The organism is Pantoea sp. X-Soil-TKNS-1280, assembly GCF_059730475.1.
Genome location: NZ_AP035962.1, coordinates 514658 through 630000 on the forward strand (window position 1 = coordinate 514658; position 115343 = coordinate 630000).

The 115343-nt window shown below is 53.6% G+C and carries 100 protein-coding genes and 3 tRNA genes (2 of these 103 running past the window's edge); 53 read left to right on the forward strand and 50 right to left on the reverse strand.

Annotation, left to right across the window (positions count from 1 at the left end; translation table 11 throughout):
- Both AC6I8X_RS02330 and AC6I8X_RS02335 read left to right on the forward strand, forming a co-directional pair.
- Window positions 1-1374: the 3' portion of an FAD-binding oxidoreductase gene (locus AC6I8X_RS02330; RefSeq protein ID WP_497840497.1), read on the forward strand. The gene continues 18 nt to the left of window position 1, outside the view; only the last 1374 of its 1392 coding nucleotides appear in the window; the start codon falls outside the window, past its left edge; its stop codon occupies window positions 1372-1374.
- Between the two features lie 103 nt (window positions 1375-1477).
- On the forward strand, window positions 1478-2755 hold the full coding sequence (locus AC6I8X_RS02335) for a TonB-dependent receptor (RefSeq protein WP_497840498.1): 1278 nt from the start codon (window positions 1478-1480) through the stop codon (window positions 2753-2755).
- A 55-nt stretch (window positions 2756-2810) separates the two neighbouring features.
- Here AC6I8X_RS02335 and queF read toward each other — a convergent pair whose 3' ends face one another.
- From queF to AC6I8X_RS02350, 3 genes are read right to left on the reverse strand one after another with little or no spacing between them, the layout of a single operon-like run.
- Entirely contained in the window at window positions 2811-3641 is an 831-nt protein-coding gene (queF, locus tag AC6I8X_RS02340) for an NADPH-dependent 7-cyano-7-deazaguanine reductase QueF (protein ID WP_497840499.1), read from the reverse strand.
- Window positions 3638-4513 (reverse strand): queuosine precursor transporter, encoded by an 876-nt coding sequence (locus AC6I8X_RS02345; protein ID WP_497840501.1) that lies wholly within the window; start codon window positions 4511-4513, stop codon window positions 3638-3640. The genes queF and AC6I8X_RS02345 overlap by 4 nt, the downstream gene beginning before the upstream one ends.
- A 31-nt stretch (window positions 4514-4544) precedes the next feature.
- Entirely contained in the window at window positions 4545-5156 is a 612-nt protein-coding gene (locus AC6I8X_RS02350; RefSeq protein ID WP_497840502.1) for a helix-turn-helix domain-containing protein, read from the reverse strand.
- A gap of 381 nt (window positions 5157-5537) precedes the next feature.
- On the opposite strand from AC6I8X_RS02350, the gene AC6I8X_RS02355 reads away from it, so the two are divergent.
- Window positions 5538-5774 carry a helix-turn-helix domain-containing protein gene (locus AC6I8X_RS02355; RefSeq protein ID WP_313687984.1) on the forward strand — a complete coding sequence of 79 codons (237 nt, stop codon included), beginning with the start codon at window positions 5538-5540 and terminating at the stop codon, window positions 5772-5774.
- A gap of 13 nt (window positions 5775-5787) precedes the next feature.
- Here AC6I8X_RS02355 and AC6I8X_RS02360 read toward each other — a convergent pair whose 3' ends face one another.
- Window positions 5788-7215 (reverse strand): alpha,alpha-trehalose-phosphate synthase (UDP-forming), encoded by a 1428-nt coding sequence (locus AC6I8X_RS02360; protein ID WP_497840504.1) that lies wholly within the window; start codon window positions 7213-7215, stop codon window positions 5788-5790.
- A gap of 222 nt (window positions 7216-7437) precedes the next feature.
- On the opposite strand from AC6I8X_RS02360, the gene kup reads away from it, so the two are divergent.
- The 3 genes from kup to AC6I8X_RS02375 all read left to right on the forward strand — a co-directional run bounded on the left by kup (window position 7438) and on the right by AC6I8X_RS02375 (window position 10738).
- Complete coding sequence (gene kup, locus AC6I8X_RS02365; RefSeq protein ID WP_497840505.1) at window positions 7438-9303, forward strand: low affinity potassium transporter Kup; 1866 nt, start codon at window positions 7438-7440, stop codon at window positions 9301-9303.
- A 528-nt stretch (window positions 9304-9831) separates the two neighbouring features.
- Window positions 9832-10176, forward strand: a complete 345-nt coding sequence (locus tag AC6I8X_RS02370; RefSeq protein ID WP_313689316.1) for a hypothetical protein — start codon at window positions 9832-9834, stop codon at window positions 10174-10176.
- Window positions 10177-10204: 28 nt separating this feature from the next.
- On the forward strand, window positions 10205-10738 hold the full coding sequence (locus AC6I8X_RS02375; protein ID WP_313689318.1) for a glycine zipper family protein: 534 nt from the start codon (window positions 10205-10207) through the stop codon (window positions 10736-10738).
- Window positions 10739-10806: 68 nt separating this feature from the next.
- Here AC6I8X_RS02375 and AC6I8X_RS02380 read toward each other — a convergent pair whose 3' ends face one another.
- From AC6I8X_RS02380 to AC6I8X_RS02395, 4 genes are all read right to left on the reverse strand, one after another.
- Window positions 10807-13923, reverse strand: coding sequence for an efflux RND transporter permease subunit (locus AC6I8X_RS02380; protein WP_313689320.1), 3117 nt, complete (start codon window positions 13921-13923; stop codon window positions 10807-10809).
- A complete protein-coding gene (locus tag AC6I8X_RS02385) occupies window positions 13923-16985 on the reverse strand; it encodes an efflux RND transporter permease subunit (protein WP_497840506.1) in 3063 nt (1020 codons plus the stop codon). The genes AC6I8X_RS02380 and AC6I8X_RS02385 overlap by 1 nt, the downstream gene beginning before the upstream one ends.
- A 12-nt stretch (window positions 16986-16997) precedes the next feature.
- A complete protein-coding gene (locus AC6I8X_RS02390; protein WP_497840507.1) occupies window positions 16998-18116 on the reverse strand; it encodes an efflux RND transporter periplasmic adaptor subunit in 1119 nt (372 codons plus the stop codon).
- Window positions 18117-18380: 264 nt separating this feature from the next.
- Entirely contained in the window at window positions 18381-18677 is a 297-nt protein-coding gene (locus AC6I8X_RS02395; RefSeq protein WP_497840508.1) for a hypothetical protein, read from the reverse strand.
- Between the two features lie 128 nt (window positions 18678-18805).
- Between AC6I8X_RS02395 and AC6I8X_RS02400 the strand changes: the two genes are divergently transcribed.
- Window positions 18806-19018, forward strand: coding sequence for a hypothetical protein (locus AC6I8X_RS02400; protein WP_313686915.1), 213 nt, complete (start codon window positions 18806-18808; stop codon window positions 19016-19018).
- Between the two features lie 47 nt (window positions 19019-19065).
- Here the strand turns inward: AC6I8X_RS02400 and AC6I8X_RS02405 are convergent, their stop codons facing one another.
- A complete protein-coding gene (locus AC6I8X_RS02405) occupies window positions 19066-22113 on the reverse strand; it encodes a hypothetical protein (protein WP_497840510.1) in 3048 nt (1015 codons plus the stop codon).
- Window positions 22114-23383: 1270 nt separating this feature from the next.
- Between AC6I8X_RS02405 and AC6I8X_RS02410 the strand changes: the two genes are divergently transcribed.
- From AC6I8X_RS02410 to cydC, 4 genes are read left to right on the forward strand one after another with little or no spacing between them, the layout of a single operon-like run.
- Window positions 23384-24829: a cytochrome ubiquinol oxidase subunit I gene (locus AC6I8X_RS02410; RefSeq protein ID WP_299457982.1), complete on the forward strand. Its 1446-nt coding sequence runs from the start codon at window positions 23384-23386 to the stop codon at window positions 24827-24829.
- Between the two features lie 16 nt (window positions 24830-24845).
- Window positions 24846-25892, forward strand: a complete 1047-nt coding sequence (locus tag AC6I8X_RS02415) for a cytochrome d ubiquinol oxidase subunit II (protein WP_299457980.1) — start codon at window positions 24846-24848, stop codon at window positions 25890-25892.
- A gap of 7 nt (window positions 25893-25899) precedes the next feature.
- Window positions 25900-27654, forward strand: coding sequence for a thiol reductant ABC exporter subunit CydD (gene cydD, locus AC6I8X_RS02420; protein ID WP_497840512.1), 1755 nt, complete (start codon window positions 25900-25902; stop codon window positions 27652-27654).
- Window positions 27655-27656: 2 nt separating this feature from the next.
- On the forward strand, window positions 27657-29303 hold the full coding sequence (gene cydC, locus AC6I8X_RS02425) for a thiol reductant ABC exporter subunit CydC (RefSeq protein WP_497840514.1): 1647 nt from the start codon (window positions 27657-27659) through the stop codon (window positions 29301-29303).
- 162 nt (window positions 29304-29465) lie between these two features.
- Here the strand turns inward: cydC and AC6I8X_RS02430 are convergent, their stop codons facing one another.
- From AC6I8X_RS02430 to aspA, 7 genes are all read right to left on the reverse strand, one after another.
- Window positions 29466-29642, reverse strand: a complete 177-nt coding sequence (locus tag AC6I8X_RS02430; protein WP_299457971.1) for a YlcI/YnfO family protein — start codon at window positions 29640-29642, stop codon at window positions 29466-29468.
- A gap of 392 nt (window positions 29643-30034) precedes the next feature.
- Window positions 30035-30110: transfer RNA gene (locus AC6I8X_RS02435), tRNA-Phe, on the reverse strand.
- Window positions 30111-30218: 108 nt separating this feature from the next.
- Window positions 30219-30797 carry a division control transcriptional repressor DicD gene (gene dicD, locus AC6I8X_RS02440; RefSeq protein WP_299457968.1) on the reverse strand — a complete coding sequence of 193 codons (579 nt, stop codon included), beginning with the start codon at window positions 30795-30797 and terminating at the stop codon, window positions 30219-30221.
- A 64-nt stretch (window positions 30798-30861) separates the two neighbouring features.
- Window positions 30862-32559 carry a protein-disulfide reductase DsbD gene (locus AC6I8X_RS02445; RefSeq protein ID WP_497840515.1) on the reverse strand — a complete coding sequence of 566 codons (1698 nt, stop codon included), beginning with the start codon at window positions 32557-32559 and terminating at the stop codon, window positions 30862-30864.
- Window positions 32535-32858, reverse strand: coding sequence for a divalent cation tolerance protein CutA (cutA, locus tag AC6I8X_RS02450; RefSeq protein WP_313689204.1), 324 nt, complete (start codon window positions 32856-32858; stop codon window positions 32535-32537). The genes AC6I8X_RS02445 and cutA overlap by 25 nt, the downstream gene beginning before the upstream one ends.
- Window positions 32859-32932: 74 nt before the next feature.
- Window positions 32933-34234 carry an anaerobic C4-dicarboxylate transporter gene (locus AC6I8X_RS02455; protein WP_313689206.1) on the reverse strand — a complete coding sequence of 434 codons (1302 nt, stop codon included), beginning with the start codon at window positions 34232-34234 and terminating at the stop codon, window positions 32933-32935.
- A 104-nt stretch (window positions 34235-34338) separates the two neighbouring features.
- Window positions 34339-35775 carry an aspartate ammonia-lyase gene (aspA, locus tag AC6I8X_RS02460; RefSeq protein ID WP_084872109.1) on the reverse strand — a complete coding sequence of 479 codons (1437 nt, stop codon included), beginning with the start codon at window positions 35773-35775 and terminating at the stop codon, window positions 34339-34341.
- A 385-nt stretch (window positions 35776-36160) separates the two neighbouring features.
- Between aspA and AC6I8X_RS02465 the strand changes: the two genes are divergently transcribed.
- The 4 genes from AC6I8X_RS02465 to AC6I8X_RS02480 all read left to right on the forward strand — a co-directional run bounded on the left by AC6I8X_RS02465 (window position 36161) and on the right by AC6I8X_RS02480 (window position 39351).
- Window positions 36161-36613 carry an FxsA family protein gene (locus AC6I8X_RS02465; protein WP_208617275.1) on the forward strand — a complete coding sequence of 151 codons (453 nt, stop codon included), beginning with the start codon at window positions 36161-36163 and terminating at the stop codon, window positions 36611-36613.
- Between the two features lie 199 nt (window positions 36614-36812).
- On the forward strand, window positions 36813-37106 hold the full coding sequence (locus AC6I8X_RS02470; RefSeq protein ID WP_013507632.1) for a co-chaperone GroES: 294 nt from the start codon (window positions 36813-36815) through the stop codon (window positions 37104-37106).
- 49 nt (window positions 37107-37155) lie between these two features.
- On the forward strand, window positions 37156-38805 hold the full coding sequence (groL, locus tag AC6I8X_RS02475) for a chaperonin GroEL (RefSeq protein WP_416410283.1): 1650 nt from the start codon (window positions 37156-37158) through the stop codon (window positions 38803-38805).
- Window positions 38806-39003: 198 nt separating this feature from the next.
- Window positions 39004-39351 carry a DUF4156 domain-containing protein gene (locus tag AC6I8X_RS02480; RefSeq protein WP_299457920.1) on the forward strand — a complete coding sequence of 116 codons (348 nt, stop codon included), beginning with the start codon at window positions 39004-39006 and terminating at the stop codon, window positions 39349-39351.
- 49 nt (window positions 39352-39400) lie between these two features.
- On the opposite strand, the gene epmB is transcribed toward AC6I8X_RS02480, so the two are convergent.
- The gene (gene epmB / locus AC6I8X_RS02485) at window positions 39401-40429 is read right to left on the reverse strand and encodes an EF-P beta-lysylation protein EpmB (RefSeq protein ID WP_497840516.1); all 1029 of its coding nucleotides are present in this window, start codon (window positions 40427-40429) and stop codon (window positions 39401-39403) included.
- A 41-nt stretch (window positions 40430-40470) separates the two neighbouring features.
- Here epmB and efp point away from each other — a divergent pair, with 41 nt between their 5' ends.
- The 4 genes from efp to epmA all read left to right on the forward strand — a co-directional run bounded on the left by efp (window position 40471) and on the right by epmA (window position 42650).
- Window positions 40471-41037, forward strand: coding sequence for an elongation factor P (gene efp, locus AC6I8X_RS02490; protein WP_084872120.1), 567 nt, complete (start codon window positions 40471-40473; stop codon window positions 41035-41037).
- Window positions 41038-41092: 55 nt separating this feature from the next.
- Window positions 41093-41224 carry an entericidin A/B family lipoprotein gene (locus AC6I8X_RS02495; RefSeq protein WP_013507637.1) on the forward strand — a complete coding sequence of 44 codons (132 nt, stop codon included), beginning with the start codon at window positions 41093-41095 and terminating at the stop codon, window positions 41222-41224.
- Window positions 41225-41326: 102 nt separating this feature from the next.
- Entirely contained in the window at window positions 41327-41461 is a 135-nt protein-coding gene (locus tag AC6I8X_RS02500; RefSeq protein ID WP_299457914.1) for an entericidin A/B family lipoprotein, read from the forward strand.
- A gap of 211 nt (window positions 41462-41672) precedes the next feature.
- Window positions 41673-42650, forward strand: a complete 978-nt coding sequence (epmA, locus tag AC6I8X_RS02505) for an elongation factor P--(R)-beta-lysine ligase (protein WP_208713811.1) — start codon at window positions 41673-41675, stop codon at window positions 42648-42650.
- Between the two features lie 144 nt (window positions 42651-42794).
- Here epmA and degS read toward each other — a convergent pair whose 3' ends face one another.
- The 3 genes from degS to zapG form a co-directional block, all read right to left on the reverse strand.
- Window positions 42795-43856, reverse strand: coding sequence for an outer membrane-stress sensor serine endopeptidase DegS (gene degS, locus AC6I8X_RS02510; RefSeq protein WP_313689125.1), 1062 nt, complete (start codon window positions 43854-43856; stop codon window positions 42795-42797).
- An 86-nt stretch (window positions 43857-43942) separates the two neighbouring features.
- Window positions 43943-45316 carry a serine endoprotease DegQ gene (gene degQ, locus AC6I8X_RS02515; RefSeq protein WP_313689123.1) on the reverse strand — a complete coding sequence of 458 codons (1374 nt, stop codon included), beginning with the start codon at window positions 45314-45316 and terminating at the stop codon, window positions 43943-43945.
- Window positions 45317-45424: 108 nt separating this feature from the next.
- Window positions 45425-45829 carry a Z-ring associated protein ZapG gene (zapG, locus tag AC6I8X_RS02520; RefSeq protein WP_299457908.1) on the reverse strand — a complete coding sequence of 135 codons (405 nt, stop codon included), beginning with the start codon at window positions 45827-45829 and terminating at the stop codon, window positions 45425-45427.
- Between the two features lie 184 nt (window positions 45830-46013).
- Here zapG and zapE point away from each other — a divergent pair, with 184 nt between their 5' ends.
- From zapE to sspB, 5 genes are all read left to right on the forward strand, one after another.
- Entirely contained in the window at window positions 46014-47141 is a 1128-nt protein-coding gene (gene zapE / locus AC6I8X_RS02525; protein WP_313689119.1) for a cell division protein ZapE, read from the forward strand.
- 236 nt (window positions 47142-47377) lie between these two features.
- The gene (gene rplM, locus AC6I8X_RS02530; protein WP_084872133.1) at window positions 47378-47806 is read left to right on the forward strand and encodes a 50S ribosomal protein L13; all 429 of its coding nucleotides are present in this window, start codon (window positions 47378-47380) and stop codon (window positions 47804-47806) included.
- Between the two features lie 15 nt (window positions 47807-47821).
- Window positions 47822-48214 carry a 30S ribosomal protein S9 gene (gene rpsI, locus AC6I8X_RS02535; RefSeq protein WP_013507645.1) on the forward strand — a complete coding sequence of 131 codons (393 nt, stop codon included), beginning with the start codon at window positions 47822-47824 and terminating at the stop codon, window positions 48212-48214.
- 327 nt (window positions 48215-48541) lie between these two features.
- Window positions 48542-49183, forward strand: a complete 642-nt coding sequence (gene sspA / locus AC6I8X_RS02540) for a stringent starvation protein SspA (protein ID WP_021184232.1) — start codon at window positions 48542-48544, stop codon at window positions 49181-49183.
- A 3-nt stretch (window positions 49184-49186) separates the two neighbouring features.
- Window positions 49187-49672 carry a ClpXP protease specificity-enhancing factor gene (sspB, locus tag AC6I8X_RS02545; RefSeq protein WP_084872135.1) on the forward strand — a complete coding sequence of 162 codons (486 nt, stop codon included), beginning with the start codon at window positions 49187-49189 and terminating at the stop codon, window positions 49670-49672.
- 79 nt (window positions 49673-49751) lie between these two features.
- Here the strand turns inward: sspB and AC6I8X_RS02550 are convergent, their stop codons facing one another.
- The 4 genes from AC6I8X_RS02550 to AC6I8X_RS02565 all read right to left on the reverse strand — a co-directional run bounded on the left by AC6I8X_RS02550 (window position 49752) and on the right by AC6I8X_RS02565 (window position 59997).
- Window positions 49752-51545, reverse strand: coding sequence for a fibronectin type III domain-containing protein (locus tag AC6I8X_RS02550; protein WP_497840517.1), 1794 nt, complete (start codon window positions 51543-51545; stop codon window positions 49752-49754).
- Between the two features lie 216 nt (window positions 51546-51761).
- Window positions 51762-53519 (reverse strand): sulfite reductase subunit alpha, encoded by a 1758-nt coding sequence (locus tag AC6I8X_RS02555; protein ID WP_497840518.1) that lies wholly within the window; start codon window positions 53517-53519, stop codon window positions 51762-51764.
- A gap of 67 nt (window positions 53520-53586) precedes the next feature.
- Window positions 53587-59118 carry a glutamate synthase-related protein gene (locus tag AC6I8X_RS02560; protein ID WP_497840519.1) on the reverse strand — a complete coding sequence of 1844 codons (5532 nt, stop codon included), beginning with the start codon at window positions 59116-59118 and terminating at the stop codon, window positions 53587-53589.
- A gap of 750 nt (window positions 59119-59868) precedes the next feature.
- Window positions 59869-59997 carry a hypothetical protein gene (locus AC6I8X_RS02565; RefSeq protein WP_416410265.1) on the reverse strand — a complete coding sequence of 43 codons (129 nt, stop codon included), beginning with the start codon at window positions 59995-59997 and terminating at the stop codon, window positions 59869-59871.
- A 28-nt stretch (window positions 59998-60025) separates the two neighbouring features.
- Here AC6I8X_RS02565 and arcB point away from each other — a divergent pair, with 28 nt between their 5' ends.
- Both arcB and mtgA read left to right on the forward strand, forming a co-directional pair.
- The gene (gene arcB, locus AC6I8X_RS02570) at window positions 60026-62371 is read left to right on the forward strand and encodes an aerobic respiration two-component sensor histidine kinase ArcB (protein ID WP_313687007.1); all 2346 of its coding nucleotides are present in this window, start codon (window positions 60026-60028) and stop codon (window positions 62369-62371) included.
- Window positions 62372-63257: 886 nt separating this feature from the next.
- Complete coding sequence (mtgA, locus tag AC6I8X_RS02575; RefSeq protein WP_084872148.1) at window positions 63258-63980, forward strand: monofunctional biosynthetic peptidoglycan transglycosylase; 723 nt, start codon at window positions 63258-63260, stop codon at window positions 63978-63980.
- 5 nt (window positions 63981-63985) lie between these two features.
- Here the strand turns inward: mtgA and npr are convergent, their stop codons facing one another.
- The 11 genes from npr to AC6I8X_RS02630 all read right to left on the reverse strand — a co-directional run bounded on the left by npr (window position 63986) and on the right by AC6I8X_RS02630 (window position 71996).
- The gene (npr, locus tag AC6I8X_RS02580) at window positions 63986-64258 is read right to left on the reverse strand and encodes a PTS phosphocarrier protein NPr (protein ID WP_013507653.1); all 273 of its coding nucleotides are present in this window, start codon (window positions 64256-64258) and stop codon (window positions 63986-63988) included.
- On the reverse strand, window positions 64255-65109 hold the full coding sequence (gene rapZ, locus AC6I8X_RS02585) for an RNase adapter RapZ (protein ID WP_084872149.1): 855 nt from the start codon (window positions 65107-65109) through the stop codon (window positions 64255-64257). Before rapZ ends, npr begins: the two co-directional genes overlap by 4 nt.
- A gap of 52 nt (window positions 65110-65161) precedes the next feature.
- Window positions 65162-65644: a PTS IIA-like nitrogen regulatory protein PtsN gene (gene ptsN / locus AC6I8X_RS02590; RefSeq protein WP_208617305.1), complete on the reverse strand. Its 483-nt coding sequence runs from the start codon at window positions 65642-65644 to the stop codon at window positions 65162-65164.
- Window positions 65645-65817: 173 nt separating this feature from the next.
- Window positions 65818-66105 carry a ribosome hibernation promoting factor gene (gene hpf / locus AC6I8X_RS02595; protein ID WP_013507656.1) on the reverse strand — a complete coding sequence of 96 codons (288 nt, stop codon included), beginning with the start codon at window positions 66103-66105 and terminating at the stop codon, window positions 65818-65820.
- 21 nt (window positions 66106-66126) lie between these two features.
- A complete protein-coding gene (gene rpoN / locus AC6I8X_RS02600) occupies window positions 66127-67560 on the reverse strand; it encodes an RNA polymerase factor sigma-54 (RefSeq protein ID WP_084872155.1) in 1434 nt (477 codons plus the stop codon).
- Between the two features lie 48 nt (window positions 67561-67608).
- Window positions 67609-68334 carry an LPS export ABC transporter ATP-binding protein gene (gene lptB, locus AC6I8X_RS02605; protein WP_313687528.1) on the reverse strand — a complete coding sequence of 242 codons (726 nt, stop codon included), beginning with the start codon at window positions 68332-68334 and terminating at the stop codon, window positions 67609-67611.
- 5 nt (window positions 68335-68339) lie between these two features.
- On the reverse strand, window positions 68340-68894 hold the full coding sequence (gene lptA / locus AC6I8X_RS02610; protein ID WP_084872162.1) for a lipopolysaccharide ABC transporter substrate-binding protein LptA: 555 nt from the start codon (window positions 68892-68894) through the stop codon (window positions 68340-68342).
- Window positions 68863-69441 (reverse strand): LPS export ABC transporter periplasmic protein LptC, encoded by a 579-nt coding sequence (gene lptC, locus AC6I8X_RS02615; protein ID WP_084872164.1) that lies wholly within the window; start codon window positions 69439-69441, stop codon window positions 68863-68865. Before lptC ends, lptA begins: the two co-directional genes overlap by 32 nt.
- Complete coding sequence (kdsC, locus tag AC6I8X_RS02620; RefSeq protein WP_084872167.1) at window positions 69438-70004, reverse strand: 3-deoxy-manno-octulosonate-8-phosphatase KdsC; 567 nt, start codon at window positions 70002-70004, stop codon at window positions 69438-69440. Before kdsC ends, lptC begins: the two co-directional genes overlap by 4 nt.
- A 13-nt stretch (window positions 70005-70017) precedes the next feature.
- On the reverse strand, window positions 70018-70998 hold the full coding sequence (kdsD, locus tag AC6I8X_RS02625) for an arabinose-5-phosphate isomerase KdsD (RefSeq protein ID WP_084872170.1): 981 nt from the start codon (window positions 70996-70998) through the stop codon (window positions 70018-70020).
- 17 nt (window positions 70999-71015) lie between these two features.
- Window positions 71016-71996, reverse strand: a complete 981-nt coding sequence (locus AC6I8X_RS02630) for a calcium/sodium antiporter (protein ID WP_497840520.1) — start codon at window positions 71994-71996, stop codon at window positions 71016-71018.
- A 226-nt stretch (window positions 71997-72222) separates the two neighbouring features.
- Between AC6I8X_RS02630 and mlaF the strand changes: the two genes are divergently transcribed.
- The 7 genes from mlaF (at window position 72223) to murA (ending at window position 77009) form a co-directional block, all read left to right on the forward strand.
- Complete coding sequence (mlaF, locus tag AC6I8X_RS02635) at window positions 72223-73038, forward strand: phospholipid ABC transporter ATP-binding protein MlaF (RefSeq protein ID WP_299457877.1); 816 nt, start codon at window positions 72223-72225, stop codon at window positions 73036-73038.
- Window positions 73039-73042: 4 nt separating this feature from the next.
- Complete coding sequence (mlaE, locus tag AC6I8X_RS02640; RefSeq protein ID WP_084872177.1) at window positions 73043-73825, forward strand: lipid asymmetry maintenance ABC transporter permease subunit MlaE; 783 nt, start codon at window positions 73043-73045, stop codon at window positions 73823-73825.
- A gap of 4 nt (window positions 73826-73829) precedes the next feature.
- Window positions 73830-74357 (forward strand): outer membrane lipid asymmetry maintenance protein MlaD, encoded by a 528-nt coding sequence (mlaD, locus tag AC6I8X_RS02645; protein WP_084872179.1) that lies wholly within the window; start codon window positions 73830-73832, stop codon window positions 74355-74357.
- Window positions 74358-74375: 18 nt separating this feature from the next.
- Entirely contained in the window at window positions 74376-75008 is a 633-nt protein-coding gene (gene mlaC / locus AC6I8X_RS02650; RefSeq protein WP_497840521.1) for a phospholipid-binding protein MlaC, read from the forward strand.
- Complete coding sequence (mlaB, locus tag AC6I8X_RS02655; protein ID WP_313687536.1) at window positions 75008-75313, forward strand: lipid asymmetry maintenance protein MlaB; 306 nt, start codon at window positions 75008-75010, stop codon at window positions 75311-75313. The genes mlaC and mlaB overlap by 1 nt, the downstream gene beginning before the upstream one ends.
- 115 nt (window positions 75314-75428) lie before the next feature.
- Window positions 75429-75686 carry a BolA family iron metabolism protein IbaG gene (gene ibaG, locus AC6I8X_RS02660; protein WP_007886637.1) on the forward strand — a complete coding sequence of 86 codons (258 nt, stop codon included), beginning with the start codon at window positions 75429-75431 and terminating at the stop codon, window positions 75684-75686.
- Window positions 75687-75749: 63 nt separating this feature from the next.
- A complete protein-coding gene (gene murA / locus AC6I8X_RS02665) occupies window positions 75750-77009 on the forward strand; it encodes a UDP-N-acetylglucosamine 1-carboxyvinyltransferase (protein ID WP_416410248.1) in 1260 nt (419 codons plus the stop codon).
- A 70-nt stretch (window positions 77010-77079) separates the two neighbouring features.
- Here the strand turns inward: murA and AC6I8X_RS02670 are convergent, their stop codons facing one another.
- Both AC6I8X_RS02670 and ispB read right to left on the reverse strand, forming a co-directional pair.
- Window positions 77080-77364: a helix-turn-helix domain-containing protein gene (locus AC6I8X_RS02670; RefSeq protein WP_299457864.1), complete on the reverse strand. Its 285-nt coding sequence runs from the start codon at window positions 77362-77364 to the stop codon at window positions 77080-77082.
- Between the two features lie 227 nt (window positions 77365-77591).
- Window positions 77592-78563: an octaprenyl diphosphate synthase gene (ispB, locus tag AC6I8X_RS02675; protein ID WP_497840522.1), complete on the reverse strand. Its 972-nt coding sequence runs from the start codon at window positions 78561-78563 to the stop codon at window positions 77592-77594.
- Window positions 78564-78818: 255 nt separating this feature from the next.
- On the opposite strand from ispB, the gene rplU reads away from it, so the two are divergent.
- The 4 genes from rplU to AC6I8X_RS02695 all read left to right on the forward strand — a co-directional run bounded on the left by rplU (window position 78819) and on the right by AC6I8X_RS02695 (window position 83959).
- Window positions 78819-79130, forward strand: a complete 312-nt coding sequence (gene rplU / locus AC6I8X_RS02680; protein ID WP_013507673.1) for a 50S ribosomal protein L21 — start codon at window positions 78819-78821, stop codon at window positions 79128-79130.
- Between the two features lie 15 nt (window positions 79131-79145).
- A complete protein-coding gene (rpmA, locus tag AC6I8X_RS02685) occupies window positions 79146-79403 on the forward strand; it encodes a 50S ribosomal protein L27 (protein ID WP_006121751.1) in 258 nt (85 codons plus the stop codon).
- A 247-nt stretch (window positions 79404-79650) separates the two neighbouring features.
- On the forward strand, window positions 79651-80826 hold the full coding sequence (cgtA, locus tag AC6I8X_RS02690) for an Obg family GTPase CgtA (RefSeq protein WP_497840523.1): 1176 nt from the start codon (window positions 79651-79653) through the stop codon (window positions 80824-80826).
- A gap of 271 nt (window positions 80827-81097) precedes the next feature.
- Window positions 81098-83959, forward strand: a complete 2862-nt coding sequence (locus AC6I8X_RS02695) for an SET domain-containing protein-lysine N-methyltransferase (protein WP_497840524.1) — start codon at window positions 81098-81100, stop codon at window positions 83957-83959.
- A 33-nt stretch (window positions 83960-83992) separates the two neighbouring features.
- On the opposite strand, the gene AC6I8X_RS02700 is transcribed toward AC6I8X_RS02695, so the two are convergent.
- Genes AC6I8X_RS02700 through AC6I8X_RS02720 form a run of 5 tightly spaced genes read right to left on the reverse strand, consistent with a single transcriptional unit; the run spans window position 83993 to window position 88845 of the window.
- Window positions 83993-84409: a hotdog fold thioesterase gene (locus AC6I8X_RS02700; protein WP_299457840.1), complete on the reverse strand. Its 417-nt coding sequence runs from the start codon at window positions 84407-84409 to the stop codon at window positions 83993-83995.
- Window positions 84410-84412: 3 nt separating this feature from the next.
- Window positions 84413-85171: a 2,3-dihydro-2,3-dihydroxybenzoate dehydrogenase gene (dhbA, locus tag AC6I8X_RS02705; protein ID WP_313683833.1), complete on the reverse strand. Its 759-nt coding sequence runs from the start codon at window positions 85169-85171 to the stop codon at window positions 84413-84415.
- Window positions 85171-86022 (reverse strand): isochorismatase family protein, encoded by an 852-nt coding sequence (locus tag AC6I8X_RS02710; protein ID WP_299457834.1) that lies wholly within the window; start codon window positions 86020-86022, stop codon window positions 85171-85173. Before AC6I8X_RS02710 ends, dhbA begins: the two co-directional genes overlap by 1 nt.
- Window positions 86023-86039: 17 nt before the next feature.
- Window positions 86040-87656: a (2,3-dihydroxybenzoyl)adenylate synthase gene (locus tag AC6I8X_RS02715; protein ID WP_497840525.1), complete on the reverse strand. Its 1617-nt coding sequence runs from the start codon at window positions 87654-87656 to the stop codon at window positions 86040-86042.
- A 10-nt stretch (window positions 87657-87666) separates the two neighbouring features.
- On the reverse strand, window positions 87667-88845 hold the full coding sequence (locus AC6I8X_RS02720; RefSeq protein WP_313683830.1) for an isochorismate synthase: 1179 nt from the start codon (window positions 88843-88845) through the stop codon (window positions 87667-87669).
- A 176-nt stretch (window positions 88846-89021) separates the two neighbouring features.
- On the opposite strand from AC6I8X_RS02720, the gene fepB reads away from it, so the two are divergent.
- Window positions 89022-89987, forward strand: coding sequence for a Fe2+-enterobactin ABC transporter substrate-binding protein (gene fepB / locus AC6I8X_RS02725; RefSeq protein ID WP_313683829.1), 966 nt, complete (start codon window positions 89022-89024; stop codon window positions 89985-89987).
- On the opposite strand, the gene entS is transcribed toward fepB, so the two are convergent.
- On the reverse strand, window positions 89982-91232 hold the full coding sequence (gene entS / locus AC6I8X_RS02730) for an enterobactin transporter EntS (protein WP_497840526.1): 1251 nt from the start codon (window positions 91230-91232) through the stop codon (window positions 89982-89984). The two genes, fepB and entS, sit on opposite strands and share 6 nt — an antisense overlap.
- 306 nt (window positions 91233-91538) lie before the next feature.
- On the opposite strand from entS, the gene fepD reads away from it, so the two are divergent.
- From fepD to AC6I8X_RS02745, 3 genes are read left to right on the forward strand one after another with little or no spacing between them, the layout of a single operon-like run.
- On the forward strand, window positions 91539-92495 hold the full coding sequence (fepD, locus tag AC6I8X_RS02735) for a Fe(3+)-siderophore ABC transporter permease (RefSeq protein WP_313683828.1): 957 nt from the start codon (window positions 91539-91541) through the stop codon (window positions 92493-92495).
- Between the two features lie 32 nt (window positions 92496-92527).
- On the forward strand, window positions 92528-93463 hold the full coding sequence (gene fepG / locus AC6I8X_RS02740; protein WP_497841012.1) for an iron-enterobactin ABC transporter permease: 936 nt from the start codon (window positions 92528-92530) through the stop codon (window positions 93461-93463).
- Window positions 93460-94254, forward strand: a complete 795-nt coding sequence (locus AC6I8X_RS02745; protein ID WP_497840527.1) for an ATP-binding cassette domain-containing protein — start codon at window positions 93460-93462, stop codon at window positions 94252-94254. Before fepG ends, AC6I8X_RS02745 begins: the two co-directional genes overlap by 4 nt.
- Window positions 94255-94286: 32 nt before the next feature.
- Here the strand turns inward: AC6I8X_RS02745 and AC6I8X_RS02750 are convergent, their stop codons facing one another.
- The 3 genes from AC6I8X_RS02750 to fes are packed head-to-tail and all read right to left on the reverse strand — an operon-like array spanning window position 94287 to window position 99652.
- Window positions 94287-98204: an enterobactin synthase subunit F gene (locus AC6I8X_RS02750; protein WP_497840528.1), complete on the reverse strand. Its 3918-nt coding sequence runs from the start codon at window positions 98202-98204 to the stop codon at window positions 94287-94289.
- Entirely contained in the window at window positions 98197-98418 is a 222-nt protein-coding gene (locus AC6I8X_RS02755) for an MbtH family protein (RefSeq protein ID WP_313683824.1), read from the reverse strand. The genes AC6I8X_RS02750 and AC6I8X_RS02755 overlap by 8 nt, the downstream gene beginning before the upstream one ends.
- Before the next feature lie 16 nt (window positions 98419-98434).
- On the reverse strand, window positions 98435-99652 hold the full coding sequence (gene fes, locus AC6I8X_RS02760) for an enterochelin esterase (protein WP_497840529.1): 1218 nt from the start codon (window positions 99650-99652) through the stop codon (window positions 98435-98437).
- A 254-nt stretch (window positions 99653-99906) separates the two neighbouring features.
- Here fes and AC6I8X_RS02765 point away from each other — a divergent pair, with 254 nt between their 5' ends.
- Window positions 99907-102159 carry a TonB-dependent siderophore receptor gene (locus tag AC6I8X_RS02765; RefSeq protein WP_313683822.1) on the forward strand — a complete coding sequence of 751 codons (2253 nt, stop codon included), beginning with the start codon at window positions 99907-99909 and terminating at the stop codon, window positions 102157-102159.
- Here the strand turns inward: AC6I8X_RS02765 and pmrB are convergent.
- Genes pmrB through dacB form a run of 3 tightly spaced genes read right to left on the reverse strand, consistent with a single transcriptional unit; the run spans window position 102156 to window position 105306 of the window.
- Window positions 102156-103214: a two-component system sensor histidine kinase PmrB gene (pmrB, locus tag AC6I8X_RS02770; RefSeq protein WP_497840530.1), complete on the reverse strand. Its 1059-nt coding sequence runs from the start codon at window positions 103212-103214 to the stop codon at window positions 102156-102158. The two genes, AC6I8X_RS02765 and pmrB, sit on opposite strands and share 4 nt — an antisense overlap.
- Window positions 103211-103873: a two-component system response regulator PmrA gene (gene pmrA / locus AC6I8X_RS02775; RefSeq protein ID WP_084872237.1), complete on the reverse strand. Its 663-nt coding sequence runs from the start codon at window positions 103871-103873 to the stop codon at window positions 103211-103213. The genes pmrB and pmrA overlap by 4 nt, the downstream gene beginning before the upstream one ends.
- Window positions 103873-105306 (reverse strand): serine-type D-Ala-D-Ala carboxypeptidase, encoded by a 1434-nt coding sequence (gene dacB, locus AC6I8X_RS02780; protein ID WP_208713850.1) that lies wholly within the window; start codon window positions 105304-105306, stop codon window positions 103873-103875. The genes pmrA and dacB overlap by 1 nt, the downstream gene beginning before the upstream one ends.
- Window positions 105307-105553: 247 nt before the next feature.
- Here dacB and greA point away from each other — a divergent pair, with 247 nt between their 5' ends.
- On the forward strand, window positions 105554-106030 hold the full coding sequence (gene greA, locus AC6I8X_RS02785) for a transcription elongation factor GreA (RefSeq protein WP_084872242.1): 477 nt from the start codon (window positions 105554-105556) through the stop codon (window positions 106028-106030).
- A gap of 108 nt (window positions 106031-106138) precedes the next feature.
- Here greA and yhbY read toward each other — a convergent pair whose 3' ends face one another.
- Window positions 106139-106435, reverse strand: coding sequence for a ribosome assembly RNA-binding protein YhbY (yhbY, locus tag AC6I8X_RS02790; RefSeq protein ID WP_208717052.1), 297 nt, complete (start codon window positions 106433-106435; stop codon window positions 106139-106141).
- 126 nt (window positions 106436-106561) lie between these two features.
- Here yhbY and rlmE point away from each other — a divergent pair, with 126 nt between their 5' ends.
- The 10 genes from rlmE to infB form a co-directional block, all read left to right on the forward strand.
- Complete coding sequence (rlmE, locus tag AC6I8X_RS02795) at window positions 106562-107191, forward strand: 23S rRNA (uridine(2552)-2'-O)-methyltransferase RlmE (RefSeq protein WP_084872247.1); 630 nt, start codon at window positions 106562-106564, stop codon at window positions 107189-107191.
- A gap of 174 nt (window positions 107192-107365) precedes the next feature.
- Window positions 107366-109294, forward strand: coding sequence for an ATP-dependent zinc metalloprotease FtsH (gene ftsH / locus AC6I8X_RS02800; RefSeq protein WP_036627470.1), 1929 nt, complete (start codon window positions 107366-107368; stop codon window positions 109292-109294).
- Window positions 109295-109379: 85 nt separating this feature from the next.
- Window positions 109380-110213: a dihydropteroate synthase gene (gene folP, locus AC6I8X_RS02805; protein WP_299457787.1), complete on the forward strand. Its 834-nt coding sequence runs from the start codon at window positions 109380-109382 to the stop codon at window positions 110211-110213.
- A 6-nt stretch (window positions 110214-110219) separates the two neighbouring features.
- Complete coding sequence (gene glmM, locus AC6I8X_RS02810; protein ID WP_084872251.1) at window positions 110220-111554, forward strand: phosphoglucosamine mutase; 1335 nt, start codon at window positions 110220-110222, stop codon at window positions 111552-111554.
- A 218-nt stretch (window positions 111555-111772) separates the two neighbouring features.
- Window positions 111773-112105, forward strand: coding sequence for a preprotein translocase subunit SecG (secG, locus tag AC6I8X_RS02815; protein WP_013507698.1), 333 nt, complete (start codon window positions 111773-111775; stop codon window positions 112103-112105).
- A gap of 47 nt (window positions 112106-112152) precedes the next feature.
- Window positions 112153-112239 (forward strand) — tRNA-Leu (locus AC6I8X_RS02820).
- Window positions 112240-112298: 59 nt separating this feature from the next.
- Window positions 112299-112375, forward strand: a tRNA-Met gene (locus AC6I8X_RS02825).
- A gap of 213 nt (window positions 112376-112588) precedes the next feature.
- Complete coding sequence (gene rimP / locus AC6I8X_RS02830) at window positions 112589-113041, forward strand: ribosome maturation factor RimP (protein WP_031279732.1); 453 nt, start codon at window positions 112589-112591, stop codon at window positions 113039-113041.
- Window positions 113042-113065: 24 nt separating this feature from the next.
- A complete protein-coding gene (gene nusA, locus AC6I8X_RS02835; protein ID WP_084872254.1) occupies window positions 113066-114553 on the forward strand; it encodes a transcription termination factor NusA in 1488 nt (495 codons plus the stop codon).
- Between the two features lie 17 nt (window positions 114554-114570).
- Window positions 114571-115343, forward strand: partial view of a translation initiation factor IF-2 gene (gene infB, locus AC6I8X_RS02840; protein ID WP_299457771.1) — the 5' portion only. Its footprint extends 1921 nt past the window's final position; only the first 773 of its 2694 coding nucleotides appear in the window; the start codon lies at window positions 114571-114573; its stop codon lies beyond the right edge, outside the window.

Here is a 115343-nt window from a genome sequence, read left to right on the forward strand (position 1 = left end):
CAGTCTGCACTGGCGGCGCTGGTTGCGGCGTTGCCTGAACTCGACTGGATTAAAGAAGCGCCGAAGGTGAAACGCCTGTCGCGTGATTTTCACTGGTTCAGCCCGGTGCTAAAACCACAGCTGGAAGAGAAGTTCGCTGAGCTGGCTGTGCGCCCGCGTGATGAGCAGGAACTGGCGGCGGTGGTGGCGGCCTGTGCTGCCCATCGTATCCCGCTCAACCTGCGCGGTGGCGGCACCGGTAACTACGGCCAGCTGATCCCGCTGGATGGCGGGTTGATGGTCGATATGACCAAACTGAATGCGGTGGTGAGCATGGGGCACGGCACGGTGCGTGCGCAGGCCGGGATTCGCCTTGGCGACCTGGAAGCGCATACCCGTCCGCTCGGCTGGGAGCTACGTTGCATGCCGTCCACCTGGAAGCTGGCAACCCTCGGTGGTCTGTTTGGCGGCGGCTTTGGCGGTGTGGGCTCCATCAATTATGGTCCGCTGGCAGCACCCGGCAACGTACTGGCGGTGAAGATGATGACGATGGAAGAGACGCCGCGCATCCTGAAGCTGGAAGCACCCGACGCGCTGCTGCTGCATCATGCCTATGGCAGCAACGGCATCGTACTGGAGATTGAGCTGGCACTGGCTCCGCGTCATGACTGGATCGAACGCCTTGATACCTTTGCGAGTTTCCCGGCGGCGATGGCGTTTGCCGATGCGCTGGCGAAATCGCCGGGACTGGTGAAGCGCCAGATTGCGGTGATGGCTGCACCGGTGCTGGATTACTTTACCGATCTCGCCGAGGCCGACGTGGCAGGGCAGCATGGTGTGATTTCCGTGGTCGGCGTGGAGAGCGATTGTCTGCTGTCGTCGTTGCTGGCGCAGCACGACGGACGCAGCGCGCTGCATTTTTCCGAGGGCGAGAATCCCGGCCATTCGCTGATTGAGTATTGCTGGAACCACACCACCTTGCAGGCGTTGAAGGTGGATAAGACCCTGACCTATCTGCAAACCGCTTACGCAGCGGACAATTATTATCAGCAGGCGCTGGCCATGGAAGCGCAGCTGTCAGATGAAGTGATGTCGCATATTGAGTTTCTGCGCGATATGAATGGCACCCTGACCTGTAGCGGATTGCCGCTGGTGCGATATAGCGATGAAGATCGTCTGAACGCCATCATGGATATTTATCGTGATAACGGGGTGAAAATTAATAACCCGCACGTCATTCATATTGAAGATGGTAAACAAGGGATGGTGCGTGCTGATGTTGTGGCTATGAAACGCGCCTGCGATCCGTATAATTTACTTAATCCCGGCAAATTACGTGGCTGGGAAGTGCGCGAAACATTGCCGGATGTGAAAATAACCGGTGTAAATAATTAATCGATAATAAGACTTTTTTGCGGCAAAGCTCACCACCGGCAGGTTATTTATTGTCCGGCAGGCGTTGCTTTGCTCTTTTTAAAAAGTGACGAGGCTTGGGATTATGCAATTAAAAACACTGAGTGGTGCGTGTCTTGCTGCGCTGTTTTTCCCTCTGGCTCCCGCTGCACTGGCGGCAACACAGAGCAATATCAGCGATTGTCAGTACGGTGCGAGTGGCGTAAATAGCTTCACCGATATATTTACCTGCGGTACCGTGAGCGGCAGTCTGCGTACGCTGTATTATTCAACACACAACGCTTATTTCTCTAAAGGTTTTAATCAGGACACCGTGAGCTACGGTGGTAGCCTGAAATATGAAACCGCGCCATTCTATGGTTTCCGTGCTGGCGTGAGCGGTATTTTTCTGCGCGGTATCGATCATCCTGATGAAGCGCACACCATTAGCGATATTGGTGATAATCAAACCAACTTTGGTGAAGCTTATTTAAGCTGGCAACAGGATAACTTTAAAATAACGGCCGGTGATCAACGAATCAATATTCCTTTCGTTGGCGATTACGACTGGCGTATTACACCCATCCTGTTCCGCGGTATCGACACCAATTACGGTGACAGCACCAACTTCCTGCATGCGACTAAAATCTGGCGTTATAAGCCGTGGGGTGATGATCAGTTCCTCAACACCACTGCTTATACCGATGTGGCAGAACGCACCAACGGTATGTGGGCGTTGGGTGGCGGTCGCGGTACGCAGTGGGACAATAAGAAGCTGACCGGGCAGCTGTGGTATCAGGAATACGCTGATTATACCCGTCTGGTGTATGGCGAGAGCCATCTGCAATGGCAGGACGCATTGTTCCAGCCGGATGTCGGATTACAGTTTATTCGCGGCACCAGCGCAGGCAAGGCTCTGGCGGGTGAAGTGAATAGCACCTCATACGGCGCACAGCTGGCATTGACGTTTACCCCGGCGCTGAGCTGGAAGCTGGGCTATGACCATATCGCTGCCAGCGGCAATAGCTGGAATAACGGCTCGCTGGTGACGCCTTATGCGCACAATACCTCCTCCGGACCTTATTTTGCTCAGCCGTTCTTCACCAGTACTCAGGATCTCGGCAGCGGTAACGCCTATATGACCAACCTGAACTATGTGATGAACGAAAGCCTGTCGCTGGGTACGCAGTATTCCTTTATGGATCTGAAACCCTCACCGGCTTCCGCCAGCATCAACCAGTCGGAATATCTGGTTTATTTCACCTGGAGCTTCAGTGGCGTGCTGAAGGGCCTGAGCCTGACCGATTTCGCCGGGGTGCAGACCTCACCGTTGTATGATTCTCACTTCTGGCAGAACCGTTTAAGCCTGGAATACGATTTCTAACCTCTCAGGGAGGCCTTCCGGCCTCCCTTGTTTATTGTGCCGCTACGGGTTGGGTTTATTGTCTGATTAAACGCGTCACGCTGGGAAACTCCTCAAAATTACTGCGGAACGGATTGATATCCAATCCTCCCCTGCGCGTATAACGGGCGAAGACACTCAGTTTTTCGGGTGAACAGTAGCGGTTGATATCATTGAAAATACGTTCGACGCATTGTTCATGAAACTCGTTATGCATTCTGAATGAGATCAAATAGCGTAGCAGTTTTTCTCTATCGATTTTATTTCCTTCATATTTAATGATCACACTGCCCCAGTCAGGCTGGTGGGTGACCAGACAGTTGGATTTTAATAAATTCGAGGAAAGGGTTTCGGCAATATATTCACTGCCCGCTGCATTAGTGAGGTGATCAGGATTGAAATTGTAGTTATTAATGCTTATGTCCAGATGATCAATGCATTCGCCGGGTAAGGAGCTGATATTTTTATTATACAGATCGGGATCGGAGTAAAGGTTAACTTTTACTGTGCCTTTGGCGGCTTGTGATAAGTCATCTACCAGTGTGGTGATCACTTCTTCAGTTGAGGTGAATTTGGTTTGATTGAAACTGTTGAGATAAAGTTTAAACGATTTTGATTCGATAAGGTTGTTGCTGGTTGCGGGAATAATAAACTCAGCAATGGCGACAACCGGTTTGCCTTTGTTGTTCAACCATGAAAGTTCGAATCCTGTCCATAAATCGAAACCAGAGAAGGGTAAATTTTCGGATTCAATAGCAATTTCACTGCGGCTACGTGATCTTGGTAACCCTTCAAGCAAATCAGGAGCGTAATGTTGGATATAACCAGTTGCCCGACCCAGTAAGGTAATTTCATCTTTAATGATCATAAGCATTCCTTTTTGTTTTCGATATTGATGTATCGTCTGAAGAGTTCACGCGTGGCGTAGATGGGTCCGACGCCGATAACCGCATAAAATAACTTTATGATGGTCTGAGAAATAATCATGGTTTTAATAATTTCCATACTCAGCACATTATAAAATGCCAGCATGCAAAAGATGATGCTATCCAGTACGGATGCGATAGCGGTACTGGTAATTACGCGGATAAAGAGATATCTGGAATTGGTCAGTTCTTTTATCTTGCATAGCAAAAAAGAATTAATGTTTTCAGAGACAAGATATGAAAAAGAGGAAGCCAGGAGAACAGAGATGATACTATTAACGAAGGTTTTAAAAGGTTGATCCAACTCCCATCCAGGTACTGATGGGAGTATGCTGGTAAACCATAAACCAGTGACAAAAACCATGTTTGATATAAATGAAAAAAATATGGTTCTTCTCGCCATTTTCAGACCATAAAATTCATTTAGGATATCGACGAGAATAAATGATATCGGATAGAAAAATATGCCGGGAGGAGTGACCAGGTTGAATGTTGGGAAATGAGCAGGTTTAATACCACAAACCGTGCATAAAATATAAATTACAGCGAGTAAAATACTAATGATCAAATAGGCATACCATGAACGCTCATGTCTGTCGGCCAATTCATAGGATGTGATGGTATCGGTCTCACTGTACAATCGTCGGTAGAGCGCCTTGAGTTCATTTCTATTGAGATCATCCGTGATGTTGCTGCTTTCTAATTCCGGAAGTCCAATATTAAGGTGTTTCCCGGTTGATATGACCATAATGTTTGCTGTGATTGTGTCTGAGCGATTAAATCCTATCAGTTTGAATTTTTTATTTTGGTTCATTTTATACTTATCCTTAAATATTAATGATTTTTTACATTATTCTGTCTTCAATTATTGCCCCAAGTAAAATATTGTCTGTCATTGAAGTATCAGTAATATTGTTACTTTTTCTTAGAGAGTAAATCCTTTTTTCTTTTGAATAGAATAAAGAAAGTTGTTTGTTCTCAGGGATAGCTTTACGTTTTATGATTAATATGTCACCGGGGAAAAATGTATTGCCGATGCTTTTTTCTACCCGCAATGCAACCATATTCGACACATCCGAAAAATACCATGTCAGAGGATACCGGGTGGCGAGATCTCCTATCCGACTTCCCATGCTGGAGATAAAATCAGATTGCGGTATAACAGGAATGGCGGCAGGATTTCTATCGCCTTCAGGTGATAGGGTTTTCTCGATTAGCTCAACCTGTTGCAGATCGCAATTTTCGATAATGTGGCAGGAAACGCCAAAAAAATCGGCGATACGGGTAATTGTGGAATGCTGAACATTGCCAACTTTACCATCCAGAATCTTATATAAAGTGGCACGAGTGACACCGGTACGATTGGCAAAGGATGTTTTACTTTCCCCACGGCTTTTAATCAAATATTCGATATTATTAATGATGTTTTCTTTGCGTTGCAGCCCAGAGACTTTCATAGAAGGCCTTCCTTGTGATGTATAACCACCCAGGTAACATAATTTATTTTAATAAGTTCTATTAAGAATTGGTTTTGAAGATATCATAAAAATTATCGAAAGGTATCGTTTTATGTAATTTTTTTATGTTAAAAATAAACCAATAAAAACAAAATGTTATTGTTGTATTTTAGGTTTGTTTTCACTTTATTGATCATTTTGTGTACTTTTGTGTTGACTTGGATGCGGGCTATGGATAGCTTACCGGCGTCTTGTGGATTTCATTTTATTAGAATTATTTCTAATGTTTTTAGCGTATTTAAAGACATCATTTTCCCCTGAGTGGTTAGGATTTTCCTCAGTTGAGTTAACCTTACTTATTTATTTTTATGGAGATAAAGAATGGACTCAAATCAACCCTTATCCGACTGGCACCGGGAAGATATACTCGCCGCGATCAGAAAGAAGAAAAAATCAATGGCTGCGCTATCACGGGAATTTGGTTTTTCTTCGGGTACATTAATCAACACGCTAAACCGTCCATGGCTGCGCGGAGAACGTATAATTGCGGGGGCGATCGGCGTAAAAGCCGAAGAAATCTGGCCGAGTCGTTACCAATTAAGAAAGCATAAGTCGTGACATCGTCTTTTAATTAATACCTCACACGCCCACTAAACCCTGAAGACAACATCAGGCTGCCCGCCATTAATCCGATGTCTTCACTTTCCGGGGCACTGAGATCTTCGACAAAACGCGTTGCCCACCAGTGACAATCCTGCTGATGGATGCCTTTCATCAGCCGGGCGTGGCGATTTTGCCGTTCGCTGAGCGGAATACGCAGCGCAGTGTGAATGGCGTCAGCAATGGCATCGGGGTCATAAGGATTAACAATCAATGCACCATCCATATGTTCTGCCGCACCGGCAAACTGCGACAGGATCAACACGCCAGGATTGGCGGGATCCTGCACTGCAACATACATCTTCGCCATCAGGCTCATACCCGCCATTAGCGGCGTGACCAGCGCGACACGAGACGCACGATAGATACCAGCCTGCTCCTCCCGACTGTAGGCTTTGGTCAGATAACTGATCGGGCACCATTCCAGCGTACCCTGCACGCCATTCATTTCACCGCACAGATTCTCCAGCTCATGGCTCAGCTCCACCGTGCGCGGCGCATAGCCGGCAGCCGGGGAAGCCAGCTGCAATAGCATAATATTTCCCGTGTAATCCGGGTGATTGCGTAACAAGACCTCAATGGCGCTGATGCGATAAGGCAGGCCAGCGCTATCATCAAGATGTCCGCCGCTCAGGATGGTGTTTTCCGGCAGGGTTGCCCGGCACTGTTCTTCCATATAACTGCAACTGTTGCTTGCCAGCAGGCAGTGCGCATCTTCCAAATCGATACCCACCGGATACACCCCGGTGCTGATAATTTGCCCGTGAATACGTATGCGCGTGGCGCTCAGGCGTTCGCAGCGAAATGTACTTTCGACCCACAACAGAAAGTTGTTCATATCCTGCGTAGTCTGAAAGCCAATCAAATCGCAACACAGCAGCGATTCAGCCAGCCACGGCCAGTCGGGAATGGCAGAGAACCCCGCGCCCGCCGGGAAGGGTTGATGGAAAAATAAGCCAATGCGATTTGCCAGTCCGGCCGTGCGCAGCAGTTTTACGCTCGGTATCAAGTGGTAATCCTGGATCCAGATAACATCATCGGGCATTGCGTATTCGCTGACTGCTCTGGCATAGGCTTCATTGAGTTTCCGGTACTGGCTCAAATCATCCTGGTTAAAACGCGCCAGGTCAGGTCGCTGATGAAACATCGGCCACAGGCCCTGATGGACATAATGTTGATAGCCCTGTTCCACCTCAGCCTGGGTCAGCGGGAAAGTGAGGGTGTCAAATTTATGGCCGTGCCGGAAATTCAGTCGGCGTGGGGTATCCGGGGCAGTAGCCTGAGTTTTGCCGTCCCAGCTAACCCATAAGCCACCGCGTCGTGACAGGATGCTTTCATACAGCGCGGATAAGGTCGAAGCCCGTGACAAATTGTGCGAAACCAGCATTAAGCCTGACATAGTATTTTCCCTTTGATCCTGATGGAAATCGTTCATATTGATTTAAGCGATCCGCATATAAAAAAGGCGTAAAAAAACGACTGACGGGTATAAAAATCAGGCAAAAACGGGCCTTACTCTCCACTTCGTTAGCAAAGGGCAGCAGCTATAATTGCTTCATCCAGTCGCTGAGCGACTGTCTATCGGGTGCTCGTGACAACTCTCTGAAAGGATGCATTCCTTATGGCTTCAACAAAGCAGTCTCTTCCGGCAGGCATGGTGGCAGCAGCAGGCATTGTGTTTGGTGATATTGGTACCAGCCCGCTCTACACACTACGGGAATGCCTGTCGATATTGCCCGATGGCAGTCCGACGCAAGCTGCGGTGATGGGTTTTCTGTCACTGATCTTTTGGGCGCTGACGCTGATCGTCACCGTGAAATACGTTTGCTTTGTGATGCGCGCCGATCATGACGGCGAGGGCGGGATCCTGACGCTGATGTCACTGGCACGTCAGCACGTTACCGGTCGCGCCGGACATTTTATTGTGCTGGCGGGATTGATCGGCAGCGCATTCTTTTATGGTGATGGCGTGATTACACCCGCCATTTCAGTGATGTCGGCCATAGAAGGGATTGAAGTGGTCGCGCCTACGCTGGATCGCGTGATTGTCCCGCTGTCAGTCATTATCCTGACCTTACTGTTTATGATTCAGAAACATGGCACTGAGCGGGTGAGCCGCGTATTTGGCCCGGTGATGCTGGTGTGGTTTCTGACCCTCGCGGTGCTGGGGGTGCGGGGCATTATGATGAATCCCGCCGTGTTGCAGGCATTGAATCCACTCTTTGCGCTGGAGTTTCTCAACAGCCATAAGGCGCTTTCCTTCGCCGCGTTAGGCATGGTGGTGCTGGCGGTGACCGGGGCTGAAGCCTTGTATGCGGATATGGGCCATCTGGGAAAAACACCGATTCGCCTGGCATGGCTGGTTATTGCGATGCCAGCGCTGGTGCTGAACTACTTTGGTCAGGGGGCGCTGGTGCTGGCCGACGCCGACGCGGTGCGCAACCCCTTTTACCTGCTGGCTCCCGACTGGGCGCAGATCCCGCTGATTGTGTTAGCCACCTTATCGACGGTGATCGCCGCCCAATCGGTGATTTCCGGTGTCTATACCCTGACGCATCAGGCCATCCGGCAGGGATTCCTGCCGCCGGTGCGTATCGTCTATACCTCATCAACCGAGTCCGGACAGATCTATATTCCAGTGGCTAACTGGCTGCTGTATGTGGCGGTGACGGTGATTATTATCTCTTTCCGGCAGTCTTCAGCGCTGTCGTCGGCATACGGTATCGTGGTCACGGGGACTATGGTGCTGACAGCCTGCCTCGCAAGCGTGGTCGCCTTTAAAAACTGGCGCTGGCCATTTCCGCTGGCGCTGGTTTTCCTCGTCTGCATGTTGTTTATCGATGTGCCGCTATTCAGTGCCAACCTGATGAAACTGCTGTCGGGCGGCTGGGTGCCGGTGCTGCTGGCCATGACGATGCTGGTCCTGATGCTGATCTGGAGCAGTGAACGCTCGCTGCTGATCCGTCGTCTGGCGGATGATCCGGTGGGACTGAAAGCGATGATCAGTTCGCTGGAAGCGAATCCACCGAAACGGGTGGAAGGAACAGCCATCTTCCTGTCACGCAAGGAATATGAAATCCCCCAGGCGTTGCTGCACAATCTTAAACATAACCGTGTGCTACATGCGCGGACGGTACTTTTGCATATCCGGACTATCGATACGCCAAGGGTACATAATCAGAAACGCATCCGTATTCAGCAGCTATCTCCTTCGTTCTGGCAGGTGACAGCGGATTATGGCTGGCATGAGGTGCCTTCAATGCAGGAGATTCTCCATCTGTGTGGCCTGGAGGGCTTTGGTTGTACCTTGCAGGAGGCATCGTTTTTTACCTCACACGATACGTTAGTGATGAAGAAACGAAACGGGCTGGCACGGGCGAAAGGGGCCATTTTCCACTTCTTACAACGCAACGCTCTGCGGGCGCACGAGCAATTTATGATCCCACCCAATAGGGTGATTGAACTGGGTGGGCAAAAAGAGTTTTAAGCCGAACCTAGACGGTTCTTAAATCTAAAGCAGATATCCAAGCCGAGCACGCTAACCAAAGGTATAGTTTTAAGACCTTTGGTTAGTTGTCGGGGACATTATGGTTATCACTCACTTCTTACATTTGCGCGAATTACTGCAACTACTTTTTGTTATTATCTGTGTGATTTTGAAGCATTTTTCCCATCGTAATCTGTGGGTGAAAATTGTCCTGGCCTGTATGATCTATGCGGTCGAGGCATTAATACTTATCTTTTTCAATCAGTCAGGTTAATAACTTAATGATGGCTGCGAATATTTTTTCTCATGCTAAATATATTGCAGAAACACAATTGAATGTTTTATCCATGATTTCTTCTATATGTTTGCGAATCATTTACTTAATTCTTCAGGAATACTGGCGCGTGTGTTCTAAATTAAAATGGTAAGGTTGATATTGTTTTATAAAGAAGCGCTATAAACAACGCATGTATCAAATGGTGTCTGCCCCGTTTATTTAACAACTTGTGTTGTCTCTGAAGGTGTATCATGAAAAGACTCATCTTTTTGCAAATTGTGATGACTTTACTGGTGGGGATAAGCGCACCTCACTTAGCCTATGCACGAGGTTATTACTATCATGGTTATGGTGGCCCCCGTGTCATTATTGGTGCCGGGCCAATCTGGTGGCCGCCTGCTTATTACGGCCCGCCACCTTATTACGGTCCGCCCGCAACCGTTTATGTGTCACCACCCGCTCCTCAGGTTTACGTTCAGCAGCCTGCACCGGCCAGCGCTTACTATTGCCGCAGTCCGGGAGGATATTATCCGCAGGTAAAACGTTGTCCATCCGGCTGGCTTAAAGTGGTGGCTCCAGCACCGGCCCCGTATTAAATAAATACCCATCAGAGGTCAAGCCAGCATGAAAACAATGACATGGTATCCGGCGGTTATTACGCTGGGCTGCGTGCTTTTATCCGGCTGTGTATCGCCCCCCAGCGGGCCGAATGTGACGGCATTGCCCGGTACGGGTAAAAGTTATGCGCAGTTTCAGACTGACGATTCCCTCTGCCGTGATTTTGCCCGAGGAAATCTGAGCCAGGCTACGCAACAGGCGAATAATAACGTGACAGCTAACGCTGCCGGAGGAACGTTGATAGGGGCTGCCAGTGGTGCATTAATTGGTGCAGCTTCCGGCCAGGCAGGGCCGGGGGCCCTGATTGGGGCCGGTGCGGGTCTGCTGGTGGGCAGCGCCGTGGCCAATAATTCATCCCTGCGCAGTAATGATGATATACAGCAGCAATATAACAATGTGTATGTTCAGTGCATGTACGCAAAAGGTAATCAGGTGCCAATGCCTGCGGGTTATGTCGCACCGGCTCCCGCCCCCTCAGCGGTTCCACCTGATTATTATCCACAGTCAGGAGACGATGTACCGCCTGATTATATGCCCTGATTAACAATGGGTTAATTAAAACTACAATGCCTGCCATTTTTAAACTGGCAGGCATTATTTATTCGTATTTATTTTTTGGTACGGCGAAAGTGTTGCCAGGTGCGGTCAAGCCATAAATAAATAACCGGTGTGGTGTAAAGCGTCAGAATTTGACTAAATAACAAACCACCAATAATTGAAATACCGAGTGGTTTCCGAAACTCGGAACCATAACCTGAACCTAAGACCAGCGGCAGCGCCCCTAAAATGGCGGCGCAGGTGGTCATCATAATGGGACGGAAACGGATCATACAGGCGCGCATAATGGCTTCCTCTGCACTGCGTTTATGCTCACGTTCTTCCGTTATGGCGAAATCAATCATGATGATGGCATTTTTCTTCACGATGCCAATCAGCAAGATCACCCCCACTAACGCGATAATGGAAAGCTGGGTATCGGTGATAAGCAGAGCAATTAATGCCCCCACACCTGCAGAAGGCAGGGTAGAGATAATCGTCAACGGGTGGATCAGATTCTCATACAGCATACCCAACACGATATAGACCGATATCAATGCCGCGAGAATCAACCAGGGCTCACTGGCGACGGATTGCTGAAATACCTGTGCCGTTCCCGAAAAGCTTCCCTGGATATTGGCGGGCATGCGCAACCGGGCGACAGCGTCATTCACCTGCTGGGTTGCCTGGCCAATGGCAGCCCCAGGTGCAAGGTTAAATGAGGCCGTGATAGCGGGAAAAGCATCCTGATGGTTAATCGAGATGGCTGTGCGGTTCAGGGTAAAATGTGCCATCGCAGCAAGGGGAATCAGCGTATTTCCTTCTGACGACACCGGAGTGGAGGGCGTTACCGTTGTGCTGCCTCCCCCGCCGGAGGGCGTGCCAGCCGGAACGTAAATTCCGGTCAGTGCTGCCGGATCGGTCCAGTATTCGGGGGCCAGCTCCATCACCACATGATATTGATTGGTCGATTTATAAATGGTCGATACCTGTCGCTGGCCGAAAGCGTCATATAACGCCTGATCGATTGAGGCAAATGGCACCCCCAGTCGGGAGGCGGTATCACGGTCTACATTCACCGTTGCCTGCAAGCTATTATCTTGTTGATCGGTATTGATGTCTTGCAGGATGGGGAGTGTGTGCATGGCAGCCACCACTTTCGGCACCCAGCTATCCAGGTCGGTTTGTTCATCAGCCGTCAGGGTATATTGGTATTGCGCACCACTTTGCCTGCCACCGACGGTAATATCCTGCGCGGACTGCAGGTAAAGTCTGGCACCCGGAATGTTCCCCAGCGCGTGGCGCAACTGACCAATCACCTCATCCGCACTCGCTTTGCGTTCTCCTAAAGGCTTCAGGGTGACAAACATAAAGCCGTTATTGATGGCGTTCGAGCCACCAATAAAACTGCCCACCGAGGCCACGTTGGGATTTTTGAGCACCAGCTGGTTGATCTGCTGAAACTTACGCTGCATCGCGTACCAGGAGATACTTTGCGAGGCTTGCACCCTGCCAATCAATCTGCCGGTATCCTCCTGCGGGAAAAAACCTTTGGGAATAACGATGTACAACACCACGTTCAGCACCAGTATCAATAGTGTCACCGTACCCATTAACACCGGGTGGAGCAGCACCCAACCGAGGGTGCGCTGGTAAAAACGGTGGAAGCCGGTGTGGGTATAGTGGTCCTGTTGAGGGGGATGCCGTGGTTTATGGCGCAGCGCCAGGCTTGCCAGCATCGGCGTTACCGTCAGCGAAATCAGCATCGACATCATAATCGCGACCGACAACGAGACCGAAAACTCACGAAACAGCCGTCCGACGATGCCCCCCATCAGCAACAGCGGGATAAATACCGCCACCAGCGACACGCTAATGGTCAGCACCGTAAACCCGACCTCATGTGCACCGTCGAGAGCGGCCTGGACCGGCGACTTCCCCCGTTCCAGATGGCGCATGATGTTCTCCACCACTACGATCGCATCATCCACCACAAAGCCGGTCGCAATCGTCAGCGCCATCAGTGACAGGTTATTGAGGCTAAATCCAAGGAAATACATCACCGCAAAGGTGCTGAGCAGTGAGAGGGGAACCACGATGGCGGGAACCAGGGTAGTACGCCAGTTGCGGAAAAAGGCAAAGGTCACCAGCGTGATCAGCAGCACCGCTATCAGCAGTGTTATCTCCACTTCCCGCAACGAGGCGCGAATGGTGGTGGTGCGATCCATCAAAATGTTCAGTTTGATGGTTGGGGCGATCGATTCGGATAAAAATGGCAGTTCAGCTTTCACGTTATCGACAGTGTCGATCACGTTGGCACCGGGTTGTTTATAGACGATCAGCAGTACAGCAGGTTTGCCGTTCGACAGGCCGTAATTTTCCAGATTCTCGACATCCTGCCGTACATAGCCAAGGTCGGCGATATGCACCACCTGCTGCGGTGTCTGGCTGACCACCAAAGGCCCATAATCCCCTTCCCGGTACAGCATATCGTTTGCGCCCAGGGTGTAAGTTTGATTGCCTTCGCGATGCGTTCCCTTGGGCAGATTGACGTTGGCATTGGCAATCACGGTGCGGATTTGTTCCAGGCTGATACCGTAGTGATTGGTGCGGTCAGGATTGAGTTCAATACGCACCGCAGGCAAGGCACCGCCGCCCACGGTGACATCGCCAACGCCTGAGGTTTGCAGCAGTTTTTGTTGTAGCACGGTTGAGGCGGCATCATACAGTTGCCCACGGGTGGCGGAATCGGAAGTCAGGCTGAGGATCAGAATCGGGGCATCGGCGGGATTCACTTTACGATAAGTCGGATTACCTTCCAGGTTGGCAGGCAGGTTGGTGCGTGCCGCGTTGATCGCCGCCTGGACATCACGCGCCGCACCATCGATATTGCGGTTCAAATCGAACTGCATGGTGATACGTGTCGCGCCCAGTGAGCTGACGGAGGTCATCTGCGTAATACCGGATATTTGCCCAAACTGGCGTTCCAGTGGTGTGGCCACGGACGTGGCGACGGTATTAGGATCGGCCCCTGGCAAGGTGGCTGTCACGCTGATGGTGGGAAAATCTACCTCGGGCAACGGTGCCACCGGCAACAAGTTAAACGCCAGTATGCCCGCCAGCGCCATGCCAACCGCTAACAGGATGGTGGCAACGGGCCGCCGGATAAAGGGAGCTGAAAGGTTCATCAGGACGACCTTGCGCGCCAGCGCGTTACCGCATCCCCCATGCGGTGCATGGCCAGATACATCACCGGGGTGGAGAACAGCGTCAGTAACTGGCTGACTACCAGGCCGCCAATGATGGCGATCCCCAACGGATGACGTAATTCCGATCCCATACCGGTGCCAAATGCCAGCGGGAGGGCGCCAAACATCGAGGCGATAGTGGTCATCAGGATTGGGCGAAAGCGCAGCTCAGCTGCCCGGGAAATCGCTTCAGTGGCGGAAAGCTGTTGGTTACGCTCCAGTTCAAGGGCGAAATCAATCATCATGATGGCATTCTTCATGACGATCCCAATCAACAGCACTATGCCGATCAGGCCGATAATATCGAACTGAGTACCGGTGATCACCAGCGCCAGCAAGGCCCCCAGCGCCGCAGAAGGTAAGGTAGACAGAATGGTGATCGGATGGATAAAGCTTTCATACAAAATGCCCAGCATCAGATAAACCACAATAATTGCCGCCAGCACCAGAAAAGCCTGGCTGGCCAGCGAAGCCTGAAAGGTTGCGGCTGCCCCCTCGAGCGCGATTTGCACAGACAACGGGATCGCCAGCTGTTGTTTGATGTGATCGAGATGTGTCAGGGCGGTGCCCAGCGTGTAGCCGGGCGCGAGGTTGAACGATACATCCGCATAGGGAAATTGCCCCTGTCGATTGATGGTGACGGGGGCCGGGATCACTGCCATCGTTGCCAGGGTTGCCAAAGGCGTGATTCCACCGGATGAGGTGCTGACATACAACCCGGAAAGCAGGCCGGACAGCTCAGCCGTTTCCCGGTCGGCGACCATCACCACATGGTATTGATTCAGATGGGTATAAATGGTGGAAATCTGACGCTGACCGAAGGCATCGTACAGCACATCATCAATCGCCTGGGGCGTTACCCCGAGGCGGGATGCGGTGGCGCGATCAAATGTCAGCTGAACTTGATTCCCCTGCTGTAGCGCCTGGCTTTGCACGTCGGCGAAGGCCGGGTCCTGCTTCATCGCCGCCAGCAATTTGGTGGTCCATTGGTTCAATATCCCCGGATCGGTGGCCTGTAACCCCACCCGATAACTGGTGGTGGAGATGCTGTCATCCAGCGTCAGATCCTGTACCGGATGCAGATAAAGGCGCACACCGGCCTGATTTGCCGTTGCATCCGCCAGACGGCGCATCACCTGACTGCTGCTATCGCGAGCTCCTTTGTCTTTGAGATTGATAAGCACCGTTCCCTGGTTAAGGGTGGGGTTAGTCTGATTGATGCCGACAAACGATGACAGGCTGGCAACGGCAGGATCTTTTAAAATTTCATTCACCAGTTGCTGCTGTTGCTGCACCATATAGGGAAAAGAGATATCCGGGGCAGCCTGAGAAACCCCCGCCAGCAATCCGGTATCCTGTTCAGGGAAAAAGCCTTTGGGCATCAACAGCAGTACTGCGAAAGTCAGCAGCGTGGTGAGCGCGACCGAAAAAAGCACCCATCCCTGATGGCGCAGCACCCAGCCCATGCTATGTACATAATGTTGATTGATGCGATCAAAGAAATCGGCCCGCCGGGTCTCCTCATGGGTTTTGAACATCTGTGAACACATCATTGGTGTGAGCGTCAGCGAGACAATAGCGGAAACGACGATGGCGATGGCCAGCGTCAGAGCAAACTCCCGGAACAGACGACCGACCACATCCCCCATAAATAGCAGTGGAATCATCACGGCAATCAGCGATACCGACAGCGAAATAATGGTGAAACCAATTTGTTTTGAGCCTTTCAGCGCCGCTTCCCGCGGTGGGTCGCCGCTTTCAATATAGCGAGTGATGTTTTCAATCATGACGATGGCATCGTCAACCAGAAAACCGGTGGCGACGGTGAGGGCCATCAGCGTCAGGTTGTTGAGTGAAAAACCGAGGCTCCAGGCAATCGCCAGCGTGCCAATCAGTGACAGAGGGACGGTGACTGCCGGGATGACGGTAGCGGCGAGTTTGCGTAAAAAGATGAAGATCACCATGATCACCAGCGCAATGGCGACCGCCAGTTCGTACTCGACATCGGTGACGGAAGCGCGGATGGTTTGCGTGCGATCGGTGAGGATGGTGACCTTAACGGTGCCAGGTAGGCTGGCGCGCAGCTGTGGTAAGAGATTTTTGATCCGGTCAACCACCTCGATCACGTTGGCTCCCGGCTGGCGCTGAATATTCAGCACAATGGCGGGTGTGGTGTTGGTCCAGGCTGCCTGGTAGCGATTTTCTGAGGCGTCAATGACGCTGGCAACTTGCGCCAGCCGCACCGGGGCACCGTTTTTGTAGGCAATGATAATCTTCTGGTAATCCGCCGCCGATTGCAGTTGGTCGTTAGCGCCAATCGAAAACGCCTGCCAGGGACCGATCAGATTGCCTTTGGCCTGGTTGACGTTAGCATTGCCCAGACTGGTGCGGACATTATCCAGCGAAATACCCAGTGCATTCAGTGCCTGGCTATTGACCTCGACCCTGACGGCAGGACGCTGACCACCGCCGATAGAGACCAGACCTACGCCGGTAATCTGGGAAATCTTCTGCGCCAGCCGGGTATCGGCCAGATCTTCAACCTCTGTGAGCGGTAAAACATCTGAAGTGAGAGACAGAGTAAGTACCGGCGCATCGGCGGGATTGACCTTATTGTAAACCGGTGGATAAGGCAGATTAGTGGGTAAGTAGCTTGCCGAGGCGTTAATTGCCGCCTGAACTTCCTGCTCCGCCACATCGAGTGATAAGGCCAAATCGAATTCCAGTGTGATGATGGAAACGCCATTCGAGCTGGTGGAGTTCATCGCCTTGAGGCCGGCCATTTCCCCTAATTGCACTTCCAGCGGGGCGGTGATGGAGGTACTGATCACCTCGGGACTGGCCCCTGGATACTGGGTATAAACCTGGATGGTGGGATAGTCCACATCCGGCAGTGCGGACACTGGCAGCAAGCGATAGCCCAATAATCCCGCCAGCAGCAGAGCAATCATCAGCAAGGTCGTTGCGATGGGGCGCTCAATAAAGGGGCGAGAGACATTCATGGCAGCCCCTTATCACGGCGACACAATGCGGATCAGTGAGCCGTTATCCAGCTTGTCTGCACCGTCGGTAACAATTCGCTCACCGGGCTGCACGCCGTTATTGAGGATGGCGCTATTCTGCCCGCTGGTCGGTCCCACTTTTACATTACGCAGTTCAACTTTATTCGCGCCGCCGACCACAAAAATAAAGTCTCCCTTGCTGCCGTGCTGGATCGCGGCGGTGGGGATGACCGGGACGTGCTTCAGGGTGTTGACCTGCATATGGACATTGACAAACTGATTGGGAAACAAGACGTTGCCGCTATTGGGAAACTCCGCTTTGACTTTGATGGTTCCGGTGCTGGTATCCACCTGATTATCGACGGCAATCAGCTGTCCCTGGCTGAGCAGACGCTGATCATCACGGTTATAAGCGAAAACGGGCACCGTACCGTGCGTTATGGCTGCGCTGATTTGGTCCCGGTAATCTTCTGGAACGGCATACAGCACCGTGGCGGGATCCAGTTGCGTGATCACGGCAATTCCGGTGGTGCTGGTCGTGGTGATGTAATTGCCTGGATCGACCAGACGCAGTCCAATAACGCCCTCCACCGGGGAGGTAATGGCGGTATAACTTAACTCGACATCAAGATTTTTTACCGTGCCGGAATCGGTCTGTACCGTGCCCTCATCCTCTTTGACCGTCGCGACCTGGGTATCCAGCATTTGTTGGGTAATGGCACCGGATTTGATCGACTGCTGGTAGCGGCGTAAATTCTGCTGGTCATTGAGCAGCAGCGCCTGATCGTGAACCAGGGTTCCCTGCGCCGCTAACCGTTGCGCTTCTAACTGGCGTGAGTCGATATGGGCAATCAGCTGCCCTTGTTTCACCGGCTGGCCTTCTTTGAAATAAACCTGGTCGAGAATGCCGTCGATCTGCGGCACGATGGTGACGGTGCGGGTCGCGGTCACTGTTCCTAACGCATCGATGAATACCGGCACATCGCTGAGTTTTGCCGCCACGGCAGTGACGGGCGTACTTTGCTCATGTGTGGTGTTGGCGGGGGGCGTCTGACGAAAAAATACATACCAGGCCGCAATCAGGCATAAAAAAATAATCAACAACAACCCAGACCAAGTGACTTTTTTCATAAAGACCACTCTATAGTTGCAATCCCATTGACCCTTTAAAACGTTCTGATGCGCAGTGGTAATGTTGATAATTATAGTGTCGGTAGTGCCTCACTAACGCTGGCCAGAATGTAACAATTACTTCAGCAGATGATAAATATGAGAGAAACAGGCGGTGAATAAATTGGGGGGTAACATGGATAGTCCTTATCATGGTAACTCCTTATTTAAGAATGATGTGCCCTATAAAACGTCCTCGTTCTATAGGGCAACTTTCCAGTCAGGCTATTTTTTATAAACTTCCAGACCAATATCTTTGTGATCGGTTTTATGGCCGACTTCATCAACGATTCGGTAATAACATTGGCTGGATTTTATTTCTCCGCTTTCATGGCACTTTTTGTTAGCCGCTTTAGAAAAGGCTTTATGACCCACGGTCGGGGTGCCAGTTTGGGTGACTGAAATATTACCGATACTTACGTATCCTCCTGATTTCACTTCATCTGCGGTGACTTGCTTTGCAGCAAATGAAGAGGCGGAAAACAATAGGGTCAGGGCCAGTAGTGAGGTGAGATGTTTCATATTATATCCTTATCTTGATAATAATTAGCCTGCTTTGAAATTTTATCATCAAAGCTATTTAAGTTTTAGCGCGGATTGAAAGAAAATCAACATGGAAAAGAACCGCCAATTTCAACTCCGGGGATAGGATGGAAAATCAGGATCTGGTTTGTTTGATGCGTCTTTCATGCGGCGGCTGTCAGGTTAAAACCACATCGGCTGATGTGGTTGACGCTGGCTATGAAAGAAGTAACGGGTTTCAGGTCGATGTTTCGTTTTTAGCATCACAGACTTACTTGTTTGCAAATGTGCATAGTTTGGTGAAGCTCTTCTCGGTAATTATTACAAAGACGCGTAAATAATGAGATTGTTTTTCATCACCTTACTTATTGCTATCACCTGCACTATTTCAATTGACACGCTGATGCCGCAGGCTATTTACGCTGGCTCTTGCCTCCTGCCATTCCTGATAAAGTGTTGCCATATCTACCCACTGCAACCATTTTGCTGAGTGCTGTAAAAATTCATCAGCGACGGCATTGCGTAACACCTCGGCAGTAAACCCGACAAAGCCCAGTAACCCGAGTCCGATGCTGATGCTTGCGTACAGGCAGTTGCCATCGTAGCGAGTGTCAATGATCCTGCCATCAAGGCCAACAGGCCAGTAATGCGCCGATGCGTCATTTCCGGTGGAGGTGCCCGCCAGATTGGTATCGCGCTGCAAAACCAGGTTTAAATATATTTCGTTTAACTGGGGTTCAGCGCTGGCGCGTATTTCCTGCGGATTGAAACTGCCATCGGCGCGGAACTCATTTACCACCAGCACGATGCCAGCAGGCATGACCCCTGAAGCCAGCAACATATTGAGGGCATCATCCGCGAGCTGATTATTGAAACTTCCCGACTGGCGTAACAGGAAATGACTCATTTCCTGGATCTGTTGTACGGAAGGGGTCCAGCCGCAAGCCGGGAGTAAGGCCACGGTGTTGAAATCTAAGGCTGGGGGCTGTGGGGTTATCACGCTATTCAAATCGACCGGTGAAGAGATATGGGAAGGAAGGGGCGTTATCAGCCGGTTGATATCACCAGGCAAAAGGGTACCGAAGGGGGTGGGAACCGGGGTGAGATTATTGAAATCCAGTAACGAAAGTGCGGGTGAGGCAGCAACGGCGGGAGAGATAAGAGAATTATCCTCGTTCCTGATGCGCCCCGATAATTTTATACCCAGTTCATGCAGGGTGCGTATATCTAACCTGGTCAGCACACTGATATCGCTCAATGGCAGTCGCGGGTACAGCTTATGCAGGCGTCCGGCGTATTCATGGAGGGTTTCCATTTTCTTACGTGGGGTGATTTTCTTTATCCGGGTGCCTTCCTTCGACAGCGATTGATATTCTGGCCGATAGCGCAGCCTGCGTTCGTCTTCTCCTGTCAGCAGGCTGATATCACGGTAGGATGGTTTAGGCTTTAAGCTGAGTAGTCGGCGGGCATAATCTTCCGCTGATTCGTCAGTGCCACGCGGGGTGCTGGCATGAATTTGCTTCCCAGGTGCTGACAGCTTCTGAAACGCAGGGATTTTCTTTAGCTCCTGCAAACTTAATGTTGTCAGTCGGCAAAGCGCCCGCTGGGGAATGGTGGGAATCAACTCCTGCAAACGTATGGCATAGTCTTCCGGCGTCTCTTCCGGTCGCCAGGTATGCTGAAAAATGCTTGTCCAAACCACCATTGGGTATTTTTTTAATTTTTTTAGTCGGTTATACGTTTCCAGCAAACGGTAGCTGGCAGAGCGGGGCTTGGCGGGACGAGGTTGAGGCAGGGGTGGGATGGCGGCTGCTTTCCGGCGTCGCAGGGTTTTCTTACTTAATTCAATGATATCCCTCAATTCCGTTCTTTTACGCAAGGCCGATACGGATGCCTTAGTAATACTGCAGAGTTCTGGAATGCCCAACATCGGGTGTTCTTCATGCAGGCGCACCGCCCAATCCATTGACGACTCATACTCCTGTCGCGGTGTTGCCTGACGTGCCGCTTTAGCGGCGTCGGTCAGCGGGATAAATTCAGGCCATTGCCGCAGATTTTGTTCACTCACGCCAACTGCAACGCAAATTTCAGTGGGTTTCAGATGTGGATGCTCGTTAAGCAGACGCACTGCGTAGGCATGGTTGCTCTCGTCATCCTGACGACGTGTGGTTTGTTGCGCGATTTTAGCCGCAGGCGTCAGTTCCTTAAATTCCGGTCTTTGCCGCAGATTCGGTTCGCTCATACCGGAAATATAACTGATATCGTCAAGAGTCAGGTCGGGGTTAGCCCGAAACAGGCGTATAGCACATTGCAGTGGCGATTCATCATCGCGGCGGGATTGGTTTTCGAAAGCTCTCTGACCTGCTTCCGATAGCGTTTTGAATTCGGCTCGTTGCCGCAAAATATTTTCATCCATCCTGGCGATGGCACTCAGTTCATGGGGTGTCAGGTGTGGGTAAAGCGCGTGCAGCCGACGGGCATAATCCAGCGTGGATTCACTCTCAAGTTGAGGGCTGAGATGCATAGCGGTGGTAGCTGCTTTGGTTAAACTTTTGAACATCCACAGCTTGCGCAGCCGCCGGATATCCATCCATGCCAGTACGCAGAAATCGTCTTCACACAAGTCAGGATAGAGCGGATAGATACGCCGGACGTAAGCCGGGCCAGATTCATCTTCTCCCTTAGGCGTGGCCGTCTGCGCCTCTTCTCCTTCTGGTGACAGAATTTTAAATTCCGGCCGATAGCGTAAATCCTGAACGCTCACTCCGGAGAGCATACTGATATCCCGCTGGAGTAAATCAGGGTTTTGCATCAACCGCAGAACATAGTGACTGTCGGATTCATTGGGCTGTCGGCGGGTGGTGATTTTGGCAATCTCACCGGCCGATGACAGGGCGTTAAAATGCTTTTTTGCTCGCACGGTTTGTTGACTGTTGTTAGCCCCGAGGACCGTCATCAGAGCGGGCATCACTCCCGGTTCATGTGCTGCGCGATAAAGCAGGGTTTCAGCCGGGGTGAGTAATTCAGGCTGGGGGGGGATCCTTTCATTAATGGTTGCCAGTGCTTTTTTAGCTTTCCCCGTATTTTCCAGCTTCTTAGTGAGCCTGTTCCGCATCGCAACGATTCTCGGATGTTTTTCTGCAGGTTGCCGACTCTCTGCGGGGGCGACTCTGGTGGTAGCAGCAATCTTCTGGATGCGTGGTGTGACAGCATGGGTTATCACAGCCGGGCGCGACGCGTAGTTGAAGGTAGATTGCGGCTGTAACGGCGGATAGTGCTGGCGATGGCTGCCCGACTCACGCGGTTGCAGAGAAACCGGGAGCTGCCAGCAGGAAGAGACAGCGTTTAAGGGCAGGATGAGGCGAGGAGGGGCTGCATGGGTAAACCGAATCGTTCCGACACTGGAGTAAGGCACAATAATATTGTTATCCGACATGAAGATCGCTTTTGCTGGATTGGGTTAGAGCAAGTAAGGCTTATAGATGCCTGATAACCAACGATTTGATAATCATTAAAAAGGGATTTTACCCTGATATTTTAATGAGATTGCGCTGATCCAGGTGGATACGCACCCTCCGTCGCGGCGCAATTTATTGCGCGGGTTTGCTTTGTGCGGTATCCGGCAGTGTGCACCGGCACAACATGGCGCAATAAATCGCGCCGTTACGGCTCCGTGCGGTTATTGGTCTGGTCGGCATTCATGTGCACCGGGTGGTTAACGTTCAGGACGGTAGCTACGGTGTTATGCGATGTTTACACCTATCCCCAATGCGCATGATTTGCCGTGGCACAATTAGCTGAATTTTGCATTTCAGTGCTATCGGCACGAATCTTCATTTTTCAGGTGACAACCCGCCTATGTTACCAGGAGGTTATATTTGTTGTTAATAATGGATCGAAAGGTTGTCAATGTAGCTTATGTGATAATCCAAATGTCGGTTGTTTTGTGAATTTCATGTTTTTATATTGGCTGCGGCGTTATTATTAATGCCGGGAATTATTATTCTTTTAAAGCCAAATTGATTGTTATTTCTCTCTTCGTTTTACCGTCTTGCGGGATTGCAGATGCGATGCTATCGTTGTAATAAATTGATTTAAATCAATTTTTTGTTTAACGAGTTGTTATAATTGAGCGAAATGGAAGCATCAGTATTAACGATTAATTTTCTTTTGGTTACAGTTCGTTGATTGATTGCAGCCATTTTTCTTTCTTGTGAATGAATATAATGTGGTGGGCAACAAAAATATGGATTACCCACATTTTTCTTGACAATATCCGGGTGGGGAGGAATATACTGGCCCTCATTCGGACTACACAGAACCTATATTGGGCTTTTATGACAATATATGCGTCTCGAAACCTGGGTACATCTCTAATAAGTAAATTTCAGCAGTTGCAGTAATTTGCTTATTGTCGGGTACTGTTAGCGCTTAGTTAATAAGCTTCGTCAGCCAACGCGTCTTAGTCAGCATGGTTTAGTCACCAGGCTACAAAGTCACGGCTATGCTTTCGAACATTATCCTGTTTCAGTCGTTTCTGTCAGGGGAATGTGCTAGCGGTAAGCCACCGACGTGAGGAATACGATGGTGCGGCACCTGTTTCTACTCTCCCTGTCCCGACTCTTATCATTTCACCTGCCAGGTAAGAGGAAGGGCGCCCGGTTGTCGCTGGCTAATACGGTCACTTAATAGAAAAGAAGATAGTCATGTTAAGTAATGATCTCACATCGCTGATTACGCGTATCGACTTTGCGCTAATCTCTTCAATACATATCATTTATCCACCGCTGACCATTGGTCTGGCTGCGCTTCTGTTCATTTCTGAACTGATGTGGGTCAGAAAAAATGACGAGAAGTGGTATCGGTTGTGTCGTTTTTTCGAAAAGCTGTTCATCGTTAACTTTGGTGCCGGTGTGGCCACCGGTGTCACGATGGAAATGGCTTTTGGTATCCTTTATGGTCGTTTTTCCCAGGCCGCCGGACCGTTTTTCGGTCAGGTGCTGGGCTATGAGACCATTACCGCCTTTATGTATGAAGCGGGCTTCATCGGATTGATGATTTTTGGCTGGGGCAAGATTAGCCGTGGCATGCATCTGTTCGCCACCTTCAACGTTGCCCTTTCCTCAACGCTGTCAGCGATGTGGATTCTGGTGGCTAACTCCTGGATGCAGACGCCTACCGGAGTCGAATACACGGATGGCATCTTCCATGTGACTGACTGGATGGCCGCGCTGTTCAATCCGAATGCCCGCACTGCCTTCCCACACATGCTGCTCGCCAGCTTCGAGCTGTCGCTCACCTTCGTGGTCGCAACCTGTGCCTGGTTCGTACTGAAGCGTCGCCATGTTGATCTGTTCCTGCGCCCCCTGAAATATTCACTGGTGTTGCTGGCCATCGTCGCTGCCACCCAGATTTGGATGGGCGATATGCTGGGTGAGGAAACGCTGGAGCATAAACCTGCTGCGCTCGCCGCGATGGAAGGGCATTACGACACCTATGACGCCGACGGCAACGTCAACAGCGCCTGGCACATCCTCGGTTGGCCGAATGCCGAAGGGACTGGGCTGGCATGGTCGATTTCTATCCCTCATGCATTGAGCCTGATTGAAACCAAAACCTGGAACGGTCCGGTGCGCGGCCTGAACAGCTTCCCGAAAGATGAACAGCCTCCGGTGGTGCTGCCGTTCTATGCCTTCCGCGCCATGAGCGCAGCGGGCGGCGCCATGCTGCTGGTGAGCCTGTGGGGAATCTGGCTGATGTGCCGCCGTCGTATGACGGTCGAACTGGCTCCGCGCAATACTGTGTTCCTGTTTATCGCCGTGGCGATGGTGGTGCTGCCTTATATCGCGGTGATCGCCGGTTGGTGGACGCGTGAAATCGGTCGTCAGCCGTGGATCGTCAACGGTCTGATGCGTACCGAGGACGGCATGAGCGCCATGACACTGGGTCTGGCAATCTTCTGGTTTGTCGGCTTTGCCATCTTCGAGTCAGCGGTTATCGCCGGTACGATCTGGTTTATGGCGAAGGTGGTTCGTATCGGACCTGACTTAACCAGCAAGCTGCCTGGTGAAGGTCACGAGCACCTTGGTCAGCTCGACCTGCCGCCAGATGGTGGTCACGCTGACCATCCTGAATACGTTCGCCCGGTCTGATACGGAGAAGACACCCATGGATATGCTTACTCATACTCAGCAGTTCCTGACCATCGCCTGGTGGTTGGCGTTTGGCATCAGCGTGCTGCTGTACATTGCGCTTGATGGCGCAGACCTTGGGGCGGGGATCTTCTCGCTCTTCGTTAAAGATCATGACGAACGCGGTGCCATCATGGCCGCGATGGCCGGTACCTGGGATGCCAACGAAACCTGGCTGATCGTGGCCGGTGGGATTATGTTTGGTACGTTCCCCTTCGTTTACGGCTCGGCTTTCAGCTATCTGATGGTGCCGATGGCCCTGGTGCTGTGGGGCATTATGTCCCGTGCTGTTGCGCTGGAGTTCCGTCACCTGGCTTCCCCGTTCTGGCAGCGTTTTTCTGACCACGTGTTTGGTATCGCCAGCCTGGCGGTCACCTTCTTCGGTGGGATGTGTGTTGGTGCGGTGTTACAGGGCTTTGCACTGGATACCCCGGCGCATGGCGTGCCGCATTATGCGGGTGGGGCGTTTAACTTTATTTCGGCTTTCTCCATCTGGACCGGTATCGCCTCCTGTGTGGCAATGACGTTCTCCGGCGTACTCTTTGTGCGTGCGCGCTTTGAAAAGTCTGAGCCTATCCGCCAGGATGCCGCTCGCTGGACCGCGACCATCTTCTGGTTAGCGATTGCGGCGGTTGTCATCACCTGGGTGTGGAGCGCTGCGATCTTTGACTGGGCGCGTGCGAAGTGGTTTGGACCGCATTTCTGGGTCTGGGGGCTGTTCGGTCTGATCGCCCTGTACTGCATTGAGCAGGTGCGTCGTGACACGCTGAAGGACAAAGATGTTGCCGCGATTATGTGGTTTAACGGTGCTGCGCTGATTCTGGGCTTCGGTATGCTGATCAGCATGTTCCCGTGGTTAGTACCAGGCACCTGGACCATCTGGGCTGGCGCCAGCCCGCAGGTTTCCCTGATCACCTTCACCCTGACGATGGGTGGGTTTGTACCCGTGATGATTATGTATAACTGGTATCAGATTTGGGTGTTCCGGGGACGTATCTCCAAACTGGTTGGCTACGGACACTAAATAAATCATGTCGGCTCGTCCTCCCCTTAGTGGAGCGGCCGCTCGCCTGGCGGAACGCTGGCTCTCAAGCCAGCGTCGCCAGGCAGGTGCGCTCTTTTCCCTGTCTGTCACCATGGCAACGCTGAATGCCATCATGATGATTGTCCAGTGCTGGTTGCTGGCGTGGTTGATTGACAGGGTCGTTATCGGCGGTAAAGGATTGGCCGACTTGTTCCCGGCGCTTTGGCTGTTACCCGCCGTGATGATCCTGCGCGCAGGCCTGGATTGGCTGCGTCAGGGCTTTGCTTTTGAGACCGCTGCACGTATCCGTCAGACGTTGCGCGCAACCTTACTGGAACGTATCTCAGCACTTGGCCCTGCATGGAGCCAGCAACAACGCACCGGCAGCATTGCCAGCTCGTTGGGTGAAGGTGTTGAAGCGATCGAAACCTATTTTTCCGCTTTCCTGCCGCAAAAAATCATTATCGGCATCGTCCCGTTGGCGATTCTGGCCGCGTTGTTCCCCTTTGATTGGGTATCCGGGCTGATCATGCTGATAACGGCTCCGCTGGTGCCGCTATTTATGATTCTGGTAGGCAAGGGGGCAGAGAAAATGAGCCTCAGGCAGTGGCATAAGCTCAGCCTGATGAGTGCGCATTTCTTTGATGTTATTTCCGGCCTGACGACGTTGCGTCAGTCCAATGCGGCCCGCAGACAGGCGGCGATCATTGCCGCGATCTCCGAAAACTATCGTCATACGACGATGAAAGTTCTGCGTGTTGCCTTTCTTTCTTCGCTGGTGCTGGAATTCTTTGCCACCATCAGTACTGCCATGGTGGCGGTGTATGTCGGCTTCCGCCTGTATTACGGTGAGATGGCTTTCCTGCCGGGTCTGTTCGCCCTGTTGCTGGCGCCTGAATTCTTTCGCCCGTTGCGCGATCTGGGTGCGCATTATCACGCGCGTATGGATGCCATTGGCGCAACCGAAGGCTTGCTGGCGATTCTGAACACCGAGCCACCGGCACAGTCAGACAGCAAGCCGCTGCCCTGTGCTGCACCGCAGGAAATTCAGCTCGAAGGTGTGGGATATCGTCACCCGGAAGGCGGGGGTATTGAAGATATCTCCTTTACGCTGCGCCGCGGCGAGACGCTGGCTATCGTCGGCACCAGCGGTGCAGGCAAGACCACGCTCGCCAGGCTGCTGCTGAGGTTTATCACCCCGGCTACGGGACGGATTCTGGTTGATGGGCAGGATTTGGCCGCACTGGATCTGCCCGAGTGGCAACAGCAAATTGGCTGGTTGCCACAACGGCCAACCCTGTTTGCCGGATCGATAGCAGACAACATTTGTCTGGCGCGACCGGAAGCCGGGAACAGCGAACTGTATGCCGCAGCCAAACTGGCTCAGGCTGCCACGTTTATCGAGGCTTTACCGACCAGTTATGCCACTCAGGTTGGCGATGGCGGCCAGGGGTTATCTGGCGGACAAATCCAGCGCGTGGCGATGGCCCGCGCGGTGCTGACTGCGCCACCGCTGCTGATTCTGGATGAACCGACTGCGGCACTGGACGGCAAAACCGCACGGCAGATGATGACTGCCCTGGCCGAGGCACTGCCGGATTCGGCTCGCCTGGTGATTACCCATGACACCGAAATGGCGGCAATGGCTGACCGGGTATTGGTGCTGGCAAACGGCAGGGTGATCGAGTCGGGCAAACCCAGGGAGCTGTTGCAGAGTGGCGGCGTGTTCGCTGAACTCGAACGGCTACAGAAGGGAGCATAAACATGAATGACTTACGACATTTATTGCAGCTGGCACGCCCCTGGCGCTGGCGCATGGCGCTCGGCATTGGTCTATCTGTGGTCGTCATCCTGTCTAACGTCACGTTGCTGGCACTGTCTGGCTGGTTTATCACTTCGATGGCGCTGGCTGGCATGGGAGCACTGACGCTGGAATTCTTCGCGCCTGCTGCCGCCATTCGTGGCTTAGCCGTGCTGCGTACCATCGCACGCTATCTTGAGCGACTGGTCACGCACGATGCAACATTACGGCTGCTGTCGGTTTTACGTGTGTGGTTCTATCAGCATCTTGAGCCTCTGGCCCCGGCGCGATTGCAGGCATTTCGCGATGGCGATGTGCTGGCTCGCCTGCGGGCAGATATTGATAGCCTCGACAACTTTTATCTCAGAATCTTTGCGCCTGCCGTTGCCGGGCTGATCTCATCCATTGTGATTCTGTGCGTATTGTTCTGGTTTTCTCCGGGCGTCGCGGCTATTGATGCCGCCATGCTGGTGCTGGCCGGCGTTATTGTCCCCCTCGTGGTGGTGGCACGTACCCGGACCAGCGGCAACGCGGTTGCGGGCTTACGTGCATCGATCCAGGTGGCTTCGACCGATCTAATCCGCGGTCTGGGTGAGTTGCAGATTGCAGGTGCCGTCAGTCGCCAGGCCCGCCATTTGTCGCAGCTTTCGCAAAAGCTGATTGCTGCACAGCGTCAGCAGGCCTGGATCGGCGCATTGGGTAGCGTGCTGTCAGCCCTCGCGGGTCAGATCGGCATGTTTTGCGCCTTTATCCTGCTGGTTAGCGCGGGGCATGCAGGCGGCCTGGCCGGTAACGACATCGTGATGCTGTTGTTTGCCGTGCTCGCCAGCGCGGAAGCCGTGGCCGCATTGCCGACCGCCTTTGCCGCGCTGGGCGTCACCCGCGAAGCGGCACGCCGTATTTTTTCTCTGGCAGAACTGGCACCTGCCGTCGAGTTGCCCGCAGCCAGCCCGATGCCTGAAACCTTTGACCTGACGTTTTCAGCGGTAACCATGCGTTATGCCCCAGAACATCCGGCAGTGTTCGACTCACTGAGCTTTCACGTTCCTGCGGGGCATTGCCTTGCCATCCTTGGCCCAAGCGGGGCGGGCAAAACCACGATTCTCAACCTGATTCAGGGTTTCTGGCGTTGCGATAAGGGCAGCGTTGCGATTGGCGGCAGTGAAGTAACCGATCTGTCTGACGAGGTATTGCGCCAGGCTATTTCAGTGGTCGGGCAAAAAACCTATCTGTTTAATGCGTCGATTCGCGACAACCTGCGGCTGGTTGCCCCTGACGCGGATGATGACGTTTTATGGCAGGCACTCAACCAGGCTTCACTGGCAGAAGAAGTGCGGGCCTTCCCGCATGGGCTGGATACGCTGGTCGGGGAACTCGGGGCGCGTCTTTCTGGCGGACAGGCTCGCAGAATTTCCATTGCCCGCGCATTCCTGTCGCATGCACCGATTATTTTGCTGGATGAACCGACGGAAGGTTTGGATGCCACGAATACGGAAATGGTGCTGAATGCGCTGAAGGAACTGGTAAAAGGAAAAACCACGTTGTTGGTTACGCATCAGATTCAGCCATTAATGCTTGCTGATAGCCGACTGGTGCTTGAAGGCGCGTAAAATAAAAGGCCTGTGACGGATTGGATTATTATCCTGACAGGCCTTTAATTCATGTTTGATATTACCCTTCGCCAAAAATCTGTTATATCCAACCAATACTTCATCCTGAACTATTCCTTTTTCTGCTGCTAAGCTGGATAAATATTACAAGAAAGGCTGCGACTAATCCTTTTTCAGATTCTTCTGTACTTCCCGCACCTTAAGACGGCAGGCATCCACCACCCAGGCTGAGAAGTTCTGGCTATTTTCACTCCCCATGCTGGCCTCAATCTGATCGAGCAATGAATGCGAGAAGCGAATGTGTTTGCGACGGGTTTTCGAATTTGTCATCTTGTCCATATATTTCCCCTGTGAAATTATCAAAATTTATAAAATGGATGGAAGGCAAAATAATATTTTTATCAGACGGTTTCTGTAGAAAGAGTATCAGCAGGTGTTTTTTGATATTTTTCCGAACCGGTCAGGTATCTCTGATATGAAATACTATCTTACCAGAAGGTAGTCGAGTTCATCGTTATTTAAATTCGCGGATTCAGGATTATTCCCTGTGGGGTTTTGAGTAGCGAACTTCACGGATGTAATAATTATGCTATAAAAATTTCTGAGATATTGGTACTGAAAGTACCGAATTTTTATTTACAAAGCGTTAGCTAATGTAAACCGGCGATAGCTGCTGACAGGCGGGGGCTAAAAAGCAAAAACCCAGCCATAAGGCTGGGTTTTCTGAATTTTGGTGCCCGAACCCGGAATCGAACCAGGGACACGGGGATTTTCAATCCCCTGCTCTACCGACTGAGCTATTCGGGCAACGGGGCGCATTAAACCCTAATGGCTTACGATCGTCAACGGCTTTCGCGAAAAAACCGGAGGAAACGTGATTGATTGCCTGCTTTTCAGGCAGAACGGCCAAAATCGTCAGGATAGCGCGCCGTTCTTGCGGCACAGCGCGATGCTCAACACGTCTTCAGCCAGATGGCGCGCCATCGCGACATCATGCACGTTACGCTTCACCAGCAGCTTGCTCAGGCAGCCTTCAAGAATCAACTCCATCTGATCGGCAACCATTGGCGGGTTATCCAGCTCAAGATTGACCAGAATCTCGTGGGTAAACTGCCAGGAGGCGCGTTTCTGCTGTTCTGCCAGCTGATGAACCGGCTGATCGGGCTGTGGATAGAAGCTACAGGCGGCAATAAACAGGCAACCGGGGAAACGCCCTTTGCTGACGTGCTCTGCCAGCACTTCGTAGCGTGCCAGCAGCTTTTCCGCACCCGTCAGATGCTCGTTAAGCTGCACCTGGCGTCGCCAGCTATCAATCTGCTGGGCGTGGTAGCGCAGGGCGTCATACAGCAGGGCATCACGATCCGGCCAGTAGCGTTGTAATTGCTGAGGCGATAGATCGGTTTCTCCGGCCAGCTGTTGCAGCGAGGTGGTTGCGGCGAGGCCGCTCTGTTCAAGCACATTTAACGCATGCTCGAGTATCTGTTCACGTTGCAAGTGACTCTCCTCTGGTATGCGGCCCGTTCGGTAGGCGAACGGGCGGTGTCATGCCCAGTGTCGTTTAACGCGGCAGATTGTGCAAATGCGCGCGAAATTCATCAGCGCTCAGGAAGCCGGTCACGCGGGAGTTGGGGATTTCTTTACCTTGCGTATCGAAGAACAAAATGGTGGGCAAGCCCAGTACCTGCAAATGCTGCAACAGGGCGTTGTCCTGCGCGCTATTAGCGGTGACGTTCGCCTGCAACAACTGCACCTGACTCAGGTCGCTGCGCACCTTGTCGTCGCTAAAGGTATATTTCTCAAACTCTTTACAGGCGACACACCAGTCAGCATACAGATCAACCATGGTAACGCGTCCCTGGGCCTGTTGCAGTGCACTATCCAGTTGCTGGCTGCTGGCAATCGGCTGGAATGGCAGGTGCGCGACAGTGTGTTCCTGGCTGCTGCCGAACGCCCAATCCTGTATAGGGCGGACCGAAACCAGCGCCGCGGCCAGCAGCACAATTTGTGCGATGCGCCATTTCCCCTGCAAACCCAGGCTCAGGCGGAACGCCCAGGCAAAGAACGCCACACCGAGCAGGCTCCACAGGCGCATGCCCCACACGTCACCCACCACGCGCTCTAGCAGGAACACCGGCAGCGCGAGGATGACGAAACCGAAACCTTCTTTGACGCTTTGCATCCACGGGCCGCTTTTCGGCAGCAATTTATTGCCGAACAGCGTGATGGCAATCAGCGGCAAGCCCATACCGAAGGCGTACAGCCACAAGGTACCGGCACCGGCCAGCAAATTGCCGCTTTGCGCGATATACAACAGGATGGCGCTAAGTGGCGCAGTGGTGCAGGGGGAACAGATCAGCCCTGCCAGCGCGCCCATCATAAACACCCCTGGCAGCGAACCGCCCTGATGGCGGTTGCTCCACAGCGTCAGGCGTGTTTGCAGACTGGCGGGCAGTTGCAGAGTAAACAGGCCAAACATCGACAGCGCCAGCACGATAAACAGCAGCGAGAGAGCAATCAGCACATAAGGGTGCTGCAATGCCGCCTGGAAGCGTAAGCCCGCCGCCGCGACCACCACCCCGAGCAGGGTATAAGTCAGCGCCATGCCCTGTACATACACCATCGCCAGGGCAAACAGCCGTCCCAGCGAGAAACGACGCGGTCCGCCGAGAATAATGCTGGAGATAAGCGGATACATCGGCAGCACGCAGGGCGTAAAGGCGACGCCAATACCAATCAGCAGTGCCCACAACGGCGAGAACGGCAGCGGCGTAGCCTGGTGGCCCGGTTGCGCACTTACTGCCGGGGCGGCGTTATTGGCCGCCACGGCATTTAGCGGCACGGAGCGTGTTTCCGGCGGATAGCAGAAACCGGCAGCTGCACAGCCCTGATAAGTGACCGTCAGGGTGGCACCTGCGCTGGCCTGATGAAGGGTTATCGGCAGGTGTAAATCCTGCGGGTAGATTTCACTTTTGCCATAGAACTCATCTTCATGAGGTTGACCCTGTGGCAGCACCAGCGGTGCCAGCTGGGCCTTTTGCGGCGTGATGTGAATTTGCTGACGATAAAGGTAATAGCCGGATTTCACTTTCCAGCTCAGCGTCAGTTGATTGCCCTGCTGGCTGAAATCGAAGCCGAAGGCCTGGTCAACCGGCACAAAGCGGCTGTTGTTATTGGGCGAAAAAATAGATGCCTGCGCTGACAGGCTGATAAACAGCGCCAGGCAGATGCCGATCAGGCGAGAGATGCGTGCAACCATGACAAGTATTCACTGTCTCCATGTTGTACCGGCAGCGCCAGCAATTCCGGCACATCATAAGGATGCGCCGCTTTAAGCAAATCCATCAGCGCTTGCTGATGTTGGGTGTCGCACTTCAGCAACATCTGAACTTCGCTGGCCTGCTCCAGTTTGCCTTGCCAGACATAAAACGAGGTGGCACCTGGCAACAGCGTGACACAGGCTGCCAGTTTCGCGGCGAGCGCGCTGGCGGCCAGTTGTTCAGCAATGTCCTGGTTCGGGGCCGTGCACAGCACGACGACCGCAGAATGGATGCTCATCGGCAGGCTCCGGTGGCGAAAGGGTGGATGATAACATGGCCTGATAAACACAAGGTTTACAGGATGTAACCGCGTTACAGGATCAGGCCGCCAAGCAGGAAGCCAAACAGCACCGAGAGAGCGATAGCCAGCACCCCGGGCACGATAAAGGAGTGATTGAACACATACTTGCCAATGCGTGTGGAACCGGTGTCGTCCATTTCCACCGCTGCCAGCAGGGTGGGGTAGGTCGGCAACACAAACAAGGCTGAGACCGCGGCAAATGAGGCGATAGCAGCATGGGGAGAGACCCCCAGCAGCAGTGCGGCAGGCATCAGCGCCTTGGTGGTGGCGGCCTGCGAATACAGCAGGGTGGCAGCAAAGAACAGTACCAGCGCCAGCATCCACGGGTAGCTTTGCAACATATCGCCCGCCAGGGTCTGAATGTTATTGAGGTGCGCTTTGACAAAGGTATCACCCAGCCAGGCGACGCCCATCACGCAGATACAGGCGCTCATGCCGGATTTGAAGGTGCTGGCGCTGAGGATCTCACCGGTATCGATTTTACAGGTCAGACAAATCAGCGTCGCTATGGTCAGCATAAACACCACGATGGCTTCATTGCGTGGCAGTACCGGGTGGGCAATCAGCCCAACGCTGTCGCTGATGGCGGTGGCGTACAGCACCACGGCGGCAATGCCAATCAGGAATAGCAGAACGGAACGTTTTGCCCCGGGTTTGAGGTCAAATACCTGCGCACCGCGTAACGTCACTTCCCCCTTTGCCAGCCGGGCCTGGTAGACTTCATCGTCTTTCAGTTCCTTACCAAGGAAATTGGTCACTATGGCGGCGCAGAAGATCGCCAGCATAGTCGAGGGCACAGCGACGCCGAGCAGAGCCAGATAACTGACGCCGCGCGGTTCCAGCAGTGAGGCAAAAAACACCACGGCGGCCGAAATCGGTGAGGCGGTAATCGCAATCTGCGACGCCACCACGGCGATGGCCAGCGGGCGCGAAGGGCGCACACCTTGTTCTTTTGCCACTTCCGCAATGACCGGCAGCGTCGAGAAGGCGGTGTGCCCGGTGCCTGCCAACAAGGTCATCAGATAAGTCACCAGCGGTGCCAGCAGGGTCACGTAGCGCGGATGGCGGCGCAGCAGGCGCTCGGCCAGACTCACCAGATAATCCATGCCGCCTGCCACCTGCATAGCGGCAATCGCGGCGATCACCGCCATGATGATTTCAATGACATCGAAGGGGATTGCGCCGGGTTTCATGCCAAAAAAAAGCGTCAGTACCAGCACGCCGAGACCCCCGGCGAAACCAATGCCGATCCCGCCGAGACGCGCACCCAGCCAGATCGCCAGCAGGACGATCAATAACTCCACTAGCACCATCTTTTTCACTCCCTGAAATGCGACATCTGTTAGTTGTAGTCGCCAAAAAAAAGCACGCCCGCATTTTATACGGGCGTGCTTACGACAACGTGATCCAGAATGGATTATTGTTCGTTTTCGTCGGTGTAGCGGCGGGCTTTATAGGCCGGGAACATCAGGTTCTGAATGGAGAAGATATCGTCCAGTTCGGCTTCGGTGAGCAGGCCTCGTTCCAGCACCACTTCCCGTACGCTTTTACCGGTTTCGGCACAGATCTTCCCGACGATGTCACCGTTGTGGTGGCCGATGTAAGGGTTGAGGTAAGTCACGATACCGATTGAGTTGAACACGTAGGCTTCACACACCGCTTTGTTGGCGGTGATGCCATTCACGCATTTCTCCAGCAGGTTGTAACAGGCGTTGGTCAGGATGCTGATGGATTCAAACAGCGCCTGACCGATAACCGGCTCCATCACGTTGAGCTGTAACTGGCCCGCTTCGGCGGCCATAGTTACCGTGGTGTCGTTGCCAATCACTTTGAAGCACACCTGGTTGACCACTTCCGGCACCACCGGGTTAACTTTGGCTGGCATGATGGATGAACCGGCCTGCAGTTCAGGCAGGTTGATCTCGTTCAGACCGGCGCGAGGACCCGATGACAGCAGGCGCAGGTCGTTACAGATTTTCGACAGTTTCACCGCCAGGCGTTTCAGAGAGGAATGCACCATGACGTAGGCACCGCAGTCTGAGGTGGCTTCAATCAGATCTTCCGCCGGGACCACCGGGAGGTTACTGACTTCCGCCAGACGCTGCACAGCCAGCTGCTGGTAGCCGTCAGGCGTGTTCAGACGTGTACCGATGGCGGTTGCGCCCAGGTTCACTTCCAGCAACAGTTCCGCCGTACGCAGGACGCTGCGCGTCTCTTCATTCAGCAGCACGTTGAAGGCATGAAACTCCTGACCGAGGGTCATCGGCACGGCATCCTGCAACTGGGTACGGCCCATCTTCAGAATATTTTCGAACTCGACCGCTTTGCGCTGGAAGCCTTCACCCAGTTGATTGATAGCATCAATCAGTTTCAGGATAGAGGTGTAAACGGCAATACGGAAACCGGTGGGGTAAGCATCGTTGGTAGACTGACACTTATTCACGTGATCGTTAGGGTTCAGATACTGGTAGTCACCTTTATGGTGCCCCATCAGTTCCAGACCGATGTTGGCCAGCACTTCGTTGGTGTTCATGTTGACGGAGGTACCGGCACCGCCCTGGTAGACGTCAACCGGGAACTGATCCATGCATTTGCCATTGTTCAGTACCTCATCGCAGGCCTGAATAATGGTATTGGCGATATTGCGCGGGATGGTTTGCAGCTCTTTATTAGCAAGGGCGGCGGCTTTCTTTACCATCACCATACCGCGAACGAATTCGGGTATGTCACTGATTTTACTGTTACTGATATAAAAATTTTCAATCGCACGCAGAGTATGAACACCGTAGTAGGCGTCGGCAGGTACTTCACGCATGCCTAGCAGGTCTTCTTCGATACGAATGTTGTTCGCCATGATTACCTTCTTATTATTGCTGCTGAGTGGCTGCCGGGCGTACTCTGAGGCGATCAGATTCGGACGGCGAGTCACGTGCAGGTGATGCAATTATATTGTCGTGGAATACCAGCGCCGACATTTTATCCATCTTCGGTCTGGCGAGCACGATCATATTCTGTCATTCCAGAAAAGCCTGTGCACAGATCACTTTACGGGGTTTTGCAGACGTACCGGTAATAACGATACGTGATGTTTGTCACAATTTTAACCCGGCTGGAAAAATTCGGCAGGATCGGTTGAAAACAACGGTCCGGATGACCATCTCTTTTTATACGGTCCCTTTGACCATCCCATTCTGCTGCCTGGCATGAAGCGAGGTAGCCCTAACTCACAGGAGATATCGGTGCGCTGGTTACCGTTTGTGATTTTTTTTGTACTGGCCTGGATTGAGATCACGCTTTTCATCAAGGTCGCGCATGTGCTGGGCGTGCTGCTCACTATGCTGCTGGTGATTTTCACCTCCTGTATCGGGGTGTCACTGGTAAAAAATCAGGGTGTGAAAAACTTCATGCTGATGCAGGAGAAGCTGGCGCGTAACGAAAGCCCGGCAGCGGAGATGGTGAAAAGTGTCTCGCTGATTATTTCCGGCTTTCTGCTGCTGTTGCCGGGTTTTTTCACCGACTTCCTTGGCCTGTTACTATTGCTGCCGCCGGTGCAGAAACACCTGACGCTGAAACTGATGCCGCATTTGCGGGTCTGGCGGGGGCCGGGAGCCGGGCCGGATAGTGGCTTTACCGTCGATGGCGAGTATGAGCGTAAAGACAGTGACCGTATCGGCCACGACAAAGACCAGTAATAAATATCAAAGGCGGCGCAAGCCGCCTTTTTTGTCGGGAATTTCGCCATCTGTTACAGAAACGAAAATTTTTTCTATTTTCCCCCTTGAAAGCCTTCTTATTAGCCCTAATCTCTTCCACCACGAGGCCGGAAGCCATGTAGCCCGGCGTTCAACCCCTAAAACTGAATGATTGGACTTTCTAAAGGAGAGCTATCACATGTCAATTCGTCCGTTACATGATCGCGTGATCGTCAAGCGTAAAGAAGTTGAAGCAAAATCAGCTGGCGGCATCGTTCTGACCGGTTCTGCGGCAGGCAAATCAACCCGTGGTGAAGTGGTTGCGGTAGGTAAAGGCCGTATCCTGGAAAACGGCAACATCCTGCCACTGGACGTTAAAGTGGGCGACGTGGTGATTTTCAACGAAGGTTACGGCGCAAAAACCGAGAAGATCGACAATGAAGAAGTTCTGATCATCTCTGAAAGCGACATTCTGGCGATTGTTGAAGCGTAATTTTTTACGCGTAATTCACTGAACGAAACGAATTTAAGGGATATTTGAAATGGCAGCTAAAGACGTAAAATTCGGTAATGACGCACGCGTAAAAATGCTGCGTGGCGTGAACGTACTGGCAGATGCAGTAAAAGTTACCCTGGGCCCGAAAGGCCGTAACGTGGTTCTGGATAAATCTTTTGGTGCACCGACCATCACCAAAGATGGCGTTTCTGTTGCGCGTGAAATCGAGCTGGAAGACAAGTTCGAAAACATGGGTGCGCAGATGGTGAAAGAAGTTGCCTCTAAAGCGAACGACGCAGCAGGCGACGGCACCACCACCGCTACCGTCCTGGCACAGGCTATCGTTAACGAAGGTCTGAAAGCGGTTGCGGCTGGTATGAACCCGATGGACCTGAAGCGTGGTATCGACAAAGCCGTTGTGGCTGCTGTTGAGCAGCTGAAAGCGCTGTCTGTTCCGTGCTCTGATTCCAAAGCGATTGCTCAGGTTGGTACCATTTCTGCTAACTCCGATGAAAGCGTCGGTACCCTGATCGCTCAGGCGATGGAAAAAGTGGGTAAAGAAGGCGTTATCACCGTTGAAGAAGGTACCGGTCTGCAGGACGAGCTGGACGTGGTTGAAGGTATGCAGTTCGACCGTGGCTACCTCTCTCCGTACTTCATCAACAAGCCGGAAACCGGTGCTGTTGAACTGGAAAGCCCGTTCATTCTGCTGGCTGACAAGAAAATCTCTAACATCCGCGAAATGCTGCCGGTGCTGGAAGCTGTTGCCAAAGCTGGCAAACCGCTGCTGATCATCGCTGAAGATGTGGAAGGCGAAGCGCTGGCGACGCTGGTGGTTAACACCATGCGCGGCATCGTGAAAGTGGCTGCGGTGAAAGCACCGGGCTTCGGCGACCGTCGTAAAGCGATGCTGCAGGATATCGCTATCCTGACTGGCGGTACTGTGATCTCTGAAGAGATCGGTATGGAGCTGGAAAAAGCGGCACTGGAAGATCTGGGCCAGGCAAAACGCGTTGTGATCAACAAAGACACCACCACCATCATCGACGGTGTGGGTGACGAAGTTGCTATCTCTGGTCGCGTGACGCAGATTCGTCAGCAGATCGAAGAAGCGACTTCTGACTACGACAAAGAAAAACTGCAGGAGCGTGTAGCGAAACTGGCAGGCGGCGTAGCCGTGCTGAAAGTGGGTGCCGCAACTGAAGTTGAAATGAAAGAGAAGAAAGCTCGCGTTGAAGATGCCCTGCACGCGACCCGTGCTGCGGTAGAAGAAGGCGTGGTTGCTGGTGGTGGTGTTGCCCTGGTGCGCGTTGCTGCTGAGCTGACTGAGCTGACTGGCCAGAACGAAGACCAGAACGTTGGTATCAAAGTTGCGCTGCGCGCTATGGAAGCTCCGCTGCGTCAGATCGTGTCTAACGCCGGTGAAGAACCGTCTGTGGTTGCCAACAACGTGAAAGCGGGTGACGGTAACTACGGTTACAACGCGCAGACCGAAGAATACGGCAACATGATCGACTTCGGTATCCTGGATCCGACCAAAGTAACCCGTTCTGCTCTGCAGTACGCGGCTTCTGTAGCTGGTCTGATGATCACCACCGAATGTATGGTTACTGACCTGCCGAAAGGCGACGCACCTGACTTAGGCGGCGGCGCTGGCGGTATGGGTGGCATGGGCGGTATGGGCGGCATGATGTAATCGCCCCCCCCCGGCTGCTTTTGTTATCTGAGAACCCCTGATCGGAAACGGTCAGGGGTTTTTCTTTTGCTGGCGAAAGGGTATAAGTAAGGGCGCAATACTTCGGCTTTCCGGGTTAGGGCAATGAATGTTCAGAAAAAATATGCGCTTTTCTGCTACGCTGCCGCCCGATACAGATGATAATAAATGGGGATTACAATGCGGATTAACCTCTTGCTCGGACTGGCAGTCGGTAGCCTTCTGCTGGCGGGCTGCAGCAGCTCAAATCAACTGAGTTCTGGCGGCGAGCGCGTGACCTTCGTCGATCAGCAGCCGGGCAGCCAATGTCAGCTTCTGGGAAATGTCACCGGTTCACAGAGTAACTGGCTGAGCGGTTCTGGCGGTGAGGGCAGTTCACTGCGCGGTGCAGCCAATGACCTGCGTAACCGTGCGGCCGAAATGGGTGGCAACACCATTTACGGTGCAACCAGCCCAACGCAGAATCTGCTGTCTGCTTTTGCCCCGCTCGACAGCAAAATGACTGGCCAGGTTTACAAGTGCCCATAAGGGTAGCGTTGTAAAAAAAGCCGCTGATGCGGCTTTTTTTATTTGTGGGTTACGCCTGGCGTAGCTGCAAATCCAGCGGGGTTTTGCTCGGTTCGCCACCAATCTCACGGGCCAGCTTCGGCACCAGATAACCCGACACCATGGTCAGTAGCTCGCGCACCAGCGCTCGGGCTTCATCGTCTGGCACAAAGAAATGCGCGGCTCCCTGTACCTTGTCCAGCACATGCAGGTAATAAGGCAGGATACCGGCATCGAAAAGCGCATTGCTGAGGTCGGCCAGGCTCCGCGCATTATCGTTGACGCCACGCAGCAGCACGCTCTGATTCAGCAGGGTGACGCCCGCCCGTTTCAGCATCTGCATGCCATAGCGCAGTTCATCATCAATTTCCTGCGCATGATTGATATGGCTCACCAGCAGCACCTGCAGGCGTGTATTGGCCAGCAACTGGCACAAACCTTCGGTGATGCGCGCCGGGATAACCACCGGCAGACGGCTGTGAATGCGTAAACGCTTCAGATGCGGAATTTTTTCCAGCGCATCAACCAGCCACGCCAGTTCGTGATCCTTCGCCATCAACGGATCGCCACCCGAGAAGATGATTTCATCCAGCTCAGGATGGTCCGCAATATAATCAATCGCTATCTGCCAGTTACGTTTGTTGCCCTGATTATCCTGATAAGGGAAATGGCGACGGAAGCAGTAACGACAGTTGACCGCACAGCCGCCTTTTACCAATAACAGTGCGCGGTTTCTATACTTATGCAGTAAACCCGGCACCACGCTGCTCTGCTCATCAAGCGGGTCGGTGCTGTAACCTGGCGCATCATTGAATTCCTGACGGCTGGTTAATACTTGCAGCAGAAGCGGGTCCTGAGCATCGCCTGTTTTCATGCGCTGAATAAACGCCCGTGGCACGCGCAGGGCAAAAAGTCGCCTTGCATCAGCGCCTTCGGCCAATTCTGCATGGCGTTCGAGAGCTAAAAGTTGCAGTAATTCAGCAGGATCGGTGACAACATCAGCAAGTTGCTGCAACCAATCTTCTCTGGAAGGGGGATTTAGGGTTACAATGTGTGCCATTTTTTTGGCTATTACCAGTTCAATATTTACAGAGGGCCTTTATGGCGACTTATCTTAGCAACGATTTTCGTTCCGGTCTTAAAATCATGTTCGAAGGCGAGCCGTATTCCATCGAATCCAGTGAGTTCGTTAAGCCGGGTAAAGGCCAGGCATTCGCACGCGTAAAAATGCGTCGTCTGCTGACCGGGTCTCGCGTTGAGAAAACCTTCAAATCAACCGATTCTGCCGAAGGCGCAGACGTTGTTGATATGACCCTGCAGTATTCTTACAACGACGGTGACTTCTTCTACTTCATGCACCCGGAAAGCTTCGAACAGTATCAGGTTGAATCTAAGGTACTGGAAGACGTGCAGAAGTGGTTGCAGGACAACGCAGATTGTATCGTTACCCTGTGGAACAACAAAGCCATTGCTGTTCAGCCGCCGAACTTTATCGAAGCTGAAGTTATCGAAACCGATCCAGGCCTGAAAGGTGATACCGCAGGTACTGGCGGTAAGCCGGCTACTCTGGCAACTGGCGCAGTGGTTAAAGTGCCGTTGTTCGTACAGATTGGCGAAGTGGTTAAAGTGGACACCCGCTCTGGCGAATACGTTTCTCGCGTAAAATAATCGTCAAATCAGGCGCATCCTTCGATGCGCCTTTTTTTTAAGTGAGTTCAGAATAATGAAAAAGCTGGCAAAATTCGTCGCCTTTGCGTTGCTGGTCTCCTCGGCATTGAGTGCCTGCAACACCTTTCACGGCTTTGGTGAAGATGTCTCCCATTTGGGTGGCGCGATCTCACGGGCTGCTAAGTAAGCGACAGGACAACGCCTTTTTCTGCGGCTGACGCCGCAGCGTTGCGTATAAAGACTATGCTTTAAAAGCTGTACTTTTACTGCAACCAAAAAGGATATTGTTATGTTAAAGAAAAGTATTGTCGCGATTTTCTCGGTACTGGTCCTCTCCACCCTGCTTTCTGCCTGCAACACCACCCGTGGTGTAGGGGAAGATGTAGAAGCGGGCGGCAAGGCGATTCAACGCACCGCACAGTAAGGTTTTACCGGTGCGGAACACGTTTCGTACCGGCTTTTCATCCCACCTCTGTTTTATCTCAAATGTCGTCTGCTCCTGCCTTTGCAGCTTTTAAACCCTCTGACCCTGTGGTGATATGGCATGTTCTCGTGACCGGTAAGCGCTGCGGCGTTGTTTGCCCTCGCCATTACGGGTAGACTTCCACCCCTTATCTGTATAAGGAGTCATCAACATGAGCGAAACGGCAAGCTGGCAGCCGAGCGCACCCATTGCCAATTTGTTGAAACGTGCCGCTATCATGGCGGAAATTCGACGTTTCTTTGCCGATCGCGGCGTGCTGGAGGTCGATACCCCGGCGATGAGTCAGGCGACCATTACTGACATCCATCTGGTACCATTCCAGACGCGTTTTGTTGGCCCCGGTGCCAGTGAAGGGCGTGATCTGTGGCTGATGACCAGCCCGGAATACCATATGAAGCGCCTGCTGGCGGCGGGCAGTGGCCCGATTTACCAGATGGGGCGCTGCTTCCGTAATGAGGAAGCCGGACGTCACCACAACCCTGAATTCACCATGCTGGAGTGGTATCGCCCGCACTACGACATGTATCGCCTGATGAATGAAGTGGATGATCTGCTGCAACAGGTGCTGGAGTGCGATAGCGCAGAATCACTGTCCTATCAGCAGGCGTTTATTCGCCATCTGGAACTGGACCCGTTATCCGCAGATAAAGCGCAGTTGCGTGAAGCGGCGGAAAAACTGGGTGATGGTGAGCTGGCGCGTGATGAAGAAGATCGCGACACGTTGCTGCAGCTGCTGTTTATGCTGGGCGTCGAGCCGAAAATTGGTATCGATAAGCCAACGTTTGTCTACCATTTCCCGGCCAGCCAGGCGGCACTGGCTGAGATCAGCACCGAAGATCACCGCGTCGCGGAACGTTTTGAGGTGTATTACAAAGGGGTAGAGCTGGCGAACGGTTTCCGTGAGTTAACCGACAGCCGCGAGCAACGTCAGCGCTTTGAGCAGGATAATCGCCGTCGTGCGGCGCGTGGTCTGCCACAGCACCCCATCGACACTAACCTGCTGGATGCACTGGCGCACGGCATGCCTGCGTGTTCTGGCGTGGCACTGGGCGTGGATCGTCTGATTATGTTGGCGTTGAAAGCCGACTCGTTGAGTGAGGTTATCGCCTTCCCGGTGGATCGCAGCTAATCCCCGTCATACTTCACGCTACAGGTGCGTTGGCTACGTCTGCTCACCCCAGTCACTTACCAGAGTAAGTTCCTGGGGATTCTCACCCTTGCCGCTTTCCTGTAGCGTGAATTATTTAGGGGATGAGATGGGGGTTCTGCCCGGTCAGTTACCGCTCTGCGGGAATTCCTCAATCGTCACTGGCAGCGTCATTTTCTGTTCATTACGCAGAATCTGCACATCAATCACCGAGCCGGGGCGAATCTCGGCGACCTGATCCATGGTTTCCTGGGCCGAAACAGCCGGTTTACCATTGACGCTCAGCAGTACATCGTTGGTCTGAATCCCGGCACGGTCGGCGGGACCACCTGGCGCGACGTCGCTGACAATAATGCCCTGAACACGATCGAGGGTACTGCCCTGGCCGTGCAGCGGCGGCAGCTCACGTCCGGTAATGCCGATATAACCGCGGATCACCCGGCCATCACGAATCAACTTATCCATGATTTTGGTTGCCAGTACGGTAGGAATGGCAAAACCAATCCCTTCTGGCGTCTCGCCATCGTTACTTTTATCAAACGTCAGGGTGTTGATGCCCATCAGCTCACCGAGTGAGTTGATCAGTGCACCACCGGAGTTACCCTGGTTGATTGAGGCATCAGTTTGCAGGAAGTTCTGGCGACCGGAGGAACTGAGGCCGACACGGCCTGTGGCGCTGATGATGCCCTGGGTCACCGTCTGACCGAGGTTGTATGGGTTACCGATCGCCATCACCACATCGCCGATATGCGGCACGCGATTGGGGTTGATCGGAATCACCGGCAGATTTGATGCGCTGATTTTCAGCACTGCCAGATCGGTCATCGCGTCGGAACCGACCAGCGTCGCTTCAAAGAACCGACCATCCTGTAAGGCGACGATAATCTGATCGGCATTATTGATGACATGCTTATTGGTAAGGATGTAGCCTTTGCCGTTCATGATCACGCCGGAACCCAGCGTGGTAATGCCGCGATTGTTATTACCATGCGCGCTGCGGTTATAGACGTTGACTACCGCAGGCACAGCACGACGCACACCCGGATTAAAGCTGAAGGGTGCCTCATCATTGCTGTTGTCATGTTCAATCAGGGCACTGGTGCCCATACGGAGTGTTGGGATCGCTGCCAGCAAAATACCCGCAACGATCAGGCCCATCACCACAGAACGCAAAAGTTTAAGAAACATGGTGTTAGTTTAAGCCGGATATGATCGCAGGGCAGGATAGCATGAGAAAGGCGGACAAACACCTGCTTGTCCGCCAGTTATGATGATTATCGTAAGAGCAAGTAAATGCTGTCTTCGCCGCGCACTACATTGAGTGCCAGCACCGGCGGTTTGGTTTCCAGCACTTTACGCATTTCCGCCAGGCTTTCGGTCCGGTTGCGGTTCACGCCGACAATCACATCATCTTTCTGCAGACCCACCTGTTCAGCCGGTGTGCCTTTCTCGACGGTATCGACTTTCACCCCTTTATCGCCCGCTTTGGTATTACCATCGCTCAGGGTTGCGCCCTGCAATGCCGGTGACAGCAGCTGTGCACTGGCGGTGGTTTGCGCACTTTGATCCAGCGTGACGTTAACGGTGATCGGTTTACCATCGCGCAACAAGCCCAGTTTCACCTGCTGCCCTGGGGGCGTCGTACCGATTTTCACTCGCAGTTCAGAAAAGCTGGTGATGGCCTTGTCATTCACTGAGGTGATGATATCGCCAGCCTTAATCCCCGCTTTTTCAGCTGCGGATTTCGGCAGCACTTCAGAAACGAAGGCCCCACGCTGGGCATCGACGTTAAATGCCTTCGCCATATCGGCGGTCATTTCCGTCCCTTTGATACCCAACTGCCCACGTCGCACTTCGCCGAACTGAATCAATTGTTGCGCCAGATTCATCGCCATATTGCTCGGGATAGCAAAGCCGATGCCGATATTGCCGCCACTGGAGGCGAGAATCGCGGTGTTGATACCGATCAACTCGCCGTTGAGATTGACCAGCGCACCACCGGAGTTGCCACGGTTAATGGCGGCATCAGTCTGGATAAAGTTTTCCAGGCCTTCCAGATTAAGGCCACTGCGACCCAGTGCCGAGATGATGCCAGAGGTGGCAGTCTGACCAAGGCCAAACGGGTTACCGATGGCAACGGCGAAGTCACCCACTCTGAGGGTATCGGAATCGGCGATTTTCACCTGGGTCAGGTTTTTCGCACCCTGTATTTGAATCAGGGCGATATCGGTTTGCTCATCATGGCCAATCAGTTTGGCGTCATACTCGTTGCCATCGCTCAACTGGACGCTGATTTTGTCCGCACCATTCACCACATGATTGTTGGTCAGCACATAGCCTTTGGCGGCGTCAATGATAACGCCAGAGCCAAGCCCTTCAAAAGGCTGAGGTTGCTGGTTTTGTCCCGGCAACTGACCAAAAAAGCGTTTCAGTGGCTCAGGCAGATCCTGCCCCTGCGCGGCGGTTTCGGTGCCTTCCACATGCACACTGACCACTGCTGGCAACACTTTTTCCAGCATCGGTGCCAGGCTTGGCAGTGCCTGCCCCTGGATTTGCGCCGGGAGAGTGGCCAGTGCGTTTGGCGCGGCGGCCAGACTCATCCCAATGCTCAAGGCTAATGCGCTTAACAGTCGTGCTTGTTTTTTCATTGCTACAACGCTCTCGCTGCGAAAAGGGGGATTAAAAAAGTGTGACAGTTGTTTGGGGCAAGGGTTCGACCAACAAAAAGGGCACAGCGTCGCTGTGCCCCAAAAAGATTAATTACGCGGTGCGCGTTCGCCGCCACGTAACAGGCCGGAAGCGCCATCAGAATAGTCGCGCGGGATTTGCACCGGCGCCTGATCATTATCGGCTTCCGCTTCCGTCAGCTGGTAGGCAAACGGATTTTTCTCGCCCGGCAGATTCGGCAGCAGGTCGTTAGAACCTTTCGCCATATGCTGATACAGCTGGCGGTAATCACGCGCCATGTTATCCAGCAATTCTGCGCTGCGCGCGAAGTGGTTAGTCAGCTCTTCGCGGTAATCCGCCAGTTCAGCCTTGGATTTTTCCAGTTCGTACTGCATGGTGCGCTGTTCGCGCAGTTTTTTGTTGCCAAAACGCATTGCGACTGCGCCGACAATAATGCCAATCACTAAACCAATCAGCCCGTATTCCCAGGTCATAATGACTCCCGTGTAATTTCCGTTGCTTCGTAGGGCATTGCTTCTGTTTCAACTTCAATAGTAGCCACTATACCCGTTAATCTATTGGAAGTGGAACTCTGGAGCGGCATCGCTTAGTGTAGAGCGGCCTAATTTTCGACAACCGACACATGAATCGGACTTTTTCAGGGACTCTGAGAGAACAATGCAAACCTCATCTCCGCTTGCGCGCTATGAGCAAGCGCTGTCGCAGGGCGAATTTCGCCCGGATGACGTACAACGGGAAGCCATCACCCGCTTAGATGCCATTCAGCAAGGACTGGTGGCGCGTCAGCCAGCCGCAGCCCCGGCCAGCAAAGGCTTGTTTGGCCGTCTTTCTAAACTGATGAATAAAGAGAAAAGCAGTAAGGAAGCGCCGGTGCGTGGCCTGTATATGTGGGGCGGCGTGGGGCGTGGAAAAACCTGGGTGATGGATCTGTTTTTTCAGTCTATTCCTGGCGAGCGTAAATTACGCCTGCATTTTCACCGCTTTATGCTGCGTGTCCATGAAGAACTGACGCAGTTGCAGGGGCACAGTGACCCGCTACTGATCGTTGCTGACCGCTTTAAAGCCGAAACCGATATTCTCTGTTTCGACGAGTTTTTCGTCTCCGATATCACCGATGCCATGTTGCTTGGCACGCTGATGGAGGCGCTGTTTGATCGTGGTATTGCGCTGGTGGCGACCTCGAACATCCCACCGGATGACCTGTACCGCAACGGTTTGCAGCGTGCGCGTTTTTTGCCTGCTATCGAGCAGATTAAGCGTCACTGTGATGTGATGAACGTGGATGCGGGTATCGATTACCGTTTGCGTACCCTGACGTCGGCGCATCTGTGGAGTTTCCCACTGAATGAGGAAACCCATGCGGAAATGGAGCGGATGTTCCGCGCCTTGTCCGGTAAAGCCCGCCATGATGCCCCGGTGCTGGAAATTAACCATCGCAGTATGCCAACGCTGGGCGTGCAGGACGGCGTACTGGCGATTGATTTTCTGACGCTGTGCGGAGAAGGGCGTAGCCAGCATGACTATATCGAGCTGTCACGCCGTTTCCACAGCGTATTGCTGTATGATGTGCCGGTGATGATTTACAAGACGGAAGATCAGGCGCGCCGCTTTCTGGCGCTGGTGGATGAATTCTACGAACGCCATGTGAAACTGGTGGTGGCCGCTGAGACGTCGTTGTTTGAGATTTATCAGGGCTCGCGTCTGAAGTTTGAATATCAGCGCTGTCTGTCGCGCCTACAGGAGATGCAGAGCGAGGAGTATCTGCGTTTACCGCATCTGCCCTGATTCGGCGCAAAAAACCTGACGTGGGGGCGTAAAAAAGTTCGATCTTTACGGGCGACTTCTCTATAATCTTGCGACCCCACGTTACGGCAGAGGTTTTTCTTCCCAGAAACCTTTGTGATCCGGTAACTCTACCTGAGGGGGTGGGCTTGCTGGGCGAAATGGTCGTGTGAGCCTCAATCGTTAACTTAGCGTTTGGGATTTCACCAACGTGTAACTTTATTTGGGTAAGCTTTTCAATGAAAACTTTTACAGCTAAACCAGAAACCGTCCAACGTGACTGGTATGTTGTTGACGCAACTGGCAAAACCCTGGGTCGCCTGGCGACTGAACTGGCGCGCCGTCTGCGTGGTAAGCATAAAGCGGAATACACTCCGCACGTTGATACCGGTGATTACATCATCGTTCTGAACGCAGAAAAAGTTGCTGTAACTGGCAACAAGCGTACTGACAAGATCTATTATCACCACACTGGTCACATCGGTGGTATCAAGCAGGCGACCTTCGAAGAGATGATTGCCCGCCGTCCTGAGCGTGTGATTGAAATCGCGGTTAAAGGCATGCTGCCGAAAGGCCCGCTGGGTCGTGCTATGTACCGTAAACTGAAAGTTTACGCAGGCAACGAGCACAACCATGCGGCGCAGCAACCGCAAGTTCTTGACATTTAATCGGGATTACAGGCAATGGCTGAAACTCAAAACTACGGCACTGGTCGCCGCAAAAGCTCATCCGCTCGCGTCTTTATCAAGCCGGGTAGCGGTAACATCGTAATTAACCAGCGCTCTCTGGAGCAGTACTTCGGTCGCGAGACTGCACGCATGGTCGTGCGTCAGCCGCTGGAGCTGGTTGATCTGGTTGGTAAACTGGACCTGTACATCACCGTTAAAGGTGGTGGTATCTCTGGTCAGGCCGGCGCGATCCGTCATGGTATCACCCGCGCTCTGATGGAGTACGACGAGTCTCTGCGTTCTGAACTGCGTAAAGCGGGCTTCGTTACCCGTGATGCGCGTCAGGTTGAACGTAAGAAAGTCGGTCTGCGTAAAGCACGCCGTCGTCCGCAGTTCTCCAAACGTTAATTGTTGCTGCTTCGGCAGTCACAGTTGGCACAAAAAACCCGCTTCGGCGGGTTTTTTGCTTTTGCCGAACAGGGATTGTTGCCACAAAAACGCGAGCTTTACCCGCATTTTGCCTGCAAATCACTTTCCCCGCCCCACAAGCTGCTTAAAATCTGGTAAACTGACTGTCACTTTGCGCCCGCGAGCCGGAGCGTTGTGCGTATTATTTCCGCCAGGATGGGCGAAAAATGCCGCAAACGCTGGCTGTGTGCGAATCTGATAAGCAGGTGAGTCGCCGTGTGGTTGGCTATTCGCAGTAATTTTTTGTGAACAAACTTGGAGGTTTTCATGGCTGTCGCTGCCAACAAACGTTCGGTAATGACGCTGTTTTCTGGTCCGACTGACATTTTCAGCCATCAGGTACGTATTGTACTGGCTGAGAAAGGCGTCAGCGTGGAGATCGAGCAGGTTGAAACGGATAACCTGCCGCAGGATCTGATTGACCTCAACCCGTACCGCACAGTGCCAACGCTGGTAGATCGTGAACTGACGCTGTATGAATCCCGCATCATCATGGAATATCTTGATGAGCGTTTCCCGCATCCGCCGCTGATGCCTGTCTATCCGGTTGCTCGTGGCGAAAGCCGTCTGATGATGCACCGTATTGAGCAGGACTGGTATAGCCTGATGCGCATCATTGAAACCCGCACCGGTGCAGAAGCCGATGCCGCGCGTAAACAACTGCGTGAAGAACTGCTGGCCATTGCGCCGTTGTTCTCACGTACTCCGTTCTTTATGAGCGAAGAGTTCAGCCTGGTTGATTGCTATCTGGCACCGCTGCTGTGGCGTTTACCGTCTATGGGTGTTGAACTGGCTGGTGCCGGATCGAAAGAGCTGAAAGGCTACATGACCCGTGTATTTGAGCGTGACTCTTTCCTCGCTTCACTGACTGAAGCAGAACGTGAAATGCGCCTTCAAGCCCGGGGCTAATCTATGGAAATGTCGCAATTAACGGCCCGTCGCCCTTATCTGTTGCGTGCGTTTTATGACTGGCTGCTTGATAACCAGCTGACGCCGCATCTGGTGGTCGACATCAATCTGCCTGGTGTACAGGTGCCGCTGGAATACGCGCGTGATGGTCAGATTGTGCTGAACATTGCACCGCGTGCTGTCGGCAACCTTGAACTGGGTAACGAACGTGTGGAGTTCAACGCACGCTTCGGTGGGGTGCCGCGTCAGGTTTCAGTACCGATGGCGGCAATTCTGGCTATCTATGCCCGTGAAAACGGTGCAGGCACCATGTTCGAACCGGAACCGGCCTATGAGCTGGCAGCCCAGGACGAACTGGAAGGTCAGGAAGAAACCATGATGTCAGTGATTGATGGTGATCGTCCTGACGATTCAGCTGACGATGAAACCCCACCAGATGATGAGCCGCCGCCGCGTGGCGGTCGTCCATCGCTGCGCGTGGTGAAATAAACGCCAGTTGACCGACGAGGTCAGTATAAAAAAATCCGGGAACATGAAGTTTCCGGATTTTTTTTATGCGACGTAAAAATTAACCTTTATACGGCTCCCAGGCCTGTGACCAGTGCTGACCTGCATCAGGCTCGTAAGCCCATGCCACCCCCCCACACCAGCTGGTATACGGCCAGGGTTTGCACTGATAAAGACCGCCTTTATTGGACACCACATCGCCAGCTTTGTAGTTGGTGCCTTCTTTATAAGCGGGATGCTCAGAAGGGATCGAGTCACCGGCCAATGTCGTCACTTCCAGCGTTTGGCTCTTGTCAGAAACACTGTTGGTCACGCTGACAGCCGCAACCTGATACTGATATTTTGTGGCGGCAGATAATCCGCTATCAGTAAGGCGAGTCTGCGTCGTTTCTTTAATCTGCACGCCGTTACGGTAAATAACGTAGTGTTTGATCGCCACATTGCCCACGGCTTCCCAGCTCAGCGTCGCACTGTCTTTATCGATAGTTTCCGCTTTTAATCCCTGAGGCGCTGCAGGTGTACAGTCTTCGCACTCAATACCCGGCGTGGTCACTGAGGTGGTCTGGCTGGGTAATGAAGCATTGCCCTGCTTATCCTGAGCAACGACGAAATAATCGTATCGGGTCTCGGCCTTCACATTGTTATCCACATAGGAAGGAATAGGGGTTGAAGCGATATTCACATCGTTACGCCAAACCTGATACTGGCTCACACCCTGGTTATCCGTTGAGGCTGTCCATGAAAGCGCAATCTTATTGGCCGCAACGTCATGAGCGATTGGCACACCTGGCTGGCTTGGGGCTTCGTGATCAATATCTGGCGGGGTATTTTCATGTACCAGGCTGGCATAGCGACGCAGGAACTCGTTACCGTAGGAATTGCCATTGGCACTGGTACCGGCATCCCAGTTAATTGACCAGGTCATCAACCCTTTAATTGGCGTACCCTGAGCATTCAGTTTTTCCCAGGCACTGCGAACATCAGATTCATTACGCGCATAGCCATTGGCGGCGGCATCAGGATTGCTGGGCAGGCCAATAGCCAGCTTATTAGCGGGGATCTGTATATAACCACGTGTACCGTGGATGAGGGAGTCGGTCATATAAAACAGAAAGTCAGCTTTGCGGGCGTCGTCTCCCTGAATAACTGAACCACCTGGAATATCTGAAGCCCAGATGCCATCCCCGGCCTGGTTATAATATTGTGGGGCAATGAAATCGTAGTAGCCTTCTAATGATTTAATTATCGGCTCATACTGAGCGCCTGAACGCAGGTAGGGAAATTCAGGGGCCATACTGATAATGAATTTTGGATACTGATTTTTAACAATTTTCAGTGCGGCGGGAATTTCCGTCTGGTTGGAAGCTGCGGTGATCGAATGGCCTTCTAAATCGATATCCACACCGTCGATACCATAGAGTTCAATCAGGCGAATAATCTCAGCCGCGAACTTCTGCCCATCACCCGGTTTCAGTGCGATATCACGCGCATCGGCTCCGCCGAGCGACAGCATCACCGCCTGGCCGCGTGCATTAAGGGTTTCGACTTGTTTACGGAACTCTTCATCCGTCATGTTATAAGGGTGAAAAGTCGGGATACCTTCATCTGTCATAAACGCGACTGTCACGACATCATATTCCGCCGGGACATCGGATAATTTTATATACGGTGCAGTGCCGCCTTTATATCCGTCTGATTTACTGGCCCAGTTATGCCAGAAACCGACCAGAATAGGTTTTTGGCTGATGTCCGGCATAAATGATGCACCACCGGCGGCAAAGCCCGCCTGGCTGGTTAATCCCATGGTGAGCAAAATGGCGGCTGCCAGGCATTTTTGTTTAAAACTTTTCTTCATGAAGAGTAAAACCTTTTAAATAAGCGAAATTATCTCCCGTAGTGTATTTAAAAAGCGAAACAGGCTATTTAGGGGGTATCCCTGAATAAAAGCGAACTGTCTTTATTTGAACGGTGGTATGGCAGGTAGGGTGAAGAATTCTCTTAACGCCAAAGAAAAATGCCAGTCAGCATTCACTGACTGGCATTCAACAAACGAAGCGCTTATGTCGCCGTCTTAATAGACGTCACGCAGGTAACGCTTGTCTTTCTTCAACTGGTCGATATAGGCAGCGGCACGCTCGCTGGACAAGCCACCGAACTGACGAACCACTTCATACAGCGCGGAATCGACATCTTTCGCCATGCGTGATGCATCACCACACACGTAGAAATACGCACCTTCCTGCAGCCAGTCGTACAGCTCAGCGCCTTTCTCCAGCATGCGGCTCTGCACGTAAATTTTTTCTTCCTGATCGCGTGAGAACGCCAGATCAAGATGCGTCAGCAGGCCACTTTGCTGCCACTCGTTCAGCTCATCCTGGTAGATGTAATCGTGTTCCTGATGCTGGTCACCAAAGAACAACCAGTTTTTGCCTTCGGCACCGGTGACTTTGCGTTCCTGCAGGAAAGCACGGAACGGCGCAATACCGGTACCCGGGCCAACCATGATCAGTGGTGCATTGTTGTTGGCGGGCACGCGGAAAGCTTTATTCGGTGAAATAAAGATTGCCGGTTTCTCGCCGCGACGCACACGTTCAGCCAGGTAGGTGGAGCAAACGCCGTTACGGGCGCGGCCAGCGCTGTGATAACGCACAGACGCGATGGTCAGATGGACCTGGTTCGGATGCGCTTTCGAGCTGGAAGAGATGGAATAAGCACGGTGTTGCAGCGGACGCAGCATTGCCACAAATTCCGGCACCGACAGGCTACGCGTCAGCTCCAGTTGCAGCAGGTCCAGGGTGTCTTTGCCCCACAACCACACGCCAAGGGTATCTTTGTCGTCGTGCTGTAATACGTGGCGCAGTTCCTGGTTAGTGGTGTTCTGGCCCACCCACTCAATCAGTTTGCGCGACGGTTCAGAGATTTCGAACTGATAAGTCAGCAAGTCACCGAGGTTACGGTCAAAGCCCGGCACCGGCGTTTCATAATCAGCGTTCAGCTGGGTCAGCAGCAGCGTCACCAGCGCAGGGTCATTTACTGGGATCACGCCCAGTGCATCGCCCGCTTCGTACTTTAGTCCGCTGTCCGTCAGATCAAACTCAAAGTGACGGATATCTTTGCCTGACTGCTCACCGGAAAGACGTTTATTGGTCACCAGCGCAGCGGCATACGGGTTCTGTTTATTGCTACCCGGAATGACCGGTGCTTCCGGCGCGCTCTCCAGCACCGTGCCGCTGCTGCCCGCACTGGCGGCAAACTGTGGCATGGTGCTGCCGATCCAGGCGCTGGAAGGTTCTTCGTAATCAATATCACAGTCGATACGGTCAACGACGCGTTTCGCACCCAGCTGCTCCAGGCGCATATCGATAAATTTACCGGCCTGACAGAAGCCGTCATAACCGGTATCACCAATCGCCAGTATGGCGAAGTGCATCTGCTCCAGACGTGGCGCAGTGCTGGCAGAGATGGCCTGCCAGAACAGCTGTGCGTTGTCCGGCATTTCGCCTTCACCGTAGGTAGACGTGACGATCAACACATGACGCATGGTGGCGAAGACATCAATATCCACTTCACCCAGCGCCTGAACCACCGGCACCAGGCCTTTGGCTCGTGCCGCTTTCGCTGCCGTCTGGGCCAGCGCTTCGGCATTGCCGGTCTGCGAACCGAACAGGATATGCAACTGGGTGGTGGTCGCCGCACCAGCCGCCGGAGCGGTCTGCTGCTTGTCTTCTAACACCAACAGGCGCGAGTGGAGACCGGCGAGAAAACCCGCCAGCCAGTATTTTTGATCACCATTGAAAGGTGCATCTTCAGGAATGTAAGGAATCTTCATGGGTACTTTTACTCAATCCCGTTCAGTCATATTCAGTCGATAATACACAAATTCAATAGCTCGGCTATCAGGATAATTTTCCGACAGCCGCTGCGATTTCCGGCAACGCCGCACGGGCGAACAGCTCTTCAAAATCAGGCAGATGACCCAGAACATCACGGTTGCGCGCGTCCTGATAGATGATCCAGCCATAGGTCGCCAGGCTATCCATTGAGCGGATATTACGTTGTGTCAGCGCCGCTTTGTAATCCGACATACGTTTGGAGGCGATCAGGCTTGCCAGTTCGTCATCGTTGTAGTTCTCGATAGCCGAGCGCGCATGACGTTGTAGCTTGCTCACCAGCGAGAAATCTTCTGTCATCAGCAGGTTACGCACCGCTTTCTCAACAGCTGGATCTTCCACCGAGGTTCCTTTTGGCAGCTTGCTCAGTGCCAGCTGCTGCGCAAAGCTCAGCACGGTGTAGTTGTTGAGCAGCACGAACATTTCCAGCGTATCGGTGGCACCGTAAGCCGGGACCGCACCATTAGCGATGGTTTTACCGGCACGCCAGGCCGCTTTAAACTTCGCAACCTGATGTGCAGCCAGCGACGTTGACAGCTCTTCCAGCAAATCTTTACGTGACTTGGCCTTCAGAATCTCACCGCCATCCTGATAGAGCAACAGTGAACGCGGCATGACATAGACAAAGTGGTGGCACTCAGTTTCCCAGTTCGCCAGCAGCCATGCGGCACGCGGCGAGTTGGTCGCTTCCAGATGCCAGTTCAGCATGGTCAGCACCGCTTGTTTGTGCACTTTCGCCATTTCGTCTTCATCGGCGATGGAGCCAAACAACACCGAGTCTCCGGCGGCGTGCGCAGCCAGCGAACCGTACGGATCGTACTGGTAAGCAAAGCCGCCGCTCATGCCGTTACCAAAGCCTTTACCGAAGGTGCCGAGGTTGAGAATGGCACCGTTGGTCATGTATTCACAGCAGAAGTCACCGACGCCTTCAACCACAGCGGTCGCGCCTGAGTTACGTACCGCGAAGCGGTCGCCCGCCTGGCCCTGTACAAACAGACGGCCACCGGTGGCGCCAAACAGCGCGAAGTTACCGATCAGCACGTTACCATCGCTGTCCTGTGCGCCGCCGCCTGGAGACATTACCACCAGTTCGCCGCCGCACTGACCTTTACCGACGCCATCGTTACAGGTGCCATGGTGTTTCATCTGCATGCCATCGTTGCAGAAGGCACCAAATGACTGTCCGGCAGAACCGGAGGTATGGATCTGTACGGTGGCAGGAGCCAGATAATGACGACCGCGGTCGTCTTTAAACACTGCCGGGATGGCCGCTAATTGTTGCGCTGACAGCTCATGGTTCAGCATGCGTTCGATATCGATCGCCAGCTGGCCGCCCACGCTTTTGTTACGGTTGTTAAGAGTGATGCCTGCGCCCAGTTCAATGGCACGGCTGCCTTTGGCGACAAGCTGATCTTTCAGTTCTTCCACCCAGCCATCATCCAGGGCGAAATCTTTTTCCAGATACACCGGTTTGGCGATCTTCTGCTCCGGGACCACGGTCAGCATGGCGCGCAGGTCCAGCTTGCCGACTTCGAGCGGGTGATCCATCAGGTGCAGCAGGTCAGAACGGCCACGTGCTTCACGCAGTGAACGCAGACCGAGGCGTGCGAGGAACTCACGCACTTCCTGCGCCACGTTGATGAAGTACTGCGCCAGCTGACGCGGGTCACCATCAAAGGCTTCGGCGTTGGTGGTCAGACCGGCCGGGCATTTCACGTTACAGTTTTTCGCCATGACGCATTTCAGCATCATCAGCGCAGTGGTACCAAACTCGAAGCTGTCGCCGCCGAGCAGGGCAGATTTGATCACGTCGCTACCGGTCTGCTGTGCGCCTGAGCAACGCAGCTGGACTTTATCACGCAGACCATTGGCACACAGCGCCTGATGGACTTCCGCGATGCCGATTTCAGCCACACGACCGGTATATTTCAGGCTGGTAACGGATGCCGCGCCGGTACCACCGGTGTTACCGGCGACGTTGATGACATCCGCACCTGCTTTGGCTACGCCAACCGCGATGGTGCCGATACCTTCGGAGGACACCAGCTTAACGATGACGCGCACGCGTGCTGCTTTACAGTCGTGAATCAGCTGCGCCAGGTCTTCGATGGAATAGGTATCGTGATGTGGCGGCGGTGAAACCAGCTCCACACCCGGTGTACCACCACGAGCGGCCGCAATTTCTACCGTCACTTTCGGTGCCGGTAACTGGCCGCCTTCACCTGGTTTTGCCCCCTGGCCGATTTTAATCTCCAGCTCTTCCAGCATCGGATCGGCAAGGTAGGCCGCCCAGACGCCGAAGCGACCAGATGCCAGCTGTTTGATGCGTGAGGCACGGATGGTGCCGTGACGTGAATAGTGTTCGCCACCTTCACCACAGTTACTCATGCCGCCAACCATGTTGGTGCCGTGAGCCACCGCTTCGTGTGCCGGTGCCACCAGCGCACCATGGCTCATCGCACCCGACGCGAAGGTACGGGTGATTTCGTGCGCCGGCTGAATCTCTTCCAGCGGCAGCGAAGGCAGGGCAGTAAACAGGCGTGACAGGTAGTCAGCGGCTTTGCCGTAAGCGGTGATGTGCAATGCGCCATTCACCACTTCGCTACTTTCGATCTCGTCGGCGAAACGGGTTTTCAGTGCGCGCGCCAGTGCTGCCAGACGCTCGCTTTCCGGTTTCAGGCCCGCGATGGCATCAACCAGACGCAGGGTAAACTGGTTCAGGCTGCCGTTAACCGCTTCACATTGCAGGCCACGCGTTGCGAAACCGTTGTTGACCAGCGAATAACGACCCAGTTTGCGGCCAAATTCGGCTTCGCTATCAACGTGGGTCAGGTCACAGGGCAGCGCAAGGATATCGCGCAGCGCCGCCGGACGGCGTTTACGTTCGGCATACATCAGGCTGGAGAACTGACGATAATCCGGCGTGATGGCAAAGTTATCGATGACATCGTTCGGAATGCGTTCGAAGCTGCTGTCTTTAAAGGAGTCAGCTTTAATGCTGAAAGCGTTATCCAGTTTCGCCAGCGTCATCAGACGAATAAAGTTATCCTCTTCGCGTGCTTTATCAGCAAAGCGAATCGGCTGCTCCGTCATATCAATAAAGGTACGCACGGCGATGGTGCCGTAAGAGTGGCCTGCGCCTTCGGCACGTTCTTTAAACAGGCCGAGCAACGGCACTTCTGCCTCACCCTGAATTTTCAGCGAGCTTTGATGCCAGTCAACCGCCATCTGGGCGATAGCCGGGAAGCCCGCGCCACCGACCGGCGTTTTGATATTCGGGAAGTATTTTTTCAGCACCGGATCATTGGTATCGAGGAAGTTCGGCTCGAAGAACTCACCGCAGCTGTAGCTTTCCACGGTACACAGACCCACTTTGCCCATGGTTTTCATCAGCGCTTTTTCTGCGGCTTTGGCATAGCGTTTAAAGGCTTTGTTGCCTTCTTCGCCTTCGCCAAATTTCTCTTCGGCACGCATCTGCACGCCCAGCGGGTACACGGCGGATGCGCCGAAGCCCAGTGTGGCGGCGATATGGTGTGAAGAGATGCTCTGGCCGCTTTCCACCACCAGTGAAACATCCAGACGCAGACCTTCCTGCACCAGACGCTGGTTGATGGCAGACACCATCAGCAGCATCGGGATCGCTGCATGGGTCGAGGAGATATGGCGGTCAGTCAGTACCGCGATACCGCCCTGTTGACGGGCGAAATCCACCACCTGCTGTGCCAGGTCATCAATGGCTTTTTCCAGTGCCGCCGCGTTAGCCGCACGGCTGACGATATCTTTGCCGATAACCGGCTGATACAGCATCTCAAAGCGCTGGTACGGAGCCACTTTCTGCTCGCGCAGACGCAGCATATCGAGGTGAGTCAGGATTGGGGTCGGCACCACAATTTGCTGGCCTTTACTGCGGCCGAGATGTGGTTTGGCGCCCAGGGCCACGCGCAGCGTCATACCGTCCGCTTCACGGATGGAGTCGAGCGGCGGGTTCGTCACCTGCGCAAAGCGCTGTGAGAAGTAGTGCGCCATGCCGCCTTCATGATCGGACAGGCCGTTGATGGCGTTGCCGTAACCCATCGCGGAGATTTTCTCTGCGCCGGTTTGCAGCATCGGATCCATCATGAATTTGAAGCTTTCCTGGTTGTAGTAGTAGGCGACAAAACGCTGATAGGTTTTGAGGTCTCCACCATAACGCAGCGGCGAGCCGAGTTTCTCCGCCGGGATCTCCGGCAGATCTTGCAGGTCAATACGGGCTGCACTCAGCAGGGCCGGGTAGTCTTTCTCAGCGGCCAGCTTTTCCAGTGCTTCAACCGTGGTGAAGGAGCGTTTTTCACGGTGATCGTAATACAGCATACCGCCCGCTTCGATACGGCCACGGCGCAGGACACTTTCCGGCGGGAAGGCAATCTGGCCCGCTTCAGACATGGCACCGATATATTCTGCGGTCTCGACGGAACGCAGTGGGCGCAGACCAAGACGGTCCAGACGCGCGCCAATCACTTCACCGTTACCAAAGATCAATGCTGCCGGGCCATCGTTCTTCTCTTCATACAGGGAGAAATATTCCAGCATCGCGCGCACTTCAGTTGAGAGCGAGGTGTCGTTCTCCCAGGCTGGCGGCATCATCGAAACCACGGCGTTGATCAGGTCAAGATTGTCTTCCATCAGGCGGCTGTGGATGCTCTGGTCCAGACGTGAGCTGTCTGACTGGCCGTTCGGACGAACGATCTTTTTACCACGCGCCAGCGCCAATGCGGATTCGGCAATGCGGTTTTTACGGTCAGTGTTCAGTTCACCGTTATGGGCCATCAGGCGGAACGGCTGCGCCATGGTGGTGTGTGGGTCGGTGTTAGTCGAGAAACGAGTATGGAAAAACAGACCGCGAACATGGTGGTCCGGGTCGGTTAAATCTTTAAAATACGGAATGACTTCATTGGAGTTCAGGCGCGCTTTAAAGACCTGGGTGCGCGAGGAAAGCGACAGCGGGTAGAGACCGCCGAATTCGCTTTCAGTAAAGGCCTGAGCTTCAATGTCCAGCAGCGCACGATAGATGCGTTGCTCAAATTCGTTCTGGCTGGCGATGTCCTGCGGGGCAGCAAACACCCACTGCACAATCGGCAACTGGAATTGCAGGGCAGCCGGGCGCGTTACGCTGCCGTCCAGCGGCATGTCGCGTTTTACCAGCACCGGGAAGTTATAGGCTGCCAGGGTTTCTTCGACCAGACGTTCGGCATTGGCGCGCAGTTCGGCATCTTTAGGAACAAAGAAGTTACCCACGCCAAAACGGCCGACTTCCAGCGGCTGGCCAGTGACTTTACGGAAGAAGTGCAGAGAAAGATCGACGTTTACGCCAGCACCATCACCCACGCCTTCTGCCGACATCCCGCCACGGTGCGGCACTGTGCATAGTGCGCTGTGCGCCATTTGCAGGATCTCATGAGTCTGCTCGCCGTCCTTACGGGTAATGAAACCTACACCACAGCTATCACTGCCCGCTGTTGGATCATACAAGCCATAGGGATAAGGTTTTTGAGTGGACATTGAGGGTTCTCCTTAAACAAACTGCTTTGACATTACCTGCATTATTTCAAGCACAGAGCACTGCTGAGTCAGCTCACAGGCGCTGTATCAATTTCTACCCCGCCCGGCAATGAGCGGGCGTCGCAACACCGAGCAATTCCTCTCAAGACATAGTATGGACGTCCTTGGTGAGTTGCTCTTAAATCCGGGTCTCTTAACTGGAGATAACTTGCATCTAGAGGGAGTCTTCTTGCTGCATAGATATGCCGAGACACTGGCCCGACAGGAAAGCATCCAGCGGAGTTCCAACTTATCGGGAAAGCGTACTCAGGTCAAATTGCCAGCTTTATTGAGGGTAATCTGCTTTTTTGTTGGTTAACAATATGATTTTAATGATTTATTTAAGAAAAAAGTTGTCGATGTACCGGTTGGCAATCCCGCAAGAAGTGTGAGCCGTCTCACTGTGGTGCAGCCTCCAAATCTCTGCACCATGCTGGGGCTGGTGGTGTTTTCAGCATAAAATGCTGTTAAGGACACTTCGTGCACAGGATGTATCTGTTTTTCTTATGGCGTCATATTTGAATCAGGATGGGGGGTGTCATTAGTAAAATTAATCATGCTGGGCGTGCTTAAAACATCGCTTAAGTTGAATGGATATGCAAAAAGGAACAGCAACCATTGGACAATATGGCTGCCAGGGTACTGATTAGCACGGCGTGCTGAGAAATGGGCCGCAAAAGCGCGGCCCTCCAGATTATTCAGTTGGCAGAATTAGTCAAGCGCTTTACGCATAAACACCGTAACGTCGGCGAAATTGCGCTGCAATGCACCATTACGGGGCATAACAACAGCGATACGGCGCGGCCAGTCAGCGCGTATCCCCAATAATTGCGCTATCATGAGCCAGATTTCGTTCAGGGAGTGGGTAATGAAACAGATTCGTCTTTTAGCGCAATACTACGTTGATTTGATGGTCAAACTGGGGCTGGTGCGATTTTCGCTGCTGCTTGCCTCGGCACTGGTGGTGCTGGCGATGGTGGTACAGATGGCCGTCACTATGGTGTTGCGTGGCCATGTCGAGAGCATCGATGTGGTGCGTTCGGTATTCTTTGGTCTGCTGATTACACCCTGGGCGGTCTATTTCCTCTCAGTGGTGGTTGATCAACTGGAAGAGTCACGTCAGCGCCTCTCTCGGCTGGTGGATAAGCTGGAAGAGATGCGCACGCGCGATCTTGAGCTGAATCAGCAGATGAAAGAAACCATTACTCAGCTCAACCAGGAAATCGCTGACCGTATTAAAGCCGAGCAGGCGCGTGAGCAGGTGATGGATAAGCTGCGCGAAGAAATGGCGCGCCGTGAGCAGGCACAAATCGAACTTGAACAGCAATCCTCCTTCCTGCGCTCTTTCCTTGATGCTTCGCCGGACCTGGTGTTTTACCGCAATATCGATAAGCAATTTTCTGGCTGTAACCGCGCGATGGAGCTGCTCACCGGATTGAGTGAAAAGCAGCTGATTGGTCTGACGCCGCGTGACATTTATGATGAAGATGCCGCCACCAAGGTGCTGGAAACTGATGAGAAGGTGTTCCGCCATAACGTGTCGCTGACTTACGAACAGTGGCTGCAATATCCCGATGGGCGTAAAGCCTGCTTCGAAATCCGTAAAGTCCCTTATTACGATCGCGTCGGGAAGCGCAGTGGCCTGATGGGCTTTGGCCGCGATATTACCGAGCGTAAGCGCTACCAGGACGCGCTGGAGAATGCCAGCCGTGAAAAGACCACCTTCATTTCCACCATCAGCCACGAGTTGCGTACCCCACTGAACGGGATTGTCGGGCTGAGCCGCATTCTGCTGGATACCGATCTGAATCAGGAGCAGCTTAAATACCTGAAAACCATCCATGTGTCGGCCATCACCCTCGGCAACATCTTTAATGATGTGATCGAGGTGGACAAGATTGAGCGGCGTAAAGTGCAGCTGGATAACCAGCCGCTCGATTTCACCGGTTTCCTGTCCGATCTGGAAAACCTCTCCGGCCTGCTGGCGCAGCCGAAAGGGCTGAAGTTCGTAATGTCACCTGAACTGCCGCTGCCACACAAGATTTGTGCCGATGGCACGCGCCTGCGACAGATCCTGTGGAACCTGATTGGCAATGCGGTGAAGTTCACCCAGCAGGGCGAAATCGTGGTGCGTGTCGCTTATGGTCAGGATGAAACCCTGCGTTTTGAGGTGGAAGACTCCGGCATGGGTATCCCGCAGGAGGAACAGGACAAAATCTTCGCCATGTATTATCAGGTGAAAGACCAGCATGGTGGCAAACCGGCAACGGGCACCGGTATCGGGCTGGCAGTGTCACGCCGCCTGGCACAGGCGATGGGCGGCGATATCAGCGTGCGTAGCGTGCAGGGGCAGGGTTCCTGCTTCATTGTCGAGATCAAGGCTCCACGCGTCGCGGAAGAGGTTGAGGATGACAACCTTGACGACAGCATGCCGCTGCCCGCGCTGCATGTCCTGCTAGTGGAGGATATTGAGCTGAACGTGATCGTGGCACGTTCGGTGCTGGAGAAACTGGGTTGCAGCGTTGAAGTGGCGATGACCGGTACCGCAGCACTGGAGATGTTCGATCCCGAGGAGTTCGATCTGGTGCTGCTGGATATTCAGCTGCCGGACATGACAGGTCTTGACGTATCGCGCGCCATTCATCAGCGTCATGCGGGTGAGATATTGCCACCGCTGGTGGCACTGACTGCCAACGTGCTGAAAGACAAAAAAGAGTATCTGGATGCGGGCATGGATGAGGTGCTGAGTAAACCGCTGGCGGTACCGGCGCTGACGGCGATGATTAAGAAGTTCTGGGATTATCAACCTGAAGCGGATACGCCGGTGGCAGCCCCTCAGGCCGAGGAGAAAACCCGTGCGCTGCTCGATGTGCCGATGCTGGAGCAATATATCGAGCTGGTGGGGCCAGGATTGATCACCCAGAGTCTGACGATGTTTGAAAAGATGATGCCGGGTTATTTGGATGTGCTGGATTCCAACATGATGGCGCGTGACCAGAAAGGCATTGCGGAAGAAGGGCACAAAATCAAAGGCGCAGCGGGGTCTGTTGGTCTGTTGCATCTGCAAAAGCTGGCGAAACAAATTCAGTCACCGGAGTTACCTGCATGGTGGGATAATGTTCAGGAATGGATTGATGAGTTAAAACAGGAATGGCAACACGACGTGAACGTATTACGTGAGTGGGTAGCCGCGCGGGAAAGTAACAAGCCTTAGAAAAAAATGACCCCAGTCGAAACTGGGGTGCGCGAATACTGCGCCAACACCAGGGAAATTGTCGCTGTTGCTATTATTTGAGGTCTATCCTGAGCAACAGCGTGGTATTGGTTAACGCTTCCAAAACACCTTAGCAAATTCGTCATCAGTTGTGACAAGATTCATTAAATTGTGTGATGTTGAGCAGCGTTTAAATACAGAAAACATTAATTTGATGACACAGTCAAGCAAGGAATCAATTTCTTTGCCTCATTGTGTTATTTTTGACCAAATGTTCTATTTTTGCTGTGGTTATAACGTGCTGAAGCGGCAGAAAAACCCGACAAGCGCAGCGAAAGTCAGTTGGTGGCAAAATTTTTGTTTTTTTTCAGGTTAACCGACTGAAAAATGGTGTGAATATGGGAAGAGTGCCCGGGTTATCCAAAACGTTTTGGAAACCATCGACAGAAAGTTCCGGTTTATGGTTTTAACCCGGCATGTAAACCAAATGTCATATAAAATGCTTTACCACAAATGGCGGAAGTCACAGAGTATCTGCTGCGAAATTACACATTTTTTTCATAATGCTTTCGTTAATCAATGAACATGCTCAAACGCTGAGAAGGCTTAATGTTAAGTATGGCGAATCATTTGGTGTGACTCATATCACATTCGGTTAATTGTCCATAACGAACTCTTCCGATGAGAGTTTGAACATGGAACCGATTCCTTAATAGCGGAAGTGATTGATGTATTTGGCTCTATTAAAGGAACGATGGTTGCGCAGGTAATGACTTTGTTTGATAAATCAACTGGTCACTGAGTAATTTTTAGCACCCGGGTGTCGCTGAGTGTTATCGTGACCGGAGTGATTGATTAATACAGGGAACAGGTAAGAGTAAATTTGATGAGTAAGAATAAAGGGAAACTTCGGCAACGTATTAAAGTGATAATGGCAAAATTCCTGCTCGCCTGGTTGGGTATTTGGCTGGCGGCAATTTTGTTGTTTTCTTTTTTGCCGGTACCTTTCTCCGCGGTGATGGTGCAACGACAGGTCGGGGCCTGGCTGAGCGGCAATTTTGATTACGTGGCGCATTCCGATTGGGTCAGTATGGATCAGATCTCTCCGTGGATGGCGCTGGCGGTGATTGCTTCTGAAGATCAGAAATTCCCGGTCCACTGGGGATTTGATGTGCAAGCGATCCAGTCGGTGCTCGATAACGAAGGGGATGAACGCATGCGAGGTGCTTCGACGCTTTCACAGCAGACCGCAAAAAATCTGTTCCTGTGGGATGGGCGCAGTTGGGTGCGAAAAGGTCTGGAAGCCGGGCTGACGGTGGGTATTGAAACCGTATGGACCAAGCGCCGGATTCTGACGGTCTATCTGAATATCGCGGAATTGGGCAATGGGGTATTCGGTGTGGAGGAGGCGTCACAACGTTATTTCCACAAACCCGCCAGCCGTTTGACGATGTCGGAAGCGGCTCTGCTGGCGGCAGTCCTGCCGAATCCGATCCGTTTCCGCGCCGACGCGCCTTCAGGCTATATTCGTCAACGCCAGCAATGGATCATGCGGCAGATGCGCCAGCTGGGCGGGGAAGGTTTTCTGAATCGCTACAAGTTGCACTGAGGCGATTAATCTTCGTCGAAACCCGCTTCAAACAATTCGATCACCGCAGCCAGTGCCTGAGTTTCTTCCGGTCCGCTGGCTTCGATCTCAATATGGCCCCCTTTAGCCGAATCCAGCATCAGTAGCGCGATTACGCTGCTGGCTTCGGCTTCCGTTCCGGCTTCATTGCGTAGTAGTACTTCAGCGTCGAAACTCTGCACCAGCTCAAACAGTTTCATGGCCGGGCGGGCATGCATCCCCAGCTTGTTACGAATCTCAACGGTCTGCTTCACGGTCATGATTTGCGTTTTTCCAGGGTGCGATGACGGGACTGCACATTTTTTCCACGTGAGCGGAAGTAATCGGCCAGTTGTTCGGCAATGTACACCGAACGGTGTTTACCCCCGGTACAGCCAATGGCGACAGTGAGGTAACTGCGATTATTGGTTTCCAGCATCGGCAGCCACAGCTCAAGATAACTGCGCGTCTGGTAGATAAAGTTATGTACTTCGGTATGTCGATCGAGAAACGCTGCCACCGGACGATCGAGGCCGGTCATCGGACGCAGTTTCGGATCCCAGTGCGGGTTAGGCAGAAAACGCACATCAAAGACATAATCGGCATCGATTGGAATACCATGTTTGAAGCCAAAGGATTCAAACACCATGGTCAGTTCACGTTCGCGTTTACCCAGCAGACGGGTCCGCAGCATCTCGGCCAGCTCATGCACCGACATCTCTGAGGTGTCGATAATCAGATCGGCGCGTGAACGCAGCGGCTCCAGTAAATCGCTTTCCTCATCAATGGCGCTCTCCAGTGACAGGTTTTTACTGGAAAGCGGATGCAGGCGGCGGGTATCGCTGTAGCGACGAATCAGCGTGTTGCGATCGGCATCGAGAAACAAAAGCTGCGGCGCAAAGGACTCCGGCAGATTATTGAGGGCGGTTTCAAAAATCTCCGGCGATTCGGGCATGTTCCGCACGTCAATACTGACGGCGGCTGAGATATTGCGTTCGGTTAACGTATTTGCCAGTTCGGGCAGCAGCACCACTGGCAGATTATCGACACAGTAAAATCCCATGTCCTCAAGCGCACGCAACGCGACTGATTTTCCTGAGCCTGACCGACCGCTAACGATCATCAGCACCATCACATTTCTCCCGTTTTAAACTGGCACCCTGGCCGGTAAAAGTGTCTGTCGCTTAAGGATGGTCGTCCTGCGCTTCTGTGATAATGGCATAGAGTTCTTCATCGCTCTGCGCTGCGCGCAGACGACGACAGACGGTTTTATCTGCCAGGCGTTTTGCCACCAGCGATAGCGTATGCAGATGGGTTTTACACTGGTCCGCCGGCACCAGCAGCGCAAACAGCAGGTCTACTGGCTGATTATCGACCGCGTCAAAGGCGATCGGCTGATCGAGGCTGATAAACACACCTACGGCGCGCAGGGTGTCTTCTTCCAGCTTGCCATGCGGAATAGCAATGCCATTGCCAATACCGGTACTGCCCATGCGTTCACGGGTGAGGATTGCTTCGAAAAGCGTCTGGTGAGGCAGATTGAGCTGCTTAGCTGCCAGCTCGCTGATAATTTCCAGCGCACGTTTTTTACTCTGGCAGTGTACGCCGCTGCGGGTGCAGTCCAGCGTGAGGACCGAGCTCAATTCCAGTGTCAGATCGTTGTTCATCATCGTTTCACTTGCGAGTTCACATAGCCGCGAGGATCACCCACTTTAACCCGTTAGCAGGGAAAATGCAGGTTCTCCTGTTGGCGCTTGCGCAGATGACAAAACGGGGCGGTCAGCCCGCCCCATTCTGTGCTCTGAGTGCCGAACCGGTCAGCACTCTGCAAGCGTGAAGGTTAGTGTTTTTTCAGTTTGTCTTTATGTTTAGTCAACTGACGGGAAAGCTTGTCGATCAATCCGTCAATGGCCGCGTACATATCTTCCGCTTCCGATGTCGCGTGCAACTCCCCGCCGTTCACATGCAAGGTTGCATCAGCAATCTGCGTTACCTTCTCCACTTTCAGAACAATATAGACCTGATTGATACGATCAAAATAGTGTTCCAGTTTGGCAAATTTGCTATTTACAAATTCACGCAGCGGTTCGGTAATCTCTACATTCAGTCCGGTAAGGTTTATCTGCATAGGTCTTCCTTCTCAATACATTCAAACCAGCTGTTTACGCTGATTCGAGGGCGGGATGGACAAAGACTCGCGATACTTAGCAACCGTACGGCGGGCCACCATGATGCCCTGTTCAGATAACATGGAGGTCAGTTTGCTGTCGCTCAAGGGTTTTGCGGGGTTTTCCGCAGAGATCAATTTTTTCACCAGCGCACGTATTGCCGTGGAAGAGGCTTCGCCACCGCCTTCGGTGTTCACATGGCTGGAGAAAAAATACTTCAGTTCAAAGATGCCACGCGGGCTATGTAAATACTTCTGCGTGGTGACGCGCGAAATTGTGGATTCATGCATATCCACGGCTGAGGCGATATCCGCCAGCACCATGGGGCGCATATACTCCTCGCCCTGCTCAAAGAACGCCTGCTGCTGCTCGACAATACAACGTGTCACTTTTAGCAGCGTGTCGTTGCGGCTCTCCAGGCTCTTAATCAGCCATCGGGCTTCCTGTAAGTTGCTGCGGATGAACTGGCTATCGCTGTCATTACGCGCAGCTCCGCCCATCGCGGCATAATGCTGGTTGATTTTCAGACGTGGCACGCTGTCAGCATTCAGTTCGACCGTCCAGCGCGTGCCGGTTTTGCGTACCAGCACATCAGGAATGACATATTCCGGTTCGCTGGTATTCACCGACTGGCCCGGACGCGGATCGAGCGACTGAATCAGCAGCATGGCATCTTTCAACACATCTTCTTTCAGACGCGTGACACGCATCAGACTGCGGAAATCATGATTGGCCAGCAGATCGAGATGTTCACTGACGATGAGGCGCGCTTCGGCCAGCATCGGTATATCACTGGCATATTGTGAAAGCTGGACCAGCAGACAATCACGTAAATCACGAGCACCGACACCGACCGGGTCAAAACGCTGCACGCGTTTCAGTACCGCTTCCACTTCGTCCAGCGTCAGCTCCTCATCGCCAATGCTGTCGCAGATATCCTGCAACGTCACGGTGAGGTAGCCGGTATCGTCAATCGCATCCACAATCGAGGTCGCAATGGCACGGTCAGTATCAGTGAAGGGCGTCAACTCGACCTGCCACATCAGGTAGTCCTGCAATGACTGCGTCGTCTCCCCCTGGTACACCGGCAATTCATCATCCTGATAATCGGTCCCGGTGCCTGAAGGTGTACCGGCGGTGTAGATCTCATCCCAGGTGGCGTCGAGCGGCAACTCTTCCGGCATATCCTTTTGTTCGAGTGCCTCTCGAGTGTCGAGCGCTTCGCTCTCCTGATATTCGCGTGTGTCTACTTCTTCATGGAGATCTGATTGTTCAAGCAATGGATTGCTTTCCAGCGCCAGTTGTAATTCCTGCTGGAGTTCAAGCGTAGAGAGTTGCAGCAAGCGGATTGCCTGCTGCAACTGGGGTGTCATCGCCAGCTGTTGGCTGAGCCTGAGTTGCAAACCTTGCTTCATAATCCGGATTGAATTTCCTAAGCAAACGTCGGAGGTTACGACACCTTATCAGAGTCTGAACTCTTCGCCCAAATAAACACGCTTAACCTGCTCATCTGCAAGTATTTCATCGGGGGTGCCGTGGGCAATCAAATGCCCCTGGCTGACGATGTAAGCGCGTTCACAAACGGCAAGGGTTTCGCGCACGTTGTGGTCGGTGATCAGCACGCCCAGCCCGCTATCGCGCAGATGCTCAATGATCTTCTTGATATCAATAACGGAAATGGGGTCGACCCCCGCAAATGGTTCATCCAGCAGGATGAATTTAGGGTTGGCAGCCAGCGCACGGGCAATCTCCACACGGCGGCGTTCACCACCGGAAAGCGCCTGACCCATGCTGTCACGCAGGTGCTCAATGTGGAACTCTTCCATTAGTTCATTGGCACGGTCCTGGCGCTGTTCTTCGCTAAGATCTTCACGAACCTGCAATACCGCCATCAGGTTGTCGTAAACGCTCAGGCGACGGAAAATCGATGCTTCCTGCGGCAGATAACCAATGCCACGGCGCGCGCGCGCATGCAGTGGCAGGATACTGATGTCTTCATCATCAATGACGATGCGACCGGCATCACGCGGCACAATACCTACCACCATGTAGAAGGTGGTGGTTTTACCGGCCCCGTTGGGGCCCAGCAGGCCGACGATTTCGCCGGATTTCACCTGCAGGCTAACGTCTTCTACCACGCGGCGGCCTTTATAGGCTTTCGCCAGGTTTTCAGCGATCAGTGTGGCCATAGAAATTAGTTACTCTTCTTTTGGCTCTGGGATGAACCGTTTTTGTCCTGCAACTGCGACGGCACCAGTACGGTGGTCACGCGTTTGCTCTGGCCCTGACTGAAGGCCTGCATTTTCTGTTCTTTCACCAGATAGGTGATGCGATCGCCTTTGATATTGCTATCCAGCTGCTCAATGTAAGCGTTGCCGGTCAGCTCAACAAAGTCATTGGCCAGTTCGTAGTGCAGCTTGGCAGCATGGCCTTGTACCGGCTTACCGCTATCCTGCATTTGATAGAAAGTCGCGGGGTTGCCCCAGGCATCAACGATGGTTTTTTTGCTATCGCCGCCCGGACGGGTCACCACCACTTTGTCAGCGGTGATTTTGATCGATCCCTGTGTCACGATCACATTGCCGGTGAAGGTGGCGACATTACCCTGCAAATCCAGCGCCTGGTTCTCTGAAACGATATTGACGGGTTTGTCCGAGTCTCCTGTTAATGCCAGAGCGGGCAGGCTGGTGGCTAACAGGGCGCTGACCAGCAGTAACTTAAGGCTGTTTTTGTTCATTTTGGATTTCATAGGAGGATTTGACCTTTTCAATCAACTCGGCATTTTTTGTCCGTAAGTTGCCGCGCATCTTCATGCCTGTAGAGTTAAAACTGCGGCCATAAAGGGTGACCTGATCGTCTGAAGTGACATCCTGGGTAACCAGATTGACTACCGCATTATCCGTTTTGATGCGCTGTAACTCGGAATCCTGCGTCAGGGTGTTTACTTCAACGTGGCCGTATAGATAAAGCATACGATCTTTGGTGAGCTTTGCCTTATCCGAGCGAACAGACCAGGTTGGAATTTTGTTCACGTCATAGGTGGTCATCACCGGATTTTCGAACCAGCTCAGTTGATCGGCATCAAAGTAGGTAACTTTATCCGAAATCAGCTTATAGGCCAGCGCACCATCGGGATTGTATACCACGGTGTGAGAAGTCGAGCTGGTATAGGTCGGCTCCTGATCGTTGGTGGCAACCGGTGTTTTGCTCTCATCCTGGTTGGTAAGATTCCAGCCGATCAGCACCAGAGCGATTAAGGCCAGAATCAGCGTTATCCAACGCCTGCTTTTACTCATACTGATTGCCCTTTGGCATCCTCAAATTTATTCTGCGCCATTAAGATCAGATCGCAAAGTTCACGTACTGCACCGCGGCCACCGGCAATGCGGGTGACGTAATGCGCGCGCGGCAGCAGAATCGGGTGCGCATCGGCAACGGCGACACTGAGACCGACTCGCGCCATGACCGGCCAGTCGATCAGGTCATCACCGATATACGCTACCTGTTCGGCAGATAATGACAGTTTATCCAGGAGTTCACGCCAGGCCAAAAGCTTATCCGATTGTCCCTGGTAAAGATGCGTAATGCCGAGGGTTTTACAGCGATCTTCCATCAGTCTGGCATTGCGGCCGGTAATAATAGCCACTTCGATGCCCGAGGTCAGCAGGCAACGAATGCCATAACCATCGCGTACGTTAAAAGCTTTCAATTCTTCGCCGCTGTTGCCCATGTAAATCAGGCCGTCTGACATCACACCATCAACGTCACAAATCAGCAGGCGGATTTGCGCTGCCCGCGCCATGACTTCTGCGCTCACCGGGCCATAGCAGGTTTCCACTGCGGGTGTTTCAACACTCATGTTCTTTTCCTGTTCAGACCACGCCGGCGCGCAGCATGTCATGCATATGTACCACACCGAGCAGGCGATCGTCATCGGCCACCAGCAATGCAGTGATGTTTTTGTTTTGCATCAGGTTAAGGGCATCCACCGCCAGCAGATTGGGGCGTACGCGGATGCCACCACGGGTCATCACATCCTGAATGCGGGCTGACTGGAAATCGATACCCATATCAAACACCCGGCGTAAGTCACCGTCGGTGAAGATACCTTCAATTTTCATCAGATCATCGACGATCACCGTCAGACCGAGATTTTTCCGCGTAATTTCCAGCAACGCATCACGCAATGATGCATCACGCGTGACATGAGGGATCTCGTCGCCACTGTGCATGATGTCACTGACATGCAGTAACAGTTTACGCCCCAATGCGCCACCTGGATGGGACAATGCAAAATCTTCCTGCGTAAAGCCGCGCGCTTCCAGCAGTGCCACTGCCAGCGCATCCCCCATCACCAGCGTGGCGGTGGTGCTGGTGGTGGGGGCCAGCCCGAGCGGGCAGGCTTCCTGCGGCACTTTCACGCATAGATGGACATCGGCGGCCCGGCCCATTGCGCTGTCGGCACGGCTGGTGATGCAGATCAGCTGAACTTTCTGGCGTTTCAGCACCGGTACCAGCGCGAGGATCTCGTTTGACTCACCGCTGTTCGAAATGGCAATCACCACATCGTTGGTACTGACCATCCCCAGATCGCCATGGCTGGCTTCTGCAGGATGAACAAAGAATGCGGGCGTGCCAGTGCTGGCGAAGGTTGCGGCGATCTTTTTGCCAATGTGTCCTGACTTGCCCATCCCCATCACCACCACTTTACCCCGACAGGCAAAGATCATTTTGCAGGCGCGTGAGAAGTCGTCATTTATATATTGATCGAGTTGTTCCAGGCCTTCACGCTCAATACGCAGCACCGCTCTGCCTGCCTGTTGAAAGTCAAAATCCGGTTGCTGATGTGACATACTCAGTCTGTCCTTTATTAACCTGTGATAAACATGGGGCTAAGCCACAGCCAGCACACCCACACGATAAATCCTGCTAACAATAAGGCACCTGCCGGCCGGCCAATTCGGCGTCGGCGTTGCAGGCACAACAGGGCGAACAGCACGCTGACACCCAACATCACCCAGTAATCACGGGCAAAGGCATGGGGATCAATGCTGCCCGGATGAATCAACGCGGGCAGGCCCAGAACAATGGCCAGATTAAAAATATTGGCACCGATCAGGTTGCCGATGGCGATATCGTCCTCGCCTTTCATCGCACCAGCGATGACGGTAGCCAGTTCCGGCAGGCTGGTGCCTACGGCGATTAACGTCAACCCCATCACCAGTTCGCTTACGTCGAAGTAATCGGCAAATACGGTCGCGTTATCGATCACCATGCGGGTAGACATCGGCAGGATCAGCAGTGCAACGGCGAGCCACAGGAAGGCCACGGTGTTGCCGCTCTCGTCACGCGGCAGCTCCGCCAATTGTTCGCGCGTTAAGGTGTCGTTATTTTCACGCTCGGCCCGCCGTGCGATGCGGATCGCCACCAGCAGATAACCCAGCGCAATCAGCAGCAAGGCTACGCCATCAAGGCGGCTGAGATAATTATCAAACAACATAATCCCGCTCAGCAATGAGACCAGCAGCATTAACGGGAGTTCGCGGCGAATCAGATTGGAATGGACGGTTAGAGGATGCAGCAGGGCCGCTCCGCCGAGGATTAACAGAATATTGGTGATGTTCGAACCCAGCGCAGTGCCTACTGCTAAATCCATCTGTCCGTGCTGCGCCGCTGAAAAAGAGACGATCAATTCAGGGAGCGAAGTGCCGATGCTGACCACGGTCATGCCGATGATTAACGGGGGGATGCCGAAGGATCGACTGAGGATCGCGGCACTGAATACTAATCGGTCAGCGCCGTAAGCCAGTAAAATCAATCCAATGAACAGCAGGGCAGTGGCTACGAACATGAAAAATCCTTGATGGCCAGATGTGTCGGCACGCGTTGCCCGACGGGTATAAACATTAGTGCAGTGAAACAGGCGCTGATTTTGACTGTCTGAGAGGCAAAAGTAAATTTTAAGGCTATTTTCGCCAAACCGGGTGGGTAAGTTTCTGTAAAACTCTCGTGCATCGTGGACTTACAGGCTACCATCCCGGGATACGATAACGCCCGATCCCCATTAAGAGGTAAAGATGATCCAGCAGCAAACGAATCTGGTTGAGGTTCGTGGCGTGAGCTTTTCGCGCGGAGATCGCACCATCTTCGACGACATTTCATTAACGGTGCCCGAAGGTAAAGTGACCGCCATTATGGGGCCATCAGGCATTGGGAAAACTACGTTGTTGCGCCTGATTGGTGGCCAGCTCCAGCCAGATAAAGGTGAAATCTGGTTCCGTGACGAAAACATTCCCTCACTTTCACGCCGCAGATTGTATGAAGTGCGTAAAAAAATGAGCATGTTATTCCAGTCCGGTGCACTTTTTACCGATCTCAGCGTCTTTGATAACGTGGCCTGGCCGCTACGGGAGCATACGCAACTTCCGCCATCGCTGCTGCACAGCACAGTGATGATGAAGCTGGAAGCGGTAGGGTTGCGTGGTGCTGCGCAGCTCAAACCGGCGGAACTCTCCGGCGGGATGGCGCGCCGTGCAGCGCTGGCGCGTGCGATCGCGCTGGAACCGGATCTGATCATGTTCGATGAACCCTTTGTCGGCCAGGATCCGATCACCATGGGGGTACTGGTAAAATTGATCGACGAGCTGAACCACGCGCTGGGGGTGACCTGCATCGTGGTTTCGCACGACGTGCCAGAGGTCTTGAGCATTGCCGATCATGCCTATATTGTTGCCGGGCAAAAAATTATTGCTCAGGGAAGCGCGCCTGAATTGCGGACCAACCCCGATCCACGCGTGCGCCAGTTTATTGAAGGGCATGCGGACGGCCCGGTGCCGTTCCGCTTTCCGGCCGGGGATTATCTGGCCGATTTGACCCACGCAGGGAGAACCTAAGCTGATGTTGTTAAAGGCGCTGGCGTCACTTGGACGTCAGGGGATTAACACCTGTGCGGCATTTGGCCGGGCAGGGATGATGCTGTTTCATGCGCTGGTGGGAAAACCAGCGTTTCGCAAACATGCACCGTTGCTGATCAAGCAACTCTACAGCGTGGGCGTAATGTCTCTGCTGATCATTATGGTCTCCGGGCTGTTTATCGGCATGGTGCTTGGGTTGCAGGGCTATCTGGTCCTGACCACCTACAGTGCGGAAACCAGTCTCGGCATGTTGGTGGCGTTGTCGCTGCTGCGCGAACTTGGCCCGGTGGTTACCGCGTTGTTGTTCGCCGGGCGTGCCGGTTCGGCGCTGACCGCAGAAATTGGTCTGATGAAAGCCACAGAGCAGCTCTCCAGCATGGAAATGATGGCGGTTGACCCGTTGCGACGCGTGGTATCACCACGTTTCTGGGCCGGTTTTATCAGTATGCCGCTGCTGGCGCTGATTTTTACGGCGGTGGGGATTGCCGGTGGTGCGCTGGTTGGAGTCAGCTGGAAAGGTATTGATCCTGGCTTCTTCTGGTCAGCGATGCAGAACGCGGTGGATTTCCGCACTGATATTATCAACTGCATTATCAAAAGCGCGGTTTTCGCCATTACGGTGACATGGATTGCGCTGTTCAACGGTTATGATGCTATCCCCACGTCGGAGGGGATCAGCCGGGCAACGACGCGTACCGTGGTACATGCTTCACTGGCGGTACTCGGTTTGGATTTTGTGCTGACAGCACTGATGTTTGGGAAATGATGCAATGCAAAGCAAGAAAAACGAAATTTGGGTAGGCGTCTTCATGCTGCTGGCACTGCTGGCACTGCTGTTTCTCAGCCTGCGTGTTGCTGACCTGAAATCACTGGGGACTGAACCCACATGGAAGCTGTATGCCACCTTCGATAACATCGGCGGCCTGAAAGTGAGCTCGCCGGTCAAGATTGGCGGCGTGGTGATTGGTCGTGTGACGGATATTTCGCTGGATGACAAAACCCTGTCGCCGCGCGTCACCATGGACATCAGCGACCAATACGCCAACAAAATACCGGACACCAGTTCACTGGCGATTCGTACCCAGGGATTACTGGGGGAACAGTTCCTGGCGCTCAATCTTGGCTTCGATGACCCGGATCTGGGGTCGTCTATGCTGAAAGATGGCGGCACGCTGCGTGATACCAAATCAGCGATGGTGCTGGAAGATTTGATTGGCCAGTTCCTTTACAAGAGCGGCGACAACAAAAACGATAACAAACAACAGGGTGCGGAGAGCGCGCCTGCAGCAACTGAATAACCCCAGAGGTAAAACACGATGTTTAAACGTTTACTGATGATTGCCATGCTGGCCATCGTTCCACTGGCCGCGACGGCAGCGGACCAGAGCAATCCCTATAAACTGATGGATGAAGCGGCGGCGAAAACCTTCACTCGCCTGAAGAACGAGCAACCGAAGATCAAGCAGGATCCTAATTATCTGCGTGATATCGTGCGTCAGGAATTGCTGCCCTATGTGCAGATCAAGTATGCGGGTGCGCTGGTGTTAGGTCGTTACTACCGTGATGCCACACCGGCACAGCGTGATGCTTACTTCGCGGCCTTTGGCGATTATCTGGCACAGGCATATGGCCAGGCGCTGGCACTCTACCACGGTCAGACCTATCAAATTCAGCCTGAACAGCCGATTGGCGATGCTGATATTGTGGCAATCCGTGTCACCATTCTCGATCCGAGCGGCCGTCCACCGGTACGCCTTGATTTCCAGTGGCGCAAAAATAGCCGTACGGGTGACTGGCAGGCCTACGATATGGTGGCAGAAGGCATCAGTATGATCACCACCAAACAGAATGAGTGGGGCGATTTGCTGCGTACCAAAGGTATCGATGGTCTGACCGCGCAGTTGAAAGCCTCTGCGGCTCAGCCAATCACTCTGGATAAGCAGCAATAATGAGCGAACCGTTACGCTGGCAGCGTACTGCCAGCACGCTGGCCCTGAGTGGCAAGCTGGACCGTGACACCTTGCTGTCCTTGTGGCAGGAACGGGAAACGGCCATGGTGGATATTGAGACCATTGATGTGGCTGCACTCGACAGGGTGGACTCAGCCGGACTGGCGCTGCTGGTTCATTTGCGTGAGATTGCCAGGGCGCAGGGCAGCACGCCGCTGTTTAGCGGTATCACGGATAAACTTCAGTCACTGATTACGCTGTATAACCTGCAGCAGATTATTGTTTCTGCGGAAAAAATAGCCTGATTATTGCCCTTAATGATAAAGCCCCTGATTTTTTCAGGGGCTTTTGCGTATTTAAGAGTCAGACGCTTTCCTCTAAGATGTCTGCCTTATTATTATCAACTTGAAGCAAAGAGCGATGGAAAATAGTGAAGTTCAGGCGGTGCTGATGCAGGCGTTGCCATTAGAAGAAGTGCATGTTCTCAGCAACGACGGTAGCCACTTTCAGGTGATTGCGGTCGGCGAGATGTTCGGCGAGCTGAGCCGGGTTAAAAAACAGCAGGCTGTGTATGCGCCACTGATGGAATACATTGCGGATAATCGCATTCATGCGGTTTCCATAAAAACTTATACTCCTGCCGAGTGGGCGCGCGATCGTAAACTTAACGGTTTCTAAGCGCACTGCTTTGGTGCGCCCGCGCAGGCGGGCTTGTTTGATTGATAATTGAGAACCGTGTTAATGGACAAATTTCGTGTGCAAGGCCCCACCCGTTTGAGTGGTGAAGTGACCATTTCCGGGGCGAAAAACGCTGCGCTGCCAATTCTGTTTGCAGCGCTGCTGGCAGAAGAGCCGGTAGAGATTCAGAATGTGCCGAAACTGCGTGACATCGACACCACCATGAAGCTGCTGAGTCAGCTGGGTGCGCAGGTCGAGCGTAATGGTTCGGTGCACGTTGATGCGCGCGAAGTTAATGTCTTCTGTGCGCCTTATGACCTGGTGAAAACCATGCGTGCTTCGATCTGGGCGCTGGGACCGCTGGTTGCGCGTTTTGGTCAGGGGCAGGTTTCACTGCCGGGTGGTTGTGCCATTGGCGCACGTCCGGTTGATCTGCACATCACTGGCCTTGAGCAACTGGGTGCCGAGATCAAACTGGAAGAGGGCTATGTTAAAGCCTCAGTTGATGGTCGTCTGAAGGGCGCGCATATCGTGATGGACAAAGTGAGCGTCGGTGCCACGGTGACCATCATGAGTGCGGCAACGCTGGCAACAGGCACTACCATCATTGAAAACGCTGCGCGTGAACCGGAAATTGTTGATACAGCGAACTTCCTGAACACCCTGGGTGCAAAAATCAGCGGTGCTGGTACCGATAAAATCACCATTGAAGGCGTAGAACGTCTGGGTGGCGGTGTTTATCGTGTCCTGCCGGACCGTATCGAAACCGGTACTTTCCTCGTTGCTGCCGCGATTTCGCGTGGCAAAGTGGTGTGCCGCAACACTCAGCCTGACACCCTGGATGCAGTACTGGCGAAACTGCGTGACGCCGGTGCGGATATTGAAACCGGTGCCGACTGGATTAGCCTCGATATGCACGGTAAGCGCCCAAAAGCGGTGAACGTTCGCACTGCACCGCATCCGGGTTTCCCGACCGATATGCAGGCGCAATTTACGCTGCTTAACCTGGTGGCTGAAGGCACCGGTGTAATCACCGAGACCATTTTCGAAAACCGCTTTATGCACATCCCTGAACTGATTCGTATGGGCGCGCATGCGGAGATCGAAAGCAATACCGCAATTTGTCACGGCGTGGAGACGTTGTCGGGTGCGCAGGTTATGGCGACCGATTTACGTGCATCAGCCAGTCTGGTGCTGGCGGGTTGCATTGCGGAAGGTACTACGCTGGTCGATCGTATTTACCATATCGATCGTGGTTACGAGCACATCGAAGATAAACTGAAAGCCATGGGTGCGAATATCGAGCGCGTTAGCGGCGAATAATTGTCTTCCACCAGGCTTTAATGAGAAAACCAGCCCCTACTGCGGCTGGTTTTTTTTGGCTACACGAGCATCACTCTGAAGATTGAGGCACCTTTTTTGGCTTCGGACGCCCCGTGCGTTTCCGCAAACGCTGAGTCTTAGGATCAAAATAACGGCTTGGCCAGATCTCCGCAGGGTGTACACCCAAGGCGTTGGCAATCAACCACTCTCCTTTGGGCCAGGATCGGGAAATGGCATTCGCCAGAGTCGATGAACTCAGACCCGATTTGCGCGATAACGCTGCCATTGTGGTTCCTTTCTTACGCAGCTTTGCAATGATGTCTGCCGGGTGCCAGTCTTGTTTCCATGCATGCATAAACGCTCTTCTCCATGTCCATGTTGTCTTCTCATCCTTCGGGTGAGGGATTCTTTCCGGTGTAGGAATATCTGGAAATATATAGCAAATGACTCCAGTAAGTTTCCAGTAAAATCGTAACCATTGCTTGTAACTGCGAACTGTTTCGCAAAAGCACTGCAAATAATGAAAAGACGTACAAGGGAAGTGAGAGCAGGAAAAGGGGGCCAGAGCTGGCCCCGCAGGGATCAATAATCGCGTTGTACAGACATGTGGGCTAATGCTTCCAGGGCGCTACGCCATGGGCTTTCTGGCAGTGCTCCCAGGGCAGCAATGGCTTTGTCAGCTTCTTCTTCCGCGCGCTGCCGCGTCCATTCCAGCGAACCACACTGGCGCATTGCTTCCAGCACCGGTTCCAGTAAATGGCGACCATTACCTTCTTCAATCGCGCGGCGAATCATCTGCGCCTGTTCTGGTGAACCGTTACGCATCGCATGCAGCAGGGGCAGGGTGGGTTTGCCTTCGCTCAGGTCATCGCCAGTATTTTTGCCCAGCGTCTCGCCGTCCGCACTGTAATCCAGTAAATCGTCAATTAACTGGAAAGCGGTGCCAATATAGCGTCCATAATCCTGCAGCGCTTTTTCCTGCGCCGGAGTGGCTTCGGCCAGAATCGCTGATGCCTGTGAAGCGGCTTCAAACAGACGGGCGGTTTTGCTGTAAATCACCCGCATGTAATTTTCTTCAGTGATGTCCGGATCGTTGACATTCATCAACTGCAAAACTTCGCCTTCGGAGATGACGTTCACCGCTTCAGACATCAGCGCGAGGATCTTCAGGGATCCCATGCTGGTCATCATCTGGAAAGCACGGGTATAGATAAAATCACCCACCAGCACACTGGCCGCATTGCCAAATGCGGCATTGGCTGTGGCTTTACCACGGCGCATATCGGATTCATCCACGACATCGTCATGCAGCAGCGTGGCGGTGTGGATAAATTCGATCAGCGCCGCATTGGTGACATGTTGCGAACCCTGGTAATTCAGTGCGCGTGCAGACAACACGGCTATCATCGGGCGAATGCGTTTTCCACCGCCACTGATGATGTAATGGCCCAACTGGTTAATCAGCGAGACATCTGAATTCAACTGGTCGAGGATGGTCTGGTTGACGGCCGCCATGTCCTGCGCGGTTAATTCATTAATCTGTTCTAAGTTCATTCGTCTGTTCAGCTATGACTCGTTTCTCGGCATGGTAAGCGCTTTTACCCAGCGTGAGTTCAGGTAATCTGTTACTGATTGTACTTGAAAAATCGGGTTGATAAACGTTTGCATTCATCCTGCGCTTTTTTTCTGCAAGAGAGTGCAAAGTGCACTTGTCTTCTGCCGGAGATTTGCGTAGAATTCGCGCCCTATTGTGAATATTTATAGCGCCGCCTGATTAACAGAAAGGCAAGCGCAGAAGCGGAGTTTTATATGTACGCGGTTTTCCAAAGTGGTGGTAAACAACACCGAGTAAGCGAAGGTCAGACCGTTCGCCTGGAAAAGCTGGACATCGCAACCGGTGAAACCATCGAGTTTGACCAGGTTCTGATGATTGCAAATGGCGAAGACGTGAAAATCGGCGCGCCACTGGTTTCAGGCGGTGTGATCAAAGCAGAAGTCGTTGCTCATGGTCGTGGCGAGAAAATTAAAATTGTTAAGTTTCGTCGTCGTAAGCACTACCGTAAGCAGCAAGGCCACCGTCAGTGGTTCACTGATGTGAAAATCACTGGCATCAGCGCCTAAGAGGAGATCTGACAAATGGCACATAAAAAGGCTGGTGGCTCGACTCGTAACGGTCGTGACTCCAACGCAAAACGTCTGGGTGTAAAACGTTTCGGTGGTGAATCTGTTCTGGCAGGTAGCATCATCGTTCGTCAGCGTGGTACCAAATTCCACGCCGGTAACAACGTAGGTTGTGGTCGTGACCACACTCTGTTTGCTACCGCAGACGGCAAAGTGAAATTCGAAGTTAAAGGTCCGAACAACCGTAAATACATCAGCATCGTTGCTGAGTAAGGTTGTCGTGACGCAGACGGTTAACGTCTGAACGAACGAATGAAAGGCCCCGCAGCTTTGCGGGGCTTTTTACATTCTGTTGCGGAGTGCACGTAGACCCTGCACCCTTGCGCAGATTGCTGTACAATTTATGTACACATGGCATTGCCAATCCTGTATTATCCGCCGCCGGTCAGCGCAGAAGACCCTGGCGGACCCGTTCGTCGTCAGAGTTCTGCCGCGAACGACAGTGTGACGGAGAAAGAAAATGAAGTTTGTTGATGAAGCGACGATCCTCGTGGTCGCGGGTGATGGCGGTAATGGTTGCGTGAGCTTCCGCCGCGAAAAATACATTCCGAAAGGCGGCCCGGACGGCGGCGATGGCGGTGATGGCGGCGACGTCTACCTGCTGGCGGATGAAAACCTCAATACCCTGATCGATTATCGTTTCGAAAAATCTTTCCGCGCTGAACGTGGCCAGAATGGCCAGAGCCGTGACTGCACCGGCAAACGCGGTAAAGACATTATTGTTAAAGTCCCGGTGGGTACGCGGGTGATTGACCAAGGCACAGGCGAAACGCTGGGCGATATGACGCGCCACGAGCAGCAGCTGATGGTCGCCAAAGGCGGCTGGCATGGCCTGGGTAACACCCGTTTTAAATCTTCGGTTAACCGTACACCGCGCCAGAAAACCATGGGCACACCGGGTGAAAAGCGTGACCTGCAGCTGGAGCTGATGCTGCTGGCTGACGTCGGTATGCTTGGTTTACCGAATGCCGGGAAATCGACCTTTATTCGCGCCGTTTCTGCGGCCAAGCCGAAAGTGGCTGATTATCCGTTTACCACCCTGGTGCCGAGCCTGGGCGTGGTGCGTATGGACAGCGAAAAGAGCTTCGTAATTGCCGACATCCCGGGCCTGATTGAAGGTGCTGCTGAAGGTGCCGGCCTCGGTATTCGCTTCCTGAAACACCTTGAACGCTGCCGCGTCCTGCTTCACCTGATCGACATTGCGCCGATTGACGAGTCAGATCCGGTTGAAAACGCGCGCATCATCCTTGGCGAGCTGGAAAAATACAGCGATAAACTGTATCAGAAGCCGCGCTGGCTGGTGTTTAACAAAACTGACCTGCTGAGCCGTGAAGAAGCGGAAAGCCGCGCTAAAGCCATTGCAGAAGCGCTGGGTTGGGAAGAGAAATACTATCTGATTTCTGCTGCCAGCCGTGATGGCGTCAATGAGCTGTGTTGGGACGTGATGAGCTTCATTATCGCCAATCCAAAAGAAGCGGAAGCTGAAGAGAAGCAGCCAGAGAAAGTGGCCTTCATGTGGGATGATTACCACCGCGAAGCTATGGAAAACGCCCAGGAAGTGGAAGAAGACGACGATTGGGATGATGACTGGGATGAAGATGACGACGAAGGCGTCGAAATCATCTACCAGCGCTAATATTGCGTTATCTCAGCAGTATGAGTTCAAATCTGATCTGGCAGTTACTTCGGTAACTGCCAGATTTTTTTTCGCGCTGTATAAGGTATTCATCAGCGTTTGCCCACCGTTCACCTTCCCTTCATCTGCATTTTATGGCTGGTTTTGTGCATAAGGCACCGTTTCGTTACGGAACATTGTGCCAGGATCGACATCGTTCAGAACAGCCAGCATAAGCGGCCAGGATAAGGACGCTTCGGTAATCATATCTGTGTATTTAAAAGGAGTTTAAATGCAACCTGTTGAAAGATTAGCACCTTCTATTCCCTCACCCGTTCCAGCATCAATGAATATAGAATCAGCCCTGGTTGAAAATATATCTTTTATTCACCAGGCGAATATATCTGATACCCCATCGATTAATCAAACCATTAATATAAAAAAGGAACCGTTAGAAGAGGAAGATATTAGTCTTTATCATCAACGTCGGCCCGGAAAGTTACCGGTTTTGTTGCACAAAGATGATGAGCTGGAAGCCTTAGGGATAAAAAAGGGACCCCTGCGTGAGGAGTTAATGCATGTTGATGCCGAAAAATTAGAAATTAGCATTGCTGATAAAAAGCGCCTGTCAAAAAAAATCGCAGATTCCGCTACGCGACAGATACGGAATTTGGTGAAGAATATTCAGGAGGGAAAGACCGGAGATGCAGGCGCGGATTGCTATCATATCTTTAGTGATGAAGAACACCCTGAATTAGGTTTCGGATTAAAGGCTGCCAGAGCAATCAGCGTAGGTGAGGTGTTACCGGATTTGTATGGCGGATTTATTCTGAGGAATCGCGCACAATGTGAAGAAATGTATGTAAGCAGTGACAGTCACTGTCCGACCTATTTTTTTGAAACCAAAGGACACCGTCCCAGATCTAAAAAAGGCTTTCGAAGGAAGCCAGTGAATGTATATAGTGGGATCGCAGGTCATTTAAAAAATACCCATCTGGCCCTTGTTAATACCGCCCTGGTGCAGGGCGATAAAGTTGCGCCTTCTGATAAAAATAATTTGATCGCTATTCGGGCAGGCGAAATTATTGTTTATATGGCTATTCGTGATATCAAAAAAGATGAGTCATTACTGATAAATTATGGCTCCAGATACAGAATACTGAAACATCAACCCCCGATAGTTAAGACAGAACCCGACTATATTTCTGTCGGAGATGGACAGCCAGAAGGACTTCCTCCCGGCCTATCATGGCTGGCAGACAACATTGGCAATGCTGACAGCTGGGTTGATGCCAGTTTTGAAGTGTTGCCGCAGTTGATCGCATTATCAGAAAGCTTTCGTAAACAAAATGCCTTGCTTGTGATTACCAAAAAAGAGCATGAGGGCGATGAAAAGCAATGGGATGATATGGTTGTTTCTGTTATTGATGCTTCAAATGGTGAGTTTGTTGATCATAAAGAAATCATTAATTCAGAACGTCATTTGGCTGTTATTCAATATATCCCAAATGAAAATCATTATAATGCGGTATGGTCTCCAGCGGGCAATGTGAATTTTACTCTGGAAGAAAATATTTACAGGCTGAGCACGGAAAAAAGCAGAGTGCAACCCATTGGAAAAACAGGGTTTTGTATGACAGATGCCGCAGCCTTTGCGTTATTCAAAGGGCGAAAAGATAAAACCCTTGCGGGTAAACCTCTCACTGATACGATGTTAACAGGAATTTATGGTCATGATTTGCGGGAAGATATAAAAAATCTTATTAAGATCCTGCCACAAAAAAATAAGCAGTTAACTGAAGATTTAGAAAGAAAGATTCAAAGCATAAAATCATTTGAAAAAAATCAAGTTCCCGAGGCTGATCAAGTTAGCCAGGAAACAGAAATTGATTACAGTGATGATTCATCAGTCAAGGAAAGAATCCCTTCGCAGAAAAAGGGAAGGATAACTGCGGATCTTTTGCGGCAATTTAAAAAACTACCCCGAAAGGAAAGAAATCGCAGGAGATTTATTAAAAAAAATCGACTTGTTCCTGTCACTGCAATGAAATATATCTACGAAGATGGTAAGTTGACATTGCGAGGGAAACAAAAAATTCAGCTTGATGAAGGACATAAATTCTCAAACCCTAAAGAAGCGATTAATGAATGGCTGAATAAAACGGAAGAAGAACGCGCGATACCTGGGGCAAGAGAAAAATTGGCGATAAAATATAATGTGCTTTTTGAAACGCTTGATTCAGTACTGCGCAGGTCAGGGGTCAATACGCGTGGTCTGAAAAGTCTGCAAAGAATAGAAAATTATGCCCGCAATCAGACAGAAGAGAAAAATTATGTCCAACCAGGACATATGAGAGAACTTCATGGCATGTTAATGCAAAATAATTCTGAATTATCTCAGGAAGTCCTGCATGCATTCTGTATAAAAAATAATCTTGATGAGAGCAAGTTACCTTATTTTTTCAAAGACAATAAATTTACGGCACGTGGCAGAGCGGTGCTTAATCGCCAGCCAGGTCAGGATGACAGGATAACCGCAGATCTTATCCGGGAATGGATGGCGCTGGGGGAAGTCCGAAAAAACTATGGCACGAAGACCGCGTTTTGTGAAAGGAATAATATAAGCCGTCATACATTGCAGGTTTATGCTACCGCTGATGGCCTTAAAGAGGCGGGTGAAAAAATTATGCAAGTTGAGCAGCAAAATGAAGAAATGATGGTTGCAATGGTAAAATGGGCGGCTCTCACTCAGGAGCAACGTAATGGAAACAGATCTATTGAAAAATTTAGTCGGGAATACAAAGTAAACTATGAACCTTTCCGACAAAAGGTGATGGTCAAAAATGTTTTTAAAGATAAAGGACGAAAGTTCTTAATAGAACGGGGAATGACCCGTGAGGAAATTAATGCCCTGATCGCTCAGAGTGGCGGGAATCTTAACCCTTCTTCTTATAAAAAGATTACCACAGAAATTATTGATGGTTATCGAATATCAACCAATGAGCATAATCAAAAGGCGTTTACAGAATATTGCAGAAAGGTGGGTTTTGAGACTCGTCGCCTTGTGCGATATATAGGTTTTAACGGACAGCTGACACTCAGAGGTAAAGCGAAATATAACAAGAAGAAGCCGCTTGCCGGATCGGGCAAATAATGAAAGGTGAGCACTTTAGTGCTCACCCACGTTCTAACCCAGTACCGCCACCGTCAGACGAGTACTACAGCACAGCTGATCGCGGCCATTGCGAATCTCAATCTGCCAGCTTTGATTACGTGCGCCGAGATGCAGTGGACGGCAGATACCGCGCACCTCGCCGCTGCTGACGGCGCGATGGTGGCTGGCACTCACCTCAATCCCCACCACGCTTTTTCCCTCTTCCACGCTAAGGTAGCCAGCAATTGATCCCATCGATTCCGCCAGCACCACCGATGCGCCGCCGTGCAGCAGGCCAAACGGCTGTTGCGTGCGGGCATCGACTGGCATGGTGGCTTCGAGGTAATCGTCGCCAATCACCGTAAACACAATGCCAAGGTGCCCCACCAGTGAGTTTTCACCGATTTTATTGAGTGCTGCCAGATCGAACGGTCGTTTCCAGATAGCCATGCATCAGGCTCCCAATGTTGCGCCACCATCGACCACAATATCCTGCAGCACCACATGGCTGGCAAGATCAGATGCGAGAAACAAAATATTGGCCGCGATCTCTTGTGGTTGTGCGATCTTGCGCAATGGGATCCCCAGTTTGTATTGATCCTGGAAGCCGTTGATCATTTCCTGTTCCGCTTCCGGCGTATGCCACAGGCTGCGCTGCATATCGGTATCGGTAGAACCGGGTGAAACGATATTGCAGCGTACGCCGAGCGGTGCCATCTCCAGTCCGACCGTCAGGCACAGGCTACGTAGTGCGGCTTTTGATGCGCCATAGGCGGACATGCCGAGGCGCGGCGCATGGGCGGCATTGGAGGCGATAGTGACGATGGCGCCAGCACGTTGCTGACGGAATACCGGCAGCGTTTGCTGGAACATATTGAATGCCCCGCCTGCATTGACGGCCAGGCACGCCTGCCAGTCCTCAAACGCCAGTTCTTCGGTGCTGCCGATGCGCAGGATCCCGGCACCGTTTACCAGCACATCAAGACGCGGCTGCTCGGCCAGTAGCCGCTGGCACACGGTTTTTACCTCGGCGGCATCAGCCACGTTCATGACCTGGCAGGAGAAGGGATAATCCGCCTGATCAAAACGCAGATCGAAACCGACGACCTGCGCCCCCGCCTGATGGAAGGCGAGGGCGGTATGGTAGCCGATACCTTTACCGGCACCGGTGACCCAGACAATTTTCCCGCGAAAATCGAAAGGCAGACTCATTACGCGCGCTCCCGTGACAGCAGCGCCCACCAGCCATCAATGCTGGGGTTTTTCGCCAGGCTGACGAAATCAATATCGCTATGCACCTGGCGCCAGCGAGCGGCCAGTGCCATCACGCGTACCGAATCAAGACCATAATCAATCAGATTTTCATCATCTTCCGGCACATCATCATCTTCCAGCAGCGGCAGAATCAGCGCGCGCAGTTCATCTTTGGAGAGCGGCAGTGGCATCAGATCAGCCGTCATCACCACTTTGCCACTGCGGCCTGCGGTATAGGTCAGCGCCATCATATGTTCTTCACGGGTGAAGTCAGCCAGCGCATCGGCCACCATAAATGGCTGGATATTGCGCATAAAGGCATCGGTAGCGGTGGTCAGGCAGCCGATGTGGGCGTACACGCCAGTGATGATCAACTGATCGCGGCCCATCTCCTGCAGGATCGACTCCAGCGGCGACCGATGGAATGCGCTATAGCGCCATTTGGTCAGTACCTGATCATCCTGATCCGGGGCCAGCGCATCGACGATCTTCTGTTGATCGGGATGTTTGTTCAGGCCCGGTCCCCACATATCGTTGAGCAGAGCGCGGTCCGCATCGCTCTGCTCATTCGGCTGCGCGGTGTAGAACACCGGAATGCCTTGCGCTTTGCAGTACGCACGCAGACGCGCAATGTTTTCGACGATCTGATTCACCAGTGGGCTGTTTTCGCCCCAAAAGTTAAGGAAATAGGCCTGCATATCGTGAATCAGCAGCGCCGCGCGTTGCGGCTCCAGGCTCCACTTCACCTTGTTGGCAGGCAACTCGGTGGCGGTCGGCAGCGGATAAGAGGTCAATTTTGGAATAGCCATACAATCTCCGGAACAGGTCAGGCTTGCGCTTGTTGGTCGGCAAGCTGTTGGCGCAAACGTTTTTTATCCACCTTGCCAACCGGGGTCAGCGGCAGGGCGTCTACGCAGGTAATACGGTCGGGTAATTTGAACTCGGCAACGCCCAGTTCGCGCAGATGGCGACGCAGCACCACTGGTTTAATCGGCTGGCTGGCGACAATAAAGGCGCAGCTTTTTTCACCCATTAGCTCATCGTTCATCGACACCAGCGCGGCGTGGATGACATCCGGGTGACGTTGCAGCAGGTTTTCGATCTCTTCTGCCGCGATCTTCTCGCCGCCACGATTGATCTGATCTTTCTCGCGGCCCTGCACGGTGATGTAACCCTGTGGGTTGATCTCAATCAGATCGCCGGAACAGTAAAATCCATCGGCATCAAAGCTGGCAGCGTTGTGCTCCGGACTGCGGTAGTAGCCACGGAAGGTATAAGGTCCGCGTGTCATCAGACGGCCCACTTCACCGCTCGGCAGGGCGTTGCCCTCGGCGTCGGCTACCCAGACTTCATCGTCGTCAGAAATCGGGCGTCCCTGGGTGGTGAGGATGGTTTTTTCGTCATCGTCGAAGCGGGTGTAATTCACCAGGCCTTCAGCCATGCCGAACACCTGTTGCAGCCTGCAACCGATTTCCTGTTGAATCCGCGCGGCGAGGGTTTCACCCAGCTTGGCTCCGCCCACCTGCATACGTTCGAGCGAGGCCAGCTGTTTATTGCTGCCCCATTCCTGAATCGCCTGCAACCACAGGCTGACCGCTGGCGGCACCAGGCCGGTGTCGGTGATTTGGTGTTTTTCGATCAGCGGAAAGCACAGCGTGGCGCTGGGATCGGCAGCCAGTACCACCTGGCCTCCGGCATAAAAGACGCCAAGCGCACCTGGTGAGCTCATCGGGAAGTTATGTGCAGCGGGCAGCGCCACCAGATAACGGGTGTGCTCAGTCACGGCGCAAATCTCAACGCTGCCGCGAATGCTGTAATAGTAATCATTGTGGGTGCGTGGGATCAGTTTTGGCGTGCCGGTACTGCCGCCCGAAAGCTGGAAGAACGCCACTTCATCCCCGGCGCTCGGTGTCGGTGTGAAGTCACCGGCGGTTTCCGTCAGCAGCGCCTCAAGGGTGTTTTCAGGCTGATGATCGTTGCGCAGAATCACCTGTTGCAGTGACGGATGCGAGCGGCACAGCGTATCGATAAAGCTGTCATCGGCAAACAACGGATGGCTGCGGTCGGCAATCAGCAGCACCGGTTCAATCTGCGCGGCATAAGCGGTCAGTTCGGTACGTTGATGGCTGAACAGCGCATTGACCGGTGCCACGCCGATTTTGAACAGGGCAAAAAGCGTCAGGTAAAAATCAGCCACGTTGCCAAGTTGCACCAGCGCAGTATCGCCAGTTTTCAGGCCACGGCGTTGCAGCGCCGCTGCCAGGTTGTCAGTCAGCCGATGCATTTCGCGATAGCTGATGTGACGATCACCATCGATAACCGCGATCGCCTCATTGTGCTGCTGACGCGCCAGGATGTCGGTCATCGGCACATCGAGCCAGTAGCCTTTCTCGCGGTAACGCGCGGCCAGGTCATCCGGCCAGCGGTTGTAGGGAATACTCATGGTCTTTCCTTTATTGCAGTCCAAAGGCGCGCAGCATGGTATCCAGCTTCACGCCGGTTTCACGCCATTCTGATTCGGGTTGTGAGTCGGCAACGATGCCTGCACCGGCGAACAGACGCACATGCGTATCGTGCACCGTGCCGCAGCGAATAGTGACCACCCATTCGCCATTGCCTGCCTCATCGCACCAGCCCACAATGCCGCCGAACAACTGGCGATCAAAAGGCTCCAGCGCCTGAATCAGTTGCTGAGCACGCTGATGCGGGAAACCACTCAGCGCCGGGGTTGGATGCAGCAGGCAGGCCAGCGACAGGGCATTTTCGCGCTCGTCCTGCACCTCGCCATCTATCTGCGTGGCGAGATGCCATAAGGTTGCTGTGGTAATCAGCGATGGCACTGTTGGCACCGAGAGCAGGCGACTACGTGGTTGCAGCGTATTACGCATCGCATCGGTCACCAGCTGATGTTCGTGCCGATCTTTACTGGAGTTCATCAGGGTGTCGCCTGCGGCACGATCACGCTGGCTATCATTATCCCGGCGCGCAGAACCGGCGAGCGGGCAGGAACTGAAGTCACGGCCGTGCTTACGCAGCATCAGTTCCGGGCTGGCACCGAGCAGTACGCCGCCTTGCGGCAAAGGTAAATGGAAATGGTAGCTGTTGGGGTTTAACGCAATCACCCGCTGCATCAGCGCAGCGCTATCCACCGGTTGTTCCGTGACAATATCCATCAGGCGCGACAGCACCACTTTGTCGAGATCGCCCCGTTGGGTAGCGGCAACAGCCTCGGCCACCATGTTGAGAAAAACATCGTGATCCGGTACGGCAGCACGACGACGCACCTCAGGCAGCGCACCGGGTTGGGTGGGCAGCGTGGTCAGCAGTTCGGCACGGTTAAAGTTTTGATAAGACTCAGGAATAAACAAGGCTGCAGGCTGGCTGGCATCAAACGGGATGGCACCCACCAGAATCGGTTTCTCAATACCTTGCTTTTTGGCCGCAGCAAAGTGCTGACGCAGCTGCTGCTGAAAATGGCCCTGTAAATCGGCAGCATCCTGCACTGACTCAGTCAGGGTGGTGTAACAGCCCTGCGTCACCAGACTCTGCCAGGGAGAGGTAAACAGGAATCCGCGGCAAAGTGCGGAAAAATCCTGCAGCCAGGCATTTTCAAACGTGGACGATTCCACCATAATTTCCACCTTTAAATGATAAGATTATTAAGAATGATTATCATTTTTATTATGGCCCAGTAACCTACGTCGAACGGGCGAAAGAGTCAATCGATTCGCGGGAGTTCCCTTATCTTTAGGCGTTTTCCGGCGCTGATGCCGGACGCCGAATTAAGCTAAACGGTGGATGAAAACTTATGAATAAATGCGGATTATGGGGCACGTTTGTCCTGTTGTTCATTTTGCAGGCTTTCAGCAGCATGGCGCGCGCTGACCAGGGCTGGCCGCGCAAGATTCAAACCGAGCAGGGCATCGTCACGCTCAGCAAAGCGCCGCAGCGTATTGTCTCGACCAGCCTCACGCTGACCGGTTCGCTGCTGGCGATTGATGCCCCGGTCATCGCCTCGGGGGCTACCGCACCGAACAGCCGCCTCTCCGACGATCAAGGTTTTTTCCGTCAGTGGGGCGAGGTGGCGAAACAGCGTGGCGTGAAGCGTCTGTATATCGGTGAACCCAGTGCAGAAGCCGTTGCGGCGGAAGCGCCGGATCTGATTATCGTCAGCGCCACCGGTAATGACTCCGCCATCAAACTGGTGAGCCAGCTGTCTGCCATTGCTCCGACCCTGGTGATCAATTACGACGATAAAAGCTGGCAGGATTTAGTGACGTTGCTTGGCGATGCCACTGGCCACGAAGTGCAGGCGACACAGCGCATTAAGGCTTTTGACGATCGTGAAGCGGCACTGAAAAAAGCCATCACGCTGCCACCGCAGCCAGTTTCTGCCATGGTATGGAACGGCGACGGGCGTGCTGTGAATCTGTGGACGGCAGAATCAGCCCAGGGCAAATTGTTGCAGCAACTCGGTTTCACGCTGGCGATGCCCCCGGCCAATATTCAGCAGAGTCACAGCATGGGGCAGCGCAAAGATATTATTCAGCTATCGGGTGAAACCGTCGCCAGCGGCCTGACTGGCCACAGCTTTCTGCTATTTGCTGCCGATGATAAAACCGCGCAATCGGTACTGAGCAATCCATTCCTGGCACAAAACGAGGCGGTCACGCATAAGCAGGTGTATGCGTTGGGGGCGGATACCTTCCGCCTTGATTACTACAGCGCCAGCAATTTGCTGGCGCGTCTGGAAAAATTGTTCGTTAAATCATGATGCGTCTTCCGCCAGCGTGACCGCTGGCGGTTGATAATGGCGTAAGCGCCCCATCAAAAACCACATCAGCACACCCAGCACCGCCGCCGCGAAGCCAAACATCGTTGCGGCCTGCGGTGGCAGCAGCCATGACCCCATCGCGCCAATCATTGCCGCGCCCAGCGCATCGCCGGTGACATTCTGTGCCGTCCACAGACTGTTGATACGACCAAGGAGTACATCCGGCGTTAACGCCTGGATCATGGTGTACTGCACCAGGCTGGTAATCGAACTGAAGTAGCCAAAAGCCACCAGACACAGCAGGGCGAGGGGGAATGATGGCATCAGGCCAAACAGCCCCAGCGCAACGAAAGCGGCAATCGCGCTGCTGAGAATCAGCAGCCCCGGACGGCTGGCATGCGCCAGGCGGCCACTGGTTAATGCCCCTACTGCCGCGCCGAGTGGCACCGCGGCAAACATCAATCCCAGCCGATCAGCGCTGACCTCCCAATGCGGTGCCAGGGCCGGGTACAGCACGCGGATGGCACTGGCCAGCGTCACCAGCGCGCCGATCAGCGCCGCCATTCCCACCAGCGGCGTGCTAAACAGGAACTGCACACCAACGGCGAGTGATTTCAATGGGTTCTCACGCGGCTGCGGCGGTAGCGGCAATGGCGGGAGTTTGAGCAGAGTCAGCACGGTCAGCAGTGTGCCCGCCGCTGCCAGCGCGAAGTTCCACACCACACCGCCGCTGGCAATCACCATACCGGCAATCGCCGGGGAGAGAATCGAGCCGAAGCGTACGGTCAGCATGGTCAGGGCACCGGCCTGCATCAGGTTTTCGCGCCCGACCAGCGCTGGCGTCGCGGCCAGCAGCGCGGTCACGCCAATCGCACCAAAGAAGCCATCCCACAATCCCAGCAGATACACCGCCATCAGTGAGGGTTGTGGTAATGCAGCGTTAATCGCCAGCCCGACAAAGCCAAGGCCACAGGTAGAACGGGCGAATAAAATCAGCTTCTTACGCTCATAACGGTCGGCCAGCACGCCCCCGGTCAGCAAACCGATAAACATGCCGCAGGCCGCCACGGTCACCCCCAGACCGACCAGCCAGGATGACGCCGTCATTTGCTGAATTTGTACCGGTACCGCCACCGCCAGCATGCCGAGGGCGACAATCGAGATAAAACGGGCGATAAACACCGCGCGAAACGCCGGGTGGGATTTAAGCAGGGAGAGATCAATAAAGTGGGAGGGTTTGTTCATTTCTTTGCCTTTTTGCACCAATTTTCCTCATCTTCCGTGAGGCGAGTCATGATAACATAGACAAATACGAGTAATAACGATAACAAATATCATTATCATATTTACGCTACGCACGCGACGACGTTGATATACCTAAATCATTCGAGCTGTAGGAAGGCGGCAAACGAGTGAATCCTCGGGAGCTTACTGAAGTAAGTGACCGGGGTGAGCGAGCGCAGCCAACGCACCTACAGTTTGAAGGATGAAGGGTATAAGTTGAAGGTTCATAACGCTATGTACCAGACTCGTGCACTCGCAGGATCAGGGATGCTGCTGGTGCTTCTTATTGCTCTCAGTTTGATGCTGGGAGCAAAATCTATTTCTTTTTCCGATGTTTATCATTCGCTTATCTCAACCTGTTCTGATGCGGATTGCGTGATTGTGCGCGATGCACGTCTGCCACGTACGCTGGCCGGATTGCTGGCAGGCGTTGCGCTGGGGCTGGCGGGTGCGTTGATGCAAAGCCTGACGCGCAACCCGCTGGCCGATCCGGGGATTCTGGGGGTGAACGCCGGGGCTGGTTTTGCTGTGGTGCTGGGCATTGCGCTGTTTGGTGCTGATTCACCGGTCGCATGGCTCGGTTTTGCCTTTGGCGGCGCGCTGCTGGCTTCGCTGCTGGTGGCGATGACCGGCGCGATAGGTGGCGGACGCGTGAACCCGGTGCGTCTGACTCTGGCGGGGGTGGCACTGGGGGCGGTGCTGGAAGGGTTAACCTCGGGGATTTCGCTGCTCAATCCTGACATCTACGATCATCTGCGTTTCTGGCACAGCGGTTCGCTGGATATCCGCAATTTCACCATTTTGCGTACCCTGTTTCCGGCGGTGCTGGTGGGCAGCGTGGTGGCTTTTTGCCTGTCGCAGGCGCTTAACAGCCTGAGCATGGGGGGCGATATGGCGACGGCGTTGGGAACCCGCGTGGCGCGTACCCAACTGCTTGGGCTGCTGGCGATAGCGCTGCTGTGCGGCGCGGCAACGGCAGCGGTCGGGCCGATCGCTTTTCTCGGTTTAATGACGCCGCATCTGGCACGCTGGCTGGTGGGCAATGATCATCGTTGGTTGCTACCCGCCACTGCGCTGCTGACGCCGATCCTGTTATTAGCCGCAGATATTATCGGTCGCCTGCTGGTGCCTGGTGAGCTGCGGGTGTCCATCGTCACCGCGATGCTCGGCGCGCCAATGTTGATCGTGCTGGTACGACGCAAATTAGGGCGAGGTGCGGTATGACGCGGCGCGCACTGATGAATTCGCTCTGGCTGATGCTGGGATGCGGACTGCTGGCTTTTCTGGCGCTGACTCGTGGCACACTGCCGATCAGCGGTGAACAGGTCTGGCAGGTGTTGCGGGGCGAAGGCGCCAGCAATGTGAAACTGATTCTGCTGGAATGGCGCTTGCCGCGCGTGCTGATGGCGTTGCTGATTGGCGCGGCGCTCGGTATCAGTGGCGCGATTTTTCAGTCGCTGCTGCGTAACCCGCTCGGCAGCCCGGACATTCTGGGTTTTAACACCGGTGCCTATAGCGGTGTGCTGGTCGCGCTGGTGCTGTTTAATCAAAATGCGTCGGCGATAACCCTTGCCGCGCTGCTGGGCGGCATTATCACCGCAGCGCTGGTGTATCTGTTTGCCTGGCGCAATGGCGTAGAAACCTTTCGTTTGATTATTGTCGGCATCAGCGTGCGTGCCTTACTGATGGCGCTCAACAGCTGGCTGATTATCAGCGCGTCGCTCGAGTCTGCGGTCAGCGCCGGTTTATGGAGTGCCGGGTCGCTCAACGGCATCACCTGGGCGAAGACACCGCCGGTGATTGCCGTGTTATTGCTGAGTCTGCTGCTGGTGGCACTGCTGGCACGCCGGATGCGTTTGCTGGAGATGGGTGATGACACCGCCTGTGCGCTTGGCGTACCGGTGGAGCGCAGCCGCCTGTGGTTAATGTTGCTTGGTGTGGTGCTGACCGCAGCCTCGACCGCGCTGGTCGGACCGATTTCGTTTATCGCCTTGCTGGCACCGCAGATAGCCCGTCGTCTCGGCGGCGGCATGCCGCTGACCGCGCTGTGTGGTGCGTTGCTATTGATCGCTGCAGATTTTGCCGCACAGCATCTGTTCCTGCCTTATCAATTGCCGGTTGGCGTGATTACCGTCAGCCTCGGTGGACTTTATCTGATTGCTTTACTGGTGCGGGAGGCGCGACGCCAATGACCGAAATTCCTTCACGTCTCTATGGCGAAGGGCTGACACTGGGCTACGACAAAAAAGTGGTGGCGGAAAATTTGTCGGTGGCGATCCCGGAAGGGGAGCTGACGGTGATTATTGGCCCCAATGCCTGTGGCAAATCAACCCTGCTGCGCACCCTGAGCCGCCTCAATTCTCCCCTGAAAGGCCAGGTTTTTCTCGATGGTGAAGCCATCAATCGTTATCCGACGAAAGAAGTGGCGCGCCGTCTCGGCCTGCTGCCGCAAAGTTCCAACGCACCGGCGGGGATCAGCGTGACTGAGCTGGTGGCGCGCGGGCGTTATCCGCATCAGCAGCTGTTTGGCCGCTGGCGTGCCGAAGATGAAGCGGCGGTGCAGCAGGCGATGCTGGCGACCGGCGTGGCTGATCTGGCCGAGCTGCAGGTGGATACGCTCTCCGGCGGGCAGCGTCAGCGGGTGTGGATTGCGATGGTGCTGGCACAGCAGACGCCGTTATTGCTGCTGGATGAACCCACCACCTGGCTGGACATCACCCATCAAATTGAGCTGCTGGAGTTGATGCAGGATCTTAATCAGCAGCATGGACGTTCGCTGGTGGTGGTGCTGCATGACCTGAATCATGCCTGTCGTTATGCCACGCACCTGATTGCGATGCGTCATGGGCGGATTATTGCCGAAGGGAAACCGGCAGAGATTGTCACCCCGGCGCTGATTGAGCAGGTGTATGGCTTGCGCTGCGTGATTGTGGAAGATCCGGTGGCGCATACGCCGATGATCGTGCCGCTGGGACGACGATAGTGGCGCGATAAATCGCGCCACGACATTCTGGATTAGTGTTCGCTCAGCAGCTGTTGCAACAACGGGCCAATCTGCTCGAACATCTGCGGTGAAATGATATCAACGTGGGCACAATCCATCGGCCACACCGCCAGTTCACCGACATACGGTGCCCAGGCGCGTCGCGCGTCCTGCCCTGGTTGCTGCGTTTGCTCAGCAAGAAACAGCGTTGCGCGTCCGGTAAAGCGGGCGCTGCGGGCGGTCGCCAGCAGGCGAACCGAGCTGGCGTAGTTGGCTTCGATGGTATCGAACATCGCCTGCATCTCTTCACCCGCCTGATGACGTTGCGCAGCAATAAACTGCTCACGCTCACGGTTCACTTCTTCCAGCACCGCCGGGTCCAATACGTTCTCGCCGCGTTTTTCATCCCAGTTCTGCGTCTCCGGTGGCCAGGTATCGAGCAGGCCAAGGAACGCCACCTCTTCTCCGGCAGCTGTCAGCCGTGCGGCAATACCCTGCGCCAGGGTGCCGCCCAGCGAATAGCCAATGAAGTAATAAGGGCCGTGCGGCTGCACTTCGCGCAGGGTACGCAGATGGGCGTCACAAACCTCATCCAGACGCGCACTTTGATTCAGCGGGCTATCGGTATCCGGTGACTGAATACCCATCAGCGACCAGAGTGGATCCAGATAGCGTTGCAGGATGCTGAACTGCCAGGCAAAACCGGAGGCCGGGTGGAAGCAGAACAGCGTGGGTCCATTACCCTGACGCAGCGGCAGCACCGCTTCAAAACCGGCCTGTTGGTGAGATTGTTCATCACTCAGCAGTGCAGCCAGTTTTTCGACGGTGGAAGCAACCATGATCTGACCCACGGATACCGGCTGTTGCAGCTCCCGACGCAGCTGTGCAGCAAGACGCATCGCCAGCAGCGAATGGCCGCCAAGGGCAAAGAAATCATCCTGCGCGCTGATACTGTCGCACGCCAGCAACTGACAAAATGCCGCTGCCAGCTGGCTTTCCAGCCCTGGATGAGGCGCGCGTCCGGCGCTGCACATGGCGGCCTGCGGCAGCGGTAAGGCTTTGCGATCCAGCTTGCCATTGCTGCTGAGTGGGAAGACTTCCAGCTGTACAATCGACACCGGCACCATATGGGCAGGCAATTGCTGCGCCAGCGCATGGCGTAGCGCTTCGCCATCGACCGTATGATCGGCAATCACATAACCTACCAGCTGGCGGGCATCGCCCTGCGCCGCAGCGCCACCCAGCACCACTGCGTGCGTGACAGCCTGCTCAATGCCAGGCTGCGCGCACAGCACATGATCGATTTCATTGAGTTCGATGCGCTGACCACGAATTTTCAGCTGATCGTCGCTGCGGCCAAGATATTCCACTGCACCATTGTCCAGCCAGCGCGCGACATCGCCGGTGCGGTACATCCGTTCCCCGTTGCCCGCCGGATCGGCGACAAAACGGCTGGCAGTGAGGTCAGGACGTCCCAGATAGCCATGCGCCAGCTGAATACCGGTCAGATAGAGATCACCTGCCACACCCGGCGGCACCGGTTGCAGGCGGGTATCAAGAATACGCAGACCGGTGTTCCACACCGGATAGCCGATGGGCACACTGGCACCTTCAACCGCCGCCAGCGCTTCGCCAAATGCCGGATACCAGCTGACATCCACCGCTGCTTCCGTCGGGCCATATAAATTGTGCAGCGGCACCCGGGTCAGCTGCTCCCACTCGCGTGACAGGTCGGTCGGCAGTGCTTCGCCGCTACAGAAGACGCGGCGCAGGCTGGCGCAGCTGCTGATAGCTGCATCGTCCTGCAAGGCCGCCACAAAGGCCGCGAGCATGGAGGGGACAAAGTGGGTGGTGGTCACCTTATGTTGTGCGAACAACTGTTGCAGCGCTTCCGGATCGCGATGAGCTTCCGGCGGAGCCATCACCAGCTGCGCGCCGACCAGCAGCGGCCAGAAGAATTCCCACACCGAAACGTCAAAGCTGCTCGGGGTTTTCTGAAGCACCACATCATCAGCTTGCAGCGGGTAGTGATCCTGCATCCACAGCAGACGGTTGACGATGGCTTCATGGCCGACCAGTACCCCTTTGGGACGCCCGGTAGAACCCGAGGTATAGATGATATAAGCCCCGTCCTGCGGTTGTGGCGCGCTGATGGGAGCAGGGGCATTCAGCTCCGGAGAGAGCGTATCGAAATGCAACTGGCTGACCGGCGCAATGGCCGCAAAACGCGCAGAGAGCGAGGCCGAGGTCATCAGGGTTTTGGGTGCCGCGTCTTCCAGCATCAATTGCAGACGGTCATCGGGATAACCGGTATCGAGTGGCAGATAAGCGGCACCCAGTGTAACAATCGCCTGTAGCGCCAGCGAGAGCTGCACTGAACGCGGCAAAGCCACCGCCACGATGTCACCACGTTGTACGCCAGCGGCACTTAACTGCTGCGCCAGCGCAAAGACCTGCTGCTGCATCTGGCGATAGCTCAGCTGATGCTGCGCATCGGCCAGTGCCGGGGCATCCGGGGTGCGCGCGGCCTGCCGGGCCAGCAGCGATGCCAGCGTTTCCGCCGGGAGCGGATGCGCGGTGTGATTGATATCAGTCAGCTGGCGATGTTCCTCAGCCGTCAGCAGATCCAGCTCACCGCACGGGCGCTGCGGATCTGCCGCCAGTTGCGCCAGTAATAAGGCGAAACGACGGCTATGGCGTTGCAGGGTGGGCAGATTGTAGCGTGCTGCATTCGCCAGCAGCTCCAGCGTCAGTTCACCCTGTTCGCTGATGTAGATGGCAATTTCCAGATCGCGTACCGGGCCGGATGCCAGCTGATGGGTAATCCCTTCAACACCGGCGAAATCCAGCTGGTAGTCAAACATCTTCAGGTTGATCACCGGGCCATAAAGCGGATCGCCATCACCGAGACGCCCGAGATCGCGCATCACCTGTTCGGCATCGTAGCGCTGGTGGCGGCGCATCTTTTTCACTTCACCGGCCAACTGATTCGCCAGCGTAGCCAGCGGTTGTGCCGGATCGTAGTGGATCGCCATCGGTAGCACGTTAATCACCGGACCCGTGGCGCACAGCGCAGCCGAACCGATACGGCGCATAAAGATAAAACCCGCGGAGAAATCGTTTTGCCCGCTCAGGCGGGCCAGCCATAGCCCCACCAGCGCGAAGGCAAGATCGGCGGCGCTATGCTGAGGATGCTGGCTCACCAGCTGCTGGAAGGTGGCGCGATCCAGCGTCAGGCTGTGACGCAGCAAATCGGTACTGGCGCTTTGTCCTGCCAGCGGCTGGGGCGACAGTGAGGCGGGTGCAGGCAGGCTGGCACCTTTTTCGCGCCAGAACTGGCTGTCACGCGTGAAGGAAGTGGATTGCTGATAGCGCTGATACTCTTCCACCACCTCGCTAAAGGGAATAAAGGGCGTGGGTTCCGGCGACTGCTGTTGTGCCCAGGCGCTGTAAAGATTGGCAATGCGGCGCGTCAGGGCGGTAAAACTGAACCCATCCACCACCAGATGGTGATAACGCTGATACCAGAACCAGTGCTGCTCACCCAGCCGGAACAGGCAATGATGATACAGCGGTGCGCCGCTCAGCACGCGCAAATCGCCGTTCATATCGGCGCGCATCAGGGCGCGGGCTTTGGCGGCGGGGTCGGCTTCTGCACGCAAATCGATGAGCTGCGGCTGGCTAAAGTTCTGCGCCTGCGGCCATTGCAGTGCCTCACCGTCTACCTCGCCAAATGCCATGTTTAGCGTATCTGCTTCCTGCATACCCGCAATAATCGCTTTGCACAGCAGGGCGCTATCGATATCACCCTGCAATTCAATAAAGTGCGCGACCGCATAGGCGTTGTGATGGCGGGACAGCTGATCGGCAATCCAGATGCCGGGCTGGGCCGCCACCAGCGGCAGGGTTTGCTGTTCGGTGAGGTGTCGGTTCATCAGGGATTCAGACATTGTCGCTCCGGTTGGTGTCCTGCGTCAGCGGCCGGATATCCTGCCAGTTCTGTTCCAGCCAGTTCAGGCAGGCGGGTTGCGGCTGTGGGCCAAACACCGTTTGCCAGCCAGAGGGAAGGGCGCTGAACGCGGGCCATAAACTGTATTGTTGCTGCGGATTGCACAGCACCAGACAATCCTGCTGCGGATCGTCAAAGGGATTGCGATGTTCCATGTCGGCTCCTGCTTGTTTAATGCGGGGTCGGATTGCGCCACAGCGCTTGCAGGCCATCCAGCAGACCACCACGCCAGCACAGCGCATCGTGTCCACCTTCCACCGGCTGGTAATCCACCTGATAACCGGCCGCCTGCAACAACTGCTGCAATTGCTGATTAGCCTGCAAAATCAGCCCTTCACGTTTGCCTGCTTCCAGCCAGAAACGCAGTGGCTGACGCGGTGCCAGACCCTGCTCCAGCTGCTGGATCAGCCAGCCGTGCGCATTACCGCGCTCCGGCCACCAGAAGGAGCCGGACAGACTGATGGCATTGCCAAACTGCTGTGGCCAGTGCAATGCGGCGAATACCGAGGCGAGTCCGCCGAAACTTTGCCCGGCCACCACGGTGCTGTCAGCGTTCTGCCGATAAGGTGCCCACTGTGCCACCTGAGGGAGCAACTCTTCCTGTAAGGCTTGCCAGAACCGGGCATTACACGGCAGCTCGCGGCTGCGATGTTCGCGGTCGATGATGTCGATAAACAGATACACCGCCGCAGGCAGCGTGCCCTGATCGGTGAGTTGTTGCATCGGACCGGCAATCGGCATGCTGTGCGCCCAGAACTGCCCATCAAGCAAAATGGCCAGTGGTCGCTGCCGGGGTTCAGCCGCGCCGGTGCAGTACAGCCAGACGGAACGGCTGTTGCCCAGTAAGGTGCTGTCCCAGCGATATTGCTGTAAGGCGATTTCAGGGGCTCGGCCTTCATCAATGGCGCGCCATACCTGTTGATTAGGGGCCTGTGGCAGATGCAGGGGAGAAACGCCCATGCCACGCCCACCAGACCAGCCACGCAGGGTATTGAGCGGATCGGCCTGGGCAGTCGGGAATTTATCGCGCCACCAGTTGCGCAGGGCATACATGTCGGCATCCCCGGCGAAATCGGTCGCTTGTTTATCGGGCATCAGGCAGTAACTGCCACGCCAGTTGGCTGGCAGGAGGGTCTGCCAGTACCAGACATCGGTATTGGCGACACGTATCAAAGATTGTGGGGGGCGGTGTTGGTGGTGATCGGTCACGCCGGTGATGTTGATCCACACTCGCTGTGTGCGCGACTGCGTTTCATTGCCCTGCGGATCGCGCCAGAAGAAAGTGACCTGACATGCGCCATCCACCTCTCCCTCGACATACGGGATGCCTTTACGTTGCTGCTCCTGCCACCAGGCTTCACTGCCGGTTATCTCGTTTAGCCAGGTCATAGGTGCTGCCAGTCGCCGTTTACTCAAGGATCTTTTCACAAAGGTTACAGATAATACTATTGATAATTATTTGCATTTGCAATAGGGTGTTTCCGCTCATAAATGAGCACGCTCGTTCCGCCTGTCACCTTTCTCATAAAGGAAGGGATGCGCGACGGATGGCACTGCCAGGTTTGGGACAGGGCGACGATAAAGGATTGTGACTTTCTCACCGGCGCGCCAGTTACGTTTGCTGGCAATCCAGGAACGAAAAAATGAAAAAATATTCGCGTTTATCATTAGCCATTCTGATTGAACTGGGGCTTCTCTCCGGTACCACCTGGGCAGCAGAGACCTCCAGCAGCACGACTACCAGCACAGACGCCGCTTCCGTTGATGGGGGCACCATGATGGTGACCGCCCAGCAGCAAACGTTGCAGGCTCCAGGCGTTTCTACCATTACCGCCGATGAAATCAAAAAGCATCCGCCAGCGCGCGATGTGTCTGAAATCATCCGCACCATGCCAGGCGTTAACCTGACCGGTAACTCCACCAGTGGCCAGCGTGGCAACAATCGCCAGATCGATATCCGTGGTATGGGCCCGGAAAACACCCTGATCATGGTTGATGGTATGCCGATCACCAGCCGTAACTCGGTACGCCTTGGCTGGCGTGGCGAGCGTGATACGCGCGGTGATACCAACTGGGTACCGCCAGAGCTGATCGACCATATCGACGTGATTCGTGGTCCGGCCGCGGTGCGCTACGGCAATGGCGCGGCGGGTGGCGTGGTGAACATCATCACCAAGAAATACACCGATCAGAAATGGCACGGTTCCTGGAACAGCTATTTCAACGTACCGCAGCACAAAGATGAAGGCGCAACCAAACGCACCAACTTCAGCCTGCAAGGGCCGCTGGGTGATGACTTCAACTTCCGGTTGTACGGTGGCTTAGCCAAAACTCAGGCGGATGCCTACGATATCAACGAAGGCCATGCTGCAGACCGTACCGGGACTTATGCGGGCAGCTATCCGGCTGGACGCGAAGGTTCCGTCAACAAAGATATCAATGCGTTACTGAGCTGGGCGTTTGCGCCGATGCAAACCCTCGAATTGCAGGCAGGCTACAGCCGTCAGGGTAACCTTTATGCCGGTGATACGCAGAACACCAACACCAGCACGCTGGTGAAAAGCCTGTACGGTGATGAAACCAACCGCCTGTATCGCCAGAACATCTCGCTGAAATGGACCGGTGCCTGGGACAACGGTGTCAGTACCAGTACCTGGGGACGCTACGAGAAAACCCGTAACACCCGTATCAATGAAGGCCTGGCGGGCGGGACCGAAGGGATCTTCTCCAACAGCGGCTTTAACACCATCCAGCTCGACGACATTATGCTGCACAGTGAAGTCAGCATTCCGTTTGAATGGTTGATTAACCAGACCGCAACGCTGGGCACTGAGTGGAATCAGCAGCGTATGAAGGATCCTTCTTCCACCACCCAGGCAGCCAGCTACGGTAGCGTGCCGGGCATCTCGAGTACCGGACGCAGCCCGTATTCCCAGGCTGAAATCTTCTCGTTGTTTGCCGAAGACAACATGGAAGTCACGGACAGCACCATGCTGACGCCGAGCCTGCGTTTCGACCATCACTCGATTGTGGGCAACAACTGGAGCCCGTCACTGAACCTGTCGCAAGGGCTGGGTGATGACTTCACGCTGAAGATGGGGATTGGTCGTGCTTATAAAGCGCCGAGCCTGTATCAGACCAACCCGAACTATCTGTTGTACAGCAACGGTCAGGGTTGTGCTGATGCGTCCAGCGCCTGTTATTTGCAGGGTAATAAAGACCTGAAAGCAGAAAACAGCATCAACAAAGAGATTGGTCTGGAGTGGAAACACGAAGGCTATCAGGCCGGTCTGACCTGGTTCCGTAACGATTATCGCAACAAAATCGAAGCGGGTATGGTCTCAACCGGTACCGCCTCTAACGGCACCACCAACATCTACAAGTGGGAAAACGTACCGAAAGCGGTGGTTGAAGGGCTGGAAGGCACCATCAATATCCCGTTCTCTGACACCGTAACGTGGAATAACAATTACACGTATATGCTGCAGAGTAAGAACAAAGAGACCGGCGACCGTTTGTCGATTATCCCGCAATATACCCTGAACTCGACGCTGAGCTGGCAGGCAACAGAAGATCTGTCGCTGCAAACCACCTTTACCTGGTATGGCAAGCAAGTGCCTAAGAAGTATGACTATCATGGCAATCCGGTTACTGGCAGCGCCACCGATCAGGTTAGCCCATACTCCATTATCGGCATGAGCGGCACCTACGATATTAACAAGTATGTTAGCGTCACCCTGGGTATCGACAACCTGACTGACAAGCGTCACTGGCGTCAGGGTAATGCCCAGACTACCGGCAACGCGACGACCGGCGCGTATTTGTATGGTGCTGGTGCGAACACCTACAACGATTCAGGCCGTACTTACTACATGAGCCTCAACACGCAATTCTAATTGAGATGATGAGGCAAACGGCAGCGGGCAATCAGTCCGCTGCCGTCTTTCCGGTTAACCAGTTCCAGGCTGCCGTGATGCATCTGCACAATGCGCAGCACAATATTCAGACCCAGACCGCTGCCACCGTAGCGTTGATCGCGACGTCGGAAGGCCTTAGTCAGTTCCTCTGCCGCACTGGCTTCAATGCCTGGTCCCTGATCCCACACTTCAACGATCACCTGCTGTTCTTCTTCACGTAACAACACCTGCACTTCACTGCCTTCCGGGCTGTAGCGCGAGGCATTTTCCAGTAGGTTACGCAGCATAAGACGCAGCAAAACCGCCTCACCCTGTTGCGGTACATCCGTGCCCTGCGGCCAGAACAATTGTTGCTGACGCTGCGCGTAAAGTTCGGCCATCTCCGGCTGCAATGGTTGCATGATGTCCTGTTGCCAGTGCAGCTGCTGATAGTGACCGCCAGCCAGCGCCTGGCCAGCACGCGACAGCATCAGTAATTGTTCAACCGTGTGCATCAGCTGATCGATACGTTCCACCAGCATTTCACTTTGCGGTACGTTTTGCTGTTGCAGCAGCTCCAGATGCAGGCGCAGTCCGGCCAATGGTGTGCGTAGCTCGTGGGCGGCATCAGCGGTAAACAGGCGTTCCTGTTGCAGCGTATGATCGAGGCGCGACAAAAGTTGATTGATGGAGGTGGTCACCGCCACGATCTCTTCCATCTCGGAATAGAGCGGCAGTGGGGCCAGATTATCGGCGGAGCGATGGGCAAGGCTGCTTTGCAACAACTTCAGCGGGCGGATAATCCAGTTGATGGCCCAGAAGGAGAACAGCAACGTCAGGCACACCATCACCAGCGACGGCAACAGCAGTGAGGCAATGGCTTCGCGGATTTCGTTTTCGACGTGATCGTTACGTGCTTTGGCGGTGAGCGTTTCATTCACCAGAAAGCCAATCTGTTCGCGGCTTTCGTGCCACAGCCAGACGGCGCTCATGATCTGGCAGGTGAGCAAAATCAGCGCCAGCATAATCAGCAAGCGCTGACGCATGCTATTCATTCACGTTCTTCCAGCCGATAACCGACGCCACGCACGGTTTTGATACGATCTTTGCCGAGTTTGCGGCGCAGATTGTGAATATGGACTTCCAGCGTGTTGGAGCCGGGATCATCGTTCCAGCTGTAGAGATCCTGTTGCAGGGTTTCGCGGTGCACATTCTGCCCGACGCGCATCAGCAAACGGGTTAGCAGCGCGAACTCTTTCGGTGTGATTTCCAGCGGCTGGTTCTCCAGCAGTACCTGCTGAGAACTGAGGTTGAGAGTGAGGTCACCCTGCTGCAACAGGTTGTCGCTATGGCCCTGATAGCGGCGAATCAATGCCCGCACGCGTGCCTGCAGTTCCACCAGGGCAAAGGGCTTCACCAGATAGTCATCGGCACCGGCATCCAGTCCATCCACCCGATCTTCCAGCGCATCACGCGCGGTGAGAATCAGTACCGGTACGGCGATGCCATCGCGACGCCACTGACGCAGTAGCGCAGCACCGTCACGATCGGGCAGTCCGAGATCCAGTACGATCAGGCTGTACTGGCCACTGCGCAGCAAGGCATTGCTTTCTGCGGCGCTGGCGGCACAGTCCACGGCGTACCCCTGGGCGCTCAATGCCTGGGCCAGGCCCGATTGCAGCAGCGCATCATCCTCAACGATTAACAGTTTCATCAGTTGTTCTGGTAAATGTCCTTGTAGAGGCGGCTTTCAAAACGCACCAGCGGAATGCGGCGTGTCTTCTGGTCTTCCGGCGGAACAGCATAACCGGACAGATACTGGACAAAGGCAACGCGCGCGCCGCTGGCAGTGGTAATGAATCCTGCCAGATTATAGACGCCCTGCAGCGAACCGGTCTTCGCCGATACCTTACCATCAACGCCCGCTTCATGCAGACCACCACGATATTGTAGCGTGCCATCGTAGCCCGCCAGCGGCAGCATGGAGATGTAGTTCAGCGTTGAATCATTTTTGGCAATGTATTGCAGCACCTGCATCATGGTACTGGGTGCGACCAAATCATGACGTGACAGGCCGGAGCCGTCTACCTGAATGGTGTTGCCGAGATCGATACCGGCTTTTTCGCGCAGAATGCGGCGCACCGCATCAGAACCGGCACGGAAGGTGCCCGGGACATTGAAGTAATGATGGCCAATGGTACGGAACACGGTATCGGCAATCATATTGTCCGATTTTTTCAGCATGGTGTGCAGCAAATCGTGCAGCGGTGCGGATTGCGTGGAGGCCAGCACGGTACCCGGCGACGTGACCTGCGTCTGACGCACCAGATGGCCGCTGTAATCGATATCCGCAGCGCGCAGTTCATCCTTCAGGATCTCGCCCGCCCAGGCTGCGCCATCCTGTACGGCAAAGGCCAGTGGCAGCGGTTCAGCACGCTGACGCATGCAGCCGGTCAGGGTGTAGCGGTTCAGTTCGCCTGGCACCACATCCAGCTCGCAATATTGTCCCTCGCCGCTGTTAGGGCCGAGGGTACGTACCTGGCTGAACATATGCGCCGGGTAATAGGAAGCGATGCGCACAAAGGCGGTTTCGCCCGGCTTGCTGGCGCTGTAGAGCGAAACAGAGAAACAGTTTTTATCGACGATGGCCGCCCCTGGCGGTGCGCTGAAGCATTGCGTCAGATCGTTCCACGGCCAGCCTGGTGCCATATCGTGGCTGGCGAAGACGGAGGTATCGATCACCAGGTTGCCTTTAATATGGGTGATGCCCTGCTTTTTCAGCGTGGCGACCATGTTGCGCAGATCCTGGCGGCTTAATGTCGGATCACCGGCAAAGCGTGCCACCAGATCCCCATTCAGGGTGCCATCACTGACTGCGCCTTTGGTTTCCAGCGTGGTCTGGAAACGGAAGTCAGGCCCCAGCTCCAGCAACGCCGCCAGCGCGGTCACAACCTTCATGGTACTGGCGGGTAACGCCATTTGTTTGCCATGAAAATCGATTATCGGGGTTGATGCGCCCACTTTTTGTACCATCAGCGCCAGGTTTGCGCCGTCTGGTAAATACTGCATGTATTCCTCAACGGGGGCTGCTTGTGCCTGCAGCATAAACGCACAGGTTAATCCGGTAACAAGTCGTGAAAATCGCATAATCTCGCGGTAACTGACGGGTGAAGGCGACAATACTACGTCCCCGGACGGTGCAAAGTAAACGATGACCCACAGGGAACTCTGGGGTAAAATACGTATCAAAATGCAAAACCCATCCTGACCCGGAAACCTTTCCGGGTCAGGATTCTTTTGCTTGTGAAAATGAGGTAACGCGCCGCAGAAGCTGTTTTCTGCTGTCACCGGTCAGGATGACGCTGTTAACCAGGAAAGATGACGAGGAGCCAAAATGAAACAGATTCCGATGACTTTAAAAGGCGCTGAAAAGCTGCGCGAAGAGCTGAACGAACTGAAAACCGTTAAGCGTCCGCGCATCATCGCCTCTATCGCCGAAGCCCGTGAGCACGGCGATTTGAAAGAGAATGCCGAATACCATGCTGCCCGCGAAGAACAAGGGTTCTGCGAGGGACGCATTCAGGAGATCGAAGCGAAACTCTCTAATGCGCAAGTGATTGATGTGACTCAGATGCCGAAAACCGGTCGCGTCATTTTTGGTGCTACCGTGCAGGTGCTGAACATCGATACTGATGAAGAATCGACCTACCGTATCGTGGGCGATGACGAAGCCGACTTTAAACAAAATCTGATTTCAGTGAACTCGCCGATGGCGCGTGGTCTGGTCGGGAAAGAAGCGGATGACGTCGCGATCATCAAAACACCGGGCGGGGATGTGGAATATGAGATCCTGAAGGTGGAATACATCTAATATATTGCTACGCTTTGAAATGCGTTGCTGCATATTGTAAAGAAAGGAAAAAGGCCGCATAGCGGCCTTTTATCCCATGCAGGAGCATGGCACTTTCTCTGCCCGCCGTTACGAACGGGGGAGAGAAATCTTGCTCTCTTTTGCAGGGCGATACAGCACCAGCGTTTTGCCGATGACCTGTACGTTGCAAGCTTTGGTTTCGCGGACGATAGCGTCAACGATCAGGAGCTTAGTTTCACGATCTTCCGAGGCAATTTTTACCTTGATCAATTCGTGATGTTCTAGCGCCTGTTCGATTTCGGCGAGCACGCCTTCAGTCAGGCCATTGCCACCCAGCATAACAACGGGTTTAAGCGGATGCGCAAGGCCTTTCAGGTGCTGTTTTTGTTTGGTACTCAGATTCATCGTATTTTTTTGCTTACTTAGGGATTGAAAACGGTTCATTCTACCGCCATCTCGGGTATATCGCCAAATCAACGCAACCCATGCGTGCTGATTTATCGCTACGATGACGATTTAACTGGAAAAATTATGACGGGTAAAAAGCGTTCGGCCAGTTCCAGTCGCTGGCTTCAGGAACACTTTAGCGATAAATATGTGCAACAGGCACAGAAAAAAGGGTTGCGTTCGCGCGCCTGGTTTAAACTTGAGGAAATACAGCAGGGTGACAAGCTGTTCAAACCCGGTATGACAGTGGTCGATCTGGGAGCTGCACCCGGTGGCTGGTCGCAATATGTGGTACAACTAATTGGCTCGAATGGCCGTATCATTGCCTGTGACCTGCTGCCTATGGACCCGATTGTCGGTGTTGATTTTCTGCAAGGCGATTTTCGTGACGAAGCAGTGCTGAAGACGCTACTGGAACGCGTTGGTGACGAAAAAGTGCAGGTGGTGATGTCGGACATGGCGCCGAACATGAGCGGTACACCTGCAGTTGATATTCCGCGTTCGATGTATTTGGTAGAATTGGCGCTGGAAATGTGTCGGGATATCCTGGCCCCAGGCGGCAGTTTTGTGGTGAAAGTGTTTCAGGGAGATGGCTTCGATGAATACCTGCGGGAAATTCGCTCCCTGTTTACGAAAGTGAAAATTCGTAAGCCGGATGCTTCGCGATCACGTTCGCGCGAAGTGTACATTGTGGCGACAGGGCGCAAACTATAACCCGATTTACCGGAATCAAAGCAAGGCGAGCAATGCGTTTACACCGATGAGAATTCTGACTTTCAGGGTAAACAAGCAAAATCATCAGCGCCGCGATTCCAGGTATGAAGGATATATAGTACCCTACGCTGTCTGTTAACACCGTTGTAATATGAGGTTAATCCCTTGAGTGACATGGCGAAAAACCTGATTCTCTGGTTAGTCATCGCGGTCGTGCTGATGTCAGTATTCCAGAGCTTTGGGCCCAGCGAGTCGAATGGCCGTAGGGTTGATTATTCAACCTTCCTGTCGGAAGTGAACCAGGATCAGGTCCGCGAGGCACGTATTAACGGGCGTGAGATTAACGTTACCAAAAAAGACAGTAATAAATACACGACCTATATTCCTGTCAACGATCCCAAGTTACTCGATAACCTGTTGACCAAAAACGTCAAAGTGGTTGGCGAACCGCCGGAAGAACCGAGCCTGCTGGCTTCGATCTTCATCTCCTGGTTCCCGATGCTGCTGCTGATTGGCGTGTGGATCTTCTTTATGCGTCAGATGCAAGGTGGCGGCGGGAAGGGCGCGATGTCCTTCGGTAAGAGCAAGGCCCGCATGCTGACGGAAGATCAGATCAAAACCACTTTTGCTGATGTGGCCGGTTGTGATGAGGCCAAAGAAGAAGTGGGTGAGTTGGTCGAGTATCTGCGTGAACCGAGCCGTTTCCAGAAATTGGGCGGTAAAATCCCCAAGGGCGTCCTGATGGTGGGGCCGCCGGGTACCGGTAAAACGCTGCTGGCGAAAGCTATCGCCGGTGAAGCAAAAGTGCCTTTCTTTACTATCTCAGGTTCTGACTTCGTTGAAATGTTCGTGGGTGTTGGTGCATCTCGTGTGCGTGACATGTTCGAACAAGCGAAAAAGGCGGCACCGTGCATCATCTTTATCGATGAAATCGATGCGGTGGGTCGTCAGCGTGGTGCCGGTTTAGGCGGTGGTCACGACGAACGTGAACAAACGCTGAACCAGATGCTGGTTGAGATGGATGGTTTTGAAGGCAACGAAGGCATTATCGTTATCGCGGCAACGAACCGTCCTGACGTGCTTGACCCGGCGCTGCTGCGTCCAGGCCGTTTTGACCGCCAGGTCGTGGTTGGCCTGCCAGATGTTCGTGGTCGTGAGCAGATCCTGAAAGTGCATATGCGTCGTGTGCCGCTGGCAACCGACATCGATGCAGCCATCATCGCGCGTGGTACCCCGGGCTTCTCCGGTGCTGACCTGGCGAACCTGGTGAACGAGGCAGCGTTGTTTGCTGCGCGCTCCAACAAGCGTGTGGTATCGATGGTTGAGTTCGAGAAAGCGAAAGACAAAATCATGATGGGTGCGGAACGTCGCTCCATGGTGATGACGGAAGCGCAGAAAGAATCTACCGCCTATCACGAAGCTGGCCATGCGATTATTGGTCGTCTGGTGCCGGAACACGATCCGGTACATAAAGTGACCATCATCCCGCGCGGCCGCGCACTGGGTGTCACCTTCTTCCTGCCGGAAGGCGATGCAATCAGCGCCAGCCGTCAGAAGCTGGAAAGCCAGATTTCTACGCTGTACGGCGGTCGCCTGGCGGAAGAAATCATCTACGGTGTTGAGCACGTATCCACGGGTGCATCTAACGACATCAAAGTGGCGACTAATCTGGCGCGCAACATGGTGACCCAATGGGGCTTCTCCGAAAAACTCGGTCCGCTGCTGTATGCAGAGGAAGAGGGTGAGGTGTTCCTCGGTCGTTCTGTGGCGAAAGCTAAGCACATGTCTGATGAAACGGCGCGTATCATCGACCAGGAAGTGAAACACCTGATCGACAGCAACTATCAGCGTGCACGCCGTATTCTGGGTGAAAACATGGACATCCTTCACGCGATGAAAGACGCGCTGATGAAGTATGAAACCATCGACGCACCGCAGATTGATGACCTGATGGCGCGTCGCGAAGTGCGTCCACCAGCTGGCTGGGAAGACCCAGGCAGCAACTCTTCTGACAACAACGGTACGCCGAAGGCGCCACGTCCGGTTGATGAACCGCGTACGCCGAACCCAGGCAACACCATGTCAGAACAGCTCGACAAGTAAGAGGCACCAACCTTAATAGAAACCCCGGCCGGTCCGGGGTTTTTTACATCCCGCAGTTTAGTCATTCCTCAAGGAGACTCTCACCATGAAGTTGTACGCCCGTGATTCCCATCTCGATCTGTCGTTTCCCCATGTGATGGGTATTTTGAATGTCACGCCGGACTCCTTCTCCGATGGTGGTAAGCATAACTCGCTGGTAGATGCGTTAACGCACACCAATGAGATGGTCAACGCGGGGGCGACCATCATTGATGTGGGGGGGGAATCGACGCGCCCTGGTGCGGATGAGGTTAGTGTTGAAGAAGAACTGGAACGTGTGATTCCGGTCGTGGAAGCCATCGCCCAACGTTTCGAAGTGTGGATTTCGGTCGATACTTCTAAAGCCGAAGTCATCCGTGAATCTGCGCGAGTGGGCGCTCACATCATTAACGATATTCGTTCGCTGGCTGAACCCGGTGCGTTGCAGGCGGCGGCGCAAACCGGACTGCCGGTGTGCCTGATGCATATGCAGGGTGAACCGCGCACCATGCAGCAGGCTCCGCAGTATCAAAATATCGTCAGCGAAGTTGACGCTTACTTCACTGAACAGATTGCGCGCTGTGTGGCGGCGGGGATTAAAAAAGACAATCTGCTGCTCGACCCCGGCTTCGGTTTCGGTAAGAATCTCAGCCACAATTATGAACTGCTGGCCGAACTGGGCCATTTCCACCATTTCGGTTTGCCGCTGTTAGTGGGGATGTCACGTAAGTCGATGATTGGCCAGCTGTTAAATGTCGGCCCAGCACAGCGTCTGACCGGCAGCCTGACTTGTGCGGTGATTGCCGCCATGCAGGGTGCACACATCATTCGCGTGCATGACGTGAAAGAAACCGTTGAGGCGATGCGCGTTGTGGAAGCAACACGCAGAGCAAAAGGATAAAAAGGCATGAGTGATCGTAAATATTTCGGTACGGATGGTATTCGCGGCAAAGTGGGTGAAGCGCCGATCACCCCTGATTTCGTACTGAAGCTGGGTTGGGCGGCAGGTAAAGTACTGGCGCGTCACGGTTCCAGAAAAGTACTGATTGGCAAAGACACGCGTATTTCAGGTTATATGCTGGAATCGGCGCTGGAAGCCGGACTGGCGGCGGCTGGCTTGTCTGCTGCGTTTACCGGACCGATGCCAACACCGGCGATTGCCTATCTGACGCGCACTTTCCGCGCGGAAGCCGGGATTGTGATTTCAGCCTCACATAACCCGTTCGACGATAACGGCATCAAATTTTTCTCTGCTGAAGGCACCAAGCTGCCGGACGAAGTGGAAGAAGCCATTGAGCTGGAGATGGAAAAGCCGATTACCTGCGTTGAATCGGCAGAGCTGGGCCGTGCCAGCCGAATTGTCGATGCAGCCGGTCGTTACATCGAATTCTGTAAAGGCACCTTCCCCAGTGAGCTAAGCCTGAACGGGTTAAAGATTGTGGTGGATTGCGCCAATGGGGCGACTTACCACATCGCACCGAATGTGCTGCGTGAGCTGGGGGCGACGGTCATTGCCATTGCGACCCAACCTGATGGCATGAACATCAATAAAGAATGTGGTGCCACCGATCTGCGCATGTTGCAGCAGCGGGTGCTGGCCGAGAAGGCGGACCTGGGTCTGGCCTACGATGGTGACGGCGACCGCATCATGATGGTTGACCACCTGGGTAATAAGGTCGATGGCGACCAGATCCTCTACATCATCGCCCGTGAAGGTTTACGCCAGGGGCAGCTGCGCGGTGGCGTAGTGGGGACGTTGATGAGCAATATGGGGCTTGAGCTGGCGCTGAAACAACTCGGTATTCCGTTTGTGCGCGCCAAAGTCGGCGACCGCTATGTCCTGGAGAAAATGCAGGAGAAAGGCTGGCGACTCGGCGCAGAAAACTCTGGTCATGTCATTTTGCTGGATAAAACCACCACGGGTGACGGTATCGTTGCAAGTTTGCAAGTGCTTACTGCGATTGTGCAAAACCACATGAGTCTGCACGATTTGTGCAGCGGTATGAAGATGCTGCCGCAGGTACTGGTGAACGTGCGCTTTAGCGGCGACAGCGATCCTTTGCAGACCGATGCCGTCAAGGCGGCCAGCGCTGAGGTGGAAAAAATCCTCGCCGGGCGTGGGCGCGTATTGTTGCGTAAATCCGGCACCGAGCCACTGATTCGTGTGATGGTTGAGGGCGAGGATGAAGCCCAGGTCACCGCGCTGGCGCATCAAATTGCCGACGCAGTGAAGGCCGTTTAATCAGGCCACAGGCGGCAGGATTTTTCCCTTTCCGCCTGTAAAATCACCGTGATGGCGCTTTTTTCCGCAATCAGTCCGGTTCGTGAAAATTGCGCTTGCAGAGGTATGCGCCTTTGGTTAGTATTCACACCCGCTTCTGGTGGGTGATGACGAGACTCCCCATCGATACTGGTTGAAGCTTTAACTGTGCGGGTTACGCGCAAGGAAACAGGTTGATTATGTACGAAGCTCTTTTGGTAGTTTTCCTTATTGTGGCACTGGGCCTTGTCGGTCTGATCATGCTGCAGCAAGGTAAAGGCGCTGATATGGGAGCATCATTTGGTGCAGGCGCTTCTGCGACGCTGTTTGGTTCTACCGGGTCTGGTAACTTTATGACTCGCATGACCGCAGTGCTGGCAACGCTGTTCTTCATCATCAGTCTGATTCTGGGTAACCTGAACACGAATAAAACTTCCAAAGGAAGCGAGTGGGAAAATCTGACTGCGCCGGCGAAATCTGAACAGACTCAGCCAGCGAAACCGGCAACCCCGGGTAACGATATCCCGCAGTAAGATCGTCAGCTTGCAATGCGACAACCTATCGTCGCTGTCAGTGAAGTGCCGAGGTGGTGGAATTGGTAGACACGCTACCTTGAGGTGGTAGTGCCCGATTGGGCTTACGGGTTCAAGTCCCGTCCTCGGTACCAAATCTCAGTATGACTTGCATTTTTCGCAAGTTCGGCGTAACATTCGCCACGTTTTCGGACGCGGGGTGGAGCAGCCTGGTAGCTCGTCGGGCTCATAACCCGAAGGTCGTCGGTTCAAATCCGGCCCCCGCAACCACTTTCCCTTAGAGTTATTTTTCAAATATACTGTATGCATCGACGGACGCATTCCACAGTGGGTTTTGAAAAAAATTCTTCTGGATTGTGCTCCGAGCCGCATCGCGGCATACAGGGTCCAGTCACAAAAAGCCCCGATTTTTCGGGGTTTTTTGTTATCAGGAAATCGCAACACTGGGCTATTAGGCCCTTTTTTTATGTCTTGGGGGTGGGCTTGTCCACATTAGAGCAAAAATTGACAGAGTTGATCTCTGCTCCGGTAGAAGCGCTTGGCTACGAATTGGTCGGTATCGAGTTTATTCGTGGTCGCACATCAACCTTGCGCATCTATATTGATAGTGAAGAGGGTATCAATGTTGATGATTGCGCCGATGTCAGCCACCAGGTCAGCGCTGTGATGGATGTGGAAGATCCCATCACGGTGGCTTACAACCTTGAAGTTTCCTCACCGGGTCTTGACCGTCCTCTTTTTACCGCTGAACATTATGCGCGTTTCGCCGGTGAAGAGGTGAGTCTGGTACTGCGTATGGCCGTGCAGAACCGCCGTAAATGGCAGGGTATCATCAAGTCTGTCGAAGGCGAGATGATCACGGTAACCGTTGAGGGCAACGATGAAGTGTTCGCGCTGAGCAACATTCAGAAAGCGAACCTGGTCCCCCACTTTTAAAAGTCCGGATTGAGGCTAACCAGGATGAACAAAGAGATCTTAGCTGTAGTAGAAGCCGTTTCTAACGAAAAAGCCCTGCCGCGCGAGAAAATCTTCGAAGCGCTGGAAAGTGCTTTGGCCACTGCGACCAAGAAGAAGTATGAGCAGGAAATCGATGTGCGCGTCAGCATTGACCGCAAAAGCGGCGATTTCGATACTTTCCGTCGCTGGCAGATTGTTGAAGAAGTCACGCAGCCAACTCGCGAGATCACGCTGGACGCAGCCCGCTTCGAAGATGAAGCATTCAATCTGGGCGAATATGTTGAAGATCAGATTGAATCGGTCACCTTTGACCGTATCACTACCCAGACGGCGAAGCAGGTCATCGTACAGAAAGTACGTGAGGCTGAACGCGCAATGGTCGTGGATCAGTTCCGCGAGCAGGAAGGCGAAATCATCACTGGCGTGGTGAAGAAAGTGAACCGCGATAACATCTCGCTGGATCTCGGCAGCAATGCTGAAGCGGTGATCGTACGCGAAGATATGCTGCCGCGTGAAAACTTCCGCCCGGGTGACCGTATTCGCGGCGTGCTGTATGCCGTGCGTCCGGAAGCGCGTGGTGCGCAGCTGTTCGTTACCCGTTCCAAGCCGGAAATGCTGATCGAACTGTTCCGCATTGAAGTACCGGAAATTGGCGAAGAAGTTATCGAGATTAAAGCGGCAGCACGTGATCCAGGTTCTCGTGCCAAAATCGCAGTGAAAACCAATGACAAACGTATCGATCCAGTGGGTGCCTGCGTAGGTATGCGCGGCGCACGCGTTCAGGCGGTTTCCAGTGAACTGGGCGGCGAACGTATCGATATCGTGCTGTGGGACGATAACCCGGCACAGTTTGTGATTAATGCCATGGCTCCGGCTGATGTGGCATCAATTGTGGTGGATGAAGACAATCACACCATGGATATCGCTGTTGAAGCTGGCAATCTGGCTCAGGCGATCGGCCGTAACGGCCAAAACGTGCGTCTGGCTTCCCAGCTGAGCGGTTGGGAACTGAACGTTATGACCGTCGATGACCTGCAGGCTAAACATCAGGCCGAAGCCCATGCAGCCATCGATATGTTCACCAAACATCTCGACATCGACGAAGACTTCGCCACTGTACTGGTGGAAGAGGGCTTCTCTTCTTTGGAAGAGCTGGCATATGTACCGATCAACGAGTTGCTGGAAGTTGACGGCCTCGATGAAGACACGGTAGAAGCCCTGCGTGAACGAGCAAAAAATGCGTTAACTACCCTGGCACTGGCGAAAGAAGAGAGCCTTGGTAATCAGGAACCTGCTGAAGATCTTCTGAATCTCGACGGTCTGGATCGTGCTCTGGCTTACCGCCTGGCGGCAAAAGGCGTTTGTACGCTGGAAGATCTTGCCGAGCAAGGTGTCGACGATCTGACAGATATCGAAGGGCTGGATGATGAGAAGGCCGGCGCGCTGATCATGGCCGCGCGTAATATCTGCTGGTTCGGCGATGACGCATAATTACAGGAAGGAACAGCATGACAGATGTAACCGTAAAATCGCTGGCCGCCGAAATTCAGACTCCGGTAGATCGCCTGGTACAGCAATTTGCTGATGCGGGGATCCGTAAGTCTGAAGACGACGCGGTGAGCCAGCAAGAGAAAGAGACCTTACTTTCCCACCTGAATCGTGAACATGGTCAGGCAGGTTCAGGTAAACTGACGCTGCAACGCAAAACTCGCAGCACCTTGAATATTCCTGGCACCGGGGGTAAAAGTAAATCGGTGCAAATCGAAGTCCGCAAAAAGCGCACCTATGTGAAGGGTGATGCAGAAGCTGAGCAACAGGCTCAGGCTGAAGCAGAAGCCGAGGCGCAGCGTGAAGCGGAAGAGAAGGCGCGTCGCGAGGCGGAAGAACAAGCCCGTCGCGAAGCTGAACAAAAAGCGCAACGTGAAGCCGAAGAAAAAGCCAAGCGCGAAGCCGCTGACAAGGCGAAGCGTGAAGCAGCGGAAAATGAGAAAGTGACTAATCAACCAACCGACGAAATGACCAAGGCTACGCAGTCTGACAAAGCCCGTCGTGAAGCTGAAGCCGCAGAACTGAAGCGTAAAGCTGAAGAAGAAGCGCGCCGTAAACTCGAAGAGAACGCGCGCCGTGTGGCCGAAGAAGCCCGCCGTCTGGCAGAAGAAAAATCTGCTGAGTGGGAAAAACCCGACGAAGAAGACACCAGTGACTATCACGTCACCACCTCAACCCATGCCCGCCAGGCAGAAGATGAGAACGATCGTGAAGTAGAAGGTGGTCGCAGCCG

Bases quoted from the DNA above. Each gene is read 5' to 3' on its own strand.
- AC6I8X_RS02335 (WP_497840498.1), top strand. From the start codon at position 1,478: ATGCAATTAAAAACACTGAGTGGTGCGTGTCTTGCTGCGCTGTTTTTC.
- queF (WP_497840499.1), bottom strand. From the start codon at position 3,641: ATGATCATTAAAGATGAAATTACCTTACTGGGTCGGGCAACTGGTTAT.
- AC6I8X_RS02345 (WP_497840501.1), bottom strand. From the start codon at position 4,513: ATGAACCAAAATAAAAAATTCAAACTGATAGGATTTAATCGCTCAGAC.
- AC6I8X_RS02350 (WP_497840502.1), bottom strand. From the start codon at position 5,156: ATGAAAGTCTCTGGGCTGCAACGCAAAGAAAACATCATTAATAATATC.
- AC6I8X_RS02355 (WP_313687984.1), top strand. From the start codon at position 5,538: ATGGACTCAAATCAACCCTTATCCGACTGGCACCGGGAAGATATACTC.
- AC6I8X_RS02360 (WP_497840504.1), bottom strand. From the start codon at position 7,215: ATGTCAGGCTTAATGCTGGTTTCGCACAATTTGTCACGGGCTTCGACC.
- kup (WP_497840505.1), top strand. From the start codon at position 7,438: ATGGCTTCAACAAAGCAGTCTCTTCCGGCAGGCATGGTGGCAGCAGCA.
- AC6I8X_RS02370 (WP_313689316.1), top strand. From the start codon at position 9,832: ATGAAAAGACTCATCTTTTTGCAAATTGTGATGACTTTACTGGTGGGG.
- AC6I8X_RS02375 (WP_313689318.1), top strand. From the start codon at position 10,205: ATGAAAACAATGACATGGTATCCGGCGGTTATTACGCTGGGCTGCGTG.
- AC6I8X_RS02380 (WP_313689320.1), bottom strand. From the start codon at position 13,923: ATGAACCTTTCAGCTCCCTTTATCCGGCGGCCCGTTGCCACCATCCTG.
- AC6I8X_RS02385 (WP_497840506.1), bottom strand. From the start codon at position 16,985: ATGAATGTCTCTCGCCCCTTTATTGAGCGCCCCATCGCAACGACCTTG.
- AC6I8X_RS02390 (WP_497840507.1), bottom strand. From the start codon at position 18,116: ATGAAAAAAGTCACTTGGTCTGGGTTGTTGTTGATTATTTTTTTATGC.
- AC6I8X_RS02395 (WP_497840508.1), bottom strand. From the start codon at position 18,677: ATGAAACATCTCACCTCACTACTGGCCCTGACCCTATTGTTTTCCGCC.
- AC6I8X_RS02400 (WP_313686915.1), top strand. From the start codon at position 18,806: ATGGAAAATCAGGATCTGGTTTGTTTGATGCGTCTTTCATGCGGCGGC.
- AC6I8X_RS02405 (WP_497840510.1), bottom strand. From the start codon at position 22,113: ATGTCGGATAACAATATTATTGTGCCTTACTCCAGTGTCGGAACGATT.
- AC6I8X_RS02410 (WP_299457982.1), top strand. From the start codon at position 23,384: ATGTTAAGTAATGATCTCACATCGCTGATTACGCGTATCGACTTTGCG.
- AC6I8X_RS02415 (WP_299457980.1), top strand. From the start codon at position 24,846: ATGGATATGCTTACTCATACTCAGCAGTTCCTGACCATCGCCTGGTGG.
- cydD (WP_497840512.1), top strand. From the start codon at position 25,900: ATGTCGGCTCGTCCTCCCCTTAGTGGAGCGGCCGCTCGCCTGGCGGAA.
- cydC (WP_497840514.1), top strand. From the start codon at position 27,657: ATGAATGACTTACGACATTTATTGCAGCTGGCACGCCCCTGGCGCTGG.
- AC6I8X_RS02430 (WP_299457971.1), bottom strand. From the start codon at position 29,642: ATGGACAAGATGACAAATTCGAAAACCCGTCGCAAACACATTCGCTTC.
- AC6I8X_RS02445 (WP_497840515.1), bottom strand. From the start codon at position 32,559: ATGGTTGCACGCATCTCTCGCCTGATCGGCATCTGCCTGGCGCTGTTT.
- cutA (WP_313689204.1), bottom strand. From the start codon at position 32,858: ATGAGCATCCATTCTGCGGTCGTCGTGCTGTGCACGGCCCCGAACCAG.
- AC6I8X_RS02455 (WP_313689206.1), bottom strand. From the start codon at position 34,234: ATGGTGCTAGTGGAGTTATTGATCGTCCTGCTGGCGATCTGGCTGGGT.
- aspA (WP_084872109.1), bottom strand. From the start codon at position 35,775: ATGGCGAACAACATTCGTATCGAAGAAGACCTGCTAGGCATGCGTGAA.
- AC6I8X_RS02470 (WP_013507632.1), top strand. From the start codon at position 36,813: ATGTCAATTCGTCCGTTACATGATCGCGTGATCGTCAAGCGTAAAGAA.
- groL (WP_416410283.1), top strand. From the start codon at position 37,156: ATGGCAGCTAAAGACGTAAAATTCGGTAATGACGCACGCGTAAAAATG.
- AC6I8X_RS02480 (WP_299457920.1), top strand. From the start codon at position 39,004: ATGCGGATTAACCTCTTGCTCGGACTGGCAGTCGGTAGCCTTCTGCTG.
- epmB (WP_497840516.1), bottom strand. From the start codon at position 40,429: ATGGCACACATTGTAACCCTAAATCCCCCTTCCAGAGAAGATTGGTTG.
- efp (WP_084872120.1), top strand. From the start codon at position 40,471: ATGGCGACTTATCTTAGCAACGATTTTCGTTCCGGTCTTAAAATCATG.
- AC6I8X_RS02495 (WP_013507637.1), top strand. From the start codon at position 41,093: ATGAAAAAGCTGGCAAAATTCGTCGCCTTTGCGTTGCTGGTCTCCTCG.
- AC6I8X_RS02500 (WP_299457914.1), top strand. From the start codon at position 41,327: ATGTTAAAGAAAAGTATTGTCGCGATTTTCTCGGTACTGGTCCTCTCC.
- epmA (WP_208713811.1), top strand. From the start codon at position 41,673: ATGAGCGAAACGGCAAGCTGGCAGCCGAGCGCACCCATTGCCAATTTG.
- degS (WP_313689125.1), bottom strand. From the start codon at position 43,856: ATGTTTCTTAAACTTTTGCGTTCTGTGGTGATGGGCCTGATCGTTGCG.
- degQ (WP_313689123.1), bottom strand. From the start codon at position 45,316: ATGAAAAAACAAGCACGACTGTTAAGCGCATTAGCCTTGAGCATTGGG.
- zapG (WP_299457908.1), bottom strand. From the start codon at position 45,829: ATGACCTGGGAATACGGGCTGATTGGTTTAGTGATTGGCATTATTGTC.
- zapE (WP_313689119.1), top strand. From the start codon at position 46,014: ATGCAAACCTCATCTCCGCTTGCGCGCTATGAGCAAGCGCTGTCGCAG.
- rplM (WP_084872133.1), top strand. From the start codon at position 47,378: ATGAAAACTTTTACAGCTAAACCAGAAACCGTCCAACGTGACTGGTAT.
- rpsI (WP_013507645.1), top strand. From the start codon at position 47,822: ATGGCTGAAACTCAAAACTACGGCACTGGTCGCCGCAAAAGCTCATCC.
- sspA (WP_021184232.1), top strand. From the start codon at position 48,542: ATGGCTGTCGCTGCCAACAAACGTTCGGTAATGACGCTGTTTTCTGGT.
- sspB (WP_084872135.1), top strand. From the start codon at position 49,187: ATGGAAATGTCGCAATTAACGGCCCGTCGCCCTTATCTGTTGCGTGCG.
- AC6I8X_RS02550 (WP_497840517.1), bottom strand. From the start codon at position 51,545: ATGAAGAAAAGTTTTAAACAAAAATGCCTGGCAGCCGCCATTTTGCTC.
- AC6I8X_RS02555 (WP_497840518.1), bottom strand. From the start codon at position 53,519: ATGAAGATTCCTTACATTCCTGAAGATGCACCTTTCAATGGTGATCAA.
- AC6I8X_RS02560 (WP_497840519.1), bottom strand. From the start codon at position 59,118: ATGTCCACTCAAAAACCTTATCCCTATGGCTTGTATGATCCAACAGCG.
- AC6I8X_RS02565 (WP_416410265.1), bottom strand. From the start codon at position 59,997: ATGATAGCGCAATTATTGGGGATACGCGCTGACTGGCCGCGCCGTATC.
- arcB (WP_313687007.1), top strand. From the start codon at position 60,026: ATGAAACAGATTCGTCTTTTAGCGCAATACTACGTTGATTTGATGGTC.
- mtgA (WP_084872148.1), top strand. From the start codon at position 63,258: ATGAGTAAGAATAAAGGGAAACTTCGGCAACGTATTAAAGTGATAATG.
- npr (WP_013507653.1), bottom strand. From the start codon at position 64,258: ATGACCGTGAAGCAGACCGTTGAGATTCGTAACAAGCTGGGGATGCAT.
- rapZ (WP_084872149.1), bottom strand. From the start codon at position 65,109: ATGGTGCTGATGATCGTTAGCGGTCGGTCAGGCTCAGGAAAATCAGTC.
- ptsN (WP_208617305.1), bottom strand. From the start codon at position 65,644: ATGAACAACGATCTGACACTGGAATTGAGCTCGGTCCTCACGCTGGAC.
- hpf (WP_013507656.1), bottom strand. From the start codon at position 66,105: ATGCAGATAAACCTTACCGGACTGAATGTAGAGATTACCGAACCGCTG.
- rpoN (WP_084872155.1), bottom strand. From the start codon at position 67,560: ATGAAGCAAGGTTTGCAACTCAGGCTCAGCCAACAGCTGGCGATGACA.
- lptB (WP_313687528.1), bottom strand. From the start codon at position 68,334: ATGGCCACACTGATCGCTGAAAACCTGGCGAAAGCCTATAAAGGCCGC.
- lptA (WP_084872162.1), bottom strand. From the start codon at position 68,894: ATGAAATCCAAAATGAACAAAAACAGCCTTAAGTTACTGCTGGTCAGC.
- lptC (WP_084872164.1), bottom strand. From the start codon at position 69,441: ATGAGTAAAAGCAGGCGTTGGATAACGCTGATTCTGGCCTTAATCGCT.
- kdsC (WP_084872167.1), bottom strand. From the start codon at position 70,004: ATGAGTGTTGAAACACCCGCAGTGGAAACCTGCTATGGCCCGGTGAGC.
- kdsD (WP_084872170.1), bottom strand. From the start codon at position 70,998: ATGTCACATCAGCAACCGGATTTTGACTTTCAACAGGCAGGCAGAGCG.
- AC6I8X_RS02630 (WP_497840520.1), bottom strand. From the start codon at position 71,996: ATGTTCGTAGCCACTGCCCTGCTGTTCATTGGATTGATTTTACTGGCT.
- mlaF (WP_299457877.1), top strand. From the start codon at position 72,223: ATGATCCAGCAGCAAACGAATCTGGTTGAGGTTCGTGGCGTGAGCTTT.
- mlaE (WP_084872177.1), top strand. From the start codon at position 73,043: ATGTTGTTAAAGGCGCTGGCGTCACTTGGACGTCAGGGGATTAACACC.
- mlaD (WP_084872179.1), top strand. From the start codon at position 73,830: ATGCAAAGCAAGAAAAACGAAATTTGGGTAGGCGTCTTCATGCTGCTG.
- mlaC (WP_497840521.1), top strand. From the start codon at position 74,376: ATGTTTAAACGTTTACTGATGATTGCCATGCTGGCCATCGTTCCACTG.
- mlaB (WP_313687536.1), top strand. From the start codon at position 75,008: ATGAGCGAACCGTTACGCTGGCAGCGTACTGCCAGCACGCTGGCCCTG.
- ibaG (WP_007886637.1), top strand. From the start codon at position 75,429: ATGGAAAATAGTGAAGTTCAGGCGGTGCTGATGCAGGCGTTGCCATTA.
- murA (WP_416410248.1), top strand. From the start codon at position 75,750: ATGGACAAATTTCGTGTGCAAGGCCCCACCCGTTTGAGTGGTGAAGTG.
- AC6I8X_RS02670 (WP_299457864.1), bottom strand. From the start codon at position 77,364: ATGCATGCATGGAAACAAGACTGGCACCCGGCAGACATCATTGCAAAG.
- ispB (WP_497840522.1), bottom strand. From the start codon at position 78,563: ATGAACTTAGAACAGATTAATGAATTAACCGCGCAGGACATGGCGGCC.
- rplU (WP_013507673.1), top strand. From the start codon at position 78,819: ATGTACGCGGTTTTCCAAAGTGGTGGTAAACAACACCGAGTAAGCGAA.
- rpmA (WP_006121751.1), top strand. From the start codon at position 79,146: ATGGCACATAAAAAGGCTGGTGGCTCGACTCGTAACGGTCGTGACTCC.
- cgtA (WP_497840523.1), top strand. From the start codon at position 79,651: ATGAAGTTTGTTGATGAAGCGACGATCCTCGTGGTCGCGGGTGATGGC.
- AC6I8X_RS02695 (WP_497840524.1), top strand. From the start codon at position 81,098: ATGCAACCTGTTGAAAGATTAGCACCTTCTATTCCCTCACCCGTTCCA.
- AC6I8X_RS02700 (WP_299457840.1), bottom strand. From the start codon at position 84,409: ATGGCTATCTGGAAACGACCGTTCGATCTGGCAGCACTCAATAAAATC.
- dhbA (WP_313683833.1), bottom strand. From the start codon at position 85,171: ATGAGTCTGCCTTTCGATTTTCGCGGGAAAATTGTCTGGGTCACCGGT.
- AC6I8X_RS02710 (WP_299457834.1), bottom strand. From the start codon at position 86,022: ATGGCTATTCCAAAATTGACCTCTTATCCGCTGCCGACCGCCACCGAG.
- AC6I8X_RS02715 (WP_497840525.1), bottom strand. From the start codon at position 87,656: ATGAGTATTCCCTACAACCGCTGGCCGGATGACCTGGCCGCGCGTTAC.
- AC6I8X_RS02720 (WP_313683830.1), bottom strand. From the start codon at position 88,845: ATGGTGGAATCGTCCACGTTTGAAAATGCCTGGCTGCAGGATTTTTCC.
- fepB (WP_313683829.1), top strand. From the start codon at position 89,022: ATGAATAAATGCGGATTATGGGGCACGTTTGTCCTGTTGTTCATTTTG.
- entS (WP_497840526.1), bottom strand. From the start codon at position 91,232: ATGAACAAACCCTCCCACTTTATTGATCTCTCCCTGCTTAAATCCCAC.
- fepD (WP_313683828.1), top strand. From the start codon at position 91,539: ATGCTGCTGGTGCTTCTTATTGCTCTCAGTTTGATGCTGGGAGCAAAA.
- fepG (WP_497841012.1), top strand. From the start codon at position 92,528: ATGCTGGGATGCGGACTGCTGGCTTTTCTGGCGCTGACTCGTGGCACA.
- AC6I8X_RS02745 (WP_497840527.1), top strand. From the start codon at position 93,460: ATGACCGAAATTCCTTCACGTCTCTATGGCGAAGGGCTGACACTGGGC.
- AC6I8X_RS02750 (WP_497840528.1), bottom strand. From the start codon at position 98,204: ATGTCTGAATCCCTGATGAACCGACACCTCACCGAACAGCAAACCCTG.
- AC6I8X_RS02755 (WP_313683824.1), bottom strand. From the start codon at position 98,418: ATGGAACATCGCAATCCCTTTGACGATCCGCAGCAGGATTGTCTGGTG.
- fes (WP_497840529.1), bottom strand. From the start codon at position 99,652: ATGACCTGGCTAAACGAGATAACCGGCAGTGAAGCCTGGTGGCAGGAG.
- AC6I8X_RS02765 (WP_313683822.1), top strand. From the start codon at position 99,907: ATGAAAAAATATTCGCGTTTATCATTAGCCATTCTGATTGAACTGGGG.
- pmrB (WP_497840530.1), bottom strand. From the start codon at position 103,214: ATGAATAGCATGCGTCAGCGCTTGCTGATTATGCTGGCGCTGATTTTG.
- pmrA (WP_084872237.1), bottom strand. From the start codon at position 103,873: ATGAAACTGTTAATCGTTGAGGATGATGCGCTGCTGCAATCGGGCCTG.
- dacB (WP_208713850.1), bottom strand. From the start codon at position 105,306: ATGCGATTTTCACGACTTGTTACCGGATTAACCTGTGCGTTTATGCTG.
- greA (WP_084872242.1), top strand. From the start codon at position 105,554: ATGAAACAGATTCCGATGACTTTAAAAGGCGCTGAAAAGCTGCGCGAA.
- yhbY (WP_208717052.1), bottom strand. From the start codon at position 106,435: ATGAATCTGAGTACCAAACAAAAACAGCACCTGAAAGGCCTTGCGCAT.
- rlmE (WP_084872247.1), top strand. From the start codon at position 106,562: ATGACGGGTAAAAAGCGTTCGGCCAGTTCCAGTCGCTGGCTTCAGGAA.
- ftsH (WP_036627470.1), top strand. From the start codon at position 107,366: ATGGCGAAAAACCTGATTCTCTGGTTAGTCATCGCGGTCGTGCTGATG.
- folP (WP_299457787.1), top strand. From the start codon at position 109,380: ATGAAGTTGTACGCCCGTGATTCCCATCTCGATCTGTCGTTTCCCCAT.
- glmM (WP_084872251.1), top strand. From the start codon at position 110,220: ATGAGTGATCGTAAATATTTCGGTACGGATGGTATTCGCGGCAAAGTG.
- secG (WP_013507698.1), top strand. From the start codon at position 111,773: ATGTACGAAGCTCTTTTGGTAGTTTTCCTTATTGTGGCACTGGGCCTT.
- nusA (WP_084872254.1), top strand. From the start codon at position 113,066: ATGAACAAAGAGATCTTAGCTGTAGTAGAAGCCGTTTCTAACGAAAAA.